This window comes from Pedococcus soli, assembly GCF_054782575.1.
In genome coordinates this window covers 230,687-346,029 of record NZ_BAAGSF010000001.1, presented here as the reverse complement: position 1 = coordinate 346,029, position 115,343 = coordinate 230,687, and the positions used below count along the sequence as shown (strand labels likewise).

The 115,343-nt window shown below is 72.4% G+C and carries 99 protein-coding genes and 1 pseudogene (2 of these 100 running past the window's edge); 71 read left to right on the top strand and 29 right to left on the bottom strand.

The annotated features are described in order from the left end of the window. Positions 1-277, top strand: the final stretch of a protein-coding gene (locus ACYVKF_RS01475; protein ID WP_056918676.1) for a cell wall-binding repeat-containing protein. Its footprint begins 779 nt before the window's first position; the window shows 277 of its 1,056 coding nt (coding positions 780-1,056); the start codon falls outside the window, past its left edge; its stop codon occupies positions 275-277. 27 nt (positions 278-304) lie between these two features. Here the strand turns inward: ACYVKF_RS01475 and ACYVKF_RS01470 are convergent, their stop codons facing one another. Then, positions 305-760 (bottom strand): CoA-binding protein, encoded by a 456-nt coding sequence (locus tag ACYVKF_RS01470; RefSeq protein WP_056918859.1) that lies wholly within the window; start codon positions 758-760, stop codon positions 305-307. Between the two features lie 184 nt (positions 761-944). Between ACYVKF_RS01470 and ACYVKF_RS01465 the strand changes: the two genes are divergently transcribed. The 6 genes from ACYVKF_RS01465 to ACYVKF_RS01440 are packed head-to-tail and all read left to right on the top strand — an operon-like array spanning position 945 to position 6,867. Then, entirely contained in the window at positions 945-2,249 is a 1,305-nt protein-coding gene (locus tag ACYVKF_RS01465; RefSeq protein ID WP_056916798.1) for a nucleotide sugar dehydrogenase, read from the top strand. Between the two features lie 2 nt (positions 2,250-2,251). Further along, positions 2,252-2,860, top strand: a complete 609-nt coding sequence (locus ACYVKF_RS01460; protein WP_460964340.1) for an acyltransferase — start codon at positions 2,252-2,254, stop codon at positions 2,858-2,860. Then, complete coding sequence (locus ACYVKF_RS01455; protein WP_056918678.1) at positions 2,857-3,951, top strand: DegT/DnrJ/EryC1/StrS family aminotransferase; 1,095 nt, start codon at positions 2,857-2,859, stop codon at positions 3,949-3,951. The genes ACYVKF_RS01460 and ACYVKF_RS01455 overlap by 4 nt, the downstream gene beginning before the upstream one ends. After that, on the top strand, positions 3,951-4,958 hold the full coding sequence (locus ACYVKF_RS01450; protein WP_056916801.1) for a Gfo/Idh/MocA family protein: 1,008 nt from the start codon (positions 3,951-3,953) through the stop codon (positions 4,956-4,958). The genes ACYVKF_RS01455 and ACYVKF_RS01450 overlap by 1 nt, the downstream gene beginning before the upstream one ends. Before the next feature lie 6 nt (positions 4,959-4,964). Next, positions 4,965-5,645 (top strand): methyltransferase domain-containing protein, encoded by a 681-nt coding sequence (locus tag ACYVKF_RS01445; RefSeq protein ID WP_460964337.1) that lies wholly within the window; start codon positions 4,965-4,967, stop codon positions 5,643-5,645. Positions 5,646-5,688: 43 nt separating this feature from the next. Next, a complete protein-coding gene (locus ACYVKF_RS01440; protein WP_460964335.1) occupies positions 5,689-6,867 on the top strand; it encodes a glycosyltransferase family 4 protein in 1,179 nt (392 codons plus the stop codon). 37 nt (positions 6,868-6,904) lie between these two features. Here ACYVKF_RS01440 and wecB read toward each other — a convergent pair whose 3' ends face one another. Both wecB and ACYVKF_RS01430 read right to left on the bottom strand, forming a co-directional pair. After that, a complete protein-coding gene (wecB, locus tag ACYVKF_RS01435; protein ID WP_460964333.1) occupies positions 6,905-7,972 on the bottom strand; it encodes a non-hydrolyzing UDP-N-acetylglucosamine 2-epimerase in 1,068 nt (355 codons plus the stop codon). A gap of 104 nt (positions 7,973-8,076) precedes the next feature. Further along, the gene (locus ACYVKF_RS01430) at positions 8,077-9,579 is read right to left on the bottom strand and encodes a lipopolysaccharide biosynthesis protein (protein WP_460964331.1); all 1,503 of its coding nucleotides are present in this window, start codon (positions 9,577-9,579) and stop codon (positions 8,077-8,079) included. 38 nt (positions 9,580-9,617) lie between these two features. On the opposite strand from ACYVKF_RS01430, the gene ACYVKF_RS01425 reads away from it, so the two are divergent. Beyond that, positions 9,618-10,814, top strand: a complete 1,197-nt coding sequence (locus tag ACYVKF_RS01425; protein ID WP_460964329.1) for a glycosyltransferase — start codon at positions 9,618-9,620, stop codon at positions 10,812-10,814. Between the two features lie 16 nt (positions 10,815-10,830). Here the strand turns inward: ACYVKF_RS01425 and ACYVKF_RS01420 are convergent, their stop codons facing one another. After that, positions 10,831-11,991 carry a glycosyltransferase gene (locus ACYVKF_RS01420; RefSeq protein WP_056916807.1) on the bottom strand — a complete coding sequence of 387 codons (1,161 nt, stop codon included), beginning with the start codon at positions 11,989-11,991 and terminating at the stop codon, positions 10,831-10,833. 83 nt (positions 11,992-12,074) lie between these two features. Here ACYVKF_RS01420 and ACYVKF_RS01415 point away from each other — a divergent pair, with 83 nt between their 5' ends. From ACYVKF_RS01415 to ACYVKF_RS01370, 10 genes are all read left to right on the top strand, one after another. Continuing rightward, positions 12,075-13,133 carry an LLM class F420-dependent oxidoreductase gene (locus ACYVKF_RS01415; protein WP_460964327.1) on the top strand — a complete coding sequence of 353 codons (1,059 nt, stop codon included), beginning with the start codon at positions 12,075-12,077 and terminating at the stop codon, positions 13,131-13,133. Positions 13,134-13,231: 98 nt separating this feature from the next. Continuing rightward, entirely contained in the window at positions 13,232-14,398 is a 1,167-nt protein-coding gene (locus ACYVKF_RS01410; RefSeq protein WP_056916809.1) for an acyl-CoA dehydrogenase family protein, read from the top strand. 88 nt (positions 14,399-14,486) lie between these two features. After that, positions 14,487-16,454 carry a cell wall-binding repeat-containing protein gene (locus tag ACYVKF_RS01405; protein WP_460964324.1) on the top strand — a complete coding sequence of 656 codons (1,968 nt, stop codon included), beginning with the start codon at positions 14,487-14,489 and terminating at the stop codon, positions 16,452-16,454. 259 nt (positions 16,455-16,713) lie between these two features. Next, a complete protein-coding gene (locus ACYVKF_RS01400; RefSeq protein WP_460964322.1) occupies positions 16,714-17,622 on the top strand; it encodes a glycosyltransferase family 2 protein in 909 nt (302 codons plus the stop codon). Beyond that, positions 17,619-18,842 carry an O-antigen ligase family protein gene (locus ACYVKF_RS01395; RefSeq protein ID WP_460964319.1) on the top strand — a complete coding sequence of 408 codons (1,224 nt, stop codon included), beginning with the start codon at positions 17,619-17,621 and terminating at the stop codon, positions 18,840-18,842. The genes ACYVKF_RS01400 and ACYVKF_RS01395 overlap by 4 nt, the downstream gene beginning before the upstream one ends. Further along, positions 18,794-19,675, top strand: a complete 882-nt coding sequence (locus ACYVKF_RS01390; RefSeq protein WP_056916813.1) for a YveK family protein — start codon at positions 18,794-18,796, stop codon at positions 19,673-19,675. Before ACYVKF_RS01395 ends, ACYVKF_RS01390 begins: the two co-directional genes overlap by 49 nt. A 107-nt stretch (positions 19,676-19,782) precedes the next feature. Further along, on the top strand, positions 19,783-20,142 hold the full coding sequence (locus ACYVKF_RS01385) for a glycosyltransferase family protein (RefSeq protein WP_235530729.1): 360 nt from the start codon (positions 19,783-19,785) through the stop codon (positions 20,140-20,142). 11 nt (positions 20,143-20,153) lie between these two features. Then, positions 20,154-20,669, top strand: coding sequence for a glycosyltransferase (locus ACYVKF_RS01380; protein WP_162254776.1), 516 nt, complete (start codon positions 20,154-20,156; stop codon positions 20,667-20,669). Next, entirely contained in the window at positions 20,666-21,694 is a 1,029-nt protein-coding gene (locus ACYVKF_RS01375; RefSeq protein ID WP_460964316.1) for a glycosyltransferase family 4 protein, read from the top strand. Before ACYVKF_RS01380 ends, ACYVKF_RS01375 begins: the two co-directional genes overlap by 4 nt. A 13-nt stretch (positions 21,695-21,707) precedes the next feature. Beyond that, on the top strand, positions 21,708-22,976 hold the full coding sequence (locus ACYVKF_RS01370) for a lipopolysaccharide biosynthesis protein (protein WP_460964314.1): 1,269 nt from the start codon (positions 21,708-21,710) through the stop codon (positions 22,974-22,976). An 18-nt stretch (positions 22,977-22,994) separates the two neighbouring features. Here the strand turns inward: ACYVKF_RS01370 and ACYVKF_RS01365 are convergent, their stop codons facing one another. Then, entirely contained in the window at positions 22,995-24,461 is a 1,467-nt protein-coding gene (locus tag ACYVKF_RS01365) for an NAD-dependent succinate-semialdehyde dehydrogenase (RefSeq protein ID WP_460964685.1), read from the bottom strand. 25 nt (positions 24,462-24,486) lie between these two features. Further along, positions 24,487-25,554 (bottom strand): SDR family oxidoreductase, encoded by a 1,068-nt coding sequence (locus ACYVKF_RS01360; protein WP_056918687.1) that lies wholly within the window; start codon positions 25,552-25,554, stop codon positions 24,487-24,489. A gap of 275 nt (positions 25,555-25,829) precedes the next feature. On the opposite strand from ACYVKF_RS01360, the gene ACYVKF_RS01355 reads away from it, so the two are divergent. From ACYVKF_RS01355 to eboE, 14 genes are all read left to right on the top strand, one after another. Further along, positions 25,830-26,543 carry a helix-turn-helix domain-containing protein gene (locus ACYVKF_RS01355; RefSeq protein WP_235530731.1) on the top strand — a complete coding sequence of 238 codons (714 nt, stop codon included), beginning with the start codon at positions 25,830-25,832 and terminating at the stop codon, positions 26,541-26,543. 111 nt (positions 26,544-26,654) lie between these two features. Then, positions 26,655-27,635, top strand: coding sequence for a zinc-dependent alcohol dehydrogenase (locus ACYVKF_RS01350; protein ID WP_460964311.1), 981 nt, complete (start codon positions 26,655-26,657; stop codon positions 27,633-27,635). 32 nt (positions 27,636-27,667) lie between these two features. Continuing rightward, positions 27,668-28,720: a zinc-dependent alcohol dehydrogenase gene (locus tag ACYVKF_RS01345; RefSeq protein WP_056918689.1), complete on the top strand. Its 1,053-nt coding sequence runs from the start codon at positions 27,668-27,670 to the stop codon at positions 28,718-28,720. Further along, positions 28,713-29,570, top strand: coding sequence for an NAD(P)-dependent oxidoreductase (locus ACYVKF_RS01340; RefSeq protein ID WP_460964308.1), 858 nt, complete (start codon positions 28,713-28,715; stop codon positions 29,568-29,570). The genes ACYVKF_RS01345 and ACYVKF_RS01340 overlap by 8 nt, the downstream gene beginning before the upstream one ends. A 136-nt stretch (positions 29,571-29,706) precedes the next feature. Further along, entirely contained in the window at positions 29,707-30,726 is a 1,020-nt protein-coding gene (locus ACYVKF_RS01335) for an ABC transporter permease (protein ID WP_056918691.1), read from the top strand. Between the two features lie 104 nt (positions 30,727-30,830). After that, a complete protein-coding gene (locus ACYVKF_RS01330) occupies positions 30,831-31,949 on the top strand; it encodes a substrate-binding domain-containing protein (protein ID WP_056916824.1) in 1,119 nt (372 codons plus the stop codon). A 56-nt stretch (positions 31,950-32,005) separates the two neighbouring features. After that, on the top strand, positions 32,006-34,534 hold the full coding sequence (locus ACYVKF_RS01325; RefSeq protein ID WP_056918692.1) for an ATP-binding cassette domain-containing protein: 2,529 nt from the start codon (positions 32,006-32,008) through the stop codon (positions 34,532-34,534). 17 nt (positions 34,535-34,551) lie between these two features. Next, positions 34,552-35,622 carry a 2,3-butanediol dehydrogenase gene (locus tag ACYVKF_RS01320; RefSeq protein WP_056916826.1) on the top strand — a complete coding sequence of 357 codons (1,071 nt, stop codon included), beginning with the start codon at positions 34,552-34,554 and terminating at the stop codon, positions 35,620-35,622. Between the two features lie 10 nt (positions 35,623-35,632). Then, on the top strand, positions 35,633-36,175 hold the full coding sequence (locus ACYVKF_RS01315; RefSeq protein ID WP_460964305.1) for a VOC family protein: 543 nt from the start codon (positions 35,633-35,635) through the stop codon (positions 36,173-36,175). A gap of 92 nt (positions 36,176-36,267) precedes the next feature. Beyond that, on the top strand, positions 36,268-37,632 hold the full coding sequence (locus ACYVKF_RS01310) for a M24 family metallopeptidase (protein WP_460964303.1): 1,365 nt from the start codon (positions 36,268-36,270) through the stop codon (positions 37,630-37,632). Then, entirely contained in the window at positions 37,629-38,693 is a 1,065-nt protein-coding gene (locus tag ACYVKF_RS01305) for a thiamine pyrophosphate-dependent dehydrogenase E1 component subunit alpha (protein WP_056918693.1), read from the top strand. Before ACYVKF_RS01310 ends, ACYVKF_RS01305 begins: the two co-directional genes overlap by 4 nt. Then, a complete protein-coding gene (locus ACYVKF_RS01300; RefSeq protein WP_056916829.1) occupies positions 38,681-39,658 on the top strand; it encodes an alpha-ketoacid dehydrogenase subunit beta in 978 nt (325 codons plus the stop codon). Before ACYVKF_RS01305 ends, ACYVKF_RS01300 begins: the two co-directional genes overlap by 13 nt. Next, the gene (locus ACYVKF_RS01295) at positions 39,655-40,860 is read left to right on the top strand and encodes a biotin/lipoyl-containing protein (protein ID WP_460964300.1); all 1,206 of its coding nucleotides are present in this window, start codon (positions 39,655-39,657) and stop codon (positions 40,858-40,860) included. Before ACYVKF_RS01300 ends, ACYVKF_RS01295 begins: the two co-directional genes overlap by 4 nt. A 33-nt stretch (positions 40,861-40,893) precedes the next feature. Next, positions 40,894-42,126 carry a metabolite traffic protein EboE gene (eboE, locus tag ACYVKF_RS01290; RefSeq protein WP_460964298.1) on the top strand — a complete coding sequence of 411 codons (1,233 nt, stop codon included), beginning with the start codon at positions 40,894-40,896 and terminating at the stop codon, positions 42,124-42,126. A gap of 57 nt (positions 42,127-42,183) precedes the next feature. Here the strand turns inward: eboE and ACYVKF_RS01285 are convergent, their stop codons facing one another. Then, positions 42,184-43,521, bottom strand: a complete 1,338-nt coding sequence (locus ACYVKF_RS01285; RefSeq protein ID WP_460964296.1) for an LCP family protein — start codon at positions 43,519-43,521, stop codon at positions 42,184-42,186. A gap of 232 nt (positions 43,522-43,753) precedes the next feature. On the opposite strand from ACYVKF_RS01285, the gene ACYVKF_RS01280 reads away from it, so the two are divergent. Both ACYVKF_RS01280 and ACYVKF_RS01275 read left to right on the top strand, forming a co-directional pair. Then, positions 43,754-45,295 (top strand): LCP family protein, encoded by a 1,542-nt coding sequence (locus ACYVKF_RS01280; RefSeq protein ID WP_460964294.1) that lies wholly within the window; start codon positions 43,754-43,756, stop codon positions 45,293-45,295. After that, positions 45,292-46,422 carry a glycosyltransferase family 2 protein gene (locus ACYVKF_RS01275; RefSeq protein ID WP_460964292.1) on the top strand — a complete coding sequence of 377 codons (1,131 nt, stop codon included), beginning with the start codon at positions 45,292-45,294 and terminating at the stop codon, positions 46,420-46,422. The genes ACYVKF_RS01280 and ACYVKF_RS01275 overlap by 4 nt, the downstream gene beginning before the upstream one ends. Positions 46,423-46,438: 16 nt before the next feature. Here ACYVKF_RS01275 and ACYVKF_RS01270 read toward each other — a convergent pair whose 3' ends face one another. Beyond that, a complete protein-coding gene (locus ACYVKF_RS01270) occupies positions 46,439-48,463 on the bottom strand; it encodes a DUF6541 family protein (protein ID WP_460964290.1) in 2,025 nt (674 codons plus the stop codon). Between the two features lie 271 nt (positions 48,464-48,734). On the opposite strand from ACYVKF_RS01270, the gene ACYVKF_RS01265 reads away from it, so the two are divergent. The 3 genes from ACYVKF_RS01265 to ACYVKF_RS01255 are packed head-to-tail and all read left to right on the top strand — an operon-like array spanning position 48,735 to position 53,702. Continuing rightward, positions 48,735-50,258 carry a hypothetical protein gene (locus ACYVKF_RS01265; RefSeq protein ID WP_460964288.1) on the top strand — a complete coding sequence of 508 codons (1,524 nt, stop codon included), beginning with the start codon at positions 48,735-48,737 and terminating at the stop codon, positions 50,256-50,258. A gap of 10 nt (positions 50,259-50,268) precedes the next feature. Continuing rightward, entirely contained in the window at positions 50,269-51,768 is a 1,500-nt protein-coding gene (locus tag ACYVKF_RS01260) for a bifunctional cytidylyltransferase/SDR family oxidoreductase (RefSeq protein WP_082580881.1), read from the top strand. A 32-nt stretch (positions 51,769-51,800) separates the two neighbouring features. Continuing rightward, entirely contained in the window at positions 51,801-53,702 is a 1,902-nt protein-coding gene (locus ACYVKF_RS01255; protein WP_460964285.1) for a glycosyltransferase family 2 protein, read from the top strand. Here ACYVKF_RS01255 and ACYVKF_RS01250 read toward each other — a convergent pair. Together ACYVKF_RS01250 and ACYVKF_RS01245 are read right to left on the bottom strand one after the other, a co-directional pair. Beyond that, a complete protein-coding gene (locus ACYVKF_RS01250) occupies positions 53,692-55,461 on the bottom strand; it encodes a CDP-glycerol glycerophosphotransferase family protein (protein WP_460964283.1) in 1,770 nt (589 codons plus the stop codon). The two genes, ACYVKF_RS01255 and ACYVKF_RS01250, sit on opposite strands and share 11 nt — an antisense overlap. Then, positions 55,458-57,353 carry a CDP-glycerol glycerophosphotransferase family protein gene (locus ACYVKF_RS01245; protein WP_460964281.1) on the bottom strand — a complete coding sequence of 632 codons (1,896 nt, stop codon included), beginning with the start codon at positions 57,351-57,353 and terminating at the stop codon, positions 55,458-55,460. Before ACYVKF_RS01245 ends, ACYVKF_RS01250 begins: the two co-directional genes overlap by 4 nt. Positions 57,354-57,505: 152 nt before the next feature. On the opposite strand from ACYVKF_RS01245, the gene ACYVKF_RS01240 reads away from it, so the two are divergent. Genes ACYVKF_RS01240 through ACYVKF_RS01215 form a run of 6 tightly spaced genes read left to right on the top strand, consistent with a single transcriptional unit; the run spans position 57,506 to position 63,410 of the window. Further along, complete coding sequence (locus ACYVKF_RS01240) at positions 57,506-58,315, top strand: ABC transporter permease (RefSeq protein WP_056916837.1); 810 nt, start codon at positions 57,506-57,508, stop codon at positions 58,313-58,315. Beyond that, a complete protein-coding gene (locus ACYVKF_RS01235; RefSeq protein ID WP_460964278.1) occupies positions 58,315-59,106 on the top strand; it encodes an ABC transporter ATP-binding protein in 792 nt (263 codons plus the stop codon). Before ACYVKF_RS01240 ends, ACYVKF_RS01235 begins: the two co-directional genes overlap by 1 nt. After that, a complete protein-coding gene (locus ACYVKF_RS01230; RefSeq protein WP_460964276.1) occupies positions 59,103-61,151 on the top strand; it encodes a DUF5941 domain-containing protein in 2,049 nt (682 codons plus the stop codon). Before ACYVKF_RS01235 ends, ACYVKF_RS01230 begins: the two co-directional genes overlap by 4 nt. Continuing rightward, positions 61,148-61,963: a CDP-alcohol phosphatidyltransferase family protein gene (locus tag ACYVKF_RS01225; protein WP_056918702.1), complete on the top strand. Its 816-nt coding sequence runs from the start codon at positions 61,148-61,150 to the stop codon at positions 61,961-61,963. Before ACYVKF_RS01230 ends, ACYVKF_RS01225 begins: the two co-directional genes overlap by 4 nt. A gap of 2 nt (positions 61,964-61,965) precedes the next feature. Continuing rightward, positions 61,966-62,946, top strand: a complete 981-nt coding sequence (locus ACYVKF_RS01220; protein ID WP_460964273.1) for a glycosyltransferase — start codon at positions 61,966-61,968, stop codon at positions 62,944-62,946. 59 nt (positions 62,947-63,005) lie between these two features. Then, positions 63,006-63,410: an adenylyltransferase/cytidyltransferase family protein gene (locus tag ACYVKF_RS01215; RefSeq protein WP_056917470.1), complete on the top strand. Its 405-nt coding sequence runs from the start codon at positions 63,006-63,008 to the stop codon at positions 63,408-63,410. A gap of 54 nt (positions 63,411-63,464) precedes the next feature. Here the strand turns inward: ACYVKF_RS01215 and ACYVKF_RS01210 are convergent, their stop codons facing one another. Then, a complete protein-coding gene (locus ACYVKF_RS01210; RefSeq protein ID WP_056916842.1) occupies positions 63,465-63,869 on the bottom strand; it encodes a DUF2304 domain-containing protein in 405 nt (134 codons plus the stop codon). Then, complete coding sequence (locus ACYVKF_RS01205; protein ID WP_056916843.1) at positions 63,866-64,534, bottom strand: glycosyltransferase family 2 protein; 669 nt, start codon at positions 64,532-64,534, stop codon at positions 63,866-63,868. The genes ACYVKF_RS01210 and ACYVKF_RS01205 overlap by 4 nt, the downstream gene beginning before the upstream one ends. Positions 64,535-64,758: 224 nt before the next feature. On the opposite strand from ACYVKF_RS01205, the gene ACYVKF_RS01200 reads away from it, so the two are divergent. After that, positions 64,759-67,143 carry a SpoIID/LytB domain-containing protein gene (locus ACYVKF_RS01200; protein ID WP_460964270.1) on the top strand — a complete coding sequence of 795 codons (2,385 nt, stop codon included), beginning with the start codon at positions 64,759-64,761 and terminating at the stop codon, positions 67,141-67,143. 110 nt (positions 67,144-67,253) lie between these two features. Here ACYVKF_RS01200 and ACYVKF_RS01195 read toward each other — a convergent pair whose 3' ends face one another. After that, a complete protein-coding gene (locus tag ACYVKF_RS01195) occupies positions 67,254-67,892 on the bottom strand; it encodes a CoA transferase subunit B (protein WP_056918705.1) in 639 nt (212 codons plus the stop codon). Position 67,893: 1 nt separating this feature from the next. After that, positions 67,894-68,706, bottom strand: coding sequence for a CoA transferase subunit A (locus ACYVKF_RS01190; RefSeq protein WP_056916846.1), 813 nt, complete (start codon positions 68,704-68,706; stop codon positions 67,894-67,896). 431 nt (positions 68,707-69,137) lie between these two features. On the opposite strand from ACYVKF_RS01190, the gene ACYVKF_RS01185 reads away from it, so the two are divergent. Then, positions 69,138-70,730 (top strand): peptidoglycan-binding domain-containing protein, encoded by a 1,593-nt coding sequence (locus tag ACYVKF_RS01185; protein WP_460964267.1) that lies wholly within the window; start codon positions 69,138-69,140, stop codon positions 70,728-70,730. Between the two features lie 33 nt (positions 70,731-70,763). Here ACYVKF_RS01185 and ACYVKF_RS01180 read toward each other — a convergent pair whose 3' ends face one another. Next, the gene (locus tag ACYVKF_RS01180) at positions 70,764-71,483 is read right to left on the bottom strand and encodes a TIGR03089 family protein (protein WP_460964265.1); all 720 of its coding nucleotides are present in this window, start codon (positions 71,481-71,483) and stop codon (positions 70,764-70,766) included. Between the two features lie 46 nt (positions 71,484-71,529). Between ACYVKF_RS01180 and ACYVKF_RS01175 the strand changes: the two genes are divergently transcribed. After that, positions 71,530-72,672, top strand: a complete 1,143-nt coding sequence (locus ACYVKF_RS01175; RefSeq protein ID WP_460964263.1) for an acyltransferase — start codon at positions 71,530-71,532, stop codon at positions 72,670-72,672. A 68-nt stretch (positions 72,673-72,740) separates the two neighbouring features. Next, positions 72,741-74,858: a hypothetical protein gene (locus tag ACYVKF_RS01170; protein ID WP_460964261.1), complete on the top strand. Its 2,118-nt coding sequence runs from the start codon at positions 72,741-72,743 to the stop codon at positions 74,856-74,858. A gap of 80 nt (positions 74,859-74,938) precedes the next feature. Here the strand turns inward: ACYVKF_RS01170 and ACYVKF_RS01165 are convergent, their stop codons facing one another. The 3 genes from ACYVKF_RS01165 to ACYVKF_RS01155 form a co-directional block, all read right to left on the bottom strand. After that, positions 74,939-77,098 carry a cell wall-binding repeat-containing protein gene (locus ACYVKF_RS01165; protein ID WP_460964259.1) on the bottom strand — a complete coding sequence of 720 codons (2,160 nt, stop codon included), beginning with the start codon at positions 77,096-77,098 and terminating at the stop codon, positions 74,939-74,941. A gap of 168 nt (positions 77,099-77,266) precedes the next feature. Then, entirely contained in the window at positions 77,267-77,530 is a 264-nt protein-coding gene (locus ACYVKF_RS01160; RefSeq protein ID WP_460964257.1) for a hypothetical protein, read from the bottom strand. A gap of 42 nt (positions 77,531-77,572) precedes the next feature. Next, a complete protein-coding gene (locus tag ACYVKF_RS01155; protein WP_056918865.1) occupies positions 77,573-78,361 on the bottom strand; it encodes an inositol monophosphatase family protein in 789 nt (262 codons plus the stop codon). Between the two features lie 283 nt (positions 78,362-78,644). On the opposite strand from ACYVKF_RS01155, the gene ACYVKF_RS01150 reads away from it, so the two are divergent. The 5 genes from ACYVKF_RS01150 to ACYVKF_RS01130 all read left to right on the top strand — a co-directional run bounded on the left by ACYVKF_RS01150 (position 78,645) and on the right by ACYVKF_RS01130 (position 84,800). Further along, complete coding sequence (locus ACYVKF_RS01150) at positions 78,645-79,622, top strand: type IV toxin-antitoxin system AbiEi family antitoxin domain-containing protein (RefSeq protein WP_460964255.1); 978 nt, start codon at positions 78,645-78,647, stop codon at positions 79,620-79,622. A gap of 159 nt (positions 79,623-79,781) precedes the next feature. Continuing rightward, a complete protein-coding gene (locus tag ACYVKF_RS01145; protein ID WP_460964253.1) occupies positions 79,782-80,921 on the top strand; it encodes a glycosyltransferase family 2 protein in 1,140 nt (379 codons plus the stop codon). Positions 80,922-80,988: 67 nt separating this feature from the next. Further along, entirely contained in the window at positions 80,989-82,947 is a 1,959-nt protein-coding gene (locus ACYVKF_RS01140; RefSeq protein ID WP_460964251.1) for a glycosyltransferase family 4 protein, read from the top strand. Continuing rightward, positions 82,947-83,927, top strand: a complete 981-nt coding sequence (locus ACYVKF_RS01135) for a lysylphosphatidylglycerol synthase transmembrane domain-containing protein (RefSeq protein WP_056916854.1) — start codon at positions 82,947-82,949, stop codon at positions 83,925-83,927. The genes ACYVKF_RS01140 and ACYVKF_RS01135 overlap by 1 nt, the downstream gene beginning before the upstream one ends. A 9-nt stretch (positions 83,928-83,936) precedes the next feature. Next, complete coding sequence (locus ACYVKF_RS01130; RefSeq protein WP_460964248.1) at positions 83,937-84,800, top strand: class I SAM-dependent methyltransferase; 864 nt, start codon at positions 83,937-83,939, stop codon at positions 84,798-84,800. Positions 84,801-84,907: 107 nt separating this feature from the next. Here the strand turns inward: ACYVKF_RS01130 and ACYVKF_RS01125 are convergent, their stop codons facing one another. Then, entirely contained in the window at positions 84,908-85,609 is a 702-nt protein-coding gene (locus ACYVKF_RS01125; protein ID WP_056916856.1) for a DUF3105 domain-containing protein, read from the bottom strand. An 88-nt stretch (positions 85,610-85,697) separates the two neighbouring features. Between ACYVKF_RS01125 and ACYVKF_RS01120 the strand changes: the two genes are divergently transcribed. Then, positions 85,698-86,633: a DNA-3-methyladenine glycosylase family protein gene (locus tag ACYVKF_RS01120; protein WP_056918713.1), complete on the top strand. Its 936-nt coding sequence runs from the start codon at positions 85,698-85,700 to the stop codon at positions 86,631-86,633. A gap of 6 nt (positions 86,634-86,639) precedes the next feature. On the opposite strand, the gene ACYVKF_RS01115 is transcribed toward ACYVKF_RS01120, so the two are convergent. The 3 genes from ACYVKF_RS01115 to cofD all read right to left on the bottom strand — a co-directional run bounded on the left by ACYVKF_RS01115 (position 86,640) and on the right by cofD (position 89,334). Further along, positions 86,640-87,173 (bottom strand): hypothetical protein, encoded by a 534-nt coding sequence (locus ACYVKF_RS01115; protein ID WP_460964245.1) that lies wholly within the window; start codon positions 87,171-87,173, stop codon positions 86,640-86,642. A gap of 104 nt (positions 87,174-87,277) precedes the next feature. After that, entirely contained in the window at positions 87,278-88,357 is a 1,080-nt protein-coding gene (cofE, locus tag ACYVKF_RS01110) for a coenzyme F420-0:L-glutamate ligase (RefSeq protein WP_460964243.1), read from the bottom strand. A 2-nt stretch (positions 88,358-88,359) separates the two neighbouring features. After that, positions 88,360-89,334: a 2-phospho-L-lactate transferase gene (cofD, locus tag ACYVKF_RS01105; protein WP_460964241.1), complete on the bottom strand. Its 975-nt coding sequence runs from the start codon at positions 89,332-89,334 to the stop codon at positions 88,360-88,362. 283 nt (positions 89,335-89,617) lie between these two features. Between cofD and ACYVKF_RS01100 the strand changes: the two genes are divergently transcribed. From ACYVKF_RS01100 to ACYVKF_RS01065, 8 genes are all read left to right on the top strand, one after another. Then, positions 89,618-89,911: a hypothetical protein gene (locus tag ACYVKF_RS01100; RefSeq protein ID WP_460964239.1), complete on the top strand. Its 294-nt coding sequence runs from the start codon at positions 89,618-89,620 to the stop codon at positions 89,909-89,911. Then, on the top strand, positions 89,911-90,909 hold the full coding sequence (locus ACYVKF_RS01095; RefSeq protein WP_460964237.1) for an FAD:protein FMN transferase: 999 nt from the start codon (positions 89,911-89,913) through the stop codon (positions 90,907-90,909). Before ACYVKF_RS01100 ends, ACYVKF_RS01095 begins: the two co-directional genes overlap by 1 nt. Then, complete coding sequence (locus ACYVKF_RS01090; RefSeq protein WP_460964235.1) at positions 90,906-91,466, top strand: ferric reductase-like transmembrane domain-containing protein; 561 nt, start codon at positions 90,906-90,908, stop codon at positions 91,464-91,466. The genes ACYVKF_RS01095 and ACYVKF_RS01090 overlap by 4 nt, the downstream gene beginning before the upstream one ends. Beyond that, positions 91,463-92,599, top strand: coding sequence for an NADH-ubiquinone oxidoreductase-F iron-sulfur binding region domain-containing protein (locus ACYVKF_RS01085; RefSeq protein WP_460964233.1), 1,137 nt, complete (start codon positions 91,463-91,465; stop codon positions 92,597-92,599). Before ACYVKF_RS01090 ends, ACYVKF_RS01085 begins: the two co-directional genes overlap by 4 nt. After that, complete coding sequence (locus ACYVKF_RS01080) at positions 92,577-92,807, top strand: ferredoxin (protein WP_460964231.1); 231 nt, start codon at positions 92,577-92,579, stop codon at positions 92,805-92,807. The genes ACYVKF_RS01085 and ACYVKF_RS01080 overlap by 23 nt, the downstream gene beginning before the upstream one ends. A gap of 262 nt (positions 92,808-93,069) precedes the next feature. Beyond that, positions 93,070-93,285, top strand: a complete 216-nt coding sequence (locus ACYVKF_RS01075) for a WhiB family transcriptional regulator (RefSeq protein WP_200947759.1) — start codon at positions 93,070-93,072, stop codon at positions 93,283-93,285. A gap of 33 nt (positions 93,286-93,318) precedes the next feature. Further along, positions 93,319-96,699, top strand: coding sequence for a glycosyltransferase (locus ACYVKF_RS01070; RefSeq protein WP_460964229.1), 3,381 nt, complete (start codon positions 93,319-93,321; stop codon positions 96,697-96,699). Beyond that, entirely contained in the window at positions 96,696-98,186 is a 1,491-nt protein-coding gene (locus ACYVKF_RS01065; RefSeq protein WP_460964227.1) for a DUF5719 family protein, read from the top strand. The genes ACYVKF_RS01070 and ACYVKF_RS01065 overlap by 4 nt, the downstream gene beginning before the upstream one ends. A 49-nt stretch (positions 98,187-98,235) precedes the next feature. Here the strand turns inward: ACYVKF_RS01065 and ACYVKF_RS01060 are convergent, their stop codons facing one another. Further along, positions 98,236-98,622 (bottom strand): metallopeptidase family protein, encoded by a 387-nt coding sequence (locus ACYVKF_RS01060; protein ID WP_460964225.1) that lies wholly within the window; start codon positions 98,620-98,622, stop codon positions 98,236-98,238. Between the two features lie 125 nt (positions 98,623-98,747). On the opposite strand from ACYVKF_RS01060, the gene ACYVKF_RS01055 reads away from it, so the two are divergent. From ACYVKF_RS01055 to ACYVKF_RS01040, 4 genes are read left to right on the top strand one after another with little or no spacing between them, the layout of a single operon-like run. Continuing rightward, on the top strand, positions 98,748-99,158 hold the full coding sequence (locus ACYVKF_RS01055) for a DUF3499 domain-containing protein (protein WP_056916869.1): 411 nt from the start codon (positions 98,748-98,750) through the stop codon (positions 99,156-99,158). Positions 99,159-99,177: 19 nt separating this feature from the next. Further along, positions 99,178-100,626, top strand: coding sequence for a phosphomannomutase/phosphoglucomutase (locus ACYVKF_RS01050; RefSeq protein ID WP_460964223.1), 1,449 nt, complete (start codon positions 99,178-99,180; stop codon positions 100,624-100,626). Beyond that, positions 100,626-100,829: a Trm112 family protein gene (locus ACYVKF_RS01045; RefSeq protein WP_056916871.1), complete on the top strand. Its 204-nt coding sequence runs from the start codon at positions 100,626-100,628 to the stop codon at positions 100,827-100,829. The genes ACYVKF_RS01050 and ACYVKF_RS01045 overlap by 1 nt, the downstream gene beginning before the upstream one ends. A 17-nt stretch (positions 100,830-100,846) precedes the next feature. Next, positions 100,847-102,052, top strand: coding sequence for an SIS domain-containing protein (locus tag ACYVKF_RS01040; RefSeq protein WP_460964221.1), 1,206 nt, complete (start codon positions 100,847-100,849; stop codon positions 102,050-102,052). A 63-nt stretch (positions 102,053-102,115) separates the two neighbouring features. Here the strand turns inward: ACYVKF_RS01040 and ACYVKF_RS01035 are convergent, their stop codons facing one another. Beyond that, on the bottom strand, positions 102,116-102,649 hold the full coding sequence (locus ACYVKF_RS01035) for a hypothetical protein (RefSeq protein WP_460964219.1): 534 nt from the start codon (positions 102,647-102,649) through the stop codon (positions 102,116-102,118). An 83-nt stretch (positions 102,650-102,732) separates the two neighbouring features. Continuing rightward, positions 102,733-103,380: a glycoside hydrolase family 19 protein gene (locus ACYVKF_RS01030; protein WP_460964217.1), complete on the bottom strand. Its 648-nt coding sequence runs from the start codon at positions 103,378-103,380 to the stop codon at positions 102,733-102,735. Positions 103,381-103,584: 204 nt separating this feature from the next. Here ACYVKF_RS01030 and ACYVKF_RS01025 point away from each other — a divergent pair, with 204 nt between their 5' ends. Then, on the top strand, positions 103,585-104,262 hold the full coding sequence (locus ACYVKF_RS01025) for a CHAP domain-containing protein (protein WP_056916875.1): 678 nt from the start codon (positions 103,585-103,587) through the stop codon (positions 104,260-104,262). A 72-nt stretch (positions 104,263-104,334) separates the two neighbouring features. Here the strand turns inward: ACYVKF_RS01025 and ACYVKF_RS01020 are convergent, their stop codons facing one another. Next, entirely contained in the window at positions 104,335-107,496 is a 3,162-nt protein-coding gene (locus tag ACYVKF_RS01020) for an AfsR/SARP family transcriptional regulator (protein WP_460964215.1), read from the bottom strand. Between the two features lie 94 nt (positions 107,497-107,590). Between ACYVKF_RS01020 and ACYVKF_RS01015 the strand changes: the two are divergent. Then, positions 107,591-108,478: pseudogene (locus ACYVKF_RS01015) on the top strand (glycosyltransferase 87 family protein); the annotation flags it as partial. 237 nt (positions 108,479-108,715) lie between these two features. On the opposite strand, the gene ACYVKF_RS01010 reads toward ACYVKF_RS01015, so the two are convergent. Further along, positions 108,716-109,258, bottom strand: a complete 543-nt coding sequence (locus tag ACYVKF_RS01010; RefSeq protein WP_460964213.1) for a YbaK/EbsC family protein — start codon at positions 109,256-109,258, stop codon at positions 108,716-108,718. A 32-nt stretch (positions 109,259-109,290) separates the two neighbouring features. Continuing rightward, positions 109,291-110,451 (bottom strand): DegT/DnrJ/EryC1/StrS family aminotransferase, encoded by a 1,161-nt coding sequence (locus ACYVKF_RS01005; protein ID WP_460964211.1) that lies wholly within the window; start codon positions 110,449-110,451, stop codon positions 109,291-109,293. Between the two features lie 131 nt (positions 110,452-110,582). Between ACYVKF_RS01005 and ACYVKF_RS01000 the strand changes: the two genes are divergently transcribed. The 4 genes from ACYVKF_RS01000 to ACYVKF_RS00985 are packed head-to-tail and all read left to right on the top strand — an operon-like array spanning position 110,583 to position 114,768. Next, positions 110,583-112,373 (top strand): hypothetical protein, encoded by a 1,791-nt coding sequence (locus ACYVKF_RS01000; protein WP_460964209.1) that lies wholly within the window; start codon positions 110,583-110,585, stop codon positions 112,371-112,373. Between the two features lie 23 nt (positions 112,374-112,396). Further along, positions 112,397-113,371 carry a glycosyltransferase family 2 protein gene (locus ACYVKF_RS00995; protein WP_460964207.1) on the top strand — a complete coding sequence of 325 codons (975 nt, stop codon included), beginning with the start codon at positions 112,397-112,399 and terminating at the stop codon, positions 113,369-113,371. Next, positions 113,368-114,321, top strand: coding sequence for an NAD-dependent epimerase/dehydratase family protein (locus ACYVKF_RS00990; protein ID WP_460964205.1), 954 nt, complete (start codon positions 113,368-113,370; stop codon positions 114,319-114,321). The genes ACYVKF_RS00995 and ACYVKF_RS00990 overlap by 4 nt, the downstream gene beginning before the upstream one ends. 6 nt (positions 114,322-114,327) lie before the next feature. Next, complete coding sequence (locus tag ACYVKF_RS00985) at positions 114,328-114,768, top strand: acyltransferase (RefSeq protein WP_460964203.1); 441 nt, start codon at positions 114,328-114,330, stop codon at positions 114,766-114,768. 3 nt (positions 114,769-114,771) lie between these two features. On the opposite strand, the gene ACYVKF_RS00980 is transcribed toward ACYVKF_RS00985, so the two are convergent. Further along, positions 114,772-115,343, bottom strand: partial view of a glycosyltransferase family 2 protein gene (locus tag ACYVKF_RS00980; protein WP_056916879.1) — the 3' portion only. Its footprint extends 367 nt past the window's final position; the window shows 572 of its 939 coding nt (coding positions 368-939); the start codon falls outside the window, past its right edge; the stop codon is at positions 114,772-114,774.

The window sequence follows — 115,343 nt, the reverse complement described above, 5'->3', positions numbered from 1 at the left end:
CGGCAAGGACCGCTTCGCGACAGCGGCGCTGGTCTCGCAGGGCACCCTCCGCTCGGCCACCGAGGTGCTGCTCGCCGACGGGATGTCCTACCCCGACGCCCTCTCCGGGTCGGCGGTCGCGCCCTACTTCGGCGGCCGACCGGTGCTGCTGACCCTCAAGGACTGCGTCCCGGCGGCCACGCTGGCAGAGATCACTCGGCTCGGTGCCACCAAGGTCACCGCCCTGGGGGGGACGGCCGTGGTCTCCGACCGCGCCCTCGCGCTCACGCCCTGCTGACGGGCTCGGCCGTCGTCGGCCGTGTGGTCAGCGGGCCATCCCGGAGGAGCGGACGGTGCGCCACTCGATGCGGGGGCAGGTGTCCATGACCACGCCGAGGCCGGCCTCGCGGGCGCGCGCGGCCGCCGCCTCGTCGGCCACCCCGAGCTGCATCCAGATCGCGTCGATCTGGAGCCGGTCCTTCTGGGCGATGACCTCGTCGACGAGCGCCCCGACGTGCTCGGAGTTGACGAAGCAGTCGACGACCTTGATGTCCGTGCCGTCCGGGATGTCGGCCAGGGTGGCGTAGCCCTGCTCGCCGTGGACCGTCTCGGCCCGAGGGTGCACGGGGATGAGCCCCTTGCCGAGCTCGACCTTGAGCCACCGGGACACCCCGAACGCCTCGCGGTCCTGGTTGTTCGACAGTCCGACGACCACCCAGATGCCGGGATCGACCAGCAGCTCGCGGACCAGCTCGGGGTCGTTCTGGTGCTTCAGGCTCATGAAGGCCAGCATCACACGTTCCCCCGGAGGCGCAAGGCTCCCGACTGCCACGGTGCCGTCACTGCGCTGCAACGATGCCACCACTGCGCTGCCCCCGGCTGCCAGAGGGCGGCCACGGGGCGTGCCGTCGCGTCGCCGGGGAAGCCCTAAGATCGTTCGCGGACCCCAACCGTGAAGGAACACCGTGAAGATCACCGTAGTCGGCCTCGGCAAGATCGGCCTTCCCCTGGCCGTGCAGTTCGCCAAGTCCGGGCACGACGTCCTCGGCGCGGACGTCAGCCAGCCCGTCGTGGACCTCGTCAACGCAGGGACCGAGCCGTTCCCCGGTGAGGCGCACCTGGCGGAGTACCTCGCCGAGGTCGTGCCGGCCGGGCGCCTCGTGGCCACCACCGACACCGCCGACGCCGTCTCCCAGAGCGACGCGGTCGTCGTGGTCGTGCCGCTGTTCGTCGACGCGGAGGCCCGCCCCGACTTCGGCTGGATGGACTCCGCCACCGACGACATCGCGCGCGGCCTCAAGCCCGGCACCCTGGTCATCTACGAGACCACCCTCCCCGTCGGGACCACGCGGACCCGCTGGAAGCCCCGCCTCGAGGAGGGCAGCGGCCTGACCGAGGGCAGCGACTTCCACCTCGTCTTCTCGCCCGAGCGCGTCCTCACCGGCCGCGTCTTCGAGGACCTGCGCAAGTACCCCAAGCTCCTCGGCGGGCTCTCCGAGGCCGGGGCCGCCAAGGCCGTCGAGTTCTACGAGCAGGTGCTGCAGTTCGACGAGCGCCCCGACCTCGAGCGTGGCAACGGCGTCTGGGACCTCGGGACGGCCGAGGCGGCCGAGATGGCCAAGCTCGCCGAGACGACGTACCGCGACGTGAACATCGGGCTGGCCAACCAGTTCGGTGCGTTCGCCGCGAAGAACGGCATCGACGTCTTCCAGGTCATCGAGGCCAGCAACTCCCAGCCGTACAGCCACATCCACCGTCCGGGCATCGCCGTCGGCGGGCACTGCATCCCGGTCTACCCGCGGCTGTACCTGTGGAACGACCCCGACGCCACGGTCGTGCGTGCGGCCCGTGAGGCGAATGCCGCGATGCCCGCCTACACGGTCGGCCTGACCGTCGGCGCCGCCGGTGGCAGCCTCGCCGGCAAACGAGTGGCCGTGCTCGGTGCGTCCTACCGCGGCGGCGTCAAGGAGACGGCGTTCTCCGGCGTCTTCGGCACCGTCGACGCCCTGCGCGAGGCCGGCGCGGACGTCGTCGTCCACGACCCGATGTACACGGCCGAGGAGCTCGCGAAGTACGGCTGGGACGCCTACACGCTCGGTGACCCGGTCGAGGTCGTCGTCATCCAGGCCGACCACGCGGCATACCGCGAGCTGTCCGCCAAGGACTTCCCGGACGTGCAGGTCGTCGTCGACGGCCGGCGCATCCTCGACCCGGCCAGGTTCGAGGACGTCCGCTTCCTCGTCGTCGGCCAGGCCGAGAAGGTGGGCTGACCGTGGCGGTCCGGATCGTCGACTCGGCCGACGTCGCCGACGGCGCCGACGGCGCGACGATCGGTGACGGTTCGTCCATCTGGCACCTCGCGCAGGTCCGTGAGGGCGCCGTCCTCGGCGAGAACTGCGTCGTCGGGCGTGGGGCGTACGTCGGCACCGGGGTGCAGATGGGTGACAACTGCAAGCTGCAGAACTACGCCCTCGTCTACGAGCCCGCCGTCCTCGAGGACGGTGTGTTCGTGGGTCCGGCGGTCGTGTTCACCAACGACCACTTCCCCCGTGCCGTCAGTCCTGACGGCACCCTGAAGACCGGCGACGACTGGGAGGCGGTCGGGGTCACCTGCCGCACCGGCGCGTCGATCGGCGCCCGCAGCGTCTGTGTGGCACCGGTGACGATCGGACGCTGGGCGCTCGTCGCCGCTGGCTCCGTCGTCACCAAGGACGTCCCCGACTTCGCCCTCGTGGCCGGGGTCCCGGCCAGGCGGATCCGCTGGGTCGGCAAGGCGGGCGTCCCCCTCGAGCAGAACGACTCCGGCACGTGGGTCTGCCCGCAGACCGGAGACCAGTACACCGAGCACGACAACACCCTGACGGAGGCCGTCGCACCATGACCGAGTTCATCCCCCCTGCCAAGCCGCTCATCGGCGACGAGGAGCGCGAGGCGGTCGACCGCGTCCTGCGCAGCGGCATGCTCGCCCAGGGCCCGGAGGTGAAGGCCTTCGAGGAGGAGTTCTCCGCGCACTTCGGCCTCGGCCGCGCCTGCGTCGCCGTCAACTCCGGCACCTCCGGCCAGCACCTCGGCCTGCTCTCCTCCGGCGTGAAGGCGGGGGACGAGGTCATCGTCCCGTCCTTCACGTTCGCCGCGACGGCCAACTCCGTCGCGCTGACCGGTGCCACCCCGGTCTTCGCCGACATCTCGGCCGACGACTTCTGCCTCGACCCGGCGGCCGTCGAGGCGGCGATCACCGACAAGACCGTCGGGATCATGCCGGTCCACCTCTACGGCCACCCGGCCAAGATGGACCAGCTCATGGCCATCGCCGACAAGCACGGCCTGCAGGTCTACGAGGACGCGGCCCAGGCCCACGGCGCCTCGCTGAACGGGACCCCGGTCGGAGCCTTCGGCACGTTCGCGATGTTCTCGCTCTACCCCACGAAGAACATGACGTCCGGTGAGGGCGGCATGGTCTCGGTCGCGAACGACGAGGTCGAGCGCCTCATGCGGCTCTACCGCAACCAGGGCATGGAGAAGCAGTACCACAACGAGGTCGTCGGGTTTAACACCCGCATGACCGACATCCACGCCGCCATCGGTCGCGTCCAGCTGACCAAGGTCGGTGCCTGGACCAAGCAGCGCCAGGAGAACGCGGCGTTCCTCACGGCCAACCTCGAGGGCGTCACCACGCCCCCGGTCGCGGACGGCGCGGTGCACGTCTACCACCAGTACACCGTCCGGGTCCCGCAGGACCGCGACGGCCTCGCCGCCGCCCTGCGCGAGGAGCACAACATCGGCTCGGGCATGTTCTACCCGGTGCCCAACCACCGCCTCGCCCCGTTCGTGGGTGACGGGACCGTCGACCTCCCGGAGACGGAGAAGGCCGCGGCCGAGTGCCTGTCGCTGCCGGTCCACCCGTCGCTGAGCCAGGACGACCTCGAGCGGATCGTCGCCGGCGTCAACGCCCTCGCCAAGGCCGGTGCCTGATGGCGAACCTGCGCGCCGGCCTCATCGGCCTGGGCATGATGGGCCGCCACCACGCCCGGGTCCTGGGCTCCCTGCCGGGCGTCGACCTCGTCGCCGTGGCCGACCCGGGTGGTGACGCCCACGGCGTCGCCGGCAACCGCCCGCTCGAGGACTCGATCGAGGGCCTGATCGCGCACGGCCTCGACTACTGCATGGTCGCCGTCCCGACGATCTACCACGAGCCGGTCGGCCTGGCCCTGGCGGCCGCCGGGGTGCACGCGATCATCGAGAAGCCGCTGGCGCAGGACACCCCGTCCGCCGTCCGCCTGGCCACGGCGTTCAAGGACGCCGGTCTCGTCGGTGCCGTCGGCCACATCGAGCGCTACAACCCGGCACTCCAGAGCGCGCGGGCGCGCCTCGAGGCCGGCGAGCTCGGCGACGTCTACCAGGTCACCACCCGCCGGCAGGGCCCGTTCCCGGCCCGCATCGCCGACGTGGGCGTGGTCAAGGACCTCGGCACCCACGACATCGACCTGACGGCCTGGGTCACCCAGCAGACGTACACGTCGGTGTCGGCGCGCACGGCATACAAGTCCGGTCGCGAGCACGAGGACCTCGTCGCCATCGTCGGCCAGCTCAGCGGGGGCACGGTCACGAGCCACCTGGTGAACTGGCTGTCGCCGCTCAAGGAGCGTGTCACGATCATCACCGGTGAGCGCGGGACGTTCGTCGCAGACACCCTCACGGCCGACCTCACCTTCCACGCGAACGGCGAGATCGCGACCACGTGGGACGCGATCTCCAAGTTCCGTGGGGTCTCCGAGGGGGATGTCGTCCGGTACGCCATCGCCAAGCCGGAGCCGCTGCGGGTCGAGCACGAGAACTTCCGCGACGCGGTGCTCGGCAAGGACGCGGACATCGTCACCATGGAGCAGGGGTTGACCACCGTCCGCGTGGCCGAGGCCTGCATCGAGTCGGCGAAGACCAGCCGGACCATCGACCTGACCGACGCCGTCCCGGCCCTCTAGGACGACGTGACCACGGCCCTGCGGCGCGCGGTGAGTCGTCTCGCCCGCACCCCGGTGCTCGAGCCGGCCGCCCTGTGGCTGCGCCGGCGCACCTTCCCGGGCACCGCTGCCTACTGGGAGCGGCGGTATGCCGCGGGCGGCACCTCGGGGGCCGGTTCGTCCGGCCCCCGGGCCGCGTGGAAGGCCGAGGTCGTCAACGGCTGGGTGCGCGAGCTGGGGGCCACCTCGGTCGTCGACCTCGGGTGCGGTGACGGGCAGCAGCTCGCGCTCGCGGAGTACCCGCGCTACCTCGGCATCGACGCGTCCGCCACGGCGGTGCGCCTGTGCATGGAGCGCTTCGCCGGTGACCGCGACAAGAGCTTCCTGCACCTGCCGCCGGGGGAGTTCACCGACCCGGCCGGCTGGCTGCGCGGAGACCTGGCGCTGTCGATGGAGGTCCTGTTCCACCTCGTGGAGCAGGAGGTCTTCGAGGACTACCTGCGGACGTTGTTCGCCAGCGCGGAACGCTGGGTGGTCATCTGCAGCATCGACCGGACCGACGTCCGGAAGGCCGCGACGGAGCAGCACCGTTCGTTCTCCGAGTGGATCGCCGTGCACGAGCCCGGCTGGCGGCTCCGCGACCGCCGTGACCCCCCGGAGGGGGTCGACCTGATGTCCTCGCTGTACTGCTACGAAAGGGTGTCATGACCCCCGTCCGCCGCCTGCCCCTCCGCGTGGTCGGGGCCCGCCGGTGACCCGTCCGGTCCGCGTCGCGTCGCGCTTGTTCTCGCCGGAGGTGGCTGCTGCGGCGTTCCGGCTGCGCGTGCTGTCCGACGCCTTCGACTCCCTGGGCCACCCCGTCGAGGTGCTCACGACCACCCCGCCCGGGGGCCTCGTCCCCGACGACGGTCCGCTGCGGGTGAGCCGGTGGCCGGCGCTGCGCGACGAGCAGGGCAACATCCGGGGCTACCTGCACTACCTGTCGTTCGACCTGCCGCTGGCGATCCGGTTGCTGGTGCGACGCCGCCCGGCGCTGCTCGTCTGCGAACCGCCACCCACCACCGGCCTGGTCGTGCGCGTGGCGGCCGCGATCCAGCGGGTGCCCTACGCCTACTACGCCGGCGACGTCTGGTCGGACGGCGCCGCGTCGATGGGCGCCCCCGCTGCGATCGTCAAGGTGCTCCGGGCGGTCGAGTCCTGGGTCATGCGTGGGGCCAGCAGCGTGCTGTGCATCAGCGACGGCGTCGCCGAACGCGTCGCGCACCTCGGCGTCGAGGCCTCCCGGATCGTCGTGGTGGGCAACGGCGTCGACACCGACGTCTTCACCCCCGAGGGGCCGGCACCCGAGGCCCTGGCCGAGGGGGGTGCGGGGCCGCTGTTCGTCTACACCGGCACGATGTCGGAGTGGCAGGGAGCCGAGGTGCTCGTGCGGGCCTTCGCAGCCTTCCGTGCCGCCGAGCCCACGGCGCGACTGGTCTTCCTCGGACAGGGCAGCGACGTGCCCCACCTGCGCCGGCTCTCGGACCAGCTCGCCCCGGGTGCCGTGGACTTCCGTGGCGTCGTGCCCCCGGCTCAGGCGGCGGCCTGGTTGCGCTCCGCGACGGCCGCGCTGGTGTCGATCAAGCCCGGCCAGGGCTACGACTTCGCCAAGCCCACCAAGGTGTATGCCGCGACGGCCTGCGGCACGCCCGTGATCTTCGCCGGCGCCGGCGCCGGCCACGAGCTCGTGCAGTCCCAGCGGCTCGGCTGGGCACCCGGGTACGACGCCGACGGGGTCGCGCGCGCGATGTCGAGCGCGTGGGCCCTCACCGAGGAGGAGCGGGCCCGCACCAGCGAGCACGTCGTCGCCTGGACGCACGGCCACGCCTCGCTGAGGACGATGGGTCGCCAGGCAGCTGAGGCCGCGTTGCGCGGCGCCGGCCTGTCCTGACGAGCTCAGCCCGCGCGGTGCGGGAGCCGAACCCGGGTCAGCGGCGCTGGGCGGTGTGGATCGCCTCGACCACGCGGGTGGCGGCGTCGCCGTCGCCGTAGGGGGTCTCGTCGGTGGCGGCCGGGGTCGGGCGCTGGACGAGGTCCCTGAGGTCGTTCGGGTCCTGGACGAGCACGTTCCAGCCGAGGTCGACCGTCTCGGTCCACTCGGTCTCGGTGCGCACCGTGGTGCACGGCACGCGCAGGATGAAGGCTTCCTTCTGGAGCCCGCCGGAGTCGGTGATGACGCCGGCGCTGGCCATGACGTTGCGCACCAGTGCGGGGTAGGGGATCGGGTCGGCCACGGTGACAGAGCCGCGGTCGAGGTCGATGCCGAAGTCGGCGGCGCGCTGGCGCAGCCGGGGGTGCGCGAACAGCAGGACCGGCGCCTGCACGCCGGCGAGCCCGTCGATGATCGTCCGCAGGCGGTCCGCGTCGTCGGTGTTCTCGGCCCGGTGCAGGGTGGTGACGTAGTAGGGCTGCTCGGGGTCGACGCCCGCGGGCAGCTCGGCCGGCCGGTCGGCGACGGCGTCGCGCACCCGCAGGAGCACGTCGGTCATCACGTCGCCCACCATGACGCTGGAGCCGGCCAGTCCCTCGGTGCGCAGGTGGCCCATCGCCACCTCGGTCGGTGCCAGGCACAGGTCGGCGGCGTGGTCGGTGAGGACGCGGTTGTGCTCCTCGGGCATGCGACGGTTGAACGACCGCAGGCCGGCCTCGAGGTGGGCGAGCGGGATCCCCATCTTCACCGCGCTGAGCGTGCCGGCGAGGGTGGAGTTGGTGTCGCCGTAGACGAGCACCCAGTCGGGGCGGGTCTCCTCGAGCACCTCGTCCATCGCGGCGAGCATGGCCCCGGTCTGGCGCCCGTGCGAGCCGGAGCCGACCGCGAGGTGGCGGTCCGGTGCGGGGATGCCGAGGTCGCGGAAGAACACGTCGGACATGTTGATGTCGTAGTGCTGGCCGGTGTGCACGATCACGTGCTCGTCGCCCCGGGCCGCCATGGCGGTCGCGACGGGGGCGAGCTTGACGAACTGGGGCCGGGCGCCGACCACGCTGAGGATCTTCACGGCCGGTCACTCTAGCGGCCCGCGATCCGGGGTCCGTGGGCGACCGATCCCGCCGGGACCTGGCCTGGACCTGGCCGGGCAGCGGAGGCAGGGGGTCGCTCTGCTCAGCGGAACCCGGGCAGCCGGTCCTTGACGGCGGCGGGCAGCGGCAGCAGCCGCAGGTCCTTGCGCGACAGCGTCCACCACGCCAGGCAGAACGCCGCGGCCACGACCGGCTCGAGGTAGACGGGCAGCTCGAGGGTGCGCTCGGCCACGAGCAGGCCCACGATCGTCACCGCCCCGGTCAGGCCACGCGCCGCCAGCCCGAGCCACGCGTGCCGTCCCTTGCGCCACTCGGCGAGCAACGGCACGCTCGCCGACACCGCGGAGCCGAGGAGGAACCCGACCGCCACGCCGTCGACCCCCATGCCGGGGGTGAGCAGCCACCACGACAGGCCGCCGACGCACAACCCGGCGAAGGCGGCGCCACTGGTCAGCTGCATCGCCCGGCGGGAGCGGGTGGCGAGGGCGTTGATGCTGGCGACGGCGACGTTGGTCAGCATGAGGGCGAACACGAGGACGGGGAGGATCAGCGACTCGGGGTCGAAGTCCTTGCCCCACAGGACGGTCATGACCAGCCGCGAGCACAGGATCAGCGAGCCGAACATCGTCACCATGACGAGGACGAGGACCCTCGTCGCCTGGTTGGTCTGGGCCTTGAAGTTCACCAGGTCCCCGCGGCCCCAGGCCTCGGCGAGCGACGGGAAGAGCACGAGGCTGAGCGACGCGGCGAGCATGGACGCGGGGGTCGCGGTGGCCATCGCCGCGGCGAACTGGCCGGCACCGGCCTGGTCGAGACCCTTGGCCACGACCATGGCGAGCTGGAGGAAGCCTGCGCTCGCGAGCGTCCCGGCGACGCCGACCAGGACGACCTGGTCCATCTCGCGCTTGAGCGCGGGCTCGAGCCGGGCCGTGCGGTCCACACCCCGCGGCCACCCCGAGAGCGTGTACACGCCATACGAGAGGGAGAGGGCGAGCAGGAGCGCGGGGCCACGCACCCCGGCGAGCAGGAAGGCCGCCAGGGCCACGAGCCCGGAGCCGGCGCTGAGCAGGTCCCACGTCGTGGCGCGGGCGACCTGCCCCGTGCCGAACTGGACCCCGCGGATGAAGCTGTAGCCGGAGTAGGAGGCGGTGAACACCGCAACCCACAGGCCGTCGATCCAGCGGCCGTCGTCGTAGTAGACCCAGAACGGGGCCGCGACCCCGGCCAGCAGCAGGCTGGACTGCAGGGCACGGCGACGGAAGTGGGTGGCGACCGCGTGCAGCTCCTCGAGGTTGCCGGAGCCGCGGGCCCGGGCGAGGTACTTGGACGCGACGCTGCCCGTCGTCGTGGGCCACATCAGGGTCAGCAGCGAGGCGGTGGAGATCGCGGCCTGCACGGTGCCGAGGACGAGCTTGCCGGCGATGCGCCCGATGAGCCAGCTGGTCGCGAACCGCAGCACCCCCTGGGCGAGGAGGCCGACCGTGCTCAGCGCCCCGCGCTGGGCGAGGCTGTGGGCGGTCGGGGTGTCGAGCCGGAGGGGGCGGAGGTTCTCCACGATGGAGGTGCCCAGGGCCCGTGTTCTCACGCGACGACCCTACCTGCGTCGGCCCTAGACTCCGTCCGGTGACTGCCGACCTGCCGATCGCCAGCGCGGACGCGTCGTCCGCAGCCGACCGACCCCGGGTCGCCGTCGTCCACGGCACCCTGCGCGTCCCGCCGACGTACTTCACCATCCAGCACGCTGTGCCGCTGGCCGACCGCTTCGACTTCACCTTCTTCGCGCTCGCCACCGACGTCGCCGAGGGGGCCTCGCCGTTCCCCGTCGTCGACGCCCTCGGCCTGCACGGGAGGCCGTTCCGCGAGCGCGAGTTCCTCCTGCCGCTCGTGCTCGGTCGACTGGCGTCGGCCGTCGAGCACTTCGACCCCGCCCTCGTCCACCAGCACTTCGGCACGTGGTCGCTGCCGGCGCGGCGATCCGTCCGACGGCTGCGCGTGCCACTGGTGGCGACGCTCCACGGCTCCGACGTGTTCACGTCGAGCTACACCGGCCGTGACCCTCGGTACCGCTGGCATCGCGCCAACCTCGCCGGTGTCTTTGCGGAGGCCGACCGGATCCTGTGCGTGAGCCGCTTCCTCGCCGACGCGGCGGTGGCGGCAGGGGCGCCACCGGAGCGGGTCGAGGTGCACCACCAGGGGATCGACACCGACTTCCTGACGCCGGCCGACCCGGGTGCTTCGGCAGATCGTGGGCCCGGACCGTCCGCGACGTCGACAGGCGGTCCTCCGCGGGTGGTCTTCGTCGGGAGGCTCGCGGCATACAAGGGGGTGCCGGACCTCGTGGAGGCGTCGACCGCGCTGCGGGCCCGCGGCGTCGAGCACGAGCTGGTCCTCGTCGGTGACGGCCCACTGCGGGCGGAGCTCGACGCGCTGGCCGAGCGCGAGCAGCACGTCGGCGTGACCGGCTCGTTGGACCGGGTCGGTGTGCGCGAGCAGCTGCGCGCGGCGCACGTCGTCGCCCTGCCCAGCACGCCGCGCGAGGCCGCCGGGCTGGTCCTGCTGGAGGCTCAGGCCTGCGGGGTCCCCGTCGTGGCCTACGACGGGGGCGGCAAGCCCGAGATGCTGCGGCCGGGGGCGACCGGCCTGCTCGCCACCCAGGGCGACGCGGCAGACCTGGCCGTGCGCCTGGAGGAGCTGCTCACCCTTCCGGCCGCGGACCACGAGACCATGGGCCGGGCCGCGCGGGAGTTCGTCGTCGCTGAACGCAGCCTGGCCGTCAGCGCCGAACGCCTCGGGGAGCAGTACCGCTCGCTGCTCGGGTGACCCGTCGGCGGTGCGCTCAGGCCGTGCGTCCGGCGAGGAGCCTGGTGACGATCGCGTGCGAGGTCGCGACGTCGGTGTCACTGCTCAGGGCCTGCGCGTGGGCGTGCGCCGACTGCTTGGCGGCCACGATCCGCTCGGGCGTCAGGGTCCGCAGCGCGGCGACCAGACCCTCCTTGGAGTAGTCCGCGGCGACGACCCCGAGGTCGTTCTCCGTCACGAACCGGGCCATCTCCGGAGACGGGCTCACCGCGAACGCGAGCCGGGCCTGGAGGAAGTCGAACAGCTTGTTCGGCAGGCAGTTCTCCATGTTGAAGTTGTCCGGTGGCAGCGAGAACACCCCGACGTCGTACTGGTTGAGGGTCTTCGGGAGGTCGGCCGGCGGCACCGGGTCGTGGATGGTGATCCGGGGGCTCTGGGCGGCTTGCTCTCGCAGGGACCTCAGGAACTTGCCACCGTCGCCCGCGGCGACGAGGTACAGGTCCAGGGTGACGTGCTCGAGCTCGAGGGCCGCGTCCACGAGCATGCCGAGGTTGCGGTTGGGCTCGGCGCCACCACTGTGGGCCAGCCGTATGGTGCCGTCGGCCGGCAGCGGGGTGGGCGTGAGCTCGGTGAACGGCCGGGCGTTGCGGACCAGCTCGGGTCGGACGCCGTACACACGGGCGTACTCGTCGACGAGGCTCGCTGCCACCGTCGTGACCGCCGCGCAGCGCGGCAGGTAGGTGCGGCACATGTAGTCCATGAGCGGGGCGACCATGGTCCGCCAGACGAAGTACTGGTCCCGCTGGCCGGGGGCCCACTCGTGCATGTCGCCCCACACCGGCGGGGACCCGCCGGCGTCGGCGATCGCGAACGCCAGCGCGAGCGCCCGGGCGTCGTTCGCGACGACCAGGTCGAAGGACTGCCCCCGGAGCCGGGACAGCGCGAACTGCACTGCGGGGGCGTCGAGCTCGGCGCTGCGCAGCCGGTGCAGGCCGAGCTTGACGACGCCCTTCGGGGTCTGCGGCAGCGTGAGGGCGGCGTCGGGGACCTGCACGTGCTCGGCCGCTCCCTGCGGCTTCGGGCCGTAGCCCACCGTGACCACGTCGCCGTGCTCGGCGAGCACCGCGAGCTGGCGCAGGACGCGCGCGTCGCGGGAGATGGGGGACAGCGAGATGCACAGGATGCGGGGGGTGGCCACGGCCCCGATCCTAGGTGGTGGTCGTGGTGGCTCCGGTGTGTAGTGTCGGGTCGCCGCAACACCCACGAACCAGGAGTGGTCGCATGAAGTTCGGACTCTTCGTCCCGCAGGGCTGGCGGATGGACCTCGTCGGCATCGACCCCTCGCAGCACTGGGGGGTGATGGCTGGATTGACCCGTCGAGCCGACGCGAACGAGGACTGGACCTCGATCTGGGTCTACGACCACTTCCACACCGTGCCGATCCCGAGCGAGGAGGCGACGCACGAGGCGTGGACCCTCATGGCCGCCTTCGCCGCTGTCACCGGGCGGGTGCGGCTCGGACAGATGTGCACCTGCATGGCCTACCGCAACCCGGCCTACCTGGCGAAGGTCGCGGCCACGATCGACATCATCTCCGAGGGACGAGTCGAGATGGGTATCGGCGCCGGCTGGTACGAGCACGAGTGGCGGGCCTACGGCTACGGCTTCCCCCGCGCCGGCGAGCGTCTCGCCGCCCTCGACGAGGGCGTCCAGATCTTCCGCCAGATGTGGACCACCGGCTCGGCGACCTTCGAGGGCAAGCACTTCCAGGTCGACGGCGCCCGCTGCTACCCGCAGCCGCTGCAGGGCACCGCCGTCCCCGGGTCCAAGGGCAACGGCATCCCGATGTGGATCGCGGGCGGTGGCGAGAAGAAGACGCTGCGGATCGCGGCGCAGTACGCCGACTACACGAACTTCGACCCCAGCCCCAAGGGCTTTGCGGCCAAGAGCGCGATCCTCAAGGGACACTGCGACGACGTGGGCCGTGACTTCGGCGAGATCGTCCGCAGCGGCAACCTCAACGTCTTCATCGGGAGCAACGAGCGCGAGGTCGACGACCGGTTCGCCTCGATCCGTGACCGCCTGCTGTCGGTGGGGACCCCGGAGGCGCGGGTCGACGGGCTGCTCGCCGAGTACCGCGACTCCGCGACCGTCGGGACGCCCGAGCAGATCGTGGAGAAGCTCGGCGCGCTGCAGCAGCTCGGCATGACCTACGCAATCCTCAACTTCCCCGAGGCCGCCTACGACACGACCGGCATCGCCATGTTCGAACGCGACGTGATGCCCGAGCTGCTCGACCGCGAGGAGCACGGCCACCTCTGGCACCTCGGCCGCCGCTGAGGCGGCCCCGGGGCATGGTCCTGCTCGGTGACCCCGGCGTGGCGCAACGCACGCCGGGGCACTGCCCCAGGCGGCATACCAGCGGGTAACCTGACCTCGTGAGCACAGGGAACCCCGACTTCGACCTCTTCCGGATCTCCGAGGACCACGAGGCGCTGCGCGACGCGGTGCGCGCGGTCGCCGAGGACAAGATCGCGCCCTACGCGGCCGCCGTCGACGAGGAGGCGCGCTACCCGCAGGAGGCGCACGACGCCCTCGTGGCGTCGGACTTCTTCGCGCCCCACATCGCCGAGGAGTACGGCGGCGTCGGCGCCGACGCGCTCGCGACGTGCATCGTCATCGAGGAGGTGGCCCGCGTCGACGCCTCCGCCTCGCTCATCCCGGCGGTCAACAAGCTCGGCACGATGCCGCTGATCCTCGCGGCGAACGACGACGTCAAGAAGCGCTACCTCACGCCGGTCGCCGCGGGGGAGTCGACGTTCTCGTACGGCCTGTCGGAGCGCGAGGCCGGCTCGGACACCGCCGCGATGAAGTGTCGCGCCAGGCGCGACGGTGACGACTGGGTCCTCAACGGCCAGAAGTCGTGGATCACCAACGCCGGTGTGTCCGAGTACTACACCGTCCTGGCCGTGACCGACCCGGAGGGCCGCCGCGGCGCCAACGTCAGCGCGTTCGTCGTCGAGAAGTCCGACGCGGGGTTCACGTTCGGCGAGAAGGAGCGCAAGCTCGGCATCAAGGGCAGCCCCACCCGCGAGCTGCACTTCGACAACGTCCGCATCCCCGGTGACCGCATCGTCGGCGCCGAGGGCGAGGGGCTCAAGATCGCCCTGCGCACCCTCGACCACACCCGCGTCACCATCGGTGCGCAGGCCGTCGGCATCGCCCAGGGCGCGCTCGACTTCGCCATCGGGTACGTCAAGGAGCGCAAGCAGTTCGGCAAGCACATCGCCGAGTTCCAGGGCATCCAGTTCATGCTCGCCGACATGGCGATGGCCGTGGAGGCCGCTCGCCAGATGGTCTACGTCGCGGCCGCCAAGTCCGAGCGCGGTGACAAGGACCTGCCGTTCTTCGGGGCTGCCGCCAAGTGCTACGCCTCCGACGTCGCCATGCAGGTGACCACGGACGCGGTGCAGCTGCTCGGTGGCGCGGGGTACGTGCGCGACTTCCCGCTCGAGCGGATGATGCGCGACGCGAAGATCACGCAGATCTACGAGGGCACCAACCAGGTCCAGCGTGTCGTGATGGCCCGCCAGCTGCTGGGCTGACCCGTCGGACCGGCCGAACCTGGCCCGTTCGGTTCGTTTTGTCCGCATTCACTCGGACGCGAGCCCGGCGACGGTTACGGTGTCCCGTGTGTCACGAGTGAGAGCCATGTCCGGTGCGTTGCTGGCCGCCGCCGTTGCGGTCAGCGTCATGGCTGCATCGGCCACCCCGGCCAGCGCCGATGACCGCAACGTCGAGCCCGGACAGCTTGCGGCTGCAGCGGCGGGCGGTGGGCTGGTCGCTGGGATCACCCGCCCCACCATCCAGGTGACCCTGCTCGGTGGCGCGAGCGTCCTCCCGGACACCTTCCGCGACCGTGCCGACGTCGTCGCCGGCGACTCGCGTCGCATCGCCGGCTCGGACCGGTTCCGGACGGCCGTGTCGGTGTCCCGCGCGATGGCCCCGAACGGCGCCGGCGAGGTCGTCCTCGCCTCCGGTGTCGACTTCCCCGACGCGCTGTCGGCCGCCCCGCTCGCCTCACGGCTGAGGGGGCCGCTGCTCCTCGTGCCGCGCGATGCCCTCCCGTCGTCCGTCGCTGCCGAGCTCGCCCGACTGTCGCCGACGCGGGTCACCGTGGTGGGTGGTCCCGGCGTGGTCTCGGCCCGGGTCGCCGATGCAGCCCGCGCCGCTGCAGGCGGCGCCTCGGTGGCACTGCGCCGGATCTACGGCTCCGACCGGTACTCCACTTCCGCGAAGGTGGCGGGGTACTTCGCCGCCGGCGGGGCCGGAGCGGTGCTGGCCTCCGGGGCCGCCTTCCCCGACGGTGTCTCGGCGGGTCCGGTCGCGGCGGCCCTGCGCGGACCGCTCCTGCTCACGCCGCCGACGTCGCTTCCCCCTTCGGTGGGCGAGCAGCTCGTGCGGCTCGCGCCCGGCCGCCTGGTCGTCGCGGGTGGCACCTCGGCCGTCTCCGCACGCACCGTCGCTGCCGCCGAGTCGGCCACGGGCGCCACGGCCGAGCGCGCGTCCGGCGCCGACCGGTATGCCACGTCGTCCGCCCTTGCGGCCATCGTCGCCCAGCTCCGGAAGGCGACGGGGGCGTACCTCGCAACGGGTCAGGGATTCGCCGACGCCCTCGTCGGTGGTGTGGGTGCCGCCACGCAGGGCGGCCCCGTGCTGCTCACCGCCCCGGGCAAGGGGGCGCTCGCGTCCGTCGCGGCAGACCTCGCTCGCTCCCGCAGGGTTGGCACCTGGCTCCAGCTCTCGCTCGACCTGCTGGCCCGCCAGCAGAAGCAGCCGCCGACTGCCTACGTCGCCTACGACGCGGCATACCAGGCTGCCTCGATCGCCACGCTCTACGGCTGGGGCTCGTCCGAGGCGCTGGCCCAGCTCTCGCGGCTGCGCAGCGTGAAGAAGCCTGACGGCGGCTACGGCATGGAACGGGCCTGGGACGCGTTCAGCGACGGCTCGGTGAACCCGCCCGACACGAGCTACCTCGTGTCGGTCACGGACCACGCGGGAGTGGGCCTGCTCGTCGGGCTCCGCGCCGGGGCGGTGCAGGCCGCCGAGGTGGGTGACCTCGTCGACCTGGTCATGGCGTGGCCCCGCGTCACGGGGGACGAGGACTGCCTCGCGTACTCCACGGCTGTCACGGATCGGCGGTTCTGCGTCTACAACGTCAACTCGTCGGCGTCGTGGTTCCTCCAGTCGGCGTGGGACGCCGGGGTGCGGCGACCCGGTCAGCAGGAGCTGGCCCAGCGCCTCTACGCGCACGACGTCTCCAAGGCCTCCGGCGGCTGGTGGCCCTACAGCTCCAACCACCTCACCACCCGCCAGGACTGGAACCACAACGCGGCGATGATCGACTTCCAGTTCCAGCTCGACGTCGAGGCCGGCCGGGCCTCCCTGGCGTCGGTGATGCCCGGCGGCTGGGTGCACCCCGACCGGTCGACGGTCAACGACGTGCAGGGCTACATGCGTCTGCTCCCCTACGCCTGCTCCTACCGCGACGGCGTGCCCGAGGCAGCCCGGATCCTGGCGGCCAAGCAGAAGGACGCCAGCGAGTCGGGGCAGCTCGCGCTGTGGTCGATCCGCACCACCGCCTCCTGCGGCCCGAACTGACGGCCCTTCCGACCCGGCTCCCTGCGGTCGTTTGCGGCGGGATGTCAGCGAGGAGAGGCGAATTCGACCTTTGACCTGCGACTGACAGTGCCTGAATGCGCACGGTTCCGATGGGCTTCAACCCATTGATGCGTCTTTGGTGGAAGTGGTCTGCCCCGCTCCATTAGTGACGTACGCTCCCAGCGTTTGGGTCTACCGAGGGCCCGCTGCACCACCACGTGGTCCGACCTCGGCGCACTGCTCCAGGGGGTTGGGAACGATGGCACGCACGTGGGTGAGTGTCGTCCTGCCCACGCGCAACCGCCCCACGCTCGTCGTGGCCGCCGTGGCCTCGGCCCTCGAGCAGACCCGCCCGCCGCACGAGGTCGTCGTCGTGGTCGACGGCCCGGACGACGAGACCGTCGAAGCGCTGCGGGTCCTGAACGCACCGACGGTCCGCGTGCACGTGCACGACTCGTCCCGCGGCGCCGCGGCGGCTCGCAACACGGGGGTGCGGTTGGCCGAGGGCGACCTCGTGGCCTTCCTCGACGACGACGACCACTGGCTGCCCACCAAGCTCGAGCGCCAGGTCGCGCACTGGGAGGCTGCGACCGACAACGATCGACTGCTGGTGTCCTGCCGGTCCCGCTTCCTCACCGGAAACTCCGCCGCAGAGTGGCCCACCCGGCCGCCCCGCTCGGACGAGCGACTGGCGGAGTACCTCTTCGTGCGCAACCACGCCGGCGAAGGTGCCCTGCCGACGCCCACCTTCCTGCTGCCACGCGGCATCGCCGTCGCCCGCCCGATGCCCGAGCACCTGGTGACCCACGAGGAATGGGACTGGCTGCTCGACCTCGAGCAGGCCGGTGTCCGGGTCGAGGTCCTCATGGAGACGCTCGCGGTCGTCGACGCGGCACCCCGCAGGAACTCGGTCAGCGGAGCATCGTCGTGGCGGGCCTCCCTGGACTGGGCCACGGCGCGCGCCGACGACCTGGGCTCGCGCGCGTTCTCGGCCTTCGTCCTCACCGAGGTGGCCCGAGGGGCTGCACTCCACCGCTGGTCGCCGGGTGAGCAGCGGACCATCCTGACGGCCGCGCTCACCGGGCGTCCGCGACCGCTGGATCTCGCCCGCTTCGTCGGGAGACCGGTCGTGCTGGCGGCCCGCGGCCTCGGCAGGGGGAGCCGATGACCAGGCCGCTGGTGAGCCGACCGCTCGCGGTCTGGATCTTCTGCACGACCGCGATCCAGCCCTTCACCGGCAGCAAGCTGGCATCAGGTGTCACGGCCGTCCTGCTAGTCCTCGCTGTCCTGGCGAATCGGCGGCTGCTCGCCTCGACGCGGGTGTCGCTGGCACTCCTCGCCTACCTGGCCTGGTTGGCCATGTCGGTCTTCTGGTCGGTCCTGCCGGGCGTGACGGCGTCGGCCGTCCTCGTCCAGCTCCTGCTCGTCGTCTCGGGGTTGCTCGTGGCGGTCGGCCGTGGCCGCGCGGAGCTCCTGCGCCTGTTCGCCGACACCTCAGCGGCGTTCGTGCTGCTGAACATCGCGCTGGGTGTCTTCGTGCCCAGTGTCGGCCGGGGTTCTCAGGGGCACTACACCAACATCATCGAGGGGCTCTTCGCGGACAAGAACCTTTTTGCGTTCTTCGCTGTTCTCGCGCTGGGCGCTGCCCTGTGCGCCTTGGTGGAGGCCCGCAGCTCGGGGGCGACCTCGCCGCTCGACATCGCGCGCCCTGTCGTGGCCGTGGTGGGGGTGGTCCTTGCCGACAGTGCGACAGGACTGAGCCTGAGCCTCGTGACCGTCGTCCTGGTGATGCTCCTCAGGCTCATCGCTCGAAGCAAAGGACCCGTGGCGGTCCCAGTGACGGGAGTGCTGGTGGTCTTGGGCTCACTGACGTGGGTGGTGCACACCCAGTGGTCCGCTGTGCTGGGCCTGCTGGGGCGCGACGCCACCCTGACCGGGCGAACGCGCATCTGGTACGCCGTCACCAGGGCCATTGCGGAACGACCGATGCAGGGCTACGGCTGGAAGGCGCTGTGGGTCGACGGGGACCCGACGACCACACGCATCTGGAGCGACAACTACGGCGTGCCGTTCTTCCACGCCCACGACGGCTATCTCGACGTGACGGCTCAGCTCGGTCTCGTCGGCCTCGCGCTCACCGTCCTGTTCCTCGGGACCGTCCTCGCCCGTGGCTGGCGCAGCACCGTGGACCACGGGTCCGGGGCTGACATGTGGCCGGTCGTCCTGGTGACGGTCATGGCCCTCTACAACATCACCGAAGCGACCGGTTTCACGACGGTCAACTGGGTGCTCCTCGTCGCGCTGTCCAGCGCGCTGGCTTCAAGAAGAAAGGACCGAGAGTGTTCATCGCCTACGCCTGGCGCCTCGTCGTTCGTCAGTTCCCCGTGATCCTGGTGCTGGCCCTCGCGGGGCTCGTCGTGGCATTCGGATACTCGGCGCACACGAAGACGTACAGCACCACCACGTACCTGACCGTGCTGCCGACCAAGGACCAGGCGGGCCTGCGTGCGGTCGACCCCTTGCGCTTCTTCCAGACCCAGACCCAGGCGATCCTGGGCGACCCACTGCTGGCCGACGCCGCCTCGAGGCTGGGGGACGGGACCACGGTGGAGGACCTCCGCCTGAGCGTCAGCGTGAGTGACGGGTCGACGGCGGACGTGGTGGGAGTCACCGTTTCGGGCCCGACGTCGGCGGGTGCGACGGCGCGTCAGCGTGCCGTCCTGGCCGCCATCGACTCCTACACCTTCCCGGCCGTGACGATGACCAAGCTCTGGGTGGCCCCGCTGGTCTCGCCCTCGGACACCAAGGCACTCCTCGCCGGGCTGGTCGGCGGCGCCGCGGCGGGCGTGCTCCTCGTGCTGCTCTGGGGTGCGATTCGTCGGCCGGTGCACCACCCCCGGTACCTGCAGCTCGACGACGACGTGCGCACCTATCCGCTGGTCCTGGACGTCCATCGGCCCGACCAGGTGCAGCAGTTCCAGCACTGGCTCGGCCGGCCGGCCGGACGCGTGGTGGGGGCCGGACGCTCCGACGCGCAGGCCTCGCGGCTGTCCGCCCACATCGGCGTGGACGAGGCCGCTGGTGGTCCCACCCTGCTCGTCGCCGCTGCCGGGCGAGCCACGGAGAACAACGTGGAGGAGCAGGTCTCGCTGAACTCGCAGGGCGAGGCTCCCGTGCTCGTCGTGGTCTCGGCGAACCGGCGCAAGCGGGCGCAACGATGAGTCGCGACACGGGTCGGCACGATCTCCTCCTGGTCTGTTCGGCAGGCGGCCACCTGGCTCAGCTCATGACCGTCCGCCCTTGGTGGTCCCGGCACGATCGTCGGTGGGTGACGGCCGACCTCCCCGACGTGCGCGCTCGGCTGCAGGACGAGGACGTGACCTTTGCGCACTTCCCTACGACCCGGAACGCCCGCAACTTCCTGCGCAACTTCGGGGTGGCCCTTCGCGTCCTGCGCGAGCGACGCCCCGATGTGATCGTGTCCAACGGGGCCGGGGTTGCGGTCCCCTTCTTCCTCATCGCGAAGCTGATCGGTATCCCGACGGTGTACATCGAAGTCATCGACCGCCTCGACTCGGGCACCGTCACCGGGCGCATCTGCGCGCGCCTCACGGACGACTTCTGCGTGCAGTCCGATGACCAGCTCGTCGTGTACCCCGGGGCAACTGTGATCGGACAGCTGCTGTGACCAGGGTTCTGGTGACCATTGGCACGGATCACCAGCCCTTCGACCGCCTCATCGGCTGGGTCGACGACTTCCTCGCCGTTCGCCAGGACATGGCCGACCAGGTCCTCGTGCAGCACGGACAGACGGCACCCGCGTCACGGGCCAAGAACCGCGCATTCTTCCCGTTCGACGAGCTCAACGCCCTCATGGCGTCGAGCGACGTGGTCATCACCCATGGTGGCCCGGGGACCATCTTCGAGGCTAGGGCACAGGGCCGGTTGCCCCTGTGCGTGCCGCGTGACCCGGACCTGGGCGAGATCGTCGACGGCCACCAGCAGCGCTTCGCTCGTCGACTGGCGGCGGACTCGCTCGTCCTGCTGGCTGAGGACCAACAGACCTTCGAGCGCCTCCTGACCGCGGCCCTGGCCCAGCCGGAGATCGTGCGCATCCCGCAGGACGACTCCCGGGTCCGGGTCACGGCTGACCGCCTGGATGCCTACGTCACCAATGTGGTCATGACGGGGCGCAGCCGTTGGTGGCGCGGATGACGCACGTCGTGCAGGTGGTGCCCCACGTTCGCATGGGGGGTATGCAGCGGATGGCGATGCTGCTGGACGAACACCTGCCCTCAGCAGGGGTGTCGTCTACCCTCGTGGATTTGCAGTCGATGCGGGAACGTCAGTCGCCGGCGTCGCTGTGGCGCCAGCTGGCCAGGCGTTGGCGCACCGAGCGACCCGAAGCAGTGATGGCACACACCGTCCTGGCCGCCGCGCTCGCCTTGACCGCGGCGCGTGCGGCGGGGGTGGATCGTCGAGTGCTGGTGATCCACGCATCCCAGCCGTCGCTGGGAGCGCCGAAGTCGATCGTGGTCGCCCTTCTCGGCGTCACGCGTGTCGCCACCGACGTCGTGGTGTGTGGCCATGCTGCCCTCGCGACGTTCCAGCCATGGCTCCGGGTCGTGGCTCGCGCCAAGGCGATCCCCAACGCCATACCGGTCCCGCAGACTCACGCCGATGAGCCGGAGCCCACCTTTGACTCGATCGACGGAATGCGGTCCTCGCGCCCGGTGCGGGTGCTGGTGGCAGGTCGACTGGTCCCTCAGAAGCGAGTCGACGTGGCCATCCGTGCGGTGGCCGGATCGACGGCCAGCCTGACCGTGTGCGGTGACGGACCGCTGCTCGAGGAGCTGCGCACGTTGGCCGAGACCACCGGCGCCGACGTCACCTTCGCCGGACGCGTTCCCAGCGAGGAGATGGCAGGGCAGTACCGGAACCACGAGGTGCTCGCCTTCCCGAGCGAACGCGAGGGACTGCCCCTGGTGATGCTCGAGGCCGCCAGCCACGGCCTGGCTGTCATCGCGTCCGACCGTCCGTTCAACCGCGAGGTGCTGGGCGACGCGGCCTGGTACTGCGACGGGGACGACCCCATGGTGTGGCGCGCCGGCCTCGACGCCCTGGCCGCCGACGACTCGGTGCGCCGCGACCTGGCGGCGTCCGCGCGCGAACGCATCGACCTCTTCGACCTGTCCACGATGGTGCGGCGGTATGCCGAGCTCATCGTCGGCAGGGGATGACAGGGGGGTGGCCGTGACGCGCATGAAGGATGTCGGCGTCCGGTACGCGATGGCGGGGAAGCTGTTCGGGTCGACGGCTCTCGCGCAGGGTGCCGCCCTCGTGGCCACGGTCGTGGCCGCCACGAGCGCAGGACCCTCCGACTTCGCGATCTATGCCGGGATCCGTGCCGCCACGGCGGCGGTGTCCTCCGTGAACGCCCTCGCCACCGAGACCCGCCTGCCGGTCGTCTCCGACGACGACTCGCGGGCCCTCATCCGCGTGGCCACGACCACGGTGGTGACCACGTCCGCGTTGACGGTCCTCGTGGGCGCAGTGGCCTCGCTCGAAGGAGCCACGTGGGCGAGCATCGCCCTCCTGCTCGGTCCGTCGTTCCTGGCGGTCTCCGCGCTGAACGTCGTGACGTCAGCCGTGGTCCGCGCCAGCCGTCCGCACCTCCTGGCGCGCAACAGGGTCCTGAGCGGTTTCAGCAACGCGGCCCTGATCATCGGGCTCATCTTCACGTCCCTGCCGGGCTACCTCGTCCTCACCGGCGCCTTCGTCGTCTCCACCCTGCTCGGGGTCCTCGTGATGCTGCACGGCCTCCCGGGCTGGCTCTCGCAGGCGCGGCCGGCCCACCGTGGGGACTGGCGCATCGTCCGGCGTGAGGTCGGCTGGCAGCCGCTCAACAACCTGGCGGCCAACCTCGGGACCGCGCTCCCGGCGCTCCTCCTGCCGGCATTCGGCGCCACCGCCCTCGCCGGCGCCTGGGCCCTCCTCAGCCGCATCATGAATGCCGTCGTCAACGTCGTCTACTCGACCGCTGCCCCGCTGTACACGGCGGAGTTCGCCCGCCTCGTGCGGGACGGAGACAGCTCCGAGCGGGTGCACCTGCACCGCAGGTGGTTGGGGCGGCTGTCCTTGCTCGTGATCCCCTCGGTCGTCGGCATCATCGTCGGGGTGCTCTGGGTGGTGCCCCTGCTGGGAGAGCAGTGGAACGGCGTCTCGACGGTGCTCGTCCCGGCCTGCCTCAGCTTCGCCGTCCTCATCCTGTGGCTCCCGATGTCGCAGACCCTGGTGCTGGTCGGCCGCACGACGCTCGAGCTGGTGTGGACGCTCGGCAACCTCGCCGTGTCCGCGGCCACCCTGGCGCTCATCCCGGTCCTGGGCGGTGAACAGGCTCTCACCGTGTGGGCGGTCGCCCAGGTGCTCTCCCTCATGGTCCACGTGGCCATGCAGCGCCGAGCGGTCAGCGAGCCGCTTCCGGGGGTCGCCGTGCGTGGTCCCGCGACGAGCCGGACCTAGACCCGGCTCAGGCAGGTGTCAGAGGGCGATGCCGACGTACTTCGTCTCGAGGTACTCCTCGATGCCCTCGAACCCGCCCTCACGACCGAACCCCGAGTGCTTGACCCCTCCGAACGGCGCCGCCGGGTTGGAGACGATGCCCTGGTTCACGCCGACCATGCCGAACTCGAGGGCCTCACCGACGCGCAGGGCACGCGAGAGGTCGCGGGTGAAGACGTACCCGACCAGCCCGTACTCCGTGGAGTTGGCAGCAGCGACGGCTTCGGCCTCGGTGGCGAAGGTGGTGACGGGGGCCACCGGTCCGAAGATCTCCTCGGTGAGGCATCGCGCCCCCGGTGGGACGTCGGTCAGGACCGTGGGGCCGTAGAACCAGCCGTCACCTGGAACGGGTGAGCCCCCGGTGAGGACCTTCGCCCCCCGGCCCACGGCGTCCTGGACGAGCGCATCCACCCCGTCGCGCGCCTTGGCCGTCACCAGCGGTCCGACGTCCACCCCGGCCCGGGTACCCGGACCCAGCGTCAGCGCGCCCACCCGTGCCGCGAGCTTGCCGGAGAACTCTTCCGAGACCGACTCGTGGACGAGGAAGCGGTTGGCCGCGGTGCAGGCCTCGCCCATGTTGCGCATCTTGGCGAGCATGGCGCCGTCTACCGCGGCGTCGACGTCGGCGTCCTCGAAGACGAGGAACGGGGCGTTGCCGCCGAGCTCCATGGACACCCGCAGGAGCTGCGCGGCGGACTGCTCCACGAGGGCCCTGCCCACCGGGGTGGAGCCGGTGAACGTGAGCTTGCGCAGGCGTGGGTCGCGGATCAGGGGTGCGCACACGGCCCCCGAGTGCGACGTGGTCACCACGTTGACCACACCGTCCGGTACGCCGACCTCCTGCAGCAGCCGCGCGAGCGCCAGCATGGAAAGTGGTGTCTCGTGCGCCGGCTTCACCACCATGGTGCAGCCCGCCGCGATGGCGGGTCCGATCTTGCGCGTGCCCATCGCGAGCGGAAAGTTCCACGGCGTGATCATCAGGGTGGGGCCGACAGGAGCCTTCATCGTGACGAGCCGTGTCGCTCCGTTGGGGGCGACGGAGAAGCGCCCGTGGACGCGGACCGCCTCCTCGCTGAACCAGCGGAAGAACTCTGCGCCGTAGGCCACCTCGGCCCGCGACTCGGCGAGCGGCTTGCCCATCTCGAGGGTCATGAGGAGGGCGAGGTCCTCGGTGCGTTCGACGAGCAGCTCGTATGCCGCGCGCAACAGCTCGGCGCGCTCGCGCGGTGGGGTCCGCGCCCACCCGGCCTGCGCCGCTGCGGCCGCATCCAGCGCGGCAGCGCCGTCCTCGACGGTGGCGTCGGCGACATGGGCGAGGACGGCACCCGTCGCCGGGTCGTGGACCTCGAAGGTCGAACCCGAGCTCGAGTCCTGCCACGTGCCGCCGATGTACAGCTGTCTCGGCACGTCGGCGAGCAGGTCCTGACGGTTCACGCTGGTCTCCAGGGGGCTTGAGGTCGGAGGTGGCCGGTCAGACGCGGGGCACGATGCCGTTCTCGCGCAGCTGCTCGAACAGGTCGCGGAACGACTGGGCCGTGCCCTGGTAGTCCAGGAACCCGGCAGCGCGGCTCTTGCCCATGTCGGCGAAGGTCTCCACGGTGCGCCCGAGGTCGGCGTCGGTGTGCCACCAGGACGCCAGCTCGGACGCGGCATACGGCTTGAGGTCGTTGGCCTCGACGATGCCGGCCCACACCTCGTCCGCGTGGTCCATCCGACCCTCCAGCGGGGTGGGGGAGCCCGGGTACTCCGCGGGCTCGACACCGAGCGCCGCGGCGACGTCCTTCCACAGCTGCCGCCAGCGGAAGACCTCGCCGTTGACGGTGTTGAAGGCCTCGTTCTCGCCGGCTGGTTCGCTGGTGGACCAGGCCACGTGGCGTCCGAGCAGGCGGGCGTCGGTGAGGTCGGTGACGCCGTTCCACTGCTCCGGGCTGCCCGGGAACACGAAGGGCTCGCCGGTCGCGCGGCAGATCGCACCGTAGACGGCCAGCGTCACCCCCATGTTCATCGCGTTGCCCAGGGCGTAGCCGATGAGCGTGTGGGGTCGGTGCACCGACCACGTGAACGAGTGCTCCTCCGCCGCCGCGAAGAGGATGTCCTCCTGGACGTAGTAGAAGTTCTGGTGCGGCAGTCGTCCCTGCTCCTCACGGAACGGGGTGTCGGCCGGGGCGCTGGCGTAGGCCTCGAACGGCCCGAGGTAGTGCTTCAGCCCGGTGATGAGGGTCGCGTGCGTCAGCTGGTTCGTGGCGCACACGATGTCCAGGGTGTTCTGCAGCATTTCACCATTGACCCTGCAGTTCTCCGCCTCGGTGTCCTGCCGCTGCCAGGTCGCGAACACCACGTCCGTGATGGTGAGCCCGGCGATGGCTGCCCGGATCGACTCCCGGTCGAGCACGTCGGCGTACACGTGGGTGACGCCGGGGAGCTCGTACTTGGGTGACCGCGACATGCCGATCACCTCGAATCCCTTGTCCTGCAGGGCGATCGCTGAACTGTAGCCAGCCATGCCGGTAACGCCGACAACGAGGGCAGAGCGCTTCATCTGACAGGTCTCCTGAGGTGTGACGGGACAGCCAGGCGGGGGACGGGCCTGGTCCGACGGTGTGCGGCATCGTGGCGCGCATAGACCGAGGGGTCAAGTATAGGTTAACATTTCGATCACTGTCGCGAACCACTGAACGGAGAAGGGCATGCCTGAGCGCCGTCCCGGCCCGAGAGCCGTTCCGGTCGGACGCATCGACACGGTGTGGCACTGATGCGGCACGGGACCGACTGGTCCTCGCGGATCCGGGGTACCTTCGGCGGGAAGTGGATCCGATGAGCGAGGGATTGGTCACCATGCCAGTGGGACGGTTGGGCGCACGCCTGCGCGAGGAACGGACGCGGGCCGGCCTGTCCCTGCGGGGTGCGGCGCGCGAGCTCGGCGTCTCGCCGTCCTTCGTGTCGCAGATCGAGAACGGCAAGTCCCAGCCGTCGGTGGCCACCTTGTACTCCCTGGCCCGCCTGCTCAACGTCTCCATCGACGAGCTCTTCGCCGTGGAGTCGGAGACGCCGGATCCTGCTGCGACACCGGTGCGTTCGCTCGGGTCCACGCCGAAGCAGCGCAAGGCCGTAGGGGTGGTGGGCAAGCTCCCCGCCCGCTCCGACATCAGCTCGCCGGCGGAGGCCTTCCCCCAGGAGTCGAGCCACAGCCGGGTCGCCGTGACGCGGCCGGGGGAGCGCTCGCGGCTCGAGATGGACACCGGCGTGGTGTGGGAGCGACTGGCCACGAACACGGGGCCGGACTTCGACTTCATGGAGATCATCTACCCGGCGCACAGCAGCTCGACGAGCGACGGCCGGATGCTGCAGCACGCCGGCTTCGAGTTCGGGTACCTCGTCGAGGGGGAGCTCGAGATCACCGCGGGCTTCGACGTGTTCACCCTGCGCGCCGGGGACTCGATGAGCCTGGACTCCTCCCTGCCCCACCTCCTCACGAACCGCGGCGACGAGCCGGCGCGGGGCATCTGGCTCGTCGCGCACCAGCACTGAGGCGACGATCGTTCGGTAGTTCTTGACACCGAACGCCGCAGCGTTAACCATGTATGAACACATGGTGTCCCTCGCGGATGCTGCGACAACGACGTCGACCGAGAGGTGCGCATGAAGGCGCTGCAGTTCGAAGCCCCCTCCACCTACGCGGTGAACGAGCTGGATCTCCCGAGCATCGGCGATGACGAGGTCCTCGTCGCCAGCCGCGCGGTGGGCGTCTGCCACTCGGACATCGAGCTGCTCGAAGGCCGCTACATCATCCCCTTCGAGTACCCGGTGATCCCGGGGCACGAGTGGGCCGGCGAGGTCGTCCAGGTGGGGCGGGGCGTGACCGGTTACGGGCCCGGCGACCGGGTCGTGGGGGAGTGCGTCATCGGCAGCGACCACTTCGGCTTCAGCATCAGCGGCGCGGCCGCCGAGTTCTTCGTCGCGAAGGAGTCGTGGCTGCACCGCCTCCCGGACGCGCTGTCGTGGACGCAGGGCGCCCTGGTCGAACCCTTCAGCTGCGGCTACTACGCCACCGTGCAGGCCGACAACCTCGACGCCAGCGACACCGTGCTGGTCTACGGAGCCGGCCCCATCGGGCTCGGCGTGGTTGCCGCATCCGCGGGCAAGCGGGCCAAGGTCATCGTCGCCGAGCCGTCGGCCGCCCGGTCCGGCCTGGCGCAGACGCTCGGGGCGGAGATCGCCCTCGACCCGACGTCGGCCGACTTCGAGGACGCGGTCAAGGAGCACACCGACGGCCACGGGCCGAGCGTCGTCATCGAGGCGAGTGGTCGCCCGGAGGCGATGGCCTCTGCGCTGGAGGTCGCGGGTTTCCGCGCCCGACTGGTCTACGTCGGCATCGACGTGGGCTCCTCGGTGCCGGCGAAGCTCGGTCTCTTCCAGTCCAAGGAGCTCCAGGCGCGGGGGATCATCGGCTCACCCGGCGTGTGGCCCCAGACCCTGCGCTTCCTGGCTCGCAGCGGTGTCGACCTCTCCCCCCTGGTCACGTGCCAGGTCCCCCTCCTCGAGGGTGACCGAGGCATCCGGACCGTCCTCGAGGACAAGGCGCAGGTCAAGGTCCACCTGACGTCCGACGCGACGCTGTAGGTCCACCGAGCCCTGAAGAGAAGGACATTCGCATGCTTGCAGGAGTTCTCCACGCACCGGGTGACCTCAGGGTCGAGGAGGTGGCCGACCCCACGCCGAAGACGGGCGAGGTCGTCATCGAGGTGTTCCACAACGGCCTCTGCGGTACCGATGCCACGGAGTACAGCAAGGGACCGATGATGGTCCCGCTGCAGACCCGCCACCCCGGCAGCGGACACGTGGGCCCGACCATCCTCGGCCACGAGTTCATCGGTCGCGTCGTGGGATCGGCCCCGGACGCCAGCGAATGGGTCGGGAAGACCGTGGCCTCCGGGGCGGGTGTCTCCTGCGGAGCCTGCGCGTGGTGCCGCCGTGGGCGGACGAACCTCTGCGCCTCGTACTACACGCTGGGTCTGTCGACGCACGGGGGACTGGCCCAGTTCGTGGCTGCCCCCGCCTCGACCCTGGTGGAGGTCCCCGCGGGCATGCGCACCGTCGATGCCGCGCTGGCGCAGCCGCTCGCGGTGGGGCTGCACGCCGTCGACCGCGCCGGCATCCGCCCGGGTGACACGGTCCTCGTCCTCGGGGCGGGCGCCATCGGCTCCTTCATCCTCGCAGGGCTGACCGGTCACGACGGTGAGGTCGTGGTGGCCGACATCGACGACGCGAGGTTGGCGGCGGCCACCACCCTGGGTGCGAGCCGCACCATCAAGCTGACCGCGGACACCTCGACGGAGGCCGTCGCCGACCTCGTCGGCGGCCAGGTCGACGTCGTCATCGAGAGCTCCGGTGCCCCCGGGGCGGCTGCGCGGGCCCTGGACCTCGCCGTCCGCGGTGGGCGGGTCCTGCTGGTCGGCCTGTCGAAGGCACCCCAGCCGATCGCCCTCGCGGGGGTTGTCCTGAGGGAGGTGGACGTCGCGACGACGGTGGCCCACGTGTGCGGAACCGACCTCCCCCGGGCCCTCGCGCTGCTCGACCGGACGCGTCTGAGCGATGCCGTCGGCGTCAGGACGATCGCGCTGGCAGACGTCGTCCCGCAGGGGCTGGACCCCCTGGCCGCCGGCACCGCCGGACAGAAGATCCTCGTGGACCCCCGTCGTGGCTAGGGTCGCCGTCCTCGGGGCGGGGCGCATGGGTGGGGCCGTCGCCCGCAAGGTGGCCGGTGCCGGGCACGACGTCCCACTGTGGAACCGCACGCGCGCCACGGCCGAGGCCGTCGCCGAGGGGCACGAGCGCCTGGTCGTCGCGGACACGGCCGCGGAAGCGGTCGCGGGCGCCGACGTGGTGCTCACCATGATGGCAACCGGTGCTGCCACGTGCGAGGTGCTGCTGGCCGATGACGTGCAGGGCGCGTACGCCGACGACGTCGTCGTCGTCGACCTGGGCACCAGTGGCGTCGAGGCCGCGCACCGCCTTGCCGAAGGCCTGTCGCAGCGAGGGGTGTCCTTCGTCGACGCCCCCGTCTCGGGGAGCGTCCCGGCTGTCGAGGGTGGCACCCTGCTCGTCATGGCCGGGGGCCCGGAGGATGCCATCGCGCGGGCCGAGGGGGTGCTCGGTGCCATCGCCCGCAGGGTGATCCGCGTCGGGGATCCCGGGGCCGGCCAGGTCATGAAGCTCGCCGTCAACCTCGTCCTGCACGACCTGAACGCTGCGCTCGCCGAGTCGCTGCGGCTCGCCGAGGGAGCGGGTCTCGCGCGTGAGGACGCGTATGCCGTGCTCCAGGAGAGCGTGGTCGGCGCACCGTACGTGCAGTACAAGCGGGGCGCCTTCCTGGACACCACGACACCGGTGGCCATGACGCTGGCGCTGGTGGCCAAGGACCTCCAGCTCATCACCGAGCAGGCCCGTCGCACGGGTGCGCCGGCCGTGGTGACCGAGCAGGTGCTGCGCACCGTGCATCTCGCCGTGGAGTCGGGCTTCGGTGACCGGGACATGGCCGATCTCAGTCGCGTCTGAGCGCGACGGTCCGCCCGTGGGACGAACCCATAGGCGTAAACCCCTTGTGAACACCTCAGCACAGTTGTACAGTCACACCTAACGAACTGCAGTCGTTCTGTGAACACTGCGGAGGACCTCGACGAGGAGGCACGGGATGGCATCGACCGACGGCGCCCACGGCAGCAGCCCGCGGCGAACCCTGCCCGTGCTCTCGCGCGGACTGTGGACCGTCCTGGCCGCCCTGGCCCTCCTGGCCGTCGTCTCGATCGTCTTCGCCCCGAGCAGCATGAGCTCCGGAGCGCTCCAGGGAATGCTGCCGTTCGCTGCGGTCCTGGCGATCGTGGCCATCGGCCAGACCCTGGTCGTCATGCAGGGCGGCTTCGACCTGTCCGTCCCGGGATCGGTGTCCATCGTCGTCGTGATCGTCACCCACCAGGCCTACGGGAACGACGCGAAGGTCCTCCCTGCGGCGCTGATGGCGCTGGGCGTGGTGCTCGTCGCCGGACTGGTCAACGGGTTCCTGATCGGTCGGATGGGTCTGAACCCCATCGTCGCGACGCTCGGGGTGAACGCCCTGCTGTATGCCGGTGTCCTCGGCATCTCAGGAGGCACCCCCCGCCAGACCACCGACCTGCTGGCCAGCGTGGCCGGCGGAACCCTCCTGTGGGTCCCGAACTCGCTGCTCGTCGCGGTCGTCACGGTCGCCGTCACGACCCTGGTGGTCAAGCGCACCGTGGCAGGTCGCAGGTTCGAGGCCGTGGGGGCGAACGGCAGGGCGGCATGGGCGACCGGCCTACGGGTGCAACGACACCGCGCCGGCGGGTACGTGGCCGCCCAGGTGCACTACTGGCTCGGAGGGCTGCTGCTCGCAGGCATCCTCAACAAGCCCACCGCCTACCAGGGCGACCGCTACCTGCTGCCCTCGGTGGCCGCCGTCGTCCTCGGCGGGACCTCGCTGCTGGGCGGCCGCGGCAACATCGCCGCCACGGCGATCGCCGCGTTGTTCCTCACCCAGCTCGACCAGCTGGTGCTCGCGCTGGGCGTCAACTTCGCCGTCGAGACGCTCGTGCAGGCGGCAGCCTTCGCCATCGGCGTGGCCCTCTACTCCATCGAGTGGCGCCGTCTGCGCGAACGGTTCGCCCGCAGCCCCGGGCCGGTCGCGTCCCCCTCCTGACCACCACGCAGCACCCCTGCTCCGCCCCACGCCGTCGCCCCGTCGCCTCCCCTGACGCGGCTCTACCCAACGCTGTCCCGTGCACCACAGAAAGGTCCAGAACCATGAAGGAATCCACGAGCAAGATCCGGCTGATGGCCTCCTGCGGCGCCGTCGCCCTCTCGCTGGCAGCGTGCAGCAGCACCGGAACCACAGCGGGCGGTGACACGAGTGGATCGGCCAGTGGTGCGACCGTGGCCGGCGCCCCGTCCTGGTGCGGCACCAAGAAGATCTCCCTCGGCCTGACCGACGGGTTCGGCGGCAACAGCTGGCGCTTGGTCACGACGGCCGCGGCCAAGGAGGAGATCGCCAAGTGCCCGAGCGTCACGAACTTCACCTACGCCGACGGACAGGGTGACACCCAGAAGGCCATCTCCGACATCCAAGGACTGGTCGCCAAGGGCGTCAACGCGATGGTGGTCTTCCCCGACGCCGGCAACGCGATGCTCCCCGCCCTGCGCAGCGCCTTCAAGGCGGGCGTGGTCACCGTGCCCTACCGCGTGAACCCGGGCGGCACGGCCAAGGCCGACTACAACGTGTGGATCGGGGCCGACTTCACCACCGACGGCAAGAACTGGGGCGACTGGATCGTCAAGAACCTCCCCGACGGCGGCAACGTCCTCTTCCTCTCCGGACCTGCGGGCAACAGCCAGGGCGTGGACGAGCTGAAGGGCATGAAGTCCGTGCTCGACCCCACGGGCAAGTACAAGTTCATCGGTCAGTCGCCGTTCGAGGTGACCAACTGGGACCCGTCCAAGACCCAGCAGGTGCTCAGCGCGGCCATCGCCAAGTACCCGAAGATCGACGTCATCGTCTCGGACTTCGGCCCGTCCCTCGTGGGCGCCCTGCCCGAGTTCGAGAAGTCCGGCCGGTCGATCCCGATGATCGCCACGTCCGACGGCAACGTGCTCTCCTGCTTCTACGAGGCGCACAAGGCCAAGAACCCGGACTTCAAGCTCATGACGGTCGCCACCGGCAACGACAACGCCCGCCTCGCCGTCCAGTGGGCCGTGGCGCTCGCCACCGGCGGCAAGACGCCCAGCGACGACGTGTTCAAGGCGCCGATGTTCGAGGACTCGGTCAGCTCCACGCCGCACCCCGTCACCTGCGAGAAGGCCCTGCCCGGGGACATCTACCTCTCCGCCCAGATGGCCGGCGACGCCCAGGCGAAGCTGCTGAAGTAAACCCCACGTGAGGCGATCCCATGTCGAAGATGCACGTTGATGTCCAGGACGGATCCATGAGCGACCAGACGCAGGACCGGACTCCGGCCGACCTCGCCACCGACCTCAGGTCGGCGATGAGGCTGACCGAGATCAGCAAGCACTACGACGGCGTGGCCGCCCTCACCGACGTCTCCCTGACCATCCGGCCGGGAGAGGTGCACGCCCTGCTCGGGGAGAACGGTGCCGGCAAGTCGACGCTCATGGGCGTCGCCACCGGCTCCGTCCTCCCCGACGGCGGGACGATCGAGGTCGACGGGGAGCCCATCGACTCGCTGACGCCGGCCCGGGCGACGCAGCTGGGGATCGCGATCGTCCACCAGCACCCTGCGGTGCTGCCGGACATGACCGTGGCGGAGAACATCCGGGTGGCGGTCCAGGCCGACCGGCTCGGTGGGCGCAGGGCCGCCGAGTCGACCATGCGCCAGGTCCTGGACGACGTGGGCTCGACCGCCCACCTCGAGGACCGCGTCGACTCGTTGAGCGTCGCACAGCGGCACCTGCTCGAGCTGGCCAAGGCGATGCTGGTCAAGCCGACCATCCTCATCCTCGACGAGCCGACCGCCCCCCTCGGCCCGGAGTCGGTCGACCGCCTCTTCGCCTGGGTCAGGCGGGCCGCCGAGCGCGGCACCGCGGTCGTCTACATCACCCACCGCCTCGCCGAGGTCCGCGAGCTGGCGCAGCGGGTGACCGTGCTGCGCGACGGTCGCGTGCGCGGCACGGCCGAGGTGGACACGATCACCGACGACGAGCTGCTGGCCCTGATCGTCGGACGCCAGCTCGAGTACACGTTCCCGCCCAAGCGCCCGGACGTGGTCGACGCAGAAGAGTTCCTCACCGTCGAGGGCCTCTCCGGCAAGGGCTTCAACGACGTCTCCTTCACCGCCAGTCGAGGAGAGGTCCTGGGGATCTCGGGCATCGTCGGGAACGGCCAGAGCGACCTGCTGCGCGCCCTCAACGGGCTCGAGCCGTTCACGGGGACCGTCAGGATCGGCGCCAAGGACCACACGGCGAAGCAGCTGGCGCACGCGACGGCATACCTCCCTGCGGACCGGCACGTCGAGGGCCTGATGATGACCCTCTCGGTCCGGGAGAACGCGGCGCTCGCCGCACTGGGCCGGTTCCGCAAGGGATGGCTGCTGGACCGCGGCGCCGAGGTCGAGACGGTCGGCGCGGAGCTCAAGGACCTGGCCGTGAAGACCGCCTCGCAGGAGACCGAGGTCTCGGCGCTGTCGGGCGGCAACCAGCAGAAGGTGGTGCTCGCGCGTGCCCTGCTGTCGCGACCCAAGCTGCTCGTCGCCGACGAACCCACCCAGGGCGTGGACGTGGGAGCGCGCGCGGAGATCTACCGCATCCTGCGCGAGGTCTCCGACAGCGGCGTACCCGTGGTCGTCGCGTCCTCGGACGCCAAGGAGCTCGAGGGGCTCTGCGACCGCGTCATCGTGATGTCGAGGGGCTCGGTGGTCAACACCTTCGCCGGCGCGGACGTCACCGAGAGCAACCTCATCGACGCGGCCGTGCGAGCCACCAGTCGGACGAAGTCCAAGGACCGGGCGGTCGCGTCGACCAGCGCGACCGGTTCCACCCGGGTCGGGCGCTTCCTGCAGGGTGACTACGCCCCGGTCCTGATCCTCGCCCTGGTCATGATCGCGCTGGGCGGCTACATCTACGCGCAGAACCCCCGTTTCCTCTCTGCGTTCAACATCACCAGCGTCACGATGTCCTGCGCCGCACTGGGATTCATCGCCCTGGGCCAGACCGTCGCACTTCTCTCCGGAGGCATCGACCTGTCCGTCGGCCCACTGGCAGGCTTCGTCGTCGTCATCGGTTCGTTCTTCCTCGTCAACGGGAAGTCACCGGCCTTCATGGCCCTCGGGATCGTCCTCATGGTGCTGGCCTCGGCCGGTGTCGGGGCGGTCAACGGCTCGCTGATCCGGTACGCCAAGTTCACCCCGGTCGCCGCGACCCTCGCGGCCTACATCGCCCTGCAGGGGCTGAGCCTCCTGCTGCGGAGCGCGCCGGGCGGCAACATCGCGGACGGTGTCACCGCGTTCCTCCAGCTCGGGGTCGGCCCGGTCCCCAACGTGTTCATCCTGCTCGTCATCGCCGCGGTGGTGATGGAGTGCCTGCTGCGCTACAGCGGGTGGGGGAGGCGGCTGCGCGCCGTCGGGTCCGACGAGGGCTCGGCCCGACGGGTCGGGGTCAAGGTCGACCGCACGGTGGTGCTCGGCTACGTCGTGGCCTCGCTGTTCGTCTTCCTGGGCTCCGTCGTCCTGCTCGTGCAGCTCGGGATCGGCGACCCCACCCAGGGCGTCGGCTACACCCTCAGCAGCATCACGGCCGTCGTGCTCGGTGGCACCAGCCTCCTGGGTGGCCGGGGGACGTTCATCGGCACGCTCCTCGGTGCCGGACTGATCATCGAGCTGCTGAACGCGACGGTCTTCCTCGACCTCTCGCAGACGTGGCAGTACCTGTTCCAGGGCGGGCTCATCGTGGCCGCCGCCGTCATCTACGGGCGCGTCCGCGGCGCGCGCGCCAGCGTCTAGACCAGGAGGACACCCCCATGCGGGCAGCACGGTTCCACGGCAAGTCCGACATCCGCGTCGAGGACGTCGACGTCCCCCAGATCCACGAGCACGACGAGGTGCTCGTCGAGGTCCTGTGGTGCGGCATCTGCGGCACCGACCTCCACGAGTACATGGTCGGTCCCATCGTCACGCCGGTGACGCCACATCCGCTCACCGGCGTGACGCTTCCACAGGTGCTGGGTCACGAGTTCTCCGCGCGGGTGGTGGAGGTCGGTCGCAGCGTCAGTGACGTGGCGGTCGGTGACCGGGTCGCCATCATGCCCGCCATCGTCTGCGGACGGTGCCGCTTCTGCCGGGAGGGCCTGGGCCACCTCTGCGAGAAGTTCGCCTGCACCGGACTGTCCGCGGAGACCGGTGGCCTCGCGCAGTATGCGGTGCTGAAGGAGTACCAGGTCAGCCGCCTGCCGGACTCGGTGTCGGACGTCGAGGGTGCGGTCGTCGAACCCGCCAGCGTCGCGGCATACGGCATCGACCGCGTCGGTGTGCGCGGCGGTGACATCGTCCTCGTCACCGGTGCCGGCCCGATCGGTGTCCTGTCGGCGATGTACGCGAGCGCCCTGGGCGCCACCACCGTCGTGATCGCCGAGCCCAACCCCAACCGTGCGGCGTTGGCCCGGGCGATGGACATCGGGCCGGTGGTCGACCCCACCCAGGACGGTTTCGCCGACTTCATCGCCGAGACGACCGAGGGGCGGGGCGTCGACATCGTGGCCGAGTGCTCCGGCTCGACGCCGGGGCTCACCACGGCGATGGACAGCGTGCGCACCCGCGGCAGCATCGTCCAGACCGGGCTGCACACCCGGCCGGCGACGATCGACGCGATGCGCTTGTCGGAGAAGGACATCAGCTACATCGGGAGCTGGTGCTACCTCATCACGGACTGGCCTCGCATCATCCGGCTGATCGCGTCGGGCAAGTACCCCGTCGCCAAGGCGGTCACGACCCGGATCGGGCTCGAGGACGTCGTGTCCCGAGGCTTCGACGTCCTCGTCAACCCGACCGGTGACCAGCTCAAGGTCCTCGTGTCGCCGACGACGTCGGGCTGAGGCGACGGTCATGGCAATCACCATCCAGGCCATCCACCACGTGGGCCTCGTTGTCCGCGACCTCGACCGGTCGATCTGGTTCTACCACGACCTGCTCGGGCTGCCCTTCGTCAACGAGCCGACGCCCTGGTTCGAGGGACCGGAGCTGTCCGTCGGTGTGGGGGTTCCCGGAGCCAGGCTGCGCCAGGTCTCGCTGCTCGCCGGCGAGACCATCATGGAGCTCATCGAGTACGCCGAGCGGCCCGACGGCGGCCCGCAGCCGCCGCCCAACAACAACCTCGGCGCGGCCCACGTGTGCTTCAAGGTGGCCGACGTCGCGGCGACCAAGGCAGAGCTCGAGAGCCACGGGGTGGCGTTCTACTCCGAGGTGAACGTCGTGGACGACGGGCCGCTCGCCGGCTGGCGCTGGGTCTACTTCAGCGACCCCGACGGCCTGGCGCTCGAGCTCGTCGAGATCGCCTACTACGACGAGGAGGCGCGCCGGCTCGCGGCCGCGGAGTACCTGCGTTCCAGACCGTCGAAGGAGCAGGCCGAGAGTCGCGTGCCCGCCTGAGGCGACCCGCAGGCTCGCCCCCGCCGACCCGCTCGGCACCCCACCCGTGCCACCCGCCCCCGACTTTTCTTGCACAGACCCGAGGAGAACTCATGGTTTCGCCGACATACGGCACGAACGCCGTCGACTGGGAGAACCGCTTGGACATGGACCGACTGCGGTCCGAGCGGTTGGCGCGCCTCAAGGAGGAGCTGGACCGTTCCGACCTCGGTGCCCTGCTGACGTTCGACTTCCACAACATCCGGTACATGACCAGCACCCACATCGGCACCTGGGCCATGGACAAGATGATCCGCTTCGCACTGCTGCCACGCGGTGGTGACCCGGTGCTGTGGGACTTCGGCTCCGCCGCCAGCCACCACACCCTGCAGGCCCAGTGGCTCGACGAGCCGCACCGCGCCGCCGGGCGCGGTGACCGCTACGGCTCCAGGGCCGGAATCTCCACGCTGCGCGGGGCGATCTCGCCGGCGGCAGGTCGCGCCGAGGACGTCGCCCGCAAGGTCGCCGAGGTGATGCGCGACTTCGGGCTCGAGGGCCAGGCCGTCGGTGTCGACATCGTCGAACCCCCTGTCGCCGCAGCGCTCAAGGCCGCAGGGCACGAGGTCGTCGACGGGCAGCAGGTCTTCCTCGAGGCGCGTCGGATCAAGACCCGCGACGAGATCGGGCTGCTGACCCAGGCCGCGTCGATGGTCGACGGAGCCTACGAGCAGCTGTACGACTTCCTGCGCCCCGGGATCAAGGAGAACGAGTGCGTCGGCCTCGTGAGCAAGGTGCTCTACGACCTCGGGTCGGAGCACGTCGAGGGGGTCAACGCGATCTCCGGCGAGCGCTGCGCACCCCACCCGCACGTCTTCAGCGACCGGATCATCAGGCCCGGCGACCCGGCCTTCTTCGACATCCTGCACAGCTTCATGGGTTACCGGACCTGCTACTACCGCACCTTCGCCGTCGGCAGCGCGTCGCGCGGCCTGCGTGACGCCTACACGATCTGCCGCGAGTACATGGACCGCGCGATCGACCTCGTGAAGCCCGGCGCCACCACCGCAGACATCGTCTCGGTGTGGCCGACGGCGCAGGAGTTCGGGTTCGCCAACGAGGAGGCGGCCTTCGCCCTCCAGTACGGCCACGGCATCGGGCTGTCGATCTGGGAGCGGCCGATCTTCAGCCGCATGACCTCGCTCGAGCACCCCGAGACCCTCGAGGAGGGCATGGTCTTCGCACTCGAGACGTACTGGCCGTCCGTGGACGGTTGGGGCGCCGCGCGCATCGAGGAGGAGCTGGTCGTGACCAAGGACGGGTGCGAGGTCATCACGAAGTTCCCCGCCGAGGACCTGCTGGTCGCGGGCAAGCGCTACTACACGACCGGCGGCTACCTGCCGACGGTCCGGGACAGCCAGTCCCACCTCAACAGCACCAGGTCGACGTCGGTCGTCGGCGTGGGGGAGGAGAGCCGATGAGGTCACCACTGACCGACCACGTCTACGGACAGCACGCGTCCGTCCTGCCACCGCAGGACCAGACCCGGCACGACGGGGACGACATCGACCTGGCCGTGCGCACGGGCCTGTACCGGAGCATGCGCGAGATGCGTGTCTTCGAGAAGCGCGCCTACGACCTGTTCATGAAGCAGCTGGTCAAGGGCACCAGCCACCTCTCGCTCGGCATGGAGGCCATTGCTGCCGGCTTCGGGCAGGCGATGCGCCGCGACGACTACACCTTCGCGACCTACCGCGGGCACGCCCACACGCTCGCCCGTGGCGTCCCCATGACCCCCGTCCTGGCCGAGCTCCTGGGCCGCGCCAACGGGCTCCTCGGTGGCAAGGGTGGATCGATGCACCTCACCAGCGTCGAGCACGGGATGATGGGCTCCTACGCGATCATCGGTGCCCACCTCACGATCGCCAACGGTGCGGCGTGGTCGGCCCAGTACCGCGGTTCCGGCCAGGTCGCCGTGTGCTTCTTCGGTGACGGCACCACCAACATCGGCGCCTTCCACGAGGCCCTCAACTACGCCGCCGTGTACAAGCTGCCGGTCGTCTTCGTGTGCGAGAACAACATGTACATGGAGTACACCTCGATCTTCGACATCACCGCTGTGGAGCGGCCGGCCGCCGACCGTGCGTCGGCCTACGGCCTCGAGCCGGTGCTGATCGACGGGAACGACGCCGACGAGGTCTACCTGGCCGCCGGGCGGGCGCTGGACCGGGCTCGCGCCGGGGACGGCCCCAGCCTGATCGAGGCGGTGACCTACCGCCACGGCGGCCACTCCCGCGCCGATCCGGGCAAGTACCGGCCCAGCGAGGAGGTCGAGGCCTGGAAGGCGTACGACCCACTCGACGTCTACCGCGACCGGCTCATCAGGCTCGGTGTGTCCGCCGACGAGCTCCTCGCGATCGACGCGGAGGTGCTGGCCGCGGTCGACACCGCCACCCAGGAAGCGATCGCCGGTGACCTGCCCGCACCGGAAAGCGCCTTCACGGATCTCTGGGCGGATGGAGGCTGGTCATGGCGCAACTGACGTACCGCGACGCCGTCGCACGAGGGATCGCCCAGGAGATGCGACGCGACGAGCGCGTCCTGCTCGTCGGCGAGGACGTGGCCGGCGCGGGCGGGGTGTTCAAGACGACCGTGGGCCTGCTCGACGAGTTCGGCCCCACGCGGGTCGTCGACACCCCCATCTCGGAGCAGGCCATCCTCGGAGCGGCCATGGGCGCCGCCATGACCGGCCTGCGCCCCGTCGCCGAGATCATGTTCTCCGACTTCTTCGCCGTCTGCTGGGACATCGTCGTCAACCAGATCGCCAAGACGCGGTACATGACCGGCGGCCAGGTCAGCCTGCCGCTGGTCATCAAGACCGGCAACGGTGGTGGCCTGCGGTTCGGTGCGCAGCACTCCCAGTCGATCGAGAACTGGGCCATGGCGATCCCCGGCCTCAAGGTCGTCACGCCCTCGACCCCCGAGGACGTCGTCGGCCTCATGGCCGCGGCCATCCGTGACGACGACCCGGTGATCTTCTGCGAGCACAAGGGCCTGTACGCGTCCAAGGGCGAGGTCCCCGACGGCGACATCATCGACTCCCTGGGTACCGCGAAGGTCCGTCGCCCGGGCAGGGACGCGACGATCCTGTCGCTCGGCATGATGGTGCCGCGGGCCCTGGCCGCGGCCGAGGCGCTGGCCGCGCGGGGCATGGACGTCGAGGTGATCGACGTGCGCTCCCTCGTCCCGCTCGACACGCAGACGATCCTCGGGTCCGTGTCGCGGACCGGTCGGCTGTTCACGGTGGAGGAGAACCCGCAGCTGCTGGGTTGGGGAGCGGAGATCGCGTCCCTCGCCAGCGACGAGTGCTTCTGGGACCTCGACGGCCCGATCCAGCGGATCACCACCCCCCACATCCCGCTCCCGTCGGCCGACTCGCTCGAGGACCTCGTCATGCCCTCCGAGGAGAGCATCGCGACCACCATCGAGAAGGCGCTGCAGTCGTGACCGGAGGACGGGAGGGGCGGGTCGCCGTCACGATGCCCCAGCTCGGCGAGACCGTCGCCGAGGGAACCGTCCTGCGGTGGCTCAAGCAGGTGGGCGAAGCGGTGGCCGACCAGGAGCCGCTGCTCGAGATCTCGACGGACAAGGTCGACGCCGAGGTGCCCTCGCCGGCCGCCGGCGTGCTGGCAGAGATCGTCGTCGGCGAGGACGAGACCGTCGACGTCGGAACGGTCCTCGCCCATGTCGCGCCCGGTGCTCCATCGCCCGGGCAGCGGGCCGAGGCCACGGGTGCACCGCCCGTCGAGCCGGCGGCCGAGGAGCGCTCGCCGTCACCCCCCAGCGGCGAGCGCTCCTCCCCGCCCGCCGGCGGGCCGCGCCACCGGCACTCACCGCGGGTGCGGCGGCTCGCACACGACAGCGGCGTCGACCTCGCCTCCCTCACCGGGACGGGGCCTGCAGGCCGGGTCACCCCCGACGACGTGGAGCGTGCCGCCCGGCACGCTGCCCCCGAGCCCGTTCCCTCTCCGGAGGCGCCGGTGTCCGTACCGACCCGGGCCGGGCCCCAGCGCGTGTCGACTGCGGCGGCCACCGAGCCGTTGCCGAGCCTGGCGAGGAGCTCCGCTCCGGCTGCGAACCGTGCGTTCCGCACCCTGGTCGCCGAGGTGGACGTCCCTGCGGCGCAGTGGGTCGGCTCCTCCGACCAGGCGTCCGTCCCGGTGCCCGCCTCGGCAGCGGCGGCAGTCGTCGCAGCAGTCGCAGGTGCCCTGCGCAGTCACCCCTCGCTCCTGCCCCCCGGGGCCGGCGCCGACGCGGGCGACCTGGCCGTCTCGTGGTCCACCGGGTCCGGCACCACCTCCTGCCTGCTGTCGCAGGCCGGTGAGCTGAACGTCGGGGGAGTCGCCCAGCGGCTCCTCGCCGGGGCCACCGCTGGCGAGCCCCCGCCCGGGGCCGGCTTCACGGTGAGCCTCCTCCAGGACACCGACGTGCTCTTCGAGGTCGCCGAACCCCCGCCGGGTCAGGTCGCGACCATCGTCTTCGGCACCCCGACCCGACGCGTGGTCGTGGTCGATGCCGACGGCTCACCCGGCATCGCCGTCCGCCAGCGGTCCTCCGTGGCCCTCAGCCACGACCCGGGGACCGTCTCGAGGGAGGCCGCCCTCGCCTTCCTCCGGGACGTGGTCCGCCGGGCACACTCCCGCGCCTAGCCGTCCGTCCACCAGCAGAAGCTCGGAGACCCCATGCCCAGTCCCACCCGGACCCACCACCTCGCCTACTCGACGCTGGTCCACCCCGGCGACACCTGGGAGGAGATGCGCGAGAGCCTCGAGACCTATGCGCCGCAGGTGAAGGTGCGAGTCTCCCCGGACGAGCCGTATGCCGTGTCCCTGCGGATCTCGGGTGCCTCCGCCCGGACCCTGACGAGCGATCCCGTGGAACGGAAGCGACTGCGTCACTGGCTCGACGAGCACGACATGTACGTATACACCGTCAACGCGTTCCCCCACGGTCCGTTCAAGGGCCGCAGTGTCATGGAGGACGTCTACGAGCCCGACTGGAGCACGCAGGAGCGGGTCGACTACACCTGCCAGGTGGCCGACATCCTGGCCGAGATCACCCCCGAGTCGGTGTCGCCCTCGATCCAGACGGCCCCGCTGGCGTTCCGCCCCAAGGTGACCTCCGAGGCCGATGTCGTGCTCCTGACCGAGAACCTCCTTCGGGTCGTGGCCCACCTCGTCGACCTCGAGCAGCGCACCGGCCGGCGGGTGAAGCTCGCCCTCGAGCCGGAGCCCTACTGCTACCTCGAGACCACGGCAGAGACGATCACGTACTTCCAGGAGCGGATCTGGTCACGCGCTGGTCTGGTCACGTTCGCGAGGCTGAGCGGACTCCCCGTCAGCGAGGCCATCGGCGCGCTGCGTCGCCACCTCGGTGTCGTGTTCGACATCTGCCACCAGTCGGTGGAGTTCGAGGACATCGCGGTGTCGCTGGACTCGCTGGTCGACGCCGGGGTGCCGATCTTCAAGCTCCAGGCGGCTGCCGCGCTGTGGGTCCCGACGGTGGACGCGGAGACGGTCGAGGCGCTGGAGGCGTTCACCGACACGATCTACCTCAGCCAGACGACGGAGTCCCGCGGGGGAGAGCTGACGCGGATGCTCAACCTCTCCGACGCGATCGCGGCGTGGCGCAAGGACCCGGGCGGTGACCGGGAGTGGCGCACGCACTTCCACGTGCCGGTCTTCCTGGACGACCTGGGTCCGTTCCGGACGACCCGCCCCGGCATCGAGGCAGCGTTGCGGGTGCACGCCGAGCTCGACCTCTCGGACCACCTCGAGATCGAGACCTACACGTGGGACGTGCTCCCCGCGCACCTCAAGACCGGCGACATCGTCGAGTACGTCTCGCGCGAGCTCGAGTGGATGCGCGACACCTCGGCCGCACTGGCGACGGCTGACCGGACGGAGTCGCGGTAGGGCGTCACCGTGAACGGTCGGCGCCGCGCGCGCTGAGCCGGCCGCGCGCCATACCGGTCAGCCGCCGGAGGGCTTGCCGTCGGTGCCCTCGGGCGGGGACTCGAGCGGGGTGTCGTTGCGCAGCAGCGTGAACAGCGCCTTGGCCCGCGGGGTGTCCCACTTGACCGAGCTGCCGGCGCTGGTCTGGTAGTTCAGGCTCTGCAGCGGGACCACGAGGCTCAGGCCCTGGTCGTTGGAGACCGCGCGCATCGCCAGCAGCACGCGGCTCGCGTCGCGCATCGAGGTGTCCTGACCGACGATGAGGCCCTGGGCCGCGGCGTGGGAGAACCCCCAGTAGCGGGTCGGCACGAGGACCGTCGACGGTGTGAGCGCCTTCTTCATGATCGCCGCGAGGAACTGGCGCTGGCGCTCGGCCCGGCCGATGTCGCCGCGCGGGTCGGAGTAGCGGGCGCGGACGTAGCCGAGGGCGTTGCGGCCGTCGAGCAGCTGGCAGCCCTTCTTGAGGTTGATGCCGGCCTTCTTGTCGTTCATGGCGAACTTCACGCAGATGTTCACCCCGCCGACGCTGTCGACGACGGAGGCGAACCCGGCGAATCCGATCTCGACGTACCCGTCGATGTGCAGGTCGGTGACCTGCTCGACGGTCTGGACGAGCAGGTTCGGGCCGCCGAACGCGAAGGCCGCGTTGATCTTGTTGCTGTTGTGGCCCGGGATCGGCACGAAGCTGTCGCGCGGCAGGGAGATGAGCGCGGGCTTGCCGCCCCCGGCCGGGACGTGGACGAGGATGATCGAGTCGGTGCGGCGGCCCACGGCGTTGCCGGTGGCCAGCTCCTTCTTCTGGGCCTTGGTCAGGCCCTCGCGGCTGTCGGACCCGACGAGCAGGTAGTTGTACCCCTTGCTCTGGGCCGGGCGGGTGCCGGCGGGGGTGGTGTCGACCTTGCTGACGGAGTTCCACGCGTGCAGCGGGGTGAAGGCCATGAACGCCAGCCAGGCCACGACGACCAGGCCCACGAGCAGGGCGACCGGCCGTCGGCGGCGCCGGCGGGGCTCGCGGGGTCCGCGCGGCTCCTGCGGCGCGCGGGGACCGGCCGGGGGAGCGGACGGCGGGGCAGTGGCGGACTGGCGCGGTGTCCGGGGGGCCCGGTCGGCAGGGGCCGTGGCGGCTGCGCCGTACTGGGCGCGCGCACCGGTGTCCCGAGCCTGGTTCCGAGCCTGGTTGCGGGCCTGGTTGCGGGCCTGGCCGCCGCCCGAGCCGGGGCCACGGCCCTGCTTGCGGCCGCGCACGTCGACGACGTACACGTCGTCGGGGTCGTCCTCCCACCCGGCCGTGGGGTCGGCGTCGCCGCGCTGCGGGATCGGGCGGGCGTCGTCCGGCCCGGTGTGGCGTCCACTCATCCCGCCAGTGTCCGCTGCGCGGAGCGGGCGTGGCAAAACGGCGCGGCGGCCCGGGCGGGAATTCGTCCGACTTCGACCCGAGATGGTGCGCCCGGCCCAGCCGGTCGCGCGACGCACCGAAACCCTGACCGGGACCTGACCGGCACCTGACCGATCCCAGACCTCGCCACGACACTCGCACGATCACACGCGTCACAGGAATCACGCTGGCCCCACTTCATACTGGTCCACCATGAGCCGCAGCCCAGCCCCGTCCCCCGTGGACGACGAGGCCGGCGTGTACGTCTCTGGCCGTGCGCACCGCACCCTCGCCGACGCCGACGTGCTGAACGCGGGCATGCGCCGCCGTCGCGCGTTCACCCTCGTGCTGCTCACCCTCGTCGTGCCGGGCAGCGCCCAGCTCGTCGCGGGGAACCGCCGCCTGGGCCGGTTCGCCGTGCGCGTGTGGCTGGCCCTCATCGGCCTCGTGGCCGCCCTGGGGGTCGTGTTCGTCGCCAGCCACTCGTTCGTCATCGGCCTGCTGGGCCGGTCCTGGGTGCTCGGCGCGCTGGAGTGGCTGATCCTGGGGTTCGCCGGCCTGTGGGCCCTGCTCTTCGTCGACGCGTGGCGGCTCGGCCGCCCCAGCAGCCTGGTCATCCGGGCCCGCCGGATGCTCACCGCGGTCACGGCCGTGATGCTCGTCGTCACCTCCGGAGGCCTCGTGTATGCCGCGAGCAGCGTGGGTGCCGGGAAGGACGCCCTGGGGGCCCTGTTCGGCGACGGCGAGGCCGTCGGTGCCGTGGACGGTCGCTACAACGTGCTCCTGCTCGGCGCCGACACGGGCAAGGACCGCGTCGGCACCCGCCCGGACAGCATCCAGCTCGTCAGCATCGACGCGCAGACCGGCGCCCCCGTCACGTTCGGCTTCGCCCGCGACACCGAGAACATCGACTTCCGCCCCGGTTCGACGATGGCCCGGCTGATGCCGGACGGCTGGAACTGCGGCGACAAGTGCCTGCTCAACGGCCTCTACACCTGGGCCCAGGACCACGCCTCGCAGTTCCCGGCGGGCACCGCGAACCCCGGCGTGCTCGCCACCCGCGAGGCCGTCGAGGCCCTCAGTGGCCTGACGATCCAGTACTACGTCATGGTCGACCTCAAGGGCTTCCGCAAGATGGTCGACGCAGTCGGCGGCCTCGACGTCACGGTGAAGTACCGCACGCCCATCGGCGGCGGCACCTCGCCGATCATGGGATGGATCGAGCCCGGCCGCCAGCACCTCGACGGGTACCACGCCCTCTGGTACGCCCGCTCGCGCCAGGGCTCGACCAACTACGAGCGGATGGCCCGCCAGCGCTGCGTCCTCACCGCCATGTCCGCCCAGCTCGACCCCGAGACGGTCCTGCTGCGCTTCCAGAAGATCGCCTCGGCCAGCTCCGGCCTCATCCAGACCGACCTCCCGCAGGCCGAGCTCGGCCGGTTCGCCGACCTGGCGATGAAGGCGCGTTCGCAGAAGATCCGCGGCGTGAACTTCGTCCCGCCCCTGATCAAGCCGTGGGACTACGACCCGGGCGTCATCACCCGCACCGTCGCCTCGACCATCAAGGCGTCGGAGAAGGGCGCGGGGAAGTCCGCGAAGGCGAAGAAACCGGCGGCCACCGCGAAGGCCACGGCCGCGCCCCCGGCGCCCAGCAGGCCCGTCGCCCAGCCGGGGACCGCGGTGCAGGACCCGGCCAAGGCGGCCGGCAACGCGGCGGAGAGCGATCTCTCCTCCGTATGCTCTGCAACCTCATGACCAGCACGCCCCCTGCCTCCGAGTCCCCTTACTCCGAGTCCCCTTACTCCGAGTCCCCGGCCTCCGAGTCCCCGGCCTCCGAGTCCCCGGCCCCCGGGCCCGGTGACCCCCTCGAGCGCGACGACGCCCTCGAACCCGGCGACGTCCCGGGCGCCCTGCCCCGTCCTGCCCGGGTGGGGGTGGTCATGCCGATCCTCAACGAGGAGCGCCACCTCGGCGAGGCTGTCGACTCCGTGCTCGGCCAGGACTACGACGGACCCGTGCACCTGGTCCTCGCCCTCGGGCCCAGCCAGGACCGGACGGATGCCATCGCGCGGGAGATCGCCGCGCGCGAACCCCGCGTGCGCACCGTCACCAACCCGTCGGGCCGCACACCGGAGGCGCTCAACGCGGCCATCGCCGCGCTCGACGACGTGGACGTCGTCGTCCGGGTCGACGGCCACGGGGTGCTCGACCGCGACTACGTCCGCACGGCCGTCGAGCTGCTCGAGGAGACCGGCGCGGCGAACGTCGGCGGACTCATGGACGCCGAGGGCGTCACGTCGTTCGAGCGGGCGGTGGCCGCGGCGATGACCTCGCGGCTCGGGGTCGGGTCGGCACGCTTCCACACGGGAGGCGAGTCCGGCCCGGCCGACACGGTCTACCTGGGGGTGTTCCGGCGGGAGTGGCTGGACCGCACCGGTGGCTACGACCCGCGCTTCGTCCGAGCGCAGGACTGGGAGCTCAACCACCGCCTGCGCGAGGCCGGTGGGCTCATCTGGTTCTCACCACGGCTGCGGGTCGCGTACCGGCCGCGCCCCACCCTCGGCGCCCTGTCGCGGCAGTACCGCGACTACGGCCGGTGGCGCCGGGTCGTGGCCCGCACCCACGCCGGCACCATCAACGCCCGCTACCTCGCCCCGCCCGCTGCCCTGCTCGGGGTGGTCGTCGGCCTCGTCGGCGGCTTCCTGTGGTGGCCCCTGTGGCTGGTGCCCGCGGCATACCTGGCGGCGACGACGGTCGGGGGCCTCACCGTGGGTGACCGCAGGCTGGAGCCGGCGGACCGCCTGTGGCTCCCGCTGGTGCTGCCCACCATGCACCTGAGCTGGGGCTGGGGGTTCCTGACCAGCCGGGTCCGGATCGACTGACGCCCTCGGCAAGGGGTCAGCGGCAGGCGTCGAGCCGGTAGAGGGTGTAGTCGCCGGCTCGGCCGACGACGGAGAAACCGGCCGCGTCCGCGACCCCGTCGATCCCGGCGTAGCGCCGCTCCTGCCCACGGCTGTCGGTCATCGACGAACCGCCGGTGAGGACGTAGCCCACCCGGTGGCGCGCGGCGGCCTGGCAGACGGCCGGGTCCTCGGCGGCACGGTCGAGGTCGGCACCGAGCAGCTCGAGGTCCCCGCCCTTGGACCAGACCTTCTCCGTGGGGAACAGCACGCGCCGGTCGCTGGTGAGGTAGAGGTAGCTGCCGCCCTGCCACGGGTTCGCGGCGACGACGGCTCCGGCGGGCACCTTGGCGCCGAGGGTGCGCAGCGCCTCGAGGTCCGCCTCGCTGGCCCACGACTCGTCGGCCGGCGCGGAGAAGTACCCCGTGAGCGAGTGGCGGCTTGCGCCGATGTCGGCCCCGGCGGTCGCAGCGACGAAGGCGACCGCGACGAGCGCCGTCGCGGCCAGGGCCGACGTGGCCCGCCGCGACGACCCGGCGGACGCCTCGGGCGACGCGCCTCCACCGAACCGGGTGCCCATCCGGGTGCCCAGCCAGCCGGCGGCCGCGGTCAGGGCAGCCGTGGCGAGCAGGGCGGCCGGCAGGACCATGAGGGCCCCGAGTCGAGGACTGTTGTTGTACCAGGGCCAGGTGAGGAGGCGGGTGGCACCGTCGTCGACCAGGGCGATCGCGAGGTAGAGCGCCGTCACGCCGAGGTGGGCGAGCACGACCCAGAGGTGCTGCCGTCGGACGACGAGGACGACCAGCCCCACGAGCACGACGAGCCCCGCGACCCACAGCGGGGAGAGCGCGCGGGGCGAGAGGAACAGGACGTCGACGACACCCTTGGCGTTGCTCATCTCCCGGCCCGGGGGGTTCGAGGAGCGCATGCCGACGGAGACGACGGTGGCGGCGACCCAGGCGGCCGACAGGCCGAGCAGGACGACGAGCGCCGCCCCGACCGAGAGGGCGCTCGCCACGCGTCGCGTGGACCGGAGCAGCCAGGCCCGGCGCAGCAGGGCGGCCACGACGACGAGGGCGCCGATGAGGACGAACGAGATCAGGGCGTTCGGGTGCGCGATGGCCAGTCCCGGCAGGCCGGCGAGGCCGAGCAGCAGCGAGCGCGAACGGACCGGGCCGTCGACCGCGGCGAGCAGCAGGGTGAGCGCCGCGGGCAGGAGGGCCTGGCCGAAGAGGTTGGGCCACAGCACGCCGTACCCCATGAGCCAGAAGGGGAAGGCGGCGAAGGCGACCGACGCCAGGGCGGCGCACACGGTCGTCGCCCACCCGGAGCCGAAGAGGCGACGGGCGAGCACGAGCAGGCCGATCGGCCACACGACCCCGGCGAGGGCGAGTGCGACGCAGGAGGCTGCGACGACGGGGGTGGCACCGGTGAGCTGGGCGACGGTCGCGGCGACCCCGTGGAAGGCGGCGGGGTAGAAGCCGGTGCCGCTGGGGGAGGCGTACCCGCCGGCGTGCAGGGCCGAGATGTCGTGGCCGGCCAGCATCCACTGGATCGTGCCGAGGTGGAAGATCGTGTCGGGGCTCTGCGGGAACGCGGTGGGACGGGCGGTCTCGGGGACCACGACGAGGACGGCGACGACCAGGGCGACGGCGACCCCGACGAGCAGCGACCACGGCGACCCGTCCGACGCCGCGGAGCGGCCGTCGTCGGGACCGTCGGTCGTCCCGGTTCCGTCGGGCTCGGGGCGGGACCGCAGCAGCAGGCCGACCACGGCGCAGCCGGCCAGCAGGACCAGCACGCTGACCGCCAGGGTGGCGACGCCCCAGTCCACGCCGACGATCCCGGCGACGATGCCGCCCCCGGCGAGGGCCGTCGTCGTGAGCAGGGGACCGGTTCCCAGCGCCGTGGCCCAGCGGAGCCCGGCCAGGCGGGCGCCCACCGCTCCGGGGAGCACGAGCAGGAGCGCGGCGACGGCCACGACCGGCGCGGCCTCGAGCCACGTGGTGGAACCGAGGGCCATCAGCGCCGCGCCATCGTCACGGGGGGCCCCGGTACGGCACCGGGGACGGGCCGACGCGTCGCTGGGGTCATGGGCGACAGCATACGAGCGGCGCGACGCAGTGCCGGGCACCCGACCCCGGCGCCGCGGGATCCGGGGCCGGCCGGGTCGCTGGCGATATGCTGCGCGGGCCCTGCCGCCGCACCGAAGAGGACCGCATGCCCACCACCGCGCGAGGCCTGCCGTGCCGGCGGTGCCCGCTGTGAGGTCGTGGTCCGACACCCTCCGTGCGGTGCTGCGCCAGTCCGCCGCCGACGGCCCGGCCACCCCGGGGTGGCTCACCGTGCCCCGGCTGCTGGCTCTCACGGCCCTCACCGCGGCCTGGGTCGCGCAGCGCCCCGACGACGCCCTCGTCTGGCTGGTGGCCGGCGTGCTGCTGGTGGCCACCGCCGTCGAGCCGGTCCTGCGCCGGCTGCTCCCCGTCCCCGCCGCCGTCCAGCTCCCCGGCTGGACGCCGCCCACCGTCGCCGTGGCGCGGTTCGTCGTCCCGGCGGCCCTCGTCGCCCTCCTGCTCGTCCTCGTCGCGGCGGCCGGGGCGCTGACGCCGTGGGTCTTCGGCGTGGCCGCCGTCGTCCAGGGGGTGCCCCTCCTGCTCGCCACGGCCCAGGCGCTGCGCGCGTATGCCGCGCGGGCGGCCGCCGCAGCCGCCCTCGGTCGCGCGGTGGCACAGGTGGCGCCGGAGTTCGTCCTCTACACCGCCCGCCGTGGTGGCGCCTACCAGCTGCAGATGTGGCTGCCCCACCTCGAGGCGCTCGGCCGACCGTTCCTCGTGGTGACGCGCGACCCGGCGGCCCTCGCACCGCTCGCGGAGGTGACGACGGCTCCGGTGGTCGCGTGCCCCACGTGGCGAGACCTCGACCGGGTGGTCGTCCCGAGCCTGCGCGCGGCGTTCTACGTCAACAGCGTCGCGGCCAACGCCGACTTCGTGACCTACCGGCAGCTGACCCACGTCTACCTCGGCCACGGCGAGTCGGACAAGGCGCTCTCGCACCACCCCGCGCACGCCATGTACGACCTCGTCTTCGTCGCGGGGCAGGCCGCGGTCGAACGGTACGCGCGGCACGGAGTGCAGGTGCCCGCCGACAAGTTCGTCGTCGTCGGCAACCCGCAGTCGGCCGCGGTGGAGCCCGTCGACACCGTCGCGGGCTCCTCGGACGGTCGCCCCGCCGGTGCCGTGCTCTACGCGCCCACGTGGCAGGGCTACAACGACGACTCGTCCTACTCCTCGCTGGGCCACGGGGTGCAGGTCGTGCGCGCCCTGCTCGAGCTGCCGGGTCCCGTCGTGTTCCGCCCGCACCCGTTCTCGCGCACCCGCGCCACCGAACGCGGCCACGTCGCCGCGGTGGAGGAGCTGCTCGCTGCGGACGCCCGGGCCACGGGACGTGCCCACGTGTACGGCGTGGACGAGCCGTTCGCGGCCAGCGCCAACCGCGTGGTCGCGATGGTGGGCGACCTGTCCAGCGTCGTGACCGAGTTCCTGGCCTCGGGCAAGCCCCTGGCGCTGGTCACCGACGGTGAGCCGGACTTCGCCACGCGCAACCCGGTCGCGCGGGCGGCATACCTCGTCGCACCGGACCTGGCGGAGCTGCCGGCGGTGCTGGCCCGCATGCTCGGCGACGACCCGCTGCGCGAGGAGCGGGTGGCGGTGCGCCGCCACTACGTCGGGGCCGAGGGGGACCAGGCGTTCGCCCGGGCGGTCCTCTCGCTGCTCGACGCACCGCGCGGGGCTGACAGCCGCTCGCGCCACAGCCGGTAGGGTCTGGCGCGTGACAGCGTTGCGCACGGTTGCCGTGGTCCTTGCCGGTGGAGTCGGGAGCCGGGTGGGACTCAGCATCCCCAAGCAGCTCATCAAGATCGCCGGACGGCCGATCATCGAGCACACGATCGAGGTGCTCAACAGCAGCCCGCTCGTGGACGAGATCATCGTCATGATGACCCCCGGGTACCTCGACCCGGTGCGCGCCATCGTCGCCAACGGCGACTACACCAAGGTCACCCAGATCCTCGAGGGCGCCGACACCCGCAACGGCACCACCGGTCGCGCGCTGCAGGCGCTCGGCGCCGAGGAGTGCAACGTCCTGTTCCACGACGCCGTGCGACCGCTGCTCAGCCAGCGCATCGTCCGCGACTGCGTGGCCGCGCTCGAGACGTACGAGGCCGTCGACACCGCGATCCCGTCCGCCGACACGATCATCTCGGTCACCGACCAGAGCGAGATCAGCGACGTCCTCAAGCGGTCCGAGCTGCGCCGTGGCCAGACGCCCCAGGGCTTCCGCAAGTCGGTCATCTCGCGCGCGTACGAGCTCGCGTCCCAGGACCCGAACTTCACCGCCACCGACGACTGCACCGTCGTCCTGCGCTACCTGCCCGACGTGCCGATCGCGGTCGTCGCGGGCGACGAGCGCAACATGAAGGTCACCGAGCCCATCGACGTCTACCTCGCCGACAAGCTCTTCCAGCTCACCAGCCACGACCTCCCGCAGGACCACACCGACGACGAGTTCGGCGAGGTGCTGCGCGGCAAGACCGTCGTGGTCTTCGGCGGCAGCTACGGCATCGGCGCCGACATCGTCTCGCTCGCGGAGCGGTTCGGTGCCACCGTGCGCGCGTTCAGCCGGTCCGGCACCCGCACCCACGTCGAACGCCGCGCCGACATCGTCGCCGCGCGCCAGCAGGTGCTCGCGGAGACCGGCCGCGTCGACTTCGTCGTCAACACCGCCGGGGTGCTGCCCCGCGGGACGCTCGAGGAGACGACCGAGGAGACCATCTACGCGGCGACCGAGGTCAACTACATCGCGCCGATCCTCATCGCCCAGGAGTTCTACCCCTACCTGCGCGAGTCCGGTGGAGCCCTGCTGCTGTTCACGTCGAGCTCGTACACCCGTGGCCGTTCGGGCTACAGCCTCTACTCCTCGGCCAAGGCCGCCACGGTCAACCTCACGCAGGCGCTGTCCGACGAGTGGGCCGTCTCCGGGGTGCGCGTCAACTGCGTCAACCCCGAGCGCACCGGAACCCCCATGCGCACCAAGGCATTCGGCCAGGAACCGGCTGACAGCCTGCTCGAGTCCGAGACCGTCGCCCGGGCCGCCCTGCGGGTGCTGGTGTCCGAGCTGACCGGTCACGTCATCGACATCCGGCGCGCCGACCCGTTCACCTCGCACGAGCTCACGGCCGCGCTGGCCGACGACATGCACCAGACCGAACCGCACGACGAGATGCCCGAGGACGCGGAGGCCGCCGCCAGCGGTTCCGCGCCGGGCCAGTAGCCGGCGACGCGTCGGAGCGAGAGGAGTACACGGTGTCCGTCAAGGTGAGCGTCGTGGTCCCGGTCTACAACCCGGGCCCGTACATCGACCCCTGCATCGAGTCCCTCCTGGGCCAGACCATGGCGGCCGAGGACCTCGAGCTGATCTTCGTCGACGACGGGTCGACCGACGACTCGCTCGCCAAGCTCCAGGCCGTGGCGGCCCAGCACCCGCAGGTCACCGTCATCCCGATCCCCAACTCCGGCTGGCCGGGCAAGCCCCGCAACACCGGGGCCGACCAGGCCAAGGGCGACTACGTCATGTTCGTCGACCAGGACGACACGATGGAGCCCGAGGCGCTCGAGCGGATGCACACCCTGGCCGCTGCCAACGGTGCCGACGTGGTCCTCGGCAAGGTCATCAGCGACTTCCGCGGCGTCAACCACGAGGTCTACCGCACCCACCGGCCGTCGTGCACCGTCTTCGACGCCCCGCTCATGGAGAGCCTCACACCGCACAAGATGTTCCGCGCGGACTTCCTGCGGGAGAAGGGGATCCGCTACCCGGAGGGGCCGCGCCGCCTCGAGGACCAGCTCTACATGGCGAAGGCCTACTTCGCCGCCTCCGCCGCGACGATCGTCGGCGACTACGTCTGCTACCGCTACCTGCGCCGCCCCGACGGGGGCAACGCCGGGTCCAAGCGGTTCGACCCGGCCGTCTACTACGGCAACCTCCGCGAGGTGCTCGACGTCGTCGACGCGCACACCCAGCCGGGCGAGGAGCGCGACCACTTCTACCGCCGCTTCCTGCGGGTCGAGCTGCTCGGGCGCCTCGGCGGGGGCAAGGTGCTCAAGCACCCGGAGGAGTACTTCGACGCCCTGCTGCGCGAGGTCCGCGCGCTCCTCGAGGAGCGGTTCCCCGCCTCCGTCGACGCCGGTATGGGTGCGGCCATGCGGGTGCGGGCCGGCATCGTCCGCGCCGGTGACCGCGAGCAGATCATGGACCTGGCCCGCGAGTACAACGCGGTCAAGGCCGCTGCGGTCCTCACCGGGATGCGTTGGGCCGGCTCGTCCTTCGAGCTCGACGTCGAGGTGCGGCTGACCCACCGTGGCAAGCCGCTGGTGCTCGAGGCCCGTGACGGCCGGCTGTTCCTGCCCCGCGCCGTCGTCGGCACCGCGTGCACCGACGACGAGCGGCGCGTCGACGACCAGCTCGACGCGGCCTACGGCGACGTCGTGCTGCGCCACCGGGAGCTGCGCGACGAGTGGTACCTGCCGCAGCCGCTCGAGGTGACGCTCGAGCAGTCCGGCGCCGGGCAGGAGGTGGTCTGGCGGGGCACCGCGACCGTCGACCCGGCCAGGGCAGCCGCTGGCCGGGCGCTGCGCGAGGGCAAGCAGGACTTCTACCTGCGGCTCGGTGTCTTCGGCTGGGCCCGCCAGCAGCGACTGGGCGCCGACCGGCGCGACGGCATCGTCGTCCCCGACCTCTTCGCGGAGCCGGGCGGACGCCTCGTCGAGCGGTTCGACACCGACCCGCACGGCAACCTCAGCCTCAACGTGGACATCCCCAAGGACCGCGCCCGTGTCCTCATCGCGCGCACCTCGGTGCGCTCCGCATCGCGGACGCGGGTGGAGCTGGCGCCGAACGTGCACCTCGCGCAGGACGGTGGCAAGGGCACGCTGGGCCTGCGCCGGGCGGACGGCCACCGCACGTCGTGGCCGGTGGTGACCGGTGGCCAGACCTGGGTGGCCTCCGCCCCCGAGGGCGAGTCGTTGCGTCCCGGCACCTACGAGCTGACGCTGTCGGCACCCGGGCCCTGGGGGGCCGTGCGGCTGCTCGAGGTCGTCGTCGTGTCACCCTTCGGCGTCTCGTCCCGTCGGGCCACGGCCGGGCAGACCACGACGGAGCGGCTGACCGGTCTCGCCGCGCGGGTGCGCCGTTCCCTCAAGGGCTGACGACGGGGCGCCCCCACGTGCTGACGGCCTCGTCGAAGGCGCGGTCGAACCGGGCGACCGGGTCCTCCGACTGGTCGCCGAGCAGGTAGGCCCGCGTGCGGGTCCGCTCCTCGCTCAGCGAGTCCGACTCGCGGGCGTCCTGCACGAACCCGGCGATGTCGCTGCCGTCACCCATGAGCACGTACGCGCCTGCGGCCGAAGGGAACTCGAGGCGGAACTGTTCGGCGCTGGTGGTCCCGAAGTGCGTGACGACATACGGCTTGCCGGAGGCCAGGAAGTCCGTGATGACGCTGGAGATGTCGCTCACGAGCAGGTCGGCGCGGTTGAAGGCGCTGTACAGACCCTCGGAACCGGTGACGACCTCGTGCGGATGGCCGGCCGCGGCGACGAGGTCCTTGAGCGAGTCCACCTCGTCCCCGAACGCCGGGTCGTCGGTCCCGGTGCCGGGGTGCGGCTTGAACAGCACCCTGACGCCCGGCATGGCCAGCAGCGTCTCGAGCAGGACCCGCCCCTGGCTGAGGATGGAGGAGTACTCCCACTCGGCGAAGAAGCCCTCACGGGTGGGGGCGTAGAGGACGGTGTAGTCCCACTCGCCCTGCCCGTCGTCGCCGTGGTGGTCCTCGGCGAGCGGGGCGGCGACCCGGTGGATCTCGGCCAGCTGGGGTCGGCCGATCTCGCGCACCTGCTCGTCGCGGACGCCGACGTCGGCGATGCGGTAGCGGTCGCGAGCGGCGGGGCCGCTGACCCACGCCTCGTCGAAGATGCGGGTGAGGACCGTGGCGCTGCCGCCCTTGTCGCTGTCACCGTGCCCGACGAACACGTCGACGATGCCGGGCAGGCGCAGGAGGTGGTTGTTCGTCGCGACGTTGGACGGGTAGAGCGCGATGCGGACCGAGGGCGGCACGACCCGCTCGATGTCGCCGGGTCGGCTCACCATGACGACCGGCAGGGTGTCGGTGGACACCAGGGGCTCGTTCCACGGCTCACGCACCAGCACGACGACCCTGCGGTCGACCAGCTCCAGGGTCGGCATCCACACGTTGGCGATGTAGCCGATGGCCTCGGGCCGGCTGTAGTAGAAGAGCGCCTCGGGGGAGAGGTCGCGCAGGGCGTCGGCGAGCAGGTCGACCGTCTTCTCGTGGGGGGTGTCGTTCCGCGCCCGCAGGGCGTCGACCAGGGCCAGCACGACGAACAGCACGCACACCACTCCTGCGACCGCCGAGGCGATCGCGATGGCGGCGCGGGGCCCGTCCGCGAGGGGGACCACCACGCCCACGACCATGGCGAGGGTGGCCGCCGAGATCCACCGCTGTCCCTCGCCCAGGAGCGCAGGTGCCAGGGGAGGGTTGCGGACCACACCGGGGACCTCGAGGTTGCGCCACGAGACCGGCGAGAGCCGGTGGGCCACCGCGTCGGTGACCAGGACCTGCAGGGCCAGGCGCGAGAGCCACACCAGGGCGAGGGTGACGGCGACGAGGACCACGGTGCCGTGGTCGTCACCGAACGCCGCGACGGCCAGGCCCCCCAGCAGCAGGCCGCGCAGTCCGGTCCGGACGGTCAGGCCGGCCCCGAAACCCTCGAGCGCGCGGGCGACGGCCGCTCGCTGGCGCACCACGGCCTCGCCGAGGAGACCGACGAGCGTGCCGAGGACGAACACCACCGCCGCGAGCAGCGGGTGGGAACCGGCGAGGGGCAGGGCGGCGGCGAGCAGGGCGAACCCGGCACCGAGCACCCCGATGACGGGCAGGTAGGTCTTCACGCGTCCTCCTGGACGGCCTGGGTCCGAACGGCCTCGGTCTCCACGGCCTCGGTCTCCACGGCCTGGGACTCCACGGCCTGGGACTCCACGGCCTCGGCCTCGATCGCCTGGACCTGGGCCGCCTCGACCGCCCGGTCGAGGGCCCGGTCGCTGCGGCCGATGGCCCGGGTGACCTCGTCGGTGAACCGGGCGATGGGGTCGGCGACGGGTTCGCCGAGGAAGTACGTCGCGAGCTCGAGCCGGCGGGGTCGCAGGGTGTCGGGTCCGGCGGCGTCCTCGATCGCCGCGAGGAGGCCGGAGACGTCTCGACCGATGACCCCGCCCCCGGCGGTGCTGGGGAACTCCGCGTGGAACCGGGCCAGCGGGACGTCCTCGGGGTTGGTCACGAGGTAGGGCTTGCGGGAGGCGAGGAAGTCGGCGACCACGCTGGAGATGTCGGCGACGAGGACGTCGGCCTCGTTGAACGCACGGTAGAGCGCGTCCGGTTCGGTGCCGACGACCTGGTGGGGGCCGGAGGACAGGCGGCGCTCGATCGCGGCCCGCGCGGTGGCGGCCTTCTCCAGCCGGGTGCCGGTGGCGGGGTGCGCCTTGAACAGCACGCGGATGTCGCGGTCGGACGCGAGCAGCGCGTCGACGATCCGCTCGCCCATGGGCGCCACCGAGGAGTAGTTGACCCCTTCGAAGTTTCCCTCCCAGGTCGGGGCGTAGAGCACCGTCAGGGGAGAGGCCTGCTGCGCGCCGTCGGGGACGGCCTCGATGTGCGCGAGCTGCGGGCGGCCGACGGTGACGAGCTGGTCGGGCCGCACGCCCTCGCCGCGCTGCAGGTAGCGGTCGCGGGCGGCCTCGCCGGCCACCCAGATCTCGTCGAACACCCGGTGCAGCGGGCTGTAGGTCACCGACTTGTCGCCGTCACCGTGGTTGATGAAGACGTGGCGCAGGCCGCGCAGCCGGATCATGTGGTTGTTCTTGATGACCGTCGTCGGGTAGAGCGCCACCCGCATCGACGGCAGCTGGAAGGCCTCGATGTCCTGCGCGCGGGGCAGCACCAGCACCGGGGTGTTCGTGGGCAGCAGGTCCTCGAGGTGGCGGCTCTCGCGGATGAAGATCACCGTGGGCTGCTCGATGCGGTCGATCGTCTCGAGCCAGACGTTGAGCTGGTAGGTGGTGTCGGGGCCGCCGCTGAAGTACACGACGACCTCGGGGGCGAGCTCCTGCAGGGCTGCGAGGACCCTGGCCTTCTCGTGGGCGGGGGTGGCCAGCCGGCCGACCAGGCGACGCCGGGCGAGCCCGCGCTGGATGACGAACACTGCGCCGGCCACGACGAGGAGCAGGGCCACCCACACCGGCCACGTCGCGTCGAGGGTCCACGACAGCCACAGCCCGACGACGAGCGGCACGTCGACGTGGAGGGCGAACCGCGCACCCGAGACGGTCCAGAGGCGAGGGAGCGTGGTGGGCAGGATCTGCGGGCCGCTGTCGGCCCCGTCGACGTCCAGGCCGCGCCACCAGACCCGGCCGCGCCGCATACGCCGGTTGCGCGCCCCCACCACCCGGTATGCCGCGTGGCCGGCGTGGACGACGACCACCGCGGTGAGCGCCGCGGTCACCGCGAGCGGGGAGGGGTGGGTGATCAGGGCCCAGCCCAGGAAGGCGACGGCCTCGCGGAAGAGGTGCCGGTGCGGCGGGGCCATCTCGCGCTCGTTGAACCAGATGACGGCCCGCGGGTCGACCCGGTAGAACGAGGCGTCCGTGACGTAGTTGACGACCAGGGCCGCCCCCAGGAGCCAACCCTGCTCGGCCAGCGCCGCCAGCAGCATCACCGCCGAGCTGAGCACCCACAGGAGGCTGACCAGGACCTCGCTCCTGCGCAGGGCCGATGCCAGTCGAGTCATGGTGTCCGTTCGTCGGTCGCGGGGGTCGGCCCGGCTCTCCACCGGGCTGCGCCGAGGATACCGGGGTGGCGTACCCTCGGTCGTCGGGCCGACGCGAGATGATGCCCACCGGCAGGCGAGGCGGGCAGGCACCCCACGACAGGCAAGGACCCATGAAGCTGATCACGCGAACCCAGGCGATCCTGGCCCGGCGCAGCGTGCTGTGGACGCTCGTGATCCGCGACCTGCGGGTCCGCTACTCCCGCAGCGTCCTCGGGTACCTCTGGACGATCCTCGACCCGCTCCTGATGTCGTCGGTCTACTTCGTCGTCTTCGTCTTCATCCTCAAGCGCAACAACCTCGGGCACGAGCCGTACTTCATGTTCCTCGTCATCGGCCTGCTGTCCTGGCAGTGGTTCTCGGGCTGCCTGACCGACACGTCGCGCGCGCTGATCCAGGAGTCCAAGCTCGTGCGCTCCACCAACCTCCCGCGCGAGATGTGGGTGCTGCGGGTGGTGCTGTCCAAGGGGATCGAGTACCTGCTGTCGCTGCCGGTCCTGGTGTTCTTCAGCATCGTCTACCTCGTCAAGGGCCAGCTGCACGTCAACTGGTGGGTGCTGCTGTTCCCGCTCGCGATCGTCCTGCAGGCCGTCGCCCTGACCGGCATCGGCCTGATCCTCGCGCCGGTGACCGCCCTGGTGACCGACACCCAGCGGGTCGTGCGCATCGCCACCCGGGTGATGTTCTACGCCACCCCGGTGGTCTACGCCGGACACCTCGTGCCCGCGCCCTACGACAAGGTCACCTGGCTCAACCCCCTCGCCGGGATCCTCGAGATCATGCGGGCCGGGCTGTTCCGGCACGACAGGTTCCCCATCCTCTGGGGGGCGATCGGGACGTCGGTCGTGGTGTCGTTCGCCCTGCTGGTCGCGGGGTTCGCCGTCTTCTCGCGCCTCGAGCGCGCCGTGCTGAAGGAGATCTGATGGCTGCCCACGAAGCCCAGCCCCTCAGCTCCGGGTCCGCCGGCTCCGAGCCCGTCATCTCCGTGCGCGACCTCGGGATCGAGTTCTACCGCTCCCGGCGTCGGCGCATGCAGCTGCGCGAGATGCTCTTCCACGGTCGCAGCGGCGCCACGAAGCAGACCTTCTGGGCGCTGCGGAACATCAGCTTCGACATCCACGCCGGTGACGCCGTCGGTCTCGTCGGCGGCAACGGCGGTGGCAAGAGCACGCTGTTGAAGATGATCGCCGGCGTGCTGCTGCCCGACGAGGGCTCGGTGGAGGTGCGTGGCGGGGTCGCGCCGCTCATCGAGCTGACCGGTGGCTTCCTCGGCGAGCTGTCGGCCCGCGACAACATCCACCTCACGGCGGGTCTGCACGGGCTGGGCAAGGCCGAGATCGAGGAGCGCTTCGACGACATCGTCGACTTCGCCGGTCCCGAGGTGCGCGCCGGCCTCGACACCCCCTACCGCCACTTCTCCTCGGGCATGAAGGTCCGGCTCGGGTTCGCGGTGGTCACCACGCTCGACGAGCCGATCATCCTCGTGGACGAGGTGCTGGCCGTCGGCGACCGGGCGTTCCGCGAGAAGTGCTACCAGCGGATGGAGTCCCTGCTGGGTGACGGCAAGACGCTGTTCCTCGTGTCGCACTCCGAGCGCGACCTGCGCCGGTTCTCCACCCGCGGGATCTACCTCAAGCGCGGTCAGCTGGCGATGGACGGTCCCATGGAGGACGTCCTCGACCGCTACAACCACGACCTGGACGCCGGGGCGTGACCTCCGGCACCGAGCGCGTTCAGCCCGCCGAGCCCACCGTCGGCAACGCGACGGCCCGGGCGGTCCACGGCCTGAGCGCCGGCGCCGACGTCGTCGTCCTCGGCGGCGACGGTGGGTCGGCCATCACGCAGACCCTCGCCCTGCTCGGCATCTCGAGCCCCCCGGTGGTCCTCGGCGGCCCCTTGTCGGCCCAGCTCGGCGGTCTGGCCGACGCGCTCGCCCGCACCGGTGACGCACCGGCTGTCGTCGCGGCCCACGACCTCGGCATCTCCCCGGTGGCCCTCCTCGACCTGCTCGACGGCCCCGGGGTCCGCACCGCCGCCCTCGTGGCCGACCCGTACGCGCTCGCGGAGGGTGCGGACCTCGCGACCCCGGCCCGTGTCGGGCACGACGGGAAGCTGGTCGAGTCCGTGGGCACGTCGGCGCACGAGGTGACCGCGCCCAACCGGGCGCTCCCCGGTGTCCTGCGGGTCAGCGGCCCCGACCGTGCCGAAGCCGCTCGGCTCCTTCGCGCCGCAGCGTCATCGGCCGACGGGTGGGGGTCCGACGCGGTGGCCGTCGCCACCCTCGTCCTCGTCCGGGGCGGGCTCACCGTGCAGGCCGGCCCGCTCGGGCCGTTCGACTGGTCGCGCCCGGGGGTGCGCGCCGTCGGGGCGGCGGGGGAGCCGTGGCGGCAACGCCTCCGCGGCGCCTCCCGCGGTGGTGACGGCTTCTTCTCCACGTATGCCGTGCGCCCCCTCTCGAGGCGGCTCACCGGGGTGGGCCTGGCCCACGGGTGGACCCCGAACGTCGTCACGGTCGTCTCGCTCGCCTTCGGCCTGGTCGCCGCGCTGCTCGTGGCGACCGGAGCCTGGTGGGCCTGGGTCGTCGCCGCGGTGCTGCTCCTCGTGGCGCTCGTCGTCGACTGCGTGGACGGCGAGATCGCGCGCTTCACCCGGCGGTTCAGCCCGCTCGGTGCCTTCCTCGACGCAGTCGGCGACCGCGTCAAGGAGTACGCCGTCCTGGCCGCCGTCGCAGCGGTCGCGGTCCGCCAGGGCTCGGACGGCTGGCCTGTGGCGCTCGCGGCGATGGCCGTGGTGACGCTGCGCCACCTCGAGGACTACGCGTACGAGCACCGGCTGAGGGGTTCGCGACGCAGCCGGCCCGACCTGCTGCCGGTCGACGTGCCCCGCGACCTCGGTCCGCAGGGGGCGCGCACGACGTTCGCGCCACCCCCGAGCACCCGGACGCAGGTGGTGCACTGGACCAAGAAGGTGGTCCACATGCCCATCGCGGAGCGCTACCTCCTGATCTCCCTGACCCTGCTGACGCACCGGCCGATGCTCGTCCTGTGGGTCCTGACCGTCGCCGTCGCGGTGGCCGTGGCGTGGACCCAGGGCGGTCGGGTGGCCGCGGTCCTCGCGGGCCGCGACCGGACCTGGGCCTCCGTGGAGCAGGCGACCGGACGCGGTGACCTCGACGAGCAGCTGGACCTCGGACCGCTGGCGGTGGCCGTCTCGCGCGCACTGCGGGCCCCGTTCCTCGTCGGCCTGCTGGGGGCGGCCGTGCTCGTCGTCGCCGTGCCGTGGGTCGTCTGGTCGGGGCACGTAGGTGTCGGGCTCGTCGTCGCCGTGGTCGGGTTCGTGGCTGTCGCCGCGGCCTGGCAGCCGCCGGTGCACCACCGCCTCGCCTGGCAGGCCCCGGCCGCCCTGTGGGTGGCGGAGGCCCTCACCGTCGGCGTCCTCGTCCACCACACCCTCGACTCCTGGTCGGCCGCCGCGTTCGCGTATGTCGCCGCCATCGCCTACCACCGCTACGACGTCGTCTACCGGCTCCGCGACACCGGCACACCACCCGCCTCGTGGGTGGCGGTGGCAGGCCTGGGCACCGACGGACGTCTCGTCGTCCTGCTCCTCGTGGCCCTGCTCGCCCCCGGGGCGGTCGTCCCCCTCCTGTGGGTGTCGGCGGTCGCGCTCGCCGTCGTCTACCTCACCGAGTCCTTCCTCGGCTGGCGTCGGTGGATCGCCGCCCAGCCCGACCCCCTGCGAACAGGATCGCCGGCATGAGCCAGCTCGCCCACGACCCCTCCGACGACCGGCCCACGATCACCCAGCTCAAGGCCGTGGCGCAGCCCCCGGAGCACATCGCCCGCTACAACGCCGAGCACTGGGCCGGGGCCCTGTACATCCGGCACCTGTCCATCTACGCGACCCGGGTGCTGCTGCCGACCCGGATCTCCCCGAACGGCGTCACCTGGCTGATGATCGCCGTGGGCGTGCTCGGGGCCCTTGCCCTGCCGCTGCCGGGAGTCGTCGGCCCGCTGGTGTGCGTCGTGGCGATGCAGCTGCAGATTCTGCTCGACTGCAGCGACGGCGAGGTGGCCCGGTGGCGCCAGCGGTTCTCGCCGGCCGGGATCTACCTCGACCGGATCGGCCACTACCTGACGGAGGCCGCGATCCCGGCCTTCCTCGGCCTGCGCGCCGACGGTTGGTCGCTCGCCCACCCGCTCGACGTCGGCGGATGGACCGTCCTCGGGCTCCTCGTGTCGGTCGTCGTGCTGGTCAACAAGGCCTTCACCGACCTCGTGCACGTGGCGCGCGCCAAGACCGGTCGCCCCATGCTGGAGGACGTCGCGGCCACCACGCGGTCCAAGGTGTCCGGCCTCGCCGCCGTCCGCAGGGCGATGGGCTACCTGCCGATCTTCCGGGCCTTCGTCGCCGTCGAGGCCTCGCTCCTCGCGCTGGTCGCCGGGGTCGTCGACATCGCCCACGGCGACCTCCTCGGCACCCAGGTGCTCGTCGTCGTCATGGTGCCGCTGGCCCTGGTGACCGCGGGTGGCCACCTGCTCGGGGTCCTCACGAGCTCGAGGCTGGACTGACCGTGACGACCCGCGGACCGGTGCGGGTGCTGCAGTGGGCCCAGGAGCACGGTGAGGTCGGTGGCGTGCACGCCAGCCACCGGCAGCTCACGGCGACGCTGCGCTCCGAGGGGTCCGTCGTCCGCTACGTCGACACCGGCTCGCCCCGCCGCGCGCTGCGAGCGCTGCCATCGGTCTGGGCCCGCCGGTCCCTCCACCTGTTCCACATCACCCGGCTGTGGCGGGCCATGGTCCTCGCGCCGGTGTTCGCGGTGCTACCGGGTACGACCGTCCTCGTCCTGCACTCCGGCTCCACCCTGGGCCAGGTGCGCAGGCTCGGACCGGCAGGCGCTGCGGTGCTGCGCGTCGCCCTGCACGCCTACGACCAGATCTGGGCCGTCAACGACGAGATCCGCGAGGTCCTGCCCGCCGGGCTCCGCGGGCGGGTCCGCGTGGTCACGCCCTACGTCCCCTCTCCTCACGCTGTCCCAGCCGTCGCGCCCGCGCGTGACCCACACGCCGTCGTGGTCGCCACGAACGCCGGGCTCGAGCACTACCACGCCGACCTCGCCGTCGAGGCGGTCCGCCGGGTGCGCTCGGGCTCCTGGCCCGATGCCACCCTCCGCGTGCTCGCCTACGGCCACGACGGCGACCGGCTGGCCGAGCTGCGTCAGCTGGTCGCACAGGAGCCGTGGGTCACGCTCACCTTCGACGCCCCGGCACCCGAGGTGGCGCACGTGCTGGCCTCCAGCGGCGTCTTCCTGCGCCCCACCGCCTGGGACGGCGACTCGGTGATCGTCCGGGAGGCGCTCGCGGCCGGTGCCCGCGTGGTCGCCAGCGACATCTGCCCACGCCCCCTCGGGGTCGAGCTCTCCCCCCTGGACGCGGCCTCGCTCGCGCGGTCCCTGGTCGAGGGGGGACGGGCCAGCACGGGGGAGGGCCTGTCCACGACCACCATGCTGGACGCCGCCCACGATGCCGCCGCCGCCGTGGCCGGACGGTAGCCTCGGCGCAGCGCCACCACCACGACGGCCACGCCGCGACGCCATACGAGGAGCTTTTGTTGAGCAACCGCACCGTCATCACGTTCGGCACCTTCGACGTGCTGCACGTCGGGCACATCCGCGTCCTCAAGCGGGCGGCCGAGTTCGGTGACCGGCTCGTCGTCGGGGTGTCGGCGGACGCGCTCAACATGGCCAAGAAGGGCCGCAACCCGGTGTTCGACCAGGACGAGCGGGTCGAGATCATCAGCAGCCTGAAGGTGGTCGACGAGGTGTTCGTCGAGGAGTCGCTGGAGAAGAAGCGCGACTACATCCTCGAGCACGGGGCGTCGGTGCTGGTCATGGGCGACGACTGGGCCGGCAAGTTCGACTGGGTCAGCGACGTGTGCGAGGTCGTCTACCTGCCCCGCACGCCGTCGGTGTCGACGACCGGGCTCATCGAGCACATCGCCAAGATCGCGCCCTGAGACGGCGGCGGTCCTGACGCGGTCCGCCGCTGGGACCGTGGGTGGCGCCGCGAGTCAGGCCGTGGGGGCCCCGTCGGTCGGGGAGTCCGGCGCGCCGGTCGTGCGGACCTGCTCCTGCGGGAAGTCGCGCTCCGCCTCGTCCAGGGCGAGCCGTCGGGCCAGTCGCGTGTAGCGCGTCTCGAGGTCGCGGAAGCGCAGGTAGGTCGTCACGGTGAAGCTGAGGAACGCCACCACGAGCGCGTAGAGCACCATGTCGGTGCCACGGCCGACGCCGACGACGTGGGCGATGCGGTTCCAGACGTTCGGGATGAGGATCGACACGACGGCGAACGCGGCGAAGAGCAGGAGGCCGAGCCGGCGGATCGCCTGGGCGCGGGCGCCGTTGCTGCGGAACAGCCGGGCGACGAACGCCAGCACGGCGACCATCAGCACGACCTGGATCAGCACGAGGTTGGTCATCGGAGGATCAGCTCCACGAGGATGTTGACGGCGTTCCAGATCGACTGGCCCTTGGCCTTGGAGTAGTCGGTGTAGAGGATGTGCACCGGGCTCTCGCCGTAGCGGACGTCCAGGTCACCGATCTGCGCGACGAGCTCGGAGGCGTGCGCCATCCGGTTCTGGGTGATGTCGATCCGCTCGACCACGCCCCGGGACAGGAGCCGGAGGCCGTTGTGGGCGTCGGTGAGGCGGGTCTTGGTGGTGAGGTTGGTGTAGCCCACCGCTGCCCGCAGGACGATCTTCTTGAGCACGGACGCCTGGGTGCGGTCGTCGAGGAAGCGGGAGCCGAACACGACCTCGAGCGACTCGGCCCGGGCCTTCTCGAGCATGGCCACGACGTCCGAGACCTGGTGCTGGCCGTCGGCGTCGAAGGTGACGACCCACCGCATACCGGGGTCGCCCAGGGCGTAGGTGAAGCCGGTCTGGAGGGCCGCACCCTGCCCGAGGTTGATGGGGTGGCGCACCACGACGGCACCGGCCGCCTCGGCGACCGCCGCGCTGGCGTCGGACGAACCGTCGTCGACGCAGACGACATGGGGGAAGACCGCCCTGGCGGTGGCCACCACGTCGCCGATGACCTGGGCCTCGTTGTAGAGCGGGATGACCAGCCAGACGTCGTCGTTCATCGTCGGCCAGCCTAGTGGGCCGCCCGGGCGGTGCTGGTCAGGCGCGGGCGGGTGGGAGGAGAATTGCCGTGGAGGCCGGCGCTGCGGGGTGCGTAACGAAACGGCCACGTGGTTCCCCTCAGACCGGGACGACGGCGACCGATGTGTGACTGTGGGGGCTGGTGCCCGATTCGTCGGGCTGCCCACCCCCCTTCGCAGACTCTGAGAGTGAGAGGACACCTCCCGTGTTCCGAACGATGCGACGGCGTGCCGTCCGCTTCCTCGCCACCACGGCCGTCGGTGCCGTGGCCCTCGGCCTGGCCGTGCCCACGGGCGCCGCTGCCGCGGGGAACGCCCCGGACCCGCAGTGGGGTGCCAACCAGCCGCGGCCGACGTTCACGGAGAGCCCGACCGACGGGAACCCCGACGGACCCGCGCCCGACGCGTCCGCGCCGACCGTCTCCGGTGCCGAGGCCTCGGCCGCCGTCGCCCAGGACGAGCGTCGCGCTGCGACGGCCAGGTCCTCCGCAGCGGCCGCCTCCTCGTGGGTGCTGCGCGGCGCCGGCTGGGGCCACGGGATCGGCATGAGCCAGTACGGCGCGTTCGAGATGGCCAGGGCGGGCTACACGGCCCCCCAGATCCTCAAGCACTACTACACGGGCACCACGTACGACGCCGTCAGCGACAGCCAGACCCTGGACGTCAACATCCTCAACCAGGTGTCAGGGTCGAGCACCGTGACCGCTGTCCCGTCGCTCGTGGCGGCCGGCAACGGCGGCGGTGCGTTCACCGTCACGGTCGCAGGGGACTCCCGGACCATCACCGGTGCGCTGGGCGACGCCGTGTCGTTCAGTCGGGTCGGCGACACCATCAAGGCGAGCTGCTCGTCCTGCACCGGGGTGTCCTCCCTGGCCGGCACGACCGCCATCCTGCGGTGGGACAGCCTCCCCGGCATGAACGACAAGACGCTGATGAAGATCGGCGGCACGCTCTACCGCGACGGCACCGTCCGGATGAAGCCCTACGGCACCAGCAGCTGGAACGTCGTGAACCGGGTCCGGCTGCACGACGAGTACCTCGACTACATCGCCGAGAGCCCGTGGTCGTGGAACCTCGAGGCCCTCAAGGCCCAGGCCGCCGCGGCTCGCGGCTACGCCCTCAGCAAGTACCAGGCGCTGGGCGGCACCGTGCGCGCATCCTGCGACTGCCACCTCTACGACACGACGGCGGACCAGGTCTACGCCGGCTACTCGACCGTGCTCGGCAACGGCAACCAGCCGTACTGGGCCAACTGGCGCAACGCCGTCCGCGCCGCGGGCACGTCTGCGACCGGCTACGTGGCCCGCTCCAGGGGGACGATCATCCAGGCGTTCTTCTCCTCGTCCTCGGGCGGTCGCACCGAGAACAACGAGGACGTCTGGGGCGGCACGCCCCTGCCGTACCTGCGCGGCGTGTCCGACCCGTGGAGCCTCAAGGACAGCAACCCCGCACGGGCGTGGCGCCAGGTGGCCAGCGCCCCGTCGCTCGCCCGCGTGTTCGGCCTGTCCGACGTCGCGCGCCTCGACCTGTCCGACCGCACCGCCAACGGCGGGGTGCACACGGCGACCGCCACGTCGACGGCCGGCACCGTGCGCACCGTCACCGGTGACCAGCTGCGTTCGGTGGTGGCCTCCGGCACCCCGTTCTCGGGCCAGGTCAACTCGACGATGATCCGCCACCTCACGACCCGCCTCTCGGGGGCGGACCGCTACGCCTCCGCTGCTGCCGTCGCGGCACGCACCACGTCGTCGGCCGGCGCCGTCGTCGTGGCGGCCGGTGACGGCCTGCTCGTCGACGCCTCGGTCTCCGGGCCGCTCGCGGCCACGGTCGGCGGACCGCTCCTGCTCACGCAGCAGTCCAAGCTCCCCGCCGCGACGATCGCGGAGCTGAACCGCCGCGGCAGCGCGGTGAAGACGGCCTACGTCGTCGGCGGTGCCGGCGTGGTGTCGGATGCGGTCGCCGCGCAGCTGAGGAGCCGCGGGCTGACCGTGACCCGGCTCGGTGGCTCGAATCGGTTCGAGACCTCCGCCGTCGTCGCCAAGGCCATCAAGGCCAGGCGGGCCACCCCGACCGTCGTCGTCGCCGGTGGCGAGGGACTGCCGGACGCGCTCGGCGTCTCCGGCCCGGCCTCCGCCCTGCGCGAGCCGATCCTGCTCACGCCGGCAGGCGGCCTGAGCTCGTACACGTGGTCGGCCCTCTCCGCCCTCAAGCCCACCTCGGCGCGCGTCGTCGGCGGCAGTGCCGTGGTGGCCACCGGGGTCGAGGACCAGCTGCGCCGTGCCGGCGTCACCACCGTCACCCGCCTCGGCGGCACGGACCGGTATGCCGTCTCGGCTGCGGTCGCGTCCTTCTACCGTTCGCGGGTGCCGGTCCAGTCCGAGATCGTCCTCACGTCGGGGCGCAACGAGTCGCTCGTCGACTCGCTCGTCGCCGGAACGATGCAGCGGGTCATCGCCCTCACCCCGGGGTCCTCCCTCGGTGACGACGCCCTCGCCACCCTGCAGACCAGCTCGCAGCTCGAGACCCTGACAGCGGTCGGCGGCACGGCCGTGGTCTCGGCTGCGACCCTCACGACGGCTGCCAACAGCTGACCCGACGACCCGACCCCTTCTCCCCGCGAGTTTGAAGCGGCACCGACGTCCTGACGTCGGTGCCGCTTCAAACTCGGCGCGCGGGAGGTCGCGGTCGCCCGGTGCCGGCCTCAGGTGAGGTCGGTGGTGAACTTCGGCTCGGTCTTCTCGCGGACCTCGTCCTCGGTCACGCCCTCGGCGAGCTCGCGCAAAACCAGGCCGTCGGCGGTGACGTCGAAGACGCACAGGTCGGTGATGATCCGCTGGACGACACCGCGACCGGTGTAGGGCAGGGAGCACTCCTCGACGATCTTGTAGGAGCCGTCCTTGGCGTTGTGCTCCATCAGGACGATGACCTTCTTGGCCCCGTGGACCAGGTCCATCGCGCCGCCCATGCCCTTGACCATCTTGCCGGGGATCATCCAGTTGGCGATGTCTCCCTTGGCCGAGACCTGCATCGCGCCGAGGATCGCCGCGTCGACCTTGCCGCCACGGATCATGCCGAAGCTCGTCGCCGAGTCGAAGAACGAGGCGCCGCGTCGCAGCGTGACGGTCTCCTTGCCGGCGTTGATGAGGTCGGCGTCCTCCTCACCCTCGAACGGGTACGCGCCGACGCCCAGGATGCCGTTCTCGGACTGCAGCACGATCTCGACGTCGTCGGGGACGTAGTTGGGGACCAGCGTCGGGAGCCCGATGCCGAGGTTGACGTACGAGCCGTCGGACAGCTCCTGGGCGGCGCGGGCCGCCATCTGCTCACGGGTCAGTGCCATCTCAGGCCTCCTGGCTCTCGGTGTGGCCGTCGGTCGGGCCCTCGGTGCGGGGCCGGGTCGTCCGGCGCTCGATCCTCTTCTCGGCGGCCTGTTCCGCCGTCAGCGGCAGCACGCGGTGGACGTAGATGCCGGGCAGGTGGACCTGGTCGGGGTCGAGCTCGCCGGGCTCGACCAGCTCCTCGACCTCGGCGACGGTGACGCGCCCGGCCATGGCGGCCAGCGGGTTGAAGTTGCGCGAGCTCTTGCGGAACACGAGGTTGCCGTGGCGGTCGCCCTTCCACGCCCGGACCAGGCCGAAGTCGGCCACGATCGCCCGCTCGAGGATGAACTCCTTGTCCTCACCGTCGACCTCGAAGACCTTGCTCTCCTTGGGAGGTGAGGCCTTGGCGACGGTGCCGTCCGCGGCATACAGCCAGGGGAGGCCACCCTCGGCGACCTGGGTGCCGGCACCGGTCACGGTGTAGAACGCCGGGATGCCGGAGCCGCCGGCGCGCAGCCGCTCGGCGAGCGTGCCCTGCGGCGTCAGCTCGACCTCGAGCTCGCCGCTCAGGTACTGGCGGGCGAACTCCTTGTTCTCCCCGACGTACGAGGAGACCATGCGGCGGATCCGCTTGTCCTTGAGCAGGATCCCGAGCCCCCACTCGTCCACGCCACAGTTGTTGGAGATGGCCTCGAGGTCGCTCACCCCCGTGTGGTGGATCGCGTCGATGAGCACGCTCGGGACCCCGCAGAGCCCGAAACCACCCACCGACAGGGAGGAGCCGTCGACGATTCCGTCGATGGCCTCGGCTGCGGAGGAGACGACTTTGTCCATGGCGGCGACTCTAGTCGGCGGCTCCCGCCGCCCATGCGTGGTCCCTCCCCACCGTTCCGCCCACCCTGCGTATGCCGCGCACATGCCCGGGGTGTGGGGCGGGGCAGCGGGTCGCTGGGGACCCGACGAGAGAGCGGAGCCCGAGGACCACCCCCGTGTGCCGCGACCGATCAGCCGAGCGCCGACCGGGCCGCGCCGAGCGGGCCGCGCCGAGCGGGCCACGTCGTGCGGGCCATGTCGGACCTGGCGCCATCGGCTGGACGGGGGAGGGGATCGCGAACTCCACGGTTGTAGTTCGGGGGAAGCGGTTGTGACGCGTGTGAACTGGTGGGACAAATGTCTCGCCTGCCCCGGGCGTGATGACCCGGGACCGGCACCGTCGACTCGTCCGCGCCCCGTGACCCGGGGTGCCATCCCCCCTGGAGCGTCCCGTGTCGCGTGCTGTCCGTGCCCTCGGTGTGCTGAGCATCCCCGTCCTCACCGTCCCCCTCGCCATGGCTGACGCGCAGGCGGCGAGCGTGCCCAAGCCGCCGAGCAAGGCGTTGCCGTCGGCGCTCGACCTGGCCTCGCCCTACCAGGCGCAGCGCCTGTGCGACCCGGTGGCCAAGCCCGGGGTGGTGGCGTTCGCGACGCTGTTCTCGAGCCACTACGGGCTCGGCAGCGCGTCGTACGGGATCATCCGCAACTGCAACAGCGGCCTGACGGAGCACTCCGAGGGACGTGCGTGGGACTGGATGCTCAGCGTCAACAAGCCCAACGAGAAGGCCGTGGCCGACTCGGTGACCGCGTGGCTGTCGGCGCCGGACGCCCAGGGGCGACCGGGTGCCATGGCCCGGCGGTTCGGGATCATGTACATCATCTGGAACCACAAGATGTGGCGCGCCTACGACCCCGGCCGCGGCTGGGCGACCTACACCGGGCCCGTCCCGCACACCGACCACATCCACTTCTCGTTCTCGTGGGACGGCGCGTACGGCCACACGTCCTGGTGGACCGGCAAGGCCATCACCACGATCGACCCCGGTCCGGGGTCGGCGCCTGCTCCTGCTCCTGCTCCGGCGCCGACGTCGTACCCCGTGCTGGCCAAGGGGTCGACCGGACCCGACGTCGCCCTCGCGCAGAAGGTCGTCGGTGCGACGCCCGACGGTCAGTTCGGCCCGAAGACCGAGGCGGCGGTGCGGAGCTGGCAGGGCAGCCACGGCGTCGCCGTCACCGGGGTGATGGACGCGCCCACCTGGGCGAAGATGGTGGCCCTCAAGCTGGTCCCCGCCCGGGGCGCGGCACCGAGCACGCCGACGCCGGCGAAGCCCACCCCCGCGAAGCCAGCCCCGGCCGACTCGCTGGCGCAGTACGCCGCCACGACGATCAGCAAGGGCGCCACCGGACCGGCCGTCGTGGCGCTCCAGAAGGCCCTCCACGTCACCGCGGACGGCCAGTTCGGCCCGAAGACCGAGGCGGCGGTCAAGGCGTTCCAGACCCGCCGCAACCTCACGGCCAACGGCGTCGTCGGACCGCCCACCTGGAAGGCGCTCATGGGCGGGACCGCGACCACGTCGACGCCGTCGCGCTCGGCACCGGCGCGCACCGCCACGCCATACACGGCCCTGATGTCGACGGTGCTGCGCACCGGCTCGCGCGGGGACGCCGTCAAGGTCCTCCAGCGCGCGCTCGGCGGCCTGGCCGTGGACGGTGCGTACGGTGCACGGACGGCCTCCGCGGTGTCGGCGTTCCAGAGGTCCCACCACCTCGGTGACACCGGTGTCACGGACTCGAAGGTCTGGAAGGCGCTGGAGGCGCGCGACTACCCGTTGCGCGGCTACTACTCGACCGTCGTGAAGAAGGGCTCGAAGGGTGCGGCCGTCGTCGCGCTGCAGAAGGCGCTGCACGTCGGCGCCGACGGCGACTTCGGTCCGCAGACCGAGGCCGCGGTCAAGGCCTTGCAGGGGCGCGCCAAGCTCGCGCGCACCGGCGTGGTCGCGACGGTGACGTGGAAGGCGGTCGAGGCGGAGCTCCGCAAGCGCTGAGCCGGACACCTCCGGGCTCGGGGCGCGAGCTCCCTACTCTTCCAGCGTGATTCCCTCTGTGGCGACCCGGTGAGAGCGTGCCTCATCGTCGAGCTCGCCGCGGGTCAGGACCACCGAGCCGTCCGCGGCCCACGCGGACAGCGCGGCCGTGAGGACGCGGCCGAGGTCACCCCCCGAGAGGTGGACGCGCACACCCCGCTCCCAGCCGCGGTCCTCCACGACCGCGCCGTATGCCGCCTCGGCACCTGCCGAGCGCAGCGCGGGGGCGTCCTCATCGGGCTCGTCCCACGCGGTGAACTGGTCGCCGTACGTGGACAGCTCGCGTGCCTCGTCCATCGCGGTCGCGTCGGGGGAGGCGTCCGGCGACCGGCGCGCGAGGGCGGCCAGGGTCACGAGCACCGCTGCACCCGGTGCATCCTCGGCAGCCGCGGGGTCGTCGGTGACCAGGAGGTCCGCGTCGTCGCCGTCGTCCCCGCCCACGACCACGGTGGCGCCGACCGACCACGCCGCCATCGCCCAGTAGACCGACCGCCAGTGCGGTGGCAGGTCCAGGCGCACGGTCGCGCCGGGGCCGAGGTCGAACTCGTCCTGCAAGGCGTTCGCCGCCTTGTTGACCCAGTTGGCCAGCACCTTGCCGCTGAGCTCGATGCGTTCGCCACGGGTGGGGCCCGGGGTGTCCTCGTAGAAGGTGATGCGCGGTCTGGCGGGGTCGCTGCGCAGCACGGAGGCCAGGACGCTCGAGGGGGTGGGCATGCCCCCAACCTAGGGGCCGGGGCGCCCGCTGCGACATGCTGGTCCCATGGACGCGCCCCCGACGCCCAGCCCTGCCGGCACGCCCGTCGACGGCCTCTCGCTGCTCGCCTATACGAGCTGGCTGCGCGTCATCGCGATCGTCGGGGTGGTCTGCATCCACGTCGCCGGACTCACGTACGTCAACCCCGACCTCGAGGGTTCGGGGGCCTGGTGGCTGGCGGCCGCCCTCGACTTCGGCGCCAAGTGGGCGGTCCCGGTCTTCGTCATGGTCAGCGGTGCCGTCATCCTGCGACCCCCGGCGGACCCGTCGGCCCGACGGTTCTACCGCCGCCGCCTGGGGCGCCTCGGCATCCCGCTCGTCTTCTGGCACGTGGTCTACGTCGTCCTCGTCGTGACGGTGGTCGACCCGGAGGTCGAGGCCCCGGCCGTCGTCGCGAACGTCCTTGCAGGAGAGGCCTACACGGCCCTCTACTTCTTCTGGCTCATCCTCGGCCTGTATGCCGTCGTCCCCCTCCTCTGGCCGGTCGTCCGGGCCTGGAGCCCGCGACAGCTCACGGTCGCCGGTGCCGGCCTGGTCGCCGTCCCGGCGCTCGACGCAGCGCTGCGCGGAGTCATCGCCCTCCTCGAGGACCGACCCGTCGACGACGCATCACCCACGCTGGTGACCCAGTTCGTGCCCTACGTCGGGTTCCTGCTCCTCGGCCACGCCCTCGGGCCGGTGGTGCTCCGCGGTCGGGCCCTCGTCCTCACCGCGCTCGGGACGGCCGCCCTCTGCGCAGAGCAGGTCCTGCAGGCTGCCGTGGTCGGTGACCCGGGGTCCGACGTGGGGACGCCGACCGGTACCGGGGCGGTCCTCGCCGCCGTCTCACCGCTCACCTACCAGGGCGCCGTCCTGGCCCTCGCCGCCGTCGGGGTGTTCGTCGTGGTCCGCAGCGTGGCCCACCCGTCGTCGGCCCTGGCTGCCCCCGCGCTCGCGCGGCGGATGCGGCGGCTGGGCGACCTCACGTTCGGGGTGTTCGCGTGCCACCTGCTCGTCCTCGCCGCCGTGGTCCGGCTGCCGGGCGTCGACCTCGTCGACGGCGCCGAGTCGGTGCCGGGTGTCGTGGCGCTGGTCGGCGTGGTCGTCGTCCTGGCGTTCGCGGTGACCGCGGTCCTCGCCCGGCTCCCCGGGCTGCGCCGCGTCGTCTGACGGCCGTTCCGAGACCGTGGGGTGGGGCGTCGGCGGGACGGGCCCCGTGGGCACTAGCGTGGTGCGGTGTGAGCAGCCGCGCGCCCCGCAGCTACCCGTACACCCCTGATGTCGGCGACCTCCCGCTGCTGCGCGGTGAGGCGTGGAGCGGCTGGGTCGTCACCCGGACCGTCGTGGGGGCCGCGCTGTGGCTCGTCCTCGGCGCCCTCGCGTCGGCGGTCCTGGCCCTCGTCGGCCTGTGGCAGCCGTGGGTCGCCCTGCCGGTCCTGGCCGTCCTGGGCGCAGTGGCCTCCCGGCTCGCCGGTCGGGTGCCGGTCCGCCCGCTCCCCGTGTGGTCGGCGATCGCCCTGGTCCTGCTCGCGGTCGGGTCGACCGTGTGGGCGGGCACCACGCACTCCGAACAGGTCCTGCCCCGCCGGGACTCCGGCTCCTACCTGCAGTCGGCCATCGAGCTCGCGAGCGGCCACACCCGGCCGATCAGCATCTCGGCCGACTCCGTGGGTGGTCCGGACGTGCTGGCCATCGACGGGGTCACCCTCGCCAGCCCGGCCTTCTTCGCCACCGGGACGCCCCAGGACCCCACGATCCAGCCGCAGTTCCCGCCCGGCACCGCGGCCTGGTACTCGGTGGCCTGGTGGGTCGGGGGAGCCACGGCGACGTTCTGGGCCCCTGCCGTCCTGTGGGGCCTGGCGGTCCTGTCGATCGGCCTGCTCGGGTCGCTGCTCACCGGGCCCCGGTGGGGTCCGCTCGCCGCGCTCGGCGCCGCCCTGGTCTTCCCGCTCGTCCACGTCGCCCGCTCGACCTACTCCGAACCCGTCGCGCTGCCGGTCCTCGCCGCCGGGCTGGTCGCCCTCGTCATGGCCGCCCGCCACGCGACCGTGGCCCAGGAGGTCGGAGCCAGGGCCGGAGCGCTCGCGGCCGGCATCCTGCTCGGTGGTGCCATCGTCATCCGGGTCGACGCGCTGCGTGAGGTGATCCTCGTCGTCCCGGTGGTGGCGCTGGCCCTCGTGCAACGGCGGGCCCACGCCAAGATCCTCGGCGTCACCACCGGTGTCTCGGCGGCCGTGGCGCTCGGCCTGACCTGGCTCACGTCGAGCGAGTACCTCGGCAGCATCGCCGGCTCGCTCCTTCCGCTCGCGGCCCTCGGGGTCGTGGTCCTCGTCGTCTCCGCGGTCGTCGTCGCCGGTGCCCGCCGGGGCTGGTCGCTCGGGACGCTGGTCCGGGCGTGGCTGCCCCGACTGCTGGCCACCGGCTTCGTCCTCCTCGGGGTGTTCCTCGCCTCCCGGCCGCTCTGGCAGGTCGTGCGGCAGTCCGCGGCGGACTCCGGCGCCCGCGTCGTCGCCGGGCTGCAGTCCCGCCAGGGCCTGCCTGTCGACGGCGGCCGCACGTACGACGAGCAGTCCCTCGTGTGGATGGCCTGGTGGGTCGGGCCCGTGGCCCTCGTCCTGGCCCTGGTCGCGGTCGCGGTGCTCGCCCACCGCGCGGCGTCGGCGTGGGTCGACGGCCGTGACCTCCCGGCGTGGGTGGGGCCGGGCGTCGTCGCGGTCGGCTCGACCCTCCTCACCCTCTACCGGCCGGGCATCACGCCCGACCACCCGTGGGCCGACCGCCGCCTCGTCATCGCGCTGCCCACCGTCGTGATCCTCGTCGCCGCCTGTGCGGCCGTGGCCTCCCGGTGGTCGACGAGGCGCCTGCCGTATGCCGTGAACGTCGCCGTGAGCATCGCGGCCGCCGCAGCGCTCCTCGTCCCCACGGCCCTCGCGACCAGGCCGCACCTCGACGAGCGCGTCGAGCGCGGCGAGCTCGCTGCCGTCGACTCGGTCTGCGGCCAGCTGCGTGCCGGCGACGTGGTGCTCATGGCCGATGCGCGGGCGGCGAACGAGTGGCCACAGGTGATGCGCGGCTACTGCGGGGTCGCCGCGCTGTCGACCACGACGGCCCTGCGCCAGGACCCGGCGCGCATGGCACGGGCGGTCACGCAGATCACCAAGGCGGTGGATGCCCGAGGTGGCAGGCTCGTGCTGCTCGCCGCCGACTCGACCAAGGCCCTGACCGACCTCGGGCTGGACACGGCCGTGGTGGGGGCGGACACGACGGTGCAGGAGGACGCGCGCCTGCTCGAACGACGACCCGACGGGCTCGTCCCCCTACCGGTCCAGGTCTGGCTCGGCACGCCGAAACCGTAGCTCCCAACGGGGGCCGCGCTCACGACATACGAAGGGGCCCGGTGGTCGATGCCACCGGGCCCCTTCGTCGTGCACGGTCGTCAGCGCTGGTTGGCGCTGCGGAAGGTGGGCGCGGTGTGGCCCGGACGGGCCTCGGTGGCCCGGGCGACCTGGTCGGCGCGGCTGGCGGCCTTCGCGCCGGCGACGGCGGCCGGGACGGCGGCGAGCGGGTTGTCGACCGACGGCACGTCCAGGCCCCACAGGACGGTCTGCGCGCCCGCGTTGGCGCCGACCTGCGTCCGGACGGCGTCGCTGACCACACCAGTGCCGCCGAAGACCGCGACGTCGTCGGTGGCCGGGCGCAGGGCCAGGCTGACCGTGTTGACCGTCGCCGGGACGGCCTTCGGGCTCACCAGCAGCAGGGGCTGGTGGTAGGCGCTCATCGAGGCGCCGCCGGTGACGGCGTCGGGGAACGACATCCCGTTGGCGTAGCCGACACGCGTTGCGGCGGGGAACCACCGCTGGGCGACGAGGGCGCTCGTGGCGAACCGGTCCGTGCCGCTGATCTTCTCGCCGGCCCGCGAACCGAAGGTGCCGACGGCCTTGCCGGCAGCGCCGCCGATGGCGTGGGCCTTCTTGATCGCCGCGCGGCCGTTGACGTAGGTCTTCACGGACGCGGGGGTGGTGCCGCCGTTGGTGAGCAGGACCGGGGCGAAGAACAGAGAGGCCGCCGGACCCGCGGACAGCGCGTCGGGGAAGTTCATGCCGTCGGCGAGGAAGACCGCGTCGCGGGTGAGGAAGCCCTCCGACCCGGCGAAGCCGAGGTCGAGCTCCTTGGCCACCCGCACGCTCGTGGTGAACCGGTCGGTGCCGGAGAGCCGGGAGACGGTGAACCCGTTGGACGCCAGGGTCGTCTGCACAGCCTTCGAGATCACCCCGGTGCCACCGACGATGTAGACGAACCGGTCGGCCTTGGCCGGCATCAGGCGCTTGAGCTCGGCGAGGACGCGCGGGTCGAGCTTGGCCGCGGGGTTGATCAGCAGCGGCGAGTCGGAGGCGCCCGCGAGGGGGCCCGCCACGAGCGCGTCGGGGAACGACTCCGAGCTGGCGATGATGGCGCCGCTCGACCCCTCGGGCCAGCCGTCCTTGCTGACGGCGATACCGGTGGCGACGCGGTCGGCGCCGCCGAGGCGGGTGGTGCTGGCCGGGACGGTCAGGGGGCGCCACGAGGGGCTCTCGAAGTGCGTGGCGACCGCGGTCCCGGGCAGGTTCGCGCTGTCGACCACGACCGACTCGGAGCCACCGGCGAACGTGTTGCCCGTCTTGTCGACGGTCTTCAGGGTGCTCGACGCGCAGTCCGTGGAGGAGGCGACGAAGGCGAGCGAGCGGCCGCTGGGGGAGAAGGACGGACGGTGTCCGGCGCAGGTCGCGCCGAGCGAGGCCACCTGCACCGGGCCGGCAGCGCCCTCGACGACGTACAGGGCGTCGCCGTCGGCACCAGTGCCGACGAAGGCCAGGGTGCCGTCGTTGCTGACGACCGGGTCGTGGGCGTCGAGGTCGCTGAAGCCGAGCGGGGCCGGGTCGTTCAGCGGGGAGTTCCACATCGCGTTGCCGCTGCGCGGGAAGTCGGCGTCGACGGTGGCGAGGTCGCGCTTGCCCGTGCCGGCGTCACGCACCGTGACGACGAGGGACAGGCCGTCCGGGGTGGGCGCGCTGACGCCGGGGTCCTCGGTGAGCGACTTGGTGAGGGCCTCGGTGCGCGTGCTGACCAGCCAGGCCGCGCGGTTGGTGAACGTGCTGCCGTTCTGGGTGGTGCTGGTCAGCGAGTCACCGAACGGCGACCACTGGCCGGACGTGGGGCGGCTGACCGCCCGCACGTTCTCGAGGGTGGGGTCGGACAGGTTGCTGATGTCGAACCCACCGGACGGCACGCGGGCGAGCAGGTCGCCACCGGGCGCCCAGGCCAGGTCCTTGGCTGCGTACATCGTGGAGTACTGCACCGGGCTCCCGTCGCGCTTGAAGCTCATCGCCTGCGTCGAGGACGGGTCGTCGTTGTTGATCCGCGCGACGGTGATCTCGCCGTCGGCGTCGGTCGTCGGGATCCACTCCACGTTGTAGAGGGACGGGTCCCAGCCCTGGCCGGGTGCTGCCGAGGCCGGCGCCGCGGCACCCAGGCCGGCGGCGGTGGCGAGCAGGGCAGTGCCGAGGCCGAAGGCCACCGTGCGGCGGGCGGAGGCGGGCGAGGAGGTGGGTGTCTTCATGCGCTGGATCTTTTCCCCTGGGAGCGAAGTGGCCGATCGACCGGAGCGAGGGTAACTCGCGGAATTACGACATTTCGGCCCGTTGCGCGAACACGCAGGGCCGTTCGCGCAGACGTGCCCGAACGGCTGAGGTGACCGGGTGCGGGACGCCCGTCGCGGCGCGCCGGCTCAGTCGAGGAGCCGCCAGGTCGACCCGACGCCGTCCGGCCCGGTCAGGCGACCGGTCGAGAGGCCCTCGCGGATCCGCCGTCGCACGAGCGGGACCTCGGCGGGCGAGGCGTCGAACGCCACCGTGACGACGTGCTCGTCCCCGTCGGGCTCGACCGAGGAGTGGTGCGGCCAGCGGCAGTCGCCGTCGTGCTCCCAGTGGCCGCAGAGCGCGACGGTCACGGCGCCACCGAGGGCGGCGGGGTCCCCCGTGAGGTCGCGCACGCGCCATACCTGATCGTGCGCGAAGCCGGCCACGGTCTCGACCTAGCGCTTCGCGAAGGCGTCGCTCGCGTGGCGCCGCACCGCGGCATACGTGCCCCTGTCGGCGGCCACGATGATCCCTGGCGTGAGCACCGTCGGTGCGTATGGCGTCCCGTCGGCGTGCCCGACGTAGCCGCCGGCCTCGGTGACCATCAGCCCGCCGGGGGCGTGGTCCCAGGGGCTGTTGCGGGCGTACAGGATGTAGTCGGCGGCACCTTCCATGAGGCGCGGGTAGTCGACCCCGCAGCAGACCCACGAACCGACCAGCGCGGGCAGGGCGCCCAGCGAGTGCCCGCGCAGCGGCCAGATCGAGGTGACGCCGCGCGGGGGCACGCCGTCGGCGACGGGTTCGCGGGTGACGCGCTCGCCGTTGCGGAAGACGCCGGCACCCTTCTCGGCGACCCAGGCGACCTCGTGCTCGGGCTGCCAGATCCAGGCACGGACGGTCTCGCCGTGCCGGACCTCGCTCACCATGACGGCGTGGTCGGGGGAGCCGTGGACGAAGTTCTTGGTGCCGTCGACCGGGTCCACCGTGAAGGCGTGCTCGGCCTGCACGTAGCGGTCGAGGGTGCTCGGGTCGGTCGAGGTGCGTTCCTCGCCGAGGATGAACGCCCCCGGGAAGGCCGCCTCGAGCTCGCGCGTGAGGATCGCCTCGGACTCCTGGTCGGCGATCGTGACGAGGTCGCCGGGGTTCTTCTCCATGACCTCGCCCTCGGCGAGCGACCTGAACCGCGGCGTGATGACCTCCGCCGCGACGGACTTCATGAGGTCCAGCACCTGTCCTGTGTCCACGACCCCACCGTTCCACACGTCAGCCCCCAGCGGTGCACCCGGTCCAGCCCCGCGCCCGCCCGCCGACCTGCCCCGCCCCCACCGGCCCCGCCCCCACCAGCCCCGCCCCACCAGCCCCGCCCCACCAGCCCCGCCCCCCATCCGCGAGTTTGAAGCGGCACCGACGTCCTGACGTCACCCGCGCTTCAAACTCGCCGGGAGGGAGCGCGCGATCACGCCGCCACTGAACCGGGCCTGTGGACAAATCTCCGGAGCCGGGGACGAGCCCGCGCATCATGGGCCGGTGGCGGTCGACTGGGCAGGGCTGCGGCGGAGCGCGAACCGCCAGCACGACCTCCTCACCCTCGCCCAGTGCCGGGCCGCCGGGCTCGGTGACCGCGCGGTGCAGTGGCGGGTGCGCTCGGGACGCTGGGTGCGCCTGCACCCCTGCGTCTACCTCACCAGGCCGGGCCGTTCGGAGTGGATCGTGACCGCTTCGGCCCGCCTGCTGTCCCTGCAGCGGGACCCGGTCGTCGGTGACGTCGCCTTCTGCGGTCGTTCGGCGGCCCACCTCTGGGGCGTGCAACCCCAGCCGCCACCGCGACTCGACCTCGTGGTGCCGTACACCCGATGTCCCCGACCGATCGCGGACGTGGCCGTGCGCCGGTCGATGAGATGGGCTGACCTCATCGACGACCGGGCCTGGCCGTGGCGGACGACCCTCCCGGCGACCGTTCTCGACGTCGCTGCCGACGGTTCGCCGACCGACTGCCTGGCGACCGTGGCACGCGCCGTCCAGCAGCAGCGAGTGTCTGTCGCCGAGCTCCGCCAGGAGCTGGCTCGGCGACCCGGGCACAGGCACGGTGCGGTTCTGAGGCCCGCCCTGGCGGATGTCGCGGGCGGCGCTCAGAGCGGGGCCGAGCTGCTCTACCTGCGGGATGTCGAGCGGGCCCACGGACTGCCTCGGTCGGTGTCGCAGTCACCGTCGGACGCTGGGCGGCGACGGTGGCACGACCACGAGTACGCGGCATACCGGCTCATCGTCGAGGTGGACGGCCGCCTCGGGCACGAGCAGTGGGCCGACCGGGTGCGGGACGGGAGGCGCGACCGGCTCCTGCTCGGGTCGGACCGGGCCACCACGCGGGTGTTCTGGGCGGACGTGGCCGTGACACCGTGCCGGACCGCGCACGACATCGCGGCGATCCTCACCGCACGAGGGTGGGCGGGTCGGGTCCGGCCGTGCCGTCGCCCCGGGTGCGGGCTCGGACACGGCCGAGTTTGAAGCGCCGGCACCGCCATGACGGCGGTGACGCTTCAAACTCGCGCAGGGGAGCGGGGCGGAGCGGGACGGAGCCGGGCGAGGGGTATGGCGCGGCGCGAGGGGGCGTCGCGGCGCACCTGGGCGTGCGGGCGGCGACCGGCGGGTAGGCTCGGCGCCGAGATGAGCGAGCACACCAGCACCGGTCCGGCAGTCCCCGTCGCAGCCCCCGAGACCGAGATGATCCCGACCTCCCAGCCGGCCCCGACGCCGGCCGCGCAGGCACCGGCCCAGCCAGCCGCGGTCCCGGCCCAGCCGGCGCCCCACGTGGCAGGACCCGTGACCACGACCGACGGGCAGCTGTCGGTGCACCCGGCCGACGCGGCCTACCTGCCGAGCACGGCTGGCACGCCGCAGAGCGCCCGCGACGCGGACAAGCCGTACGTCACGATCGTGCTGCCGTGCTTCAACGAGGCCGCGCACGTGCTGCAGGAGATCGACCGGATCACGGTGGCGATGAACTCCAGCGAGTTCACCTACGAGCTGCTCTGCATCGACGACGCCTCCACCGACGACACCCTCGAGGTGCTGCACCAGGCGGCGCGCGACTACGCCAACATCCGGGTCATGCCGTTCCGCCGCAACGGTGGCAGCGGCACGGCCCGCCGGATCGGCACCCAGCAGGCCCACGGCGAGATCGTCGTGTGGACCGATGCCGACATGACCTACGAGAACGAGCGCATCCCCGAGCTGGTCCGGATCCTTCGCGACGACCCGTCCTACGACCAGGTCGTCGGCGCCCGCACCACCGAGGAGGGCACCCACAAGTGGGCGCGCGTCCCGGCGAAGTGGCTGATCCGCAAGATCGCCGAGAAGCTCTCCAACCAGACCATCCCCGACCTCAACTCGGGTCTGCGGGCGTTCCGCCGCGAGGTCTCCCTGCCGTACCTGCGCCTGCTGCCGCCCGGCTTCAGCTGCGTCACGACGATCACGCTGGCGTTCCTGTCCAACCAGCACGACATCAAGTACGTCCCGACGAGCTACGCCAAGCGCGCCGGCGTCAGCAAGTTCCACTTCGTCCGCGACGCCTACCGCTACATCCTCCAGGTGCTGCGCATGGTCATGTACTTCGACCCGCTCAAGGTGCTCATGCCCCCGGCGCTGTGGCTGGTCGTCATCGGCGTCGTCAAGGCCCTGGTCGACATGGTCCGCCACCCGTTCTACTTCCCGGCCAGCACGGTGCTGCTCATCGTCAGCGGGATCATGATCGGTTCGCTGGCGCTGCTGTCCGACCTCGTCGTGCGCTCGCGCACGGGCGTGTGAGCGCGCTGCGGTATGCCGCGTGGCCGGCTCGGGTGAGCCGGTCGACCGTCGCGGGGGGACCGCTCCGGTGACGCCGATCGCCGCTCTCAAGGTCGCCGTCGTCGGGCCCACGCACCCCTACAAGGGTGGCGTCGCCGCCCACACGACGAGCCTCGCGCACGAGCTCGCCGAGGCCGGCCACGACGTCACGCTGGTGTCGTGGTCGCACCTGTACCCCTCGAAGCTGTACCCCGGTGAGCAGGCCGTCCCGGGTGGGGCGCCCGACGTCGAGCCGTTCCCGCGGACGGTCCGTGCCCTGAGCTGGGCCCGGCCGGACACCTGGGTGCGGACCGGCCGCCGGCTGCGCGGGTTCGACGTGGTCGTCGTGGTGCACGTCATCCCCGCGGTCGTCCCCGCCCACCTGGCCCTGCTGCGTGCGGCAGGGGCCGGACGTCGTGGCGTCGGCGCCGCCCTGACGGCCGGGCGGGGGTCCGGAGGCCCGCGCACCGTGGTCATCGCCCACAACGTGCTGCCGCACGAGTCGCACCTCGGCGACCGCGAGCTCATGCAGCAGCTGTTCGAGCGCGTCGACGCGGTCCTCGTGCACAGCGACGAGCAGGCCCGGCTGGCGTACGAGCTGCATGCTCCCCGCGTCTCGGTGACCGACCTTCCCCCGCACCTCCCGGGCGGCGCCCCGGTCGAGCGGCCCGCCCACGAGGGCGCGCCCCGCCTGCTGGCCCTGGGGATGGTCCGCGACTACAAGGGTGTCGACCTGCTCATGGAGGCCTTGGCCAAGGTGCCCGGCCCGACGCTCACCGTGGCCGGTGAGATGTGGGGCAGCAGCGGCGAACGCGTCAGGGAGCTCGCCCGTGACCCGCGGCTGCGCGGCCGGGTCGAGGTCCACGGCGGCTACGTGCCGGCAGACCGGCTGGCCCCCCTGCTCGCGTCCCACGACGTCCTCGCGCTGACCTACCGCAGCGCCACCGCCTCCCAGAACGCCCTGCTCGGCCGCCACCACGGCCTCGCCGTGCTCGCCTCGGACGTGGGGACGTTCGGGTCGCAGGTGCGCGACGGCGTCGACGGGCTGCTCGTGCCGGCCGGGGACGAGGACGCCCTCGTCAAGGCTCTCGAGCGGCTGTCCGAACCCGGTTATGCCGACGAGCTCCGCGCCCGGGTCCGTCCGCCGGACCTCTCCGGGCCGTGGGCCAACTACCTCGGCACGCTCGAGGCGCTCGCCGCCGTCGAGCCGGCCACCCCGCCCGACGAACCCGACGAGGTCGTCCCCGACGTGGGCACCGCCCCGAACCCGCCGGCGGGCAGCGGCCCGGCTGCGGTCGTCGGCCACCTGCGGCACCGCGTCACCTCGGCGGTCCGGGGCCTGGTGGCGGCCTCCCGCCCCGAGGTCGAGCTGGGCCGCAGTGACCTGCCGGAGTGGATCCGGGCGTCCGACATCCTCGCCGACGGCCACGACGCCGACGAGGCCAAGGCCTTCGCCAAGCGGCTGGGCCTGCCGCGGTGCGGTGACTCCATCGCCGCCTGGGCCGCGCTCGGCGCCCTCGCCGCGATCGTGCGGGTGCGTGACGACGGCCGTCGCAGCGCGGTGATCGTCGACGAGTCGGGCACCCGGTCGCCGCTGTCGCGCTGGGCCCGGTCCATCGGGTTCGCGCCCGTCGAGCTCGAGCTCACCGGCCACCGGTCGAGCGTCGAGGTGCTCGACGTCGACACCGCCTCGCTCGACGTCATCGTGCGCCTGCACCCCGGCGGCTGCGACGCCGACGACATCGACGAGGCGATGAGCCAGGCGAGCTGGGCGCTGAAGTCCGGCGGCCTGCTCTGCGTCACCCTGCCCATCGGGCCGTCCAGCGCGGAGGGCGCGCTCGGCCCGGCCGACGTGCGCGGCGTGCTGGCGCGGTCGCACGACCTCGGGTTCGTGCTCGTCGGTGACCTCGACGGCGACATCACCGGCCGGATGCGCGAGGCGTCGGGCACCTCGACGCGTACGGACACGGCATACGGGCTCCTGCGCCTGACGTTGCGGCGGCGCTGATGACGCGCGCCAAGGTCTTCACCGGGCTGCGCATCGCGCTGGCCCTGCTCGTCCTCGTCGCGGTCGGTGTCGCCGTCGCGCGCAACTGGGCCGAGGTGTCCGAGGACATCGACAACATCGACGCCGGCTCCTTCGCGCTGGCCGCGTTCCTCGTCTGCCTGCCACCGGTGCTGACCATGCTGGGCTGGCGGGTGCTGCTGGCCGACCTCGGGACGAAGCTGCACGTCGCCCCGTCCGGTGGCGTGTTCTTCGTCGGTCAGCTCGGCAAGTACCTGCCGGGCGCCGTCTGGAGCATCGTCGTGCAGGCCGAGATGGGCGTGAGGCTGCACATCCCGCGCCGCCGCTCAGCGGTCGTCGCCTTCGTCACGGTCGCGCTGGCCGCCATCTGCGGGCTCATCGTCGGGATGCCCGCGGTGCCGCTGCTCATCACGGGTGGCAACGCCTCGACCACGGGCTGGGTGGCCCTGCTCATGGTGCCGCTGCTCAGCCTCGTGCTGTGGCCCCGCCTGCTCAACTGGCTCATCGCGACCGTCCTGCGGGTCCTGCGCCGCGAACCCCTCGAGCACGAGCTCTCGGGTCGCGCGGTCCTGGTCTCCAGCGGCTTGTTCATCCTCGCGTGGCTCTGCTCGGGACTGCACGCCTTCGTCCTGGCGCGGGCGACGGGCGTGACGTACGACGGCTCGCTGCTGGCGCTCGCGACCATCTCGGGCTTCGCCCTCGCGTCCTCCCTGGCGATGTTCAGCGTGGTCCTGCCCGCAGGCGTCGGCGTGCGCGAAGGGCTGCTCGTCCTCATGCTCGCGCCGATCACCTCGACCTCGGCCGCCACGGCCGTGGTGGTGCTGTCGCGGTTCCTCACCGTCATGGCCGACGTGCTGTTCGCCCTGGGTGGTTGGCTCTACGCCCGCTCCCACCACCTCATCACCACCCGGGACGAGCGCGAGCCGGACCACGCCACCGTCGACGGTCCGACCGGAGGATAGATTGCCGCAATGACGACTCCAGACGAGGCGAGCCCGGGACAGGTTGCCGCTCCGCCCGGGGGACCGTTGCTCGCCGTCGCCAAGCGCGGCGCGGAGCGCGTGCTCTGGGGGCGGGTCGCCCTCCAGCGCCGGGCCGAGGCACGCCGCGGGTATGCCGCGAACCGGCCCGTCCCCACCTCGGTCGCGCCCACGGCCGTCCTGCGCACCCGTGCGGACTGGGAGCGCGCGGTGGCCGAGGGGCGCCGCCTGCGCCTGCCGCTGCACCGCGACCAGCCGAAGAACTGGGATGCGCTCGGCGCCGTCGGTGCCGTGCTGTCACTGGCCGACGACGGCAGCCGCACGGCCCGCGTCATGGATGCCGGGAGCGCGCGCTACTCGCCGGTCCTGCCGTGGCTGCGGCTCTACGGCCTGGGGTCCGCCGAGGGGTCGCTCATCGGCATCAACCTCGAGTTCGGCGACGAGGTCCGGCGCGACGGCGTGGTCTTCCGGCACGGTGACGTGACCGCGACCGGCCTGGGTGACGGCTCGCTCGACGCCATCACCTGCATGTCGGTCATCGAGCACGGGGTCCCGCTCGAGGGGTTCCTGCGCGAGAGCGCCCGGGTGCTGCGCCCGGGCGGGGTCCTCTGCGTCTCCACCGACTACGACCAGGAGCCGCCGGACACCACGGGGCGGATCGCCTACGGCAGCGAGGTGAAGATCTTCTCGCCGGAGGACATCCGTGAGCTGGTCGCCGCGGCCGAACAGGTCGGCCTCGAGCTCGTCGGCGACCTGTCGACGTCGGACGCCCTGTCGCACGAGGAGCGCCCGGTGCACTGGGACCGCGTCGGCCTCGACTACACGTTCATCCTGCTCACCTTCCGCCGCCGCTGACCGGCGCGCGCCCGGACGACAGACAGGTGCGCGCCCGGACGACAGACAGGTGCGCCACCCGCGGGAAGCGGGCGGCACACCTGTCGTCGCGTGGGGGAGGGGCGGTCCTACTGGGCGCCCGGCTCCTGGGTGTCGCTGGCCGGGTACTTCTTGACGAAGTCGACCACGGCCTGGCCGGAGAGGTCGCCGCACAGCTGGCGGTGACCCGCGTCCTTGGCCCAGTGCACGAGGGCGTACGGCTTGCCCGCGGGGAACGCGCCACGGCTGGCGTCCCACTCGACGACCTTGAACTTCCCGGAGGAGTCGCTGAGCTTGTTGCCCTGGTCGGCGACGTCCTTGAGCAGGGTGGTGTCCTTCACCTTGCTGCCGTCGTACCAGAGCACGGTGTAGCCGTGCTCGAGGTTGTGGACCAGGGTCTCGAGCGCGGGACGGTCGGCGGCGGTGTAGAAGTCGCGGCCGCTGACGTCCGGGGCCACGAAGTGCGGGCCGTGGCTCGGGGGGATCGTGTCGTACTTCACCGAGGTCTCGTCCGGCTTGTTCGTGCCGGGCCCGACGTGCTCGCCGGTGCCACCACCGGAGTCGGTCGTGGGCGCGTCACAGCTGGCCGCGGCGACGCTGACGCCCAGGTTGGGGAGCTGCTTGGACTTGGCGTCGTTGATCGCGTAGAAGACGACGCCGCCCAGGCCCACGAGCAGCACCACGAGGCCGGCCCCGATGCCTGCCTTGACCTTGCGCTCCTTGGCCTTCTGCTGGTTCTGGATCTCGGCCAGTCGGGCCTTGCGGTCCTGGCTCGCACGCTTGTTGCTCACGGGTTCCTCGGTGGCTCGGGGTCGGGTCGCGCAGAGTCTACGTGGCCCACCTGCGGTCGTTGTCACCCCAACGCGCGACACTTGCCGCATGTCCCCGACGGTCGAACGCACCCGTGTGTGGCGTCCCGACCGTCCGGTCTCCGTGGGCCTGGTCATCTCGATCCTGCGCCGCGGCGGGGGCGACCCGACGTTCCAGCCCGACCGCGGGCAGGGTTGGTGGCTGGGCCTGCCCACGCCCCAGGGGGCCGCGACGCTGCGGCTGGTGCAGCGTTCCGACGACGGTGAGGTCACGGCGTCGGCCTGGGGCCCGGGCGCCGACTGGGCGCTGGCCCAGGTGCCGGCGCTGCTCGGCGCGGGGGACGACGAGACCGGCTTCGTGGCTCACCACCCGCAGGTGGCCCGGGCGCACCGCCGGTATGCCGCGTGGCACGTCCCGCGGTCGGGCCTGGTCCTGCACGCGCTCGTCCCCGCGGTGATCGAGCAGAAGGTCACCGGGCAGGAGGCGTTCGGCGGGTACCGCGCGCTCGTGCACCGCTTCGGGTCGCGCGCGCCCGGGCCGGGTGAGGCCCGCAAGCTGTGGGTCGCCCCGGACGCCGCGACGTGGGCGGCGGTGCCCTCGTGGGAGTGGTTGCGGGCCTCGGTCGACGGGGCCAGGTCCGGGACGGCGGTCCGGGCGGCGAAGGCCGCCGGGCGGCTCGAGGAGTGCGCGTCGATGACGACGGCGGACGCGCGGGCACGGCTGCGCGCCATACCCGGCATCGGGGTCTGGACGTCCTCGGAGGTGGCCCAGCGCGCCCTCGGTGACGCCGATGCGGTGAGCTTCGGCGACTACCACGTGGCCAAGAACATCACCTGGGCGCTGCTCGGCGAGGCCAGGGACGACGACGTCCTGGCCGAGCTGCTCGAGCCCTACCGCGGCCACCGCTACCGCGTGCAGCGGCTGCTCGAGCTCGACGGCCACTTCCGTCCCCGGCGCGGCCCACGGATGTCGCCCCGCACCCACCTGCCCACCGGCCGAGGCTGAGGGCGGTCAGCTGCGGGCAGCCAGCGACATCGGTTCGTTGACGACCCGGGCGAGGAGGTGGGCGAGGTCGTCGGGCGACACCGCCTCGACCGGCACCGCCAGGACGAGGTGGTGTCGCGGCTTGACGACCAGGACGTCACCGACCTGCACCACGCGGCTGAGTGCCTCGTACGTGTAGGAGTAGGCCGCCTCGCCCACGGCGAAGGTCACGGTGTCGGCGGTGATCCGCGACCCGATGACGGTGCCGGGCGGGCTCTGCGTCGCAACCGTGTGGCGCACCTTGCGACGCAACGTCAGGTACCACGACACCCACGTCGTCGGCGCAGCCATGACGATGACGAGTCCCGTCGCGGCCAGCGTCGAGTGCTGCTGCACCGGGGTGAGGCCCGGGACGGACACGACGAGCGCCACCCCGAGTGCCGCCACGACGGTCAGCCAGGTGAGGACGATGTTGCGCCAGACCCGGGGGTCGCGCGAGGCGTACTCGACCAGGGCGCGGGCCTCGCGGTGGGGCAGGTCCGGGCCGGCGACGACGCTCACGGTGCGACCCGACGGTGGGGGGACGACGGACCCGGTGCCGACGGGTCCGGGAGCTGCGACGCCGGGCGGGGGAGGGAGCTCGCCGCCGGGGCGGCGCTCGCGCCTCACCCGCGTGCGGAAGGGCGGTCCCGGGCGGTCAGCACCACGCTGTCGCCCGTCGCCTCCAGTGGGACCACCACGTCGACGCCTTCGCCCCACAGGGCGACCTGGAGCCGCGAGGTGACGACCCCGAGCTCGTACGGCGTCGCGGCCGAGACGCGCAGCTCGATCGTCTGCGTGCCACCGCCGCCCTCGTGCGCACCACCCACATCCACCCCTGCAGTCTCGCACTCCCGCAGGGCGACGGCCACTGCGCGGGCGACCCTGTCGGTGACGGGTTCCGGTGCGACAGAGGGGATCCCGACGTCCTGCGCGGCCTGACCACCGGGAGGGACGCCGAGGGCCGAGCGCACGGACTCCGCCTGCCCCAGCCCGAACCAGTCGCCGGCCCCGGTGCGGACGAGCGTCCGGGCGCCGGGCCCGGCGTCAGCGGTCGCCCAGGGGGTCCCGCGCACGACTGCTGCGGGGACGGCGTCGGCCTTTCCCTTGACGAGATCGGCGGCCGCCGCCAGCTCGTCGGCGACGGCGCGGGCGGTCACGGACAGCGGGCGGCCGTCGGCGTCGACCCCGCCGCGGAGGTCGTCGAGCACCGCGACGCCGCTCGCGCCGAGGGCGAAGTCGGTCTGGCCGCTGCGCCACGGACGGCCGGCAGTGTCACTGAGGACCACGCCGAGCCGGGTGAGGCCGGTCGCCGCCAGCAGGGCCTCGCGCAGCCGGAACGCCTCGGCGTCGGGGTCTCCGGGCAGGAGCAGCACGTCCTCGCGGTCGCCGGTGTTGGAGGCGTCGACACCGGCCGCTGCCATGACCGGGCCCGCCACCGCCTCGACCACCGAGGTGAGGCGGTCGCCCGAGCGCCGCTCCGCCACCGTGCGCACGGTCTGGGCGGCGATCGCCACGGACCGGTCGCGGCCGTCGGCCCAGAGGCCCAGGGCCTTCGACACGATCTTGCTCGAGACGACCAGGACGTCACCGTCGACCAGGTCGCTGCCGTTCGCCCGCGCCGCACCGAGCAGGAGGACGGCGAGGTCGTCGTCGGCCACGACCTCGGGGAGGCCGGTCAGCGGCAGGATGACCAGGGCCGTCACGGTCACGCCTTCGCGAGCTCGAGCGCGAGGTCGAGGGCCGCGCCCGCGAGGTCGGCGGCGGCGTCCTGGTCGGTCATGAGCAACGGCCGTCCCCGGACCGCGGCCCGGCGAAGTCGCACCTCGGCCTCGTCCTCGGAGGCGACGAGCCACCCGTCGAGGAAGTCCTCGTACAGGCCTGCCACGGCCGAGGGAGTGCACTCCACCCCGATGGCTGCGAGGCAGGCGTCCGCGTGGCCGCGCACCGGCATACCGCCGACCAGCGGCGACACCCCGACGACGGGAGCGGCGCTGCCACGCAACGCATCCCGCACCCCCGGCACACCGAGGATGATGCCGATCGACACCACCGGGTTGCTCGGGGGCAGGAGCACGACGTCCGCCTGGCGGATCGCGTCGAGGACACCGGGAGCAGCAGTGGCGCGGTCCATGCCGACGGCCACGAAGCGTTCCGCCGGGATCGACGCCTGGTGCCGCACCCACCACTCCTGGAAGTGGATCGCCCGCTGCCCCTCCTCGTCCTCCACGACGACGTGGGTCTCGACGGGCGAGTCGGTCATGGGCAGCAGTCGGATCCGCTGGTCGGGAAGGCCCCACCGCTCGGCCAGCCGCGTGGTGACCTCCGAGAGGGACACGCCCTGTCCCAGCCACTGCGAGCGCGCGACGTGGGTGCCGAAGTCCAGGTCCCCGAGGGCGAACCACTGGGGCTCCACCCCGTAGGCCGCGAGCTCGCCCTGGAGACGGTGGCTCTCGTCCGCGCGTCCCCAGCCCTGGCCCTCGTGGATGCCGCCGCCGAGGGTGTAGAGCAACGTGTCGAGGTCGGGGCAGACCCGCAGGCCGAACAGCGTGATGTCGTCGCCGGTGTTGCCGATGACGGTCAGCTCCGTGTCGGCGAGGTCGGGGGTCCGGTCAAGGTGGGTCCGGAGGCCGCGCAGGAAACGGGCACCTCCGACGCCACCGGCGAGTGCCGTGATGCGCATGCCCGGCAGTCTTCCAGCAGGTCGTCCGCGCCCGCGCGGCAGGCCGTCCGGTCGCCGGTGGGGTGGACCGGACGACATGCAGGCCTTCACCCCGGTGGCGCCGGTGCAAAGAGGTACCGGTTCCGCCCAGTCCGGGAGCAGCGGCTCCTGACCTCCAGGCGACGCACACGGGGCCCACAGGAACTGCACATCTGCACCGGACCACTCCCGTAGGCGGCGCACAGCAACGGCACAGCGAGCGCCACCACGGTGGAACCACCACCCACCAGAAGGGACCCACCCCATGAGCAAGCCCCGCAGCCCCCTGAGCCTGGCCCGTCGCTGGACGGCCGGCGCCCTCCTCGCCACGACGCTCGGTGCCGGCGCGGTCGGGGTGCACCTCGCGACCGACCAGGGGACGACCACCGCCAGCTCGGCTGGCACGAGCACCGACTCGACCGGTGCGAGCACCGACTCGGGAAGCTCGTCCAGTTCGTCCAGCTCGACCAGCACCGACTCCGGCTCGTCGAGCTTCGGCTCCGTCGCCGGGGTCGCCTCGGGTTCGGGTTCGTCGCAGACCAGCACGAGCGGGTCCTGATGAACACCCACAGCGGCCGCGTCGCGCAGAACGTGTTCACCGCCTCCGCGTCCTTCGACGCGATCGGCACCCACCACCACCTCATCGTGACCCGGCCCGAGACGCTCGGTGCCGCCATCGCGATCGCCCGCGACCACCTGGGCGACCTCGACGCGGCGGTCTCCCGCTTCCGGCCGGACTCGGAGGTCAGCAGTCTGGCCCGCCGCGACGGGGCGCACGCCCACGTGTCGCCCGTCTTCGCGGCCAGCCTGGCCGCTGCCCTGCGCACCGCGCGGCTCACCGACGGGCTGGTCGACCCGACCGTGGGGGCGGCCGTGATCGCGTCCGGGTACGACGCCGACCTCGCCGAGGTGCGCGCCCGCTCCTCGCGTCCGCCCCGCCTCGGTGGGGCGCGGTCCCGGACGCGCGACGCCCGCGCGGCCGTCGCCGTCCCGGGGTGGCGCAGCGTGGAGCTCGACCAGGGGATGCGCCGGGTGCGCGTTCCCGCCGGCACCGTCCTCGACCTCGGGGCGAGCGCCAAGGCGCAGGCCGCCGACACCATCGCCACGCTGCTGGCCGCGCGACTCGAGGGAGGGTTCCTCGTCAACCTCGGGGGTGACCTCGCCGTCTCCGGTGAGCTGCCGCAGGACGGCTGGCAGGTCGGTGTCGAGGGCACCGGGGGCGAGGTCCGCCAGGTCGTCGCCAGCCACGGGCAGGCGCTGGCCACCTCGTCGACCGGTCGACGCACCTGGACCCAGGACGGCGAACCGCGCCACCACATCGTCGACCCCAGGACCGGGCTCACCGCACCGGTCGTGTGGGAGCAGGTCACTTGCGCCGGGGCCAGTGCCCTCGAGGCCAACGCCGCCTCCACCGCGGCGATCGTCCTCGGGGCCGAGGCGCCCGCGTGGCTGGCGGCCCGCGGCATACCGGCGCGGCTGGACCCCGCCGACGGCGGACCGGTCGTCACCACCCCCGGCTGGCCCGAGCCGGGCACCCGCCACCGGAGCGCGGCATGAACGAGCTCCTGTGGTTCGTCTCCCGGGCGACCGGCACCGCGAGCATCGTCCTGCTCACCGCGGTCCTCGTCCTGGGTGCCCTCACCGCCGGTCGGCGCAGCCGGGCGGTCAGCCAGACCGTCGTCGTCGGCCTGCACCGGTCGCTGGCCCTGGGCACCTCGGCGTTCCTGCTGGCCCACATCGCGACCGCGATCCTCGAGACCTACGTCAGCATCGACTGGATCTCCGCGGTGGTGCCGTTCACGTCGGGGTACGAACCCCTGTGGGTCGGGCTCGGGACGCTCGCGTTCGACATCGTCCTCGCGGTGGTCGCGACCTCCGTGCTGCGCCACCGGCTGTCCAGGCGGGTGTGGAGGGCCGTGCACCTCACGGCGTTCGCGCTCTGGCCGATGGCCCTCGTCCACGGCTACGCCATGGGCACCGCCAACGAGCCCCTGCTGCGCCTCGTCCCCGTCGCATGCGCCCTCGTCGGAGGTGCCGCCCTCGTCTGGCGGGCCCTGGCCGGCCACGCCGACCAGACCCGCCGCCGAGCCGTCCTCACCCAGGAGTGGTCATGAACCTCGTCGACGTCCTCGAGCAGTCCGGCCTCACCGGCCGCGGTGGCGCAGCCTTCAGCACCGCCACCAAGGTGCGCGCCGCCCACGAGCACGGAGCCGGCCTCCTCGTCAACGCCTGCGACGGTGAGATCGGGGCCGTCAAGGACGCCTTCGTCGTCGAGCACCACCTCCCCGAGCTCGTCCGCGGTGCGACGCTCGTGGCCGGCACCAGGGTCCGGTATGCCGCCCACCGCGGCTCCGCGACGGAGGCACGGCTGCGTGCCGCCGGGCTCGACGTGCTGGCTGCACCAGCGCGGTACGTGTCATCGGAGGAGACGTCGTTGATCTCGCTGGCCCAGGGTGGGCTGGCGCGACCGATGACCAAGCGACAGCCGTTCGTCCGCGGAGGGTCCGACAGCGCGGGCCGACGGATCGCCCCGACGGTCGTGCTCAACGCCGAGACCGTGTGGCGGATCGCCCAGGTCGTCGAGCGGCCAGGCGGGGCGCAGTGGTTCCGCGGTCACGGGTTGCCCGACGAGCCCGGCCCGCGCCTGGTCGCGATCGGCGGCGCGGTCCCGCGACCGGGCGTCGTCGAGACCGCCGCCGGGGTGCCGCTGGCCTCGATGCTCGCCGCGGCCGGTGCCGATCCGGGCCGGACCGGTCCCGTCATCGTCGGCGGCCTCGGCGGCACCGTGCTGCGACCCGACGAGGCAGCAAGGGTGACGTGGTCACGGGCCGGGCTCGCGCCCCTGGGCGGCGCGCCGGGCCCGGGTGTCGTCCACGTGCTGGACGCGCAGGCCTGCCCCGTGGACGCGCTCGCCGCGTGGTTCGACCACGCCGCGGGTGAGAGCGCGGGCCAGTGCGGGCCGTGCATGTTCGGCCTCCCTGCCATCGCCTCGGACTGGCACGACCTCGCCGACGGAGTCCGGGCGGGCGGCAGCGGTGGCGGCAGCAGCCGTGGAACCCGCGCCAGGTTGGCCCGCCGCGCCGAGTCGGTGCGGGGGAGGGGGGCCTGCCGGTTCCCCGACGGGGTGGCCGGCCTGGCCTCTTCCGCCCTGCGAGCCCTGTCCGACCACCTCGACGACCATGCCAGGGGCCAGTGTGTCCCGGGCCGCACCCCCAGGAGCAGCCATGAGCACGCGCTCGCGCACTGACCGCCCGACCCTGCGCGTGGACCGGGTCGCCTGCACCGGCCACGGGGTCTGCGCCACCCTCCTGCCCGGCAGCATCCGGCTCGACGAGTGGGGGTACCCGGTGGTGCTCACCGCCGCCGAGCGCGGGCTGGACGACGGGGACGAGGCGAGGGCTGCCGCGGTGCGGTGGTGCCCGGCCCTGGCTCTCTACGCCGACCGGTCGAGCTGACCTACGTCACGTGGTGGAGAGTGGACCCAGGCTCGTGCTGGGCCGGGCGTCGGTCACGATCCGTCGGCGAATCCGGGACGACCACGCCCTATCAAGGTTCACCAGTTCGGGCAAATATCAGACTTCCGCTTGACGAACCACGTATGACACGCGTGTAATTCCATTGTTGTCATCGGGTCGGTGGCAGCAACGGCACCGGGTCGAGGAGGAAGCCGTGCACGAACTTCAGTTGGTCGCCCTGGACGGCGGCGACGACACAGAGATGTCCTGGCAGGAGCGGTCGCTCTGCGCCCAGACGGATCCCGAGGCGTTCTTCCCCGAGAAGGGCGGCTCCACCCGCGAGGCCAAGAAGGTCTGCGTCGGGTGCGAGGTGCGTTCGGAGTGCCTCGAGTACGCCCTGTCCAACGACGAGCGCTTCGGCATCTGGGGCGGACTGTCGGAGCGTGAGCGTCGCAAGCTCAAGAAGCGTGCGGTCTAGTCGCCCCGGTGGCGACATCCCCGTGACGCACTCATGACGCTTGCCCCGCCGCACCGCATGACCGAGGTCGACGCCGGTCAGGCGGTGGCGGTGTCGACCGTCACCGCGGTGCTCGTCCTCCGAGGCCCGGCCTCGGCCTTGCCGCAGACCCTCGACTCCCTCGCCCGCCAGTCCCGCCGGCCGGACCGGTTGGTCGTGGTCGACCCCGGCGTGGACGGTGGCATCGTCGAGGCGGTCCGCAGCCACGCCGAGCTGGCCGCGGCGATCCCCGGCACGTCCTTCGTCACGGTCCCGGCGAGCTCTTCGGTCGCCCGGGCCGTCCACGTCGCCCTAGCTGCGGGGGCCGGGTCCGAGGCCACGCCCGACGCCGGGTCCCACATCGGGTCCGGCACCGGGTCGGATGCGGATTCCCCTGCGGTGCAGGAGAGCTCGGCGACCGAGCACCTGTGGGTGCTGACCTGCGACAGCGCAGCCGCGCCGATGACGCTGGCCCGGCTGCTCGACGCCGTGCGCCGCTCCCCGTCCGTGGGCATCGCCGGCCCCAAGCTCCTCGACTGGACCGTGCCCGGCGCCCTGCGGTCGGTCGGGCTCCAGCTGACCCGTAGCGGGCGCATCATCCCGTCGCCCGTCGTGGGCGAGCCCGACCAGGGCCAGTACGACCGGCGCACCGACGTCCTGGCCGTCCCGGCCACCGGGATGCTCGTCGAGCGTGGGCTGTACGAGCGCCTCGCCGGCCCCGACCGGGCCTTCGGCGGCTTCGGCGCCGACATCGACTTCTCCTGGCGCGCGCACCAGAGCGGCCGGCGCGTGGTCGTCGTGCCCCGGGCCACCCTGCGCACCGGTGCTCCCGACCGGGTCGCTGCCGACGACGGTGTGGCCGCCGGCGTCGACGCCCACGGCCTGACGGAGGGCATCTTCGGGGCCCCGCTGCTGCTCGGTGACGAGTCGGTCGCCGCTACGGACGCCGATGCCCAGCGAGGGACGCCAGGCCCTGCCTCCGCTGCGGACAGCCCGAACCGGCAGCGCCGCCAGGCCCGCCGCGTCGCCCTGGCCCGCTGCGCCTGGTGGGCGCTGCCGCTGCTGACGGTGTGGATCGCCGTGTCGAGCCTGGTCGCGGCCCTGGCGCTCCTGGTCGCCAAGCGGCCCCGAGCGGCCTGGGCCGAGCTGTCCGACCTCGGCGCGGTGCTCACGCCGTGGCGCGTCCTGGGCGCCCGCTGGCGCTCGCGCGGCACCCGGACCGTGCGCCGCCGCGACCTCAAGGGCCTGTTCGTCACCCAGTCGACCGTGCTGCGGCACACCGGTGACCTCGTGCACGACCAGGTCGCCTTCGACGACGGCCGCCTCGTCCCGACCGCCTCCGAGCTCGTCGAGCCCGGCCCGGTCGCTGACGAGGTGCAGGACCTCAACATCCTCGGCTCGACGTGGGCGTCCCGGTTCGCCCGCAACCCCGGCCTGCTCGCGGTCCTCCTCGTCGCCGTCACCTCGCTCGCGGCGACCCGCAGCATGGGTGGGAGCGTCGTCGACCGCCTGTCCCAGGGCGTCGTCGGCGGTGAGCTGCTCGGCGGCAGGGCCACGGCCGGCGCCACCTGGCACGCGTGGCTCGACGGCTGGCACGGCGCCGGGCTCGGCTCGTCGGGCGAGCAGGGCCCCCACCTCGTGGTCCTGGCCGGCCTGGCCTGGCTGGTCACCCACGTCCCCGTCCTGGGCGCCCCCGACAGCCCCCTCGGCTCTGCCGTCGCCGTCCTGGTGACGCTGGCCATGCCGCTGGCCACGTTCACGGCCTACCTCGCCGGGCGCGTCGTCACCCGCTCGGCCTGGCCGCGGGGACTGGCCGCGCTCGCCTGGGGCAGCACCGCGGTCCTCACCACCGCGGTGGCGGCGGGGCGACTGGGTGCGGTCGTGGCCGCAGTGCTCCTCCCGCTCGTGGTCGCCGGGTTCGTGCTGGCCGCTCGCCGTGGTGGGTCGGCCACGGTGACGGCCGCCACCGTGCTCGCCACCGCCGTCCTCGGTGCCTTCGTGCCGGCCTACCTGCCGCTCGCCGCCCTCGTCGCCGTCCTCGTCGTGGTGCTCGGCCACGGACTGGCCCGACTCCGCGGCCTGGCGCTGCTGGTCGGCCCCGTCGTGCTGCTCGGCCCGTGGGTCCAGACCCTCGTCGACCAGCCCCACCTCTTCCTCACCGGTCCCGGACTCTCGGTCTGGGGCGCGGGTCAGGCGCTGCCCTGGCAGCTGGCCCTGCTGCACCCGGGCGGCCCCGCCTCCTACCCCGTCCTGGTCTCGGCCCCCATCGTCCTGGCCGGTGTCCTCGGGCTGGTGCGCGGTGGCGCCGGCCGCGGCTCGGCCGCGACGGCCCTCGCCGCCCTGGGCCTGGTGGGCCTCGCGTATGCCGTCCTCGCACCACGGTTGGTCCTCGGCACCGTCCCGGTCGGTGACCCCGGTGCCGGGAGGGCGGTGACCGCCTGGTCGGGCACCGGGCTGTCGCTGCTCGCCCTGGCCCTCCTCGCGGCCGCGCTGCTCGGCACCCAGGGACTGGCGGTGCGCCACTCGACCGGTGGCTGGGTCGCCCTCCTGCGCTGGCCGATCGCCGCCTCGGTCATCGTGGCCGTCGTGGCCGCGGTGGGCTGGACCACGTGGCAGACCCTCGGCGACACCTTGGGCACCTGGACCGACCCACGACCGGCTGTCGCCATCGACCAGGCGGAGAGCGGCATCGGCAACCGCATGCTGCTGCTCGAGCCGGAGACGTCCGGACTCGCCTACTCCCTCCTCGGGCGCGAACCCGGTGCCGTGGCCCGGGTGCTGCCCGCCACGTCGCAGGGACGGCCCGACCCGGCAGCCCTGACCGGGGCCGTGAGCCACCTCTTCGAGACCGGTGCCGGCCCGGACGAGCTCGACCCGGCGCGGGACCTGTCCGACCTGGCCGTCGGCTTCGTGGGACTGCGCACCGACGGCGACGACCCCAGGGTCCGGGTGCTCGACGGCACCGCCGGCCTCAGCCGCCTCGGCGAGCACGACGGCGTGCTGTTCTGGCGCGTCCTGCCCGGTGGCGGCGACGCACGCGACGACGCCGTGGCGCCGTCACGGGTCCGGATCGTGACGGCGGGTGCCCAGCAGGCGCTGCCGCTCGACGGCGACCACGGCCGCCTCGTGGCCCGGGCGGTCGTGCCGCCCAAGGCCACCCTCGTCCTCGCCGAGCCCGCCGAGTGGCTCCGCCACGCCCGGGTGAGCGTGGACGGTGCCGCCGTGGCACCCGAGGGCGACGCGGCGGCATACCGGCTCCCGGCCGGCTCGCACACGATCACGGTGCAGGTGCTGCCCGCCTCCCCGCTCTGGCGCTGGGTGCAGGGCGCGGCCCTGCTGCTCGTCGTGTTCCTCGCCATCCCGTTCGGCACGCGCGCCTCGAGGAGGCGGAAGTGAACCCCCTCGTCGGCGGCGTCGCCCGCGCCACCCTCGCCGCGGCGGCAGGGGTGGGCATCGTCCTCGGCGCCGTGCACGTCCAGGGGGCCCTGGCCGTCGGACCGGCGCCGGGCACCCCCGCCGCCGCCCGCACGGCGACCGATGCCGTCCGGGGCTCCGCGCTGGTGTGCCCCGGCCCCGAGCTCAAGGGGGTTCCCGGTCTCGACGACGTGCCCGTGACGCCGCGGGTCGCCGCGGCCTCGGCACCGTTGCGGATGCTGACGGGGACGACCCCCTCCGCCACCCCCGGCGCGGTCGGCCTCACCCGGCTGCCCGGTGCCGGACTGGGCGGTCCCGTCACGGCACGCGCCACGAACGCCACGGCAGACCTCCCCGCCACGACCGGCGCCCTCGTCTCGGGCAGCCAGTCGCTGGCGCCGGGGCTGGCCGCAGCCCAGTCCTGGCTGCTGCCGACCGGCGACCACCGGGCCCTCGTCTCGGCAGCGTGCACCCCGGCCACCGCCGAGGCGTGGCTGCTGGCGGGAGGCGCCGCCCCCGGCCGCCAGGAACGCCTCGTGCTCACCAACCCCGGCGGCAACCCCGTCACGGTCGACGTGACCCTGCACGGTCCCGACGGCGTCGTCGCGGCCTCACAGGGCAAGGGCATCGTCGTCCCGGCCCGAGGTCGCACCGCGTTCCTGCTCGACTCCATCTCCGGTGACGTCACGACCCCCGTGGTGCACGTCGTCGCCGACGGCGGCGTGGTCTCGGCCGTGGTCAACGACCTCTGGCTCGACGGAACGCGCTCCGCTGGCTCCGACGACGCAATCCCCGCCGCGCAACCCTCGCGCGACCAGGTCGTCCCGGCCGTCTCGATCGACGGGTCGGCGGTGCTGCGGGTGGCGGTGCCCGGTGACTCCGAGGCCGTCGTCCAGGCGCGGGTCCTCACGCCGCAGGGTCCCCGTGCCCTGCCGACCGGGGGTGTCACCCGGATCGACGGGGGACAGGTCCGGGACATCGACCTCAGCAGGCTGCCCAAGGGTGCCGTCGCCCTCCAGGTCCGTGCCGACGTCCCGGTGGTCGCGGGGGCGATGGTCACCCGTGGCACGGCCCCCGCGCCCACCGACCTCGCGTGGTCGACCTCGACACCGCCCCTGACCGGCGTGGCGGGGATGCCGCTGGTCGACCCGGCCGGCGGGACCAAGCCCCTGGCCCGCCTGCTGGCCCTCACCGCCACCGGCGCCTCGGCCGGCGTCGAGGTCGTCACGGTGGACCGGCAGGGCGTCCAGAAGTCGGTGCGCCTCGACGTCCCCGAGGACGCCACCACGGCCGTCGCCGTCAACGGCGCGCGTTCGGTGTGGGTGCACCGCACCTCGGGCACCGGCGAGCTGCGCGCCGGGGTCGTGTCCACCCTGACCGACGCCGTCGGCACCCTGGTCACGACGACGCCGTTGCGCGACACCGCTTTGCGCACGACCACGGTCGGGCTGCGCGAGGTCCTGCGCTAGACCCGGTGACGGATCCCGACGGCCGGTCCACCCGCACTGTCGGAACCGCCTAGTCGGACTCGCCGTCGCCGTAGCGGGGGTCGAGGTCACCGGGCTGCAGGCCGAAGAGGGCGGCCACCTGCTCCACCACGACGTCGCCGATGATCGCGGTGAGCTCGCGCTGGTCCTGCGCCCTGGCCTCGACCGGTCGGCGGTAGATCACGATGCGGGCCGGCTGACGTCCGTGTGCCGGGAAGACCCGGCCGAGGGCGACGCCATCGCGCTCCCACGGTGCCGGTTCGGTGGTGGGGACGTCCTCGACGGCGAACTCGACCTCGTGGAACCGCGGACCGAGCCGCGCCTCGAGCCGGGCCGCGCTGTCCAGGACCAGGTCGTCGAACCGCTCCCGCCGCGACACCATCGACGGCACCGACGGCCACGCGAGCGGCCCACGCACGCCCCGCCCGTGGCGGTCCCGTCGAGGACCCCCGGGACGGGCCGCGGGGGAGCCGGACGAAGTCACGTGCCCACCCTACGGCGTGCCGGGCAGGCACCCGTCGGGCGCTGACATAGAGTCCCCCCGTGAGTCTGTCCAGAAGGTGTTCCCGCACCGCGTGCCCGAAGGCCGCCATCGCGACACTCACCTACGTCTATGCCGACCAGACCGCCGTGGTCGGCCCCCTGGCGACGTATGCCGAGCCGCACACCTACGACCTGTGCCGGGACCACGCCGAGGGGCTCACCGCGCCCCGTGGCTGGGAGATCGTGCGGCTGTCGGGGGAGTACGTCGAGCCGGAGCCGTCCCACGACGACCTGCTGGCCCTGGCCAACGCCGTGCGCGAGGCGGGCCGACCGCGCCTCGGGGAGCAGCCCCAGGCGCGCGCTGCCGGTCACGGCGCCGCCCACCCCACCGTCCGTGCCTCCGACGAGGACGCCTCCGGCGCCGTCGAGACCGGTCGGCGAGGGCACCTGCGCGTCCTGCGCGACCTCTGACCCCGCTAGGGTTTCGGGCGTGCCCACCCCGCAGCTCGCCGACTTCGTCAAGGCCTACGACGTCCGGGGTCTGGTCCCCGACCAGCTCAACGTCGACGTCGCCTGGGCCCTCGGTGCGGCCTTCGCCCGAGTGGTCGTCCAGGCGGAGGGTGCGACGGGGGTCGTCATCGGCCACGACATGCGCCCGTCGTCGCCGGAGCTGTCGCGCGCCTTCGCCGCCGGGGTGACCGCGCACGGCCTCGACGCGACCCTGATCGGGCTGTGCAGCACCGACGGCCTCTACTACGCCAGCGGCGCGCTCGACCTGCCCGGGGCGATGTTCACCGCGAGCCACAACCCGGCGCAGTACAACGGGATCAAGCTCTGCCGCTCCGGGGCCCGCCCCGTCGGGCAGGACTCCGGCCTGGCCGACGTCCGTGACCTCGCGCAGGAGCTGCTCGACACGGGCACCAGCGCGGGGCCGTCCGGCGCGACGCCCGGCACGGTCGTCGAGCACGACCTGCTCGGTGACTACGCCGCGTTCCTGCGCGGCCTGGTCGACCTGTCCGGTGGACGCCCGCTGAAGGTCGTCGTCGACGCGGGGAACGGCATGGGCGGCCACACGGTTCCGGCCGTCCTGGGCACCGGTGCCGGCCTGCCCGAGCTGCCCCTCGAGGTGGTCCCGCTCTACTTCGAGCTCGACGGCACCTTCCCCAACCACGAGGCGAACCCCCTCGAGCCGGAGAACCTGCGCGACCTGAAGGCCGCGGTCGTCGAGCACGGCGCCGACATCGGGCTGGCCTTCGACGGCGACGCCGACCGCTGCTTCGTCATCGACGAGCGCGGCGAACCCGTCACCCCGAGCGCCGTCACCGCCCTGGTCGCCACCCGGGAGATCGCCCGCGAGGTGGCCGCCGGGACGAAGGCCTCCGACGTCGCCGTCGTCTACAACGTCATCTCCTCGGCCGGGGTCCCGGAGATCATCGCCGAGCAGGGAGCCCGCGGCGTCCGCACCCGCGTCGGCCACTCCTTCATCAAGGGCGAGATGGCGCGCGCGGACGCGGTCTTCGGCGGCGAGCACAGCGCCCACTACTACTTCCGCGACTTCTGGTTCGCCGACACCGGCATGCTCGCGGCCATGCACGTCCTGGCCGCCCTCGGCGAGCAGGACGAGCCGCTGAGCCGGCTCACCGCGGCATACAGCCGGTATGCCGCCTCGGGCGAGATCAACTCGACCGTCACCGACGCGGCGGCGTCGACCGAGGTCGTCCGCGCGTGGGCGGCCACGCAGGGCGTGGAGGTCGACGAGCTCGACGGGCTCACGGTGACGCACGCCGGGACCGGGGACGCCGACGACCGCATGTGGTGGTTGAACCTGCGCGCGTCCAACACCGAACCGCTGTTGCGGCTCAACGTCGAGGCGGCTGATGTGGCCACCATGGAACGGGTGCGGGACGATGTCCTCGCCCTGGTGAGAGGAGAAGGCTGATGGCCGAGCAGACCACTGGAGCCCAGATCGAGCCGTGGCTGCGCGAGATCCTGCGCTGCCCCGCCTGCCGCTCGGAGCTCGCGGACGCCACGGGTGAGACGGGCCAGGAGCTGCACTGCACCAACGCCGAGTGCGGGCTGCAGTACCGCATCGACGACGGTGTGCCGGTGCTCCTGGTCGACGAAGCCCGCAAGCCGGCCTGAGCCGAAGGCGGCGTCCGATGGCTCCCTACCTCGACGAGGCCCGCATCGACGACGAGGGTGCCATCGCGGCCCTCGACAGCCACCAGACGCTGCGGGGCCTCGCGACGGCGGGCGCGCAGGTGCGCGAGGCCATCGACCTGTCCGCCGAGGGCGGCATCGACCGGGTCGCCGGCGGGGAGCGGCCACGATCGGTCCTGGTCGCCTCGCTCGGGGGTTCGGCGGTCGTGTGCGACGTCCTGGACCTGCTGGCCGAGCCCGGTTCGCCGGTGCCGGTGAGCGTTCGGCGCAACGTGCCGCTGCCCGGCTGGGTCGGGCCGCTGGACCTCGTCATCGCCGTGTCGCAGTCGGGTCGGGCCGCCGGACCGCTGGCCCTGGCCGCCGAGGCGGCGCGCCGCGGTGCGTCGCTGCTCACCGTGGGGGCCTCGGACTCGCCGCTGGCTGACGTGGCCGCGCAGGCACGCGGGGTGCACATCGACATCGGCCGCGGGCGTGCGACGTCGCGGACCGCCCTCTGGTCGCTGCTCGCGCCGGTCCTCCTTGCCGCGGGCCGGCTCGGGATCGTCGACGTGGGGGAGCGGGTGCTGCTCGAGGTCGCCGACCGGCTCGACGAGGTGGCCGAGGCGTGCCGCCCGTCGTCCGAGTCGTTCGTCAACCCGGCCAAGGTGCTCGCCACCGACCTCGCCGAGGGTGTGCCCGTCGTCCTGGGCGACGGCCCCCTCAACGGCGTGGCCGCCAAGCGCGCCGCGTCGATGCTGGCCCGCACGGCGCGGATCCCCGCCATCCACGGCGAGCTCCCCGACGACGCCGCGCAGATCGTGGCGTGCTTCGACGGACCCTTCACGACGGCGTACGGCGCCGCCGCGGCGGCGCGCAGCGGGTCGGGGTTCGCCGCCGACGGGGGGTCGGACATCTTCACCGACCCGTTCCTCGACGGACCCGCCTCCCCGCGGCTCGGCCTGCTCATGCTGCGCGACGCCGACCCCGACCCCATGACCCGGGAGGCTGCGGAGTCGGCAGCCCTGGCCGACGCGGTCACGGAGGCGGCCCGTGAGGCCGGCGCCCGTGTCAGCGAGGTTGCCGCCCAGCCGGGGCACCCCCTCACCCGGCTCGCCGGGCAGCTGGCGACGACCGACTTCGCGGCGACCTACCTGGCCCTCGGCCTCGGCCTGGACCCGGCCGTCTCGCCCCACGTCACCGACCTGCGCCGCCGCACCGGCCACTGACCGCCCGGCACGCCGAGGGGGCCGACCCCCTCGCGGGTGCCGGCCCCTCGTCCTGCGCGTGGGTCAGTGGTTGGCCTGGAACCAGGGCTGGGCCCAGCCGAGGTAGTGGGCGCCCCACTTGTTCTCGATCTCGGCGATCGTGGTGTTGGTCAGGGTCCCGTTGCCGTGGATGTCGTTCGAGACGAACGTTCCGCCACCGATGGAGATCATCACGTGACCGGCGCCGCCGTTGCTGAAGAAGGCCAGGCCGCCGGCGGGCACGGTGCGGTCGCCGGGGTAGCGCCGGGTCGAGGGGATCTGCGTCCAGTGGACGTAGGCGGTCGTCGAGCCGCTGTGCGCCCAGCCGTACTCCAGCCCCGCGATGTGGTCGCACATGTTGGTGTAGGCCGGGTTGGGGTTGTCCGGGCCGGTGCGGTGGTTCTTGGCCCAGGTGACGGCCTCAGCACAGGTGTTCGGGTTGCCGAACGAGTTGACGCAGGTCACGGTCCCCTCGGGGACGGGGATCATCGCCTGCGACGGGGCGACGGCGGCGAAGGTGGTTCCGCCGACGAGGACGAGGGCGGCGAAGCCGCGGACGAGGTGGCTGGTGATGCGCATGGTGGTGGTCCTTTCGGGACGGCCTGGGGCCGGTGGGTGGTTGGGTGCGGGTCGTGCGGTGGTGCGGGGGGTATGAGGTGGCTTCAGTGCCGGAGGCAGGTGACGCCGGTGGGGACGGATCCGGTGAGGACCTTCATGGCCCTCTTGAAGTCGGCGCAGCGCTGAAGGTCCTCGGCGTCGCTGGGTGCGTAGCCGACGAGTCGGGAGACGCGCCCCATGTCCAGGTCGTCAGCCGCGGCGTTGATGCCGTTGACGCCCCAGTACCAGCGGGCGACCTTGGCGCTCCAGGCGAGGTCGTTGACCCTGCCCGGGTAGTTCACGAAGTCCACGCCGAAGTGGTTGCCGGCGTTGTTGTAGTTGGTGTAGCCGGTGAGCTGGATGAAGCCGCGTCCCCGGTAGGTGCTCGTGGCCCCCACCTGCTCGGAGCTGTACTCGAAGCGGCTCTCGTTGAGGAGGGTGGCGAAGAAGGCTGCGCGCCGACGACTCGAGGTGATGTTGCCGACGGTCATCTGGTCGCTCAGGCTGCTCATCCCTGCCTTCACGGTCGGCGCATCGCCGAGCCGCGTTCCGTACATGTCCTGCAGCAGTGGGTAGTTGGCCCACTGGCCGCCACCTCCGTCGGGTGGCGGGACGAGCGCCGAGCTCGGGGCCGCCATGGCCAGGCTGGCAGCACCGGCGACCGCGGCGGCCACCGCGGCCCTGGTCACCCGTGACGTGCTGGGCTTGTCCACCGTCGTCACTCCCTCTCGTGTGTCGGCCCCGTCGTCCGGAGCGGCTGTCACCACCGTCGGGCAGGGCGCTGCGACCTCGCTGCGATCGCGGTGCCCCCGGCGACGCAGCGAGTTCGCAGCGGGTCCGCAGCGGCTCCCGGCACGGTGGAACCCGGACGAGCCGATGACGGTTCGACGGACCGATCGATCGATGAGGAGCCACCCATGTCGAACCCCGTGAAGAGGCGAGTGGCCACGGTCGCCGCCGCGGCTGCCCTGGTGGCCGGCCCACTGCTCGTGGCGGGAGCGAACCCCGCCTCGGCCTCGCTCCCACCCGAGGGTGGCGGGCTCTCGGCCCTGCGTCAGGCCACGGTCGACCGGGCCGACGCCGCTCTCTCGAAGCGGTGGGAGTTCCACCTGAACGGCACGGCATACCTCAGCACCGTCGAGTCCGCGACGCGCAACGTCCTCGAGAACTCGCAGTGGAACGACGCGAACCAGAACCACGTCGTCTTCAACGGCTACGACGGCAACCCGTGGTGCGGCGACTTCGCCGCCTACACGTGGACGGCGCACATGATGCCGTCGACCAGCACCTACCCCCGCCTGCCCGACAACTACGAGTACAGCCAGAACTGGCGAAACGTGTCGGGGTTCCGTTCCTTCCCGGGCAACAAGACGACGCCCACGCCCGGCGACGTTCTGGTCTGGAAGGACGACGACGGGTCCGTCCACGGCCACGTCGGCGTCGTGGTCTCGACCAACTACTCCACCAAGTCGGTCACGACGGTCGAGGGCAACGTCGCCGGTGACGAGGTGAGGCGGTTCACGTACTCGTGGAGCTCGACCAACGGGTACGTGAAGGCTGGCAAGACCTTCCTCGGAGCTGCTCCGCGGGAGTGAGGCGGTGCCGCGGGGCAGGGTCCGCGGCATCGGCTCGAGGGGACACCACGAAGGGGAGCGGGAGCCGTCCGGTCAGACCGGACGGCTCCCGCGTGCGACCGTCCGCCCGCGCCCGAAGGCCGCTTCGAAGTTCTCCCGGGCGGCGAGGTGGGCAGACGCACGAGCGGCCCGCTCCTGCCGCAGGGCCTCGCTGGCCGCGGCCGGGTTGCCCCGCAGGTCGAGCACGACCGAGAGTTCGTGGAGGGCGGCCGCCACGCTGAGCGGCCGGTTGAGGGCCGTGCACTCCTCCACGCTGGCCCGCAGCTCCGCCTCGGCCTCCTCGAGGCGACCGAGGACCACCAGCGCCCCTGCCCGGGTGCGTCGAACGCGGGCCGTCAGGAACGCGTCCTTGGCGGCAACGGCACGTTGGAACGACCTCGTGGCCTCGTCGAGGGCCATCTCCCCGTTGCCGAGCTCGATGCTCACCTCGGCGCGGGCGTCGAGCCCGTAGGAGTACATGTGCTCGTCCCCGATGTCCTCGCAGAGCTTGAGGGCCTCGTTGATGAGGATGTTCGCCGAACCCAGCTGACCCTGCCGCCAACAGGCCCGCGAGAGCTCCAGGGTGGCTAGGGCGTACGCGAGCAGGGAAGGCGTGGTGGCGAGCACGTCGCGCACCCGGGTGAACTCGCGCTCGGCGTCGACCATCTCGTCGTAGTCGTTGTGGATCGTGCCCTGGATGATGCCGACCCAGCCGGCGAGGACGGCGTCCGGACTGCGGACCAGCAGGTCCGACGCCCGGGCGAGCGCCTCCTCCGACTGGGCTCGCAGGCCCATGGAGATCGCGGCGGAGGCCACGACGAGGGACGCTGCGGCGGCATACCGGCTCGCCCCCAGGAGGGTCAGCGAACGCCGTGCCTGGTCGGCCAGGGCCAAGGCCGTTCGCGACTGGGAGGTGCTGTCCTGGAGGTGCCAGGCCTCGCACAGGGTGAGCACCGCGGCCCCGAGCTGGAGGTCGTCCCCGGGGCCGTCGAGGTGGGCAGCGACCTCCTTCGCCGCAGCCATCCAGTCGGACTGGTCCACCGAGTAGTGGTGGGCGTTGGCCGACACTGCGAGCAGCCGCCACGCCAGCCCCGGCCTGGTCGGTGCCACGGCCCGGGCGAGCGCACGGATCATCTCGGACTCGGTCTCGAAGAAGGTCGTCGCCCTCGTCCGTTGCGCCGCGCTGGGGGTGCCCTGGGCGTCGGTGACCTGGGGCGACGGGGCCTCCGGGCTCGGGGGCGGCGGCAGGAACTGGAGCGGGATGTGGCCCTGCTGCTCGGCGGCCAGGGCCAGCAGGGTCTCGCCGAGCCGGGCCAGTCCGGCGCTGCGCTCGCCGGCACCCACGGGCCGGTGCGTCCCGGTGGCGCGGCGCACCAGGTCGTGGAGGCGGTACTGCGCCTGCCTGCGGTCGCGCAGGACCGGCTCGACGAAGCTCGCCTCGATCAGTCCGTCCATCGCCCGCTCACCACGAGCCGGGTCACCGAGCAGCGAACCCGGTACCCAGCTGCTGAAGTTGTGCGTGGGCAGGTGGGCGAGCAGGGCTGCGGCGTCGCGGGCGTCCTTGGGGATGCGGCTCCACACCGCTTCCAGGCTCGACTGCAGGGCACCCGCGGGGTCGAGGTCGACCACGCCGCCGTTGACCTCGCGCAGCCGGTCCACCATCGAACGGATCGCCAGGTCCGGGCGCTGGGCCAGGCGGGCCCCCACGAGGCGCAGCGCGAGGGGGAGGGAGCCGGTCAGCTCGACGAGGGACGTGGTCGCCTCGGGGTCCTCGACCACGCGGTCGCGGCCCACGAGCGACTCGAGCAAGGCGGTCGCGTCGGGCTGGTCGAGCGAACGCAGGCTGATGCGTCGGCAGTCCCCGAGGTCCGCGAGCGGCAGCCGGGAGGTCACGATCGCCATCGACCCGGGCGAGGCGGGCAGCAGGTCGCCGATGTGGGCCGAGCTCGCCCCGGGGTCGTTGAGGACGTTGTCGAGGACGATGAGGACGCGGCGGTCGTCGATGAGCGAGCGGAACAGCCCGGCCCGCGCGTCCGGGTGGTCCGGAACGGCGTCCGGGCTGACGCCCATGAGCCGCAGGAACGCCCCCAGCACGGTGTCCGGGGTCGACTGGCCGCGATCAGTGGCGGCGTCGAGGTAGAGCGTCCCCCCGGGGAACGCGTCGCGCAGGCGCTGGCCCGCCAGGACGGCCAGCGCGCTCTTGCCCACACCGGTGAGTCCGGTGACGGACACGACCACCGCCTCGTGCTCGGCGTCCCGACCTGCCTGCATGAGGACTCCGAGCTCGCGCTCGCGGCCCAGGAAGGTGGCTGGCCTGCGGGGGAGGGTGCGCGGTACCGGCATTGCAGCGGGAGGTGCGCCGAGGGAGCTGCCAGCCGCCACCGGCTCGGGCCCCGGGGGAGCTGTGAGAGCGTCTGGGCGAGCCTCTGGCTGGGCGTCCCGCACCAGGACCGGGCCGGCGCTGGGGGCCTCACCGGCCAGCACCTGGCGGTGGGCCTCCTGGAGCTGGGCCGAGGGCGGCACCCCGAGCTCGTCGTCCAGACGGGTGTAGACGTCCCGGTAGACGCGCAGCGCCTGCTCCTGCTGGCCGGTGGCGGCCAGGGCGAGCATCAGCTGCGAGACCAGGGTCTCGCGGTACGGGTGGGCTGCGACGAGCGGCGCGAGCTCGACGGGTAGCGACTGCACCTCCCCGAGGGCCAGGGCCACCGCGTTGCGCTCCTCCACGACGGTGAGGCGGAGCTGCTCGAAGTGCTCGCGCTCGGCCTCGACGGCGTCCGTGGAGGCGAGCCCGACCAGCGGTGCGTGGCGGAACGACGCGAGCGCGGCCTGGTAGGACGGGAGGCTGGCCGCCGGGTCGTTTCGCCGGTGCGCGCGGGCGTCGTCGACCAAGGCCGTCCAGAGGGCGAAGTCCGTCGTCACCGACGGGTCGAGCCGGTAGCTCGAGCCGTGGGTGTCGATGAGCGAGACCCCCAGCGGGGCGAGCTTGCGTCGCAGCCCGGAGACCAGGGCCTGGACCCGGTTGTGGGCGGAGGCCGGTGGACGCTCACCCCACAGCCACGGGGTCAACGACTCTGCCGACACGCTCGCACTCAGTGCCGCGCGGGCCAGGAGCCCGCGCTCGAGCTGCGACAGGCTCTGGGTGGCGCCGTCCACGAGCAGCTCCACCTCGGCCAGCACCCGGACGACCACCTGGCGATCGGTCGACGGGGTGGGCACGTGCTGGAGGGTAGTGCGGTCCCCGGCACCTGTCATGCGCTGTCGGCGTCCGCGGACGAAGTAACGCGGAGACCCGACCCGAGCGCCTAGGGTCATGCCCGTGCGCCCCTCACCCGTTCGCGTGGCCGCCTTCGCGGCGGGTGCAGTACTCCTGCTCGGTCTCCTGCGGGTCCGCTGGGTCGACCCGTCGACGTGGACGTTGGCCGACGTCGCCGTCTACGTGCGAGGAGGGCACGCGCTGCTCGACGGCGCGGACCTGTACGCCGTGCGCGACCAGGTGCTGCCCTTCACCTACCCCCCGTTCGCGGCGATCCTGTTCGTCCCCCTGGCCCTCCTCGGGACGGGCGGCGCCGGGGTGGTCGTGTCCGTGCTGTCGCTGCTCGCGCTCCTCGTCGTGGTCGCCGTGAGCGTGGGCGTGGTCGGCCCCGGTCCGCAGCCCCGGGTGTCGTCGCCCCTGCTCGTGGGGGGTCTGCTCCTCCTGGCTGCCCTGACCACGGAAGCCGTGCAACGGACCCTCATCCTCGGGCAGGTCAACCTGGTGCTGGCGGCCCTGGTCGCGGTCGACCTGCTCGTCGTCCCCCGACGGTGGCGAGGGGTCCTGCTGGGCCTGGCCATCGCCGTGAAGCTCACCCCGGCCGTCTTCCTCGGCTACCTCCTCCTGCGGCGGGAGTGGGCCGCCCTGGCCCGGGTCGCGGCAACGGTGGTCGCGACCATCGTCGTCGGGTTCGTCGTCGCGCCCTCGGCGTCCGCGACCTTCTGGTCCGGTGGGGCGAGCGACCTCGGGCGGTTCGGTGACGAGGCGGCCGGCTACGGCAACCAGGCCATCGGTGCCGCGCTCGACCGCTTCGCGCCCGGTGTGCCCGACGTCCTCTGGCTGGTGCTCGTGGCCCTGGTGGTCGTCCTGGCCGCTGCCGCCACCTGGCGGACCCTCGGCTGCCACGACCACCTCGCCGCCGTCACCGCACTGGCCGTCGGGGGCCTGCTCGTCTCGCCGATCTCCTGGACGCACCACTGGGTGTGGGTGGTTCCGGTGATGGTCGTCCTGCTGGTGCGGCGCTGGTGGCTGGGACTCGCCGTCACCTTCGCCGTGATGTACCTGCCCCCGATGGTGCTCGTCGCGCAGGCGCAGCTCGACGTGGGCGCGGCCCAGCCCGTGGTCGACGCGACCTGGACCATCCTCGGCATCGGCTACCTGGCCGCCCTGGCCCGGTGGCCGGGATCAGGCTTGGCGCGCCGGGACCGCGAGGTCGAGGACCGTCGCGCCGGGGAGGGACGCCAGGTCCCGGGCGTCGAGCAGGACCTTGCTGCCGCGGATCCCACTCCCGATGACCACCTCGCCCGCCGCGACCACCGCTGAGTCCACGAGGACCGGCCAGTCCGAGGGCAGGCCGATCGGGGTGATCCCCCCGAACTCCATGCCCGTCAGGGCCACCGCGTCGTCGTGCGGCGCGAAGCTGATCTTGCGCACGTCGAGGTGGCGCCGAACGGCTCCGTTGACGTCGGCCCGCGCAGACGCGAGGACCATCACCGCGGCATACCGGACCTCACCGGCCCGCTTGCCGGCCACGACGACGCAGTTGGCGGAGTGCTCCAGCCCCACGTCGTAGGCCTCGCAGAACGCGGCAGTGTCGGCCAGCGTCGCGTCGATCGGCGCGACCTTCGCACTGGGCGCGTGCCCGAGCGCGTCGACGACGGCGGGGGCCAACAGCTCGGTATGGCGCGCGGCCGGCTCCCAGGTCAGGTTGCCACTCGCTGAGGTCACCGTCGCAGGCTACCGGCGGCTCGCCGTCCGGGTCAGTCGACCCGGTGGGCTGACGAGGTCACCGACTCGGCCACCGCCTCCCTGAGGCCGTCGGCCACGCGCGCCTGGTCGGCCTGCGTGAGCCCGTTGAACATCGGGATCGCCAGGTGGCGGGCGAACAGGCCGGCCGAGACCGGACACGTCCCGGGACTCGGGGGGTAGACCGGCTGAACGGTCAGGGAGTAGGTGCCGATGTTGGCCCCGATGCCCCGGCGGCGGAGGGCAGCCACGACGAGGTCCCTGCTCACCTCTTCGTCGACCGTCACCGCATACGTCTGCCACGTCGGGCTCCGGTCGGTTGGCACCGCGGGCGCGGAGAGCCCTTCGACGTCGTCGAGGAGCTCGGCGTACCGCTGCGCGAGCGCGCGTCGCTCAGTCAGGAAGTCGTCGAGCTTGCCGAACTGGGCGACGCCCACGGCCGCCAGGATGTCGCTGAGCTTGTAGTTGTAGCCCACGTCGGCGAACTCCGGCAGGTCGAGCCCGGTGGTCGACTGGCGGGAGAAGGCGCTGCGCATCCCGAAGCAGGACGCCATGCGGATCGTCTCGGCGAGGCCGGCGTCGTCGGTGACGACCACTCCGCCCTCGCCGCTCGTGATGCCCTTGCGGGCGTGGAGGGAGAAGACGGCAGCGACGCCGAAGCCGCCACAGGGACGACCACGGTAGACCCCGCCCGCCGCGCACGCAGCGTCCTCGACGAGCGGCACCCCCCACCGGTTGGCCACATCGGCGATCTCGTCCCAGTCGGCCGGGATGCCGAGGGAGTCGACGGCGACGATCGCGCGGGTCCGCTCGGACATCACCGACTCCAGCGATGCGGGGTCGAGGGTGCCGGTGGCGGCGAGCACGTCGGCGAAGACCGGGACGGCCCCGCAGAAGAGGACCGCGTGGGCCGTGGCGGGGAAGGTGTAGTCGGGAACGACGACCTCGTCACCGGGCCCGATCCCGAGGGCCTGGAGGACGAGGTGGAGCCCGGCGGTGCAGTTGTTGACGGCGATCGCATGCGCCCGTCCGCTCAGGGCCGAGAACTTCCCCTCGAGCTCGGTGCCCTGCGGACCCTGACCGGCGAGCCATCCCGACTCGAGCACCCGACGGACGGCATCGAGCTCGCGCTCGTCTGTGGAAGGACGGCTCAGCGGGATGGCAGTGGCGCTCATGCTCCCGCACGGTAGCGGTCGACTGGTGGTCCGTCGTTCCCCTTGCTGCGACCGGGCGACTCCTGATGCCATAAGCGGTCCATTCGGGCGGTGCGGAGGCTACCGTCGCCCCCCATGGAGGGGGTTGGGGAATGAGGAGCCGACTGGTGCGGGTGTCGCCCTGGGTGGTCGCCGCGGTCGCGATGCTGCTCGTTGCGACGTGGTCGGTCGCCGCGGTGTTGATGTCCACGAGGGGTTTCGACATCTCCGACGAGGGCTACTACGTCCTCTCGTACCGGGACTGGGACACCAACCTCCGGACGTTCACGGGGTCCCAGTACGTCTACGGGCCGGTCTTCGACCTAGTCGGGCAGAGCGTCCCGGGGCTCAGGCGGGTCCGTCTGGTCACGGTGCTCGCGGCCCACGTCGCGTTCGCGTGGGCATTCGTCACCTGGTTGCTCAACGTGCCGCAGGGCGCCGGTCTGACGCGAGGCTGGTGCTGGGCCGCCGGCCTGTCGATCGTCGCGTCGGGCGGCGTGGTGTACGGCTGGTTGCCCCTCAGCCCCGGCTACAACGACGTGTCCGTGCTCGGCACCCTGCTGCTCATGGCCGCCGTGCTCAGGGTGGCGCGTGGCGTCACCCTTCACGGGCGCGTGCCCTTGCCGCCGCTGGCGACGATGGGACCGGTCGTCATGGCTCTCCTGCTGGCGAAGTCGGTCGCCGGGCTCCCGACCGTGATCTTCGTCCTCGCCGTGATGGCGGCTGTGGCCCTGCGCGCCCGTGCCCGAGCCCGTGGCGCACTCGTCGGCGCCGCCGTGCTGCTGCTCTCCCTCGGGTTGGCGGCCGCCGTCGTGGACCGTCTCGTCATGCCCTTCGGCCGGATGCTGCCGCCCATGCGTACGGTCAACGCCCTGGTGGCAGGGGGCACCAACTCGCCGCTGCAGCTGCTCGGGATGTACCTCGGCAGCACGGCGAAGCTGCTGCTCCAGGTCGTGGTCATCCTGCTCGTGCCGTCTTTGATCGTCACCCTGGGCCTGTTGGTCGTGCGGGTCGGCAGGAGACGGGCGGGTCTGCTGCTCCTGGCCGCAGCCGGACCCGTCGGGTTGCTGCTGCGGTGGCCGGGCCGAGCCGGCATGCCCCCGGCCGGTGCCGCGTCCGTCCTCGGCTACGCGACCGCCCTGACGTCGTTGGCGGTGCTGGTGCTCGCCGTCCTGGGAGCGGGTGGGCTGGGCGCACGGCGTCGGGACCGGGGTGCCGCGCAGGCCGGAGGGGGTGTCTGGATCGTGGTCGCCGCCCTCGCCGTGCTCCCGGCGGTCCAGGCCCTCGGCACCGGCAACGAGCTGTACGTCATGGCGGTCAACCAGATCGCCTGCTGGGTCGCCCTGATGGTCCTGGGGGCGACCTCGGTGCGCGGGCGACGCGTCCTGTTCGTCCCCGTCATGTCTGCGACCGCGGTGACCGTCCTCGTCGCCGCTACCGTGGGAGTGGACGGACTGCTCGAGCACCCCTATCGCACCGACCCGTTCCGGTCGGCGACCCGGCCCGTCGGAGGACCGGGCGTCCTCGCGGAGCTGAAGGTGTCACCCGAGCGTGCCGCGGGTTTCGACCGACTCCTGGGCGTGGCGGGCGGTGACTCGGTCCGGCCCGTCGTCTTGGCCTTCGACGAGATGCCCGGGCTGGTGCTCCTCCTGGGCGCCCGCACCCCGGGGGAGGCCTGGTACTCAGCGAGCGACCGTGACCGGACCGCAGCGGGGATCAGGTCGTCCTGCGCCCTGCTCCGGGACCGGAACGCGCCGCCACCCATTGCGGTCTTCAACCGCGCGCCGTCGCCCACGGATCGCTCGGCCCTGCGGGACTGCGGGATCGTCCTAACAGCCGATCCGGTCCACGTCCGACTGGTCGGCCAACCGGACGTAATGGTCTTTTTCGCCACCAGAGAATGAGCTCAGGGAGCACAATGTCGCCCGTGCGAGACCTCCCGTCCGGCCGCCGCCTGGTCTCGGTGGTGGTCCCCGCCCTGAACGAGTCCGGAAACATGTCCGGGCTCGTCGAGCGCATGCGGTCCTTCGCCGTCGCCCACCCCGAGCACGAGTTCGAGCTCGTCCTCGTCGACGACGGCTCCTCGGACGGCACGGCGGGACGTCTTCTGTCCTCGGTCCGGGAGGAGCTCCGGGTCACCGTCGTCCAGCTCTCCCGGACGTTCGGGTCGCACGCCGCCATCACGGCGGGACTGCGGCAGTGCTCCGGCAACTGCGCCGTCGTCCTCGGAGCCGATGCGCAGGAACCCCTCCAGCTGGTCGCCGACTTCCTGGCCCACTGGGGCAACGGCTCCGACGTCGTCTGGGGGGTGCGTCGCACCAGGTCGCGCCGCTGGCACGCGGAGCTCCCCTCCAAGCTCTTCTCATGGGCCTTCACCCGGTACGCCGACCTCGCGAACTACCCCGCCGAGGGGCCGTCGGGGATGCTGCTCGACCGGTCCGTGATCGACGAGCTCAACCTGCTCGGTGAGCACAACCGCAACATCATGGCCTTGGTGGCCTGGCTCGGCTACACCCAGACCCGGGTCGCCTACGACCAGCTGCCCCGCACCCAGGGGCGGTCCTCCTGGACCGTGCGGAAGATGGTCAAGCTGGCGGCCGACTCCCTGCTCGCCTTCTCCTCGATGCCGCTGAGGGCTGCCAGCTATGCCGGCGTCGTGTCGGCCCTCGTGGGCCTCGCGTATGCCGCGGTGCTCGTCGTCCGCAGCCTCCTGGGTGTTAGCACGCCGTCGGGCTGGCCGACCATCCTCGTCGTCGTCCTGCTCCTCGGAGGCCTCCAGCTCGTCGTCATAGGGGTCATGGGGGAGTACGTCTGGAGGGTCGCGGACGAGGTGCGACGGCGACCCCTGTACGTCGTGAAGCAGGTCGAGAGATCGCACGAGACAGCGAAGGAACACCGATGAAGTCGCGCAACAGCACGGTGCTGGTCACGGGGGGACTGGGCTACATCGGCTCGCACGTCGTCCGCGACGTCCTCGAACGGGGGTGGCAGGTACGTGTCCTCGACAACCGCTACCGCTGCGACACGGCGACCGCAGCAGAGGTCGCGGCCCTTCCCGGTGTCGACGTCGTCGAGGGCGACGTCCGCTACGCCCACATGGTCGAGTCGGCCACCCTGGGCGTCGAAGCCGTCGTCCACCTCGCCGCCGTCTGCATGAACAAGAGCATCGCCGACCCGACCGAGAGCCTCGACGTCAACCTCATGGGGACCCAGAACGTCTTCGACGCCGCGTCCCGGGCAGGGGTCCGTCGAATGGTCTACGCGTCCAGCGCGTCCGTGTACGGGAACCCCACGACGATGCCGATGCGCGAGGACGACAAGCTCGCCCCCATCACGCCGTACTGCATCGCCAAGCTTGCCGGTGAGCAGATGCTCGACTTCTACGGGCGGCGCAGCAACATGTCGTGGCTGGCGCTGCGCTTCTTCAACGTCTACGGGCCGGGCCAGCCGACAGACGCCTACTACACGTCCGTGGTCAACGCGTTCCTCACCCGGATCGCCAACGGCGAACCACCGGTGATCGACGGCAAGGGCGACCAGTCGATGGACTTCGTGCACGTCGTCGACGTGGCCCGCGCCGTGGGCATGGCCCTGGATAGTTCGGCCACCGGACAGGCCCTCAACGTCGGCACGGGTGTGCAGACGTCCATCGCCGACCTGGCACTGACCCTGCTGCGGGCGCTCGGCACCGACGCTGCACCGATCTACCGCCCCCGGGAGGTCCTCGTGACCCAGCGTGAGGCGTCCACCGACCTCATCGAGCAGACCCTCGGGTGGTTCCCCACGGTGGACTTCGAGGCGGGCATCGGCAGCGTGCTGGACTGGCACAAGCACGCCACGGTCGGCGGCTGACCACGCATGCCGGGTGTGTCCCCACGGGCCGTCCAGCGAGACAACGGCTACAACGAGCTGGCGTGGTTCGTCGGGGATCCTGTCATCGGGGCCGGTACCTGGATCGGGCCGTTCTGCCTGATCGACGGGTCCGGCGGGCTCACCATCGGTGCCGGGTGTGACATCGCAGCAGGGGCCCACATCTACACCCACTCGTCGGCAGCCCGTTGTGCCAGTGCCGGCGCCACGCCCGTCGACCGGGCCCCGGTCGTGATCGGGGACCACACCTTCATCGGCGCCAACAGCGTCGTGCTCATGGGAGTGACCATCGGGAGTCACTGCATCGTCGGGGCCGGGTCCGTGGTCACCGAGGACGTCCCCGACTGCTCGATGGTCGTCGGATCGCCCGCACGGCTGGTCGGCCCCGTGGACCCCACGACCGGGCGGCGGGTCGACCGCCGGTCCTGAGCGTCAGCGCGCGTTCTGGTTGTCCTGGATGTCGAGGACCATGGCGTGGATCAGCATGTGGAACCCGCTGAGCAGGGGAGCGATCGCCAGGACGACGGTGCCGGCGCTCGCCGTCGCCGGGCCTAGCGTGTGCGCGACCGTCCAGGCGCTCACGGCAAGCCCGAACCCGGTCAGGGCCAGCCCGCCGAAGAGCATGAGGGCCACCGCCGAGAAGGACTGCAGGACGTACTTCCACCAGATCCGGGTCCAGAAGCCCCTCGCGAGGTGGGAGAGGGCCCGAGGCGCCTGCTTGCGCAGGTTGATGCCCGAGACCTCGGTGCCGTACTTCGCGGGGATCGCGACGTCGACCGCGGGCACGCGCAGGATGTTGAGGTGGATCAGGAGGTCGTTCTCGAACTCGTAGCGGCGCGACACGTGCCGCATGTCGAGGCGCTGCAACGCCTCGCGGCTGATGGCGGTGTAGCCGTTGAGGGGGTCGAAGAGGTTCCAGTAGCCGGAAGCGGCCTTGGTGAGGAACGACAGGGCGAGGTTCCCGACGACACGGTGACGCGGCATGCCGTCGAAGGAGCCGCGGC

Coding starts and splice junctions, on each gene's coding strand:
- ACYVKF_RS01470 (WP_056918859.1), bottom strand. CDS start 760: ATGAGCCTGAAGCACCAGAACGACCCCGAGCTGGTCCGCGAGCTGCTG.
- ACYVKF_RS01455 (WP_056918678.1), top strand. CDS start 2,857: ATGACCGAGTTCATCCCCCCTGCCAAGCCGCTCATCGGCGACGAGGAG.
- ACYVKF_RS01450 (WP_056916801.1), top strand. CDS start 3,951: ATGGCGAACCTGCGCGCCGGCCTCATCGGCCTGGGCATGATGGGCCGC.
- ACYVKF_RS01415 (WP_460964327.1), top strand. CDS start 12,075: ATGAAGTTCGGACTCTTCGTCCCGCAGGGCTGGCGGATGGACCTCGTC.
- ACYVKF_RS01400 (WP_460964322.1), top strand. CDS start 16,714: ATGGCACGCACGTGGGTGAGTGTCGTCCTGCCCACGCGCAACCGCCCC.
- ACYVKF_RS01395 (WP_460964319.1), top strand. CDS start 17,619: ATGACCAGGCCGCTGGTGAGCCGACCGCTCGCGGTCTGGATCTTCTGC.
- ACYVKF_RS01375 (WP_460964316.1), top strand. CDS start 20,666: ATGACGCACGTCGTGCAGGTGGTGCCCCACGTTCGCATGGGGGGTATG.
- ACYVKF_RS01360 (WP_056918687.1), bottom strand. CDS start 25,554: ATGAAGCGCTCTGCCCTCGTTGTCGGCGTTACCGGCATGGCTGGCTAC.
- ACYVKF_RS01355 (WP_235530731.1), top strand. CDS start 25,830: ATGAGCGAGGGATTGGTCACCATGCCAGTGGGACGGTTGGGCGCACGC.
- ACYVKF_RS01350 (WP_460964311.1), top strand. CDS start 26,655: ATGAAGGCGCTGCAGTTCGAAGCCCCCTCCACCTACGCGGTGAACGAG.
- ACYVKF_RS01345 (WP_056918689.1), top strand. CDS start 27,668: ATGCTTGCAGGAGTTCTCCACGCACCGGGTGACCTCAGGGTCGAGGAG.
- ACYVKF_RS01335 (WP_056918691.1), top strand. CDS start 29,707: ATGGCATCGACCGACGGCGCCCACGGCAGCAGCCCGCGGCGAACCCTG.
- ACYVKF_RS01330 (WP_056916824.1), top strand. CDS start 30,831: ATGAAGGAATCCACGAGCAAGATCCGGCTGATGGCCTCCTGCGGCGCC.
- ACYVKF_RS01325 (WP_056918692.1), top strand. CDS start 32,006: ATGAGCGACCAGACGCAGGACCGGACTCCGGCCGACCTCGCCACCGAC.
- ACYVKF_RS01320 (WP_056916826.1), top strand. CDS start 34,552: ATGCGGGCAGCACGGTTCCACGGCAAGTCCGACATCCGCGTCGAGGAC.
- ACYVKF_RS01315 (WP_460964305.1), top strand. CDS start 35,633: ATGGCAATCACCATCCAGGCCATCCACCACGTGGGCCTCGTTGTCCGC.
- ACYVKF_RS01310 (WP_460964303.1), top strand. CDS start 36,268: ATGGTTTCGCCGACATACGGCACGAACGCCGTCGACTGGGAGAACCGC.
- ACYVKF_RS01305 (WP_056918693.1), top strand. CDS start 37,629: ATGAGGTCACCACTGACCGACCACGTCTACGGACAGCACGCGTCCGTC.
- ACYVKF_RS01300 (WP_056916829.1), top strand. CDS start 38,681: ATGGCGCAACTGACGTACCGCGACGCCGTCGCACGAGGGATCGCCCAG.
- eboE (WP_460964298.1), top strand. CDS start 40,894: ATGCCCAGTCCCACCCGGACCCACCACCTCGCCTACTCGACGCTGGTC.
- ACYVKF_RS01285 (WP_460964296.1), bottom strand. CDS start 43,521: ATGAGTGGACGCCACACCGGGCCGGACGACGCCCGCCCGATCCCGCAG.
- ACYVKF_RS01280 (WP_460964294.1), top strand. CDS start 43,754: ATGAGCCGCAGCCCAGCCCCGTCCCCCGTGGACGACGAGGCCGGCGTG.
- ACYVKF_RS01275 (WP_460964292.1), top strand. CDS start 45,292: ATGACCAGCACGCCCCCTGCCTCCGAGTCCCCTTACTCCGAGTCCCCT.
- ACYVKF_RS01270 (WP_460964290.1), bottom strand. CDS start 48,463: ATGGCCCTCGGTTCCACCACGTGGCTCGAGGCCGCGCCGGTCGTGGCC.
- ACYVKF_RS01245 (WP_460964281.1), bottom strand. CDS start 57,353: ATGACTCGACTGGCATCGGCCCTGCGCAGGAGCGAGGTCCTGGTCAGC.
- ACYVKF_RS01240 (WP_056916837.1), top strand. CDS start 57,506: ATGAAGCTGATCACGCGAACCCAGGCGATCCTGGCCCGGCGCAGCGTG.
- ACYVKF_RS01235 (WP_460964278.1), top strand. CDS start 58,315: ATGGCTGCCCACGAAGCCCAGCCCCTCAGCTCCGGGTCCGCCGGCTCC.
- ACYVKF_RS01225 (WP_056918702.1), top strand. CDS start 61,148: ATGAGCCAGCTCGCCCACGACCCCTCCGACGACCGGCCCACGATCACC.
- ACYVKF_RS01210 (WP_056916842.1), bottom strand. CDS start 63,869: ATGACCAACCTCGTGCTGATCCAGGTCGTGCTGATGGTCGCCGTGCTG.
- ACYVKF_RS01205 (WP_056916843.1), bottom strand. CDS start 64,534: ATGAACGACGACGTCTGGCTGGTCATCCCGCTCTACAACGAGGCCCAG.
- ACYVKF_RS01195 (WP_056918705.1), bottom strand. CDS start 67,892: ATGGCACTGACCCGTGAGCAGATGGCGGCCCGCGCCGCCCAGGAGCTG.
- ACYVKF_RS01190 (WP_056916846.1), bottom strand. CDS start 68,706: ATGGACAAAGTCGTCTCCTCCGCAGCCGAGGCCATCGACGGAATCGTC.
- ACYVKF_RS01180 (WP_460964265.1), bottom strand. CDS start 71,483: ATGCCCACCCCCTCGAGCGTCCTGGCCTCCGTGCTGCGCAGCGACCCC.
- ACYVKF_RS01175 (WP_460964263.1), top strand. CDS start 71,530: ATGGACGCGCCCCCGACGCCCAGCCCTGCCGGCACGCCCGTCGACGGC.
- ACYVKF_RS01165 (WP_460964259.1), bottom strand. CDS start 77,098: ATGAAGACACCCACCTCCTCGCCCGCCTCCGCCCGCCGCACGGTGGCC.
- ACYVKF_RS01145 (WP_460964253.1), top strand. CDS start 79,782: ATGAGCGAGCACACCAGCACCGGTCCGGCAGTCCCCGTCGCAGCCCCC.
- ACYVKF_RS01135 (WP_056916854.1), top strand. CDS start 82,947: ATGACGCGCGCCAAGGTCTTCACCGGGCTGCGCATCGCGCTGGCCCTG.
- ACYVKF_RS01130 (WP_460964248.1), top strand. CDS start 83,937: ATGACGACTCCAGACGAGGCGAGCCCGGGACAGGTTGCCGCTCCGCCC.
- ACYVKF_RS01120 (WP_056918713.1), top strand. CDS start 85,698: ATGTCCCCGACGGTCGAACGCACCCGTGTGTGGCGTCCCGACCGTCCG.
- cofD (WP_460964241.1), bottom strand. CDS start 89,334: ATGCGCATCACGGCACTCGCCGGTGGCGTCGGAGGTGCCCGTTTCCTG.
- ACYVKF_RS01100 (WP_460964239.1), top strand. CDS start 89,618: ATGAGCAAGCCCCGCAGCCCCCTGAGCCTGGCCCGTCGCTGGACGGCC.
- ACYVKF_RS01095 (WP_460964237.1), top strand. CDS start 89,911: ATGAACACCCACAGCGGCCGCGTCGCGCAGAACGTGTTCACCGCCTCC.
- ACYVKF_RS01090 (WP_460964235.1), top strand. CDS start 90,906: ATGAACGAGCTCCTGTGGTTCGTCTCCCGGGCGACCGGCACCGCGAGC.
- ACYVKF_RS01085 (WP_460964233.1), top strand. CDS start 91,463: ATGAACCTCGTCGACGTCCTCGAGCAGTCCGGCCTCACCGGCCGCGGT.
- ACYVKF_RS01080 (WP_460964231.1), top strand. CDS start 92,577: ATGAGCACGCGCTCGCGCACTGACCGCCCGACCCTGCGCGTGGACCGG.
- ACYVKF_RS01075 (WP_200947759.1), top strand. CDS start 93,070: ATGTCCTGGCAGGAGCGGTCGCTCTGCGCCCAGACGGATCCCGAGGCG.
- ACYVKF_RS01070 (WP_460964229.1), top strand. CDS start 93,319: ATGACGCTTGCCCCGCCGCACCGCATGACCGAGGTCGACGCCGGTCAG.
- ACYVKF_RS01045 (WP_056916871.1), top strand. CDS start 100,626: ATGGCCGAGCAGACCACTGGAGCCCAGATCGAGCCGTGGCTGCGCGAG.
- ACYVKF_RS01040 (WP_460964221.1), top strand. CDS start 100,847: ATGGCTCCCTACCTCGACGAGGCCCGCATCGACGACGAGGGTGCCATC.
- ACYVKF_RS01035 (WP_460964219.1), bottom strand. CDS start 102,649: ATGCGCATCACCAGCCACCTCGTCCGCGGCTTCGCCGCCCTCGTCCTC.
- ACYVKF_RS01025 (WP_056916875.1), top strand. CDS start 103,585: ATGTCGAACCCCGTGAAGAGGCGAGTGGCCACGGTCGCCGCCGCGGCT.
- ACYVKF_RS01005 (WP_460964211.1), bottom strand. CDS start 110,451: ATGAGCGCCACTGCCATCCCGCTGAGCCGTCCTTCCACAGACGAGCGC.
- ACYVKF_RS01000 (WP_460964209.1), top strand. CDS start 110,583: ATGAGGAGCCGACTGGTGCGGGTGTCGCCCTGGGTGGTCGCCGCGGTC.
- ACYVKF_RS00990 (WP_460964205.1), top strand. CDS start 113,368: ATGAAGTCGCGCAACAGCACGGTGCTGGTCACGGGGGGACTGGGCTAC.
- ACYVKF_RS00985 (WP_460964203.1), top strand. CDS start 114,328: ATGCCGGGTGTGTCCCCACGGGCCGTCCAGCGAGACAACGGCTACAAC.